Here is a 99,028-nt window from a genome sequence, read left to right as displayed (position 1 = left end):
TAATCCCTATATTCTAACAGTTATTGTAAAGAAATTCTTTAAGATATATAGCCTGAGTTGGCAGAGCTCCTCCTCAGACTATAAGTCTGAGGTTTACGCTCTGCTATTTTTTTTGATGAAGAAACTTCCAGATTAAGGCATCTGGAAGTTGAGATTATTTTCCAATACAGAAGGTACTGAAAATCTTTCCTAGGATATCATCTGAAGTAACGGTACCTGTAATCTCACCAAGATAATCCTGTGCCTGACGGATTTCCTGTGCACATAATACAAGATCACCTGTAGCAACAATCTCTTTAGCCTTAACGATGTACTCATAGGCCTTCTCTAATGCTGCTATATGACGTCTACGTGCGATAAAGACACCTTCAATAGGCATAATACCCAAAGCATCCACCAGGACCTTCTTAAGCTCATCCAGGCCGCTTTCTGTCTTAGTAGATGTTCTTACCTGCTTAAGCTCTTTAAAAGGCTCTGCTTCTAAAAGTGCTTTAACCTCAGGACAGAAGTCTTTATCGGCCTTTGATACAATCACCATGATTCTGTTGGTGTTTGACTCAAATTCTTTCACTTTAGAATAGGTTTCCATGACATCTACAGGTGTCTTTGAACCGTCGATCATGAACAGCACCAGATCAGCCTTCTTGAGCTCGTCGATAGCTTTCTGAATACCGATTGCCTCAATCTCATCCGATGGCTTATCTCTGATACCAGCAGTATCGGTAATGGTTACAGGTACACCTTCGATTTCAACCTGTGCGGTAAGTACGTCTCGGGTGGTTCCTGGAATGTTGGTAACAATTGCCTTATCTGCACCTGCCAGAGCATTAAGAAGACTTGATTTTCCTGCATTAGGAGAGCCTGCAAGAACTATCTTGGCTCCTTCATTGAGCTTTACACCCTGATTGGCGATTCTGATGGTCTTTGCAGCCAGAGCTTCGATATCATCAAGCTCTCTGTCAGTCTTTCCTGATTCGTAGAAATCTTCATGCTCTTCAGGAAAATCCAGACAGGCTTCAATTCTTACACGGAAGTTGGTGATTCTGTCAGTTAACTCATTAACATTCTTGGAGAAATTACCTTCAAGAGATGACAGCGCAGCTTTAGCGGCACTTTCTGAACCAGCTGAAATCAGATCTTCAACTGCCTCTGCAGCTGTAAGGTCCATCTTGTTATTCAGAAACGCTCTTCTGGTGAATTCACCTGGCTGAGCCTGTCTTACTCCTTCAATGCTGAGAATTCCGTTCAGAACACGTTTTGGTGATACATTACCGCCGTGTCCCTGGAACTCTACGATATCTTCGCCTGTGTAGGAATTTGGCGCAGCAAAATAAATAACTACACCCTCATCGAGGACTTCGTTGTTTAGTTTGAACTGTTTGAAATAGACTTGGCGAGGTTTAGGAGTGATTCCGGTGAGTGTTTTTGCTACTTCTAGAGCCTTGGAACCAGAGACCCTAATAATGGCAATGCCACCCCTACCAGGAGGAGTGGCAATTGCTGCAATAGTATCTTCGATTGTTGCCATAAATAATACTATTTAGAATCTGGCTGCTTCTTCATGCTCAAACCACGCTTTTCTAATGATCTGAAGATGACGAACTGCTGCAGAATGGTGAAGCAGTTTGAAACAAGCCAATATAAAGTTAGACCTGCAGGGAATGTACAGAACATGAAGGTGAATACAAATGGCATTGCCATGAATACCTTACGCTGTACAGGATCGGTTACAGGGGTTGGTGACATCTTCTGCAGATAGAACATTGTCACACCGTAAAGGATTGGTAATACAAAGAATGGATCCTTTACGGACAAGTCAGTAATCCACAGCATGAAGCTTGACTGACGTAGCTCTGTTGATTCCATCAGAGTCCAGTATAAGGCGATGAAAATAGGCATCTGGATCAGTAATGGTAAGCAGCCGCCTAAAGGATTAACCTTCTCGCTCTTGTACAGTTTCATGGTCTCAGTACCAATCTTCTGTCTGTCATCCTTGTAACGCTCTCTTAATTCCATCAGTTTTGGCTGAAGTAAACGCATCTTAGCCATAGATGTGTACTGAGCCTTGGTTAATGGGAACATTACGCCACGAACAATCATGGTCAGAACGATAATTGAGAAGCCCCAGTTTCCAATAATTGAATGAATGAATTTCAGGATCTTGAATAAAGGAATGGAGATGAACCATAACCAGCCGTAGTCAACGGTCAGCTCAAGATTCTTAGCAACGCTTTCCATAGCATCCTGATTCTTAGGACCAACCCATAGCTTGCTTGAAAGCTTGGCTTCGCTGCCTGCTGCAACATTTACAGAGTCAGTTCTGATACCGATGATTGCGCTGGTGTTGTTATCTGCATGATTTGAGTAGATAACGTTGTTAACGTTGTTCTCACCGCCGATCCATGCTGATACGAAATAATGCTGAATCATAGCAACCCAACCTTCTTTGGTGGTTACGTTGTATGACTTGTCATCGATGATATCGTCAAGAGTCTTTTTCTCGTAACGGTTTTCATCTGATGAATATGCTGTTCCTCTATATGCACTTGCTACCATGCCGAAACCAGAATTGTTCTGCAAGTATGAGTCATCAGCGGTCTGCTTTAACTGACCGTACATACATAGGCTTAAGTCTTTCTCTGACTTGTTGTTCACAAGATAGCTTACGTTAACAACATAAGAGTCTCTATCAATTGAGAAACTCTTGGTGTAGGTTACGCCATCTTTTTCAAAGGTAATATTTGCGGTAACGTTGTTCTGACCGTCTTCGATTCTGTATTCAGCTTTTTCTGCCTTGAATTCTGGTCTCTCTCTGTTATCGATACCGTCTTTTCCAGCTAAACCGCTCTGAGCCTGATATTTGAACTGAGGAGTGGTCATCAGTAACTGGAAAGGATCTTCCTTATCTTGTTCCTGCTTAATCTTTAATAACTTAGCATCAACAATATCACCACCCTTTAGGTTGATGGTTAACTCTAAATTATCACTAGCAACTTTAATCATGTTGCCAAGAGCGCTTTCTGCACTGATTTCTTGTGACTGCAGGTTAGCTGCCTGATCAGCCATTTTCTGTGCATTGGCTTTATCAGCATTCCAGTCCCAGAACAAGAACATGGCTGCACAAAGTAAAAGTATGAATAACAGATTTCTTTGTTGTTCCATTTTGGAAAAATCCTAAAAGATTTATTTGTTTTTTCTTGGTACAGGGTCAAGTCCACCAGGATTTAGAGGATGACATTTTGAAATCCTTTTAATCCCTAGATAGATTCCTTTTAGAACACCCCATTCTCTTATTGCTTCAAGAGTGTATTGAGAACAGCTAGGATAAAAACGGCAATGCTGCCCTAACAAAGGACTGATGAAGATTTGATAGAAGCGGATCAGGCCTATCGCTATTTTTCCAAACGGTGAGATATTTGTAGCCATAGTCGTCTAAAAATTGCACTCAGTTCAGAATTGCTGATTTCTTCTATTTTTGGTTTGGCTAAAACAACCAAATCAATGTTTGGAAGAGAATGCTGTGTTAATCTAAAGGTTTCTCTGGCAATTCGCTTTACACGATTTCTCCAGACTGCCCTTTTTAACACTTTTTTTGGTATGACTAAACCCAGTCTAGCGCAATTCTCCTCATTTTTTCTTGCAAGAACAAGTACTCCCGGGACACTTGCACGGACTGGATTTTTGAAAACCTTGTCGTATTCCTCGGAAGTTAGAATTCTAACTGACCGAGGAAATGTATTATTAGCCATTAACAGTAGTTAAACGCTTACGACCCTTTGCACGACGACGTGATAAAACTTTACGACCGTCAGCAGTACGCATACGAACACGGAAACCGTGGGTCTTTTTACGCTTAGCAACATTTGGCTGGAAAGTACGCTTCATTTGTAACTCCAACGACGGGACAACCGCCTTAACAACATAAGGTGAATACTAATTACATTAATCACCACTAACACAAAGTACGGTATTTTACATTGTAAATGTGCTTAAGGTCAACACGATTATGTGGTAAAATTATTCGCCATTATTAATTGAATGATATTTTTGATTAATTGAAAGTAATTATTATTATAAAAAGATAGGTTTTTTTATGGATTTGGTTCAAATCTGGCATGACGCTATTCAAAGTTGTAAACAGTCTATCAATGATCCTCAGAAGCAGGCTATTTACGGATTAATTGAATTCCAGTCATCTATTCAAATTATTGGTTCAGATCTATGTTTTATCTGTAACAACGATTTTATGATGAAACTGATGTCTGAATACTCTCCATCTTTATATATGGAGATTTCAAGATTATTAGGTAACAATAGTCTTGGTTTAAAGCTGCTTTTAGCAAGCGAGCTTCAGAACTCACAGAACGCAGCTCCTGCACAGCCCGCAAATTTCGGCTATCAGAGTGAACCAAACAATCAGATTAACAACGGTTTCAATCCTGCCCCTGTACAGGCTATGCCTCAGCAGCAAGGTAATATGCCTCCAGTTCAGCAGCCTGCCCCTGCTCATTCAATGGTTAGAGCAGATAACATTAATCCAGAGAAGACCTTTGAAAACTATGTTACTGATCCTGAGAATTCTCTGGTTTATGCAATTGCTCAGAAGATTGCTCAGAATCCTGGTTCAGAATCCTACAATCCATTCTATGTATATGGCGGTTCAGGATTAGGCAAGACTCATTTACTGTGGGCTATTGCCAATAGAATCAGAGCCACTAAGCCAGAGATTTCCGTTGTATATATCCGCGCAGAAGAATTCATCAGAAAGTTTGTAGAGTCCATGTCTAAAACCGGCCATGTTGACGAACAGGTAAAATTCCAGGATTCTTTCACTCAGCATGATGTGTTCATCATGGACGATATTCAGTCACTTACCAAAGGTGAGAAATCAAGAGATACCTTCTTTGAAATTATTGCCAACTATCTTGATAAGCCAGGCAGCCAGCTGATTCTGGCATCTGACGTTGCTCCTGGAAACCTGAAGAATTTTCACCCACGTCTGGTTTCAAGATTCGGTTCAGGTGTATGTAGAGAGATTTATCCTCCATCAGCTGAAACCCGTGCTGCAATTACCTTACGTAAATGTAAGGAACTTGATATTCAGCTTGAGCATGATGTTGTTGATTATATTGCCAATAACATCAGATCAAGTGTTAGAGAGATTGAAGGTGCAATCAAGACCCTTAAGCAGCATATTGAAATAACCGGCAAGCAGATCACCTGTGATGATGCTGTTAAACTGCTGTCAAACCTTGTAAATATCGATAGACAGGTAACCAGTATTGATGCAATTAAGGATCGAGTTGCCAAGGAATATGGAGTTACTGTTACTTCAATGGAATCTGCAGAGAGAAAGAAAGCTACATCTCTAGCACGTTCTATGGCTATGACACTTGCAAATGACCTTATTCCGAATTTATCATTAAATGACATTGGAAGAGCCTTTAACAAGGATCATTCCTCTGTGCATGAAGCAATCAAACGTACTCGTGAAAGAATCAGTGATGACAGAGAAGAACAGTCAGCAATTTATCAGAGACTGATCCTGTCACTGAAGAAAGAGTAATGGCGGAGTTTATCAGATGAAATTCAGAGTCCTACTATCTAACTTAAAGAAACAGCTTGATGAGGTTGCTGGTATTGCAGGAACAGCTCCTAATAAAGAGGATATCACTCAGAATATTCTTATTAATGTGTCTGAGAATTCTCTTAATCTGAAAGCCACAAACTATAATATCGAGCTTAAGACTATTATTCCTCTGGATGATGTTGAGTCTGATGGTGAAATTACCGTTAATGCCAACAAGTTACGTGATACTTTAAGTAATCTTGATATTAATAGTGTGGTTTCCATTACTCTTGATGAAGACAAGAATGTGCTGGTTATTTCAGACGGTAATACTTCCTTTGAAATCCGTACCCGTTCTTCAATTGATTTCCCATCTTTTGAGCTTGAGGATATCGAGCAGGAAATCACCATCAAACAGTGCTTACTGAAATCTATTATTGATTCTTCAGTATTCTGTGTTTCCAATGAGGATTTCCGTGATTACCTGAAAGGTATACGTTTTGAGCTGAATGGCTCAAAGCTTGAGATCTTTACTTCAGACGGTCACAGAATGGCAATTCTTGAAACTCAGCTTTCAGCTCAGAATTCAACTGCGGGTTCATTTGGCGCTATCATCACTAAGAAGTGTGCAGCTCAGCTGTCTAAGATCCTTAATGATTCCGGAGAATCAGAGGTTGTTCTTAAGTTCACCAAGAATGCTGTAAGAACTTCATGTAATAACTTCTCTCTTGCATCTAAGCTGATTAATTGTGGCTATCCTAATGTAAGAACAGTTATTCCTAAGTCTATTGATACCACTATCTCTATTCCTCGTGTAACCTTCAATAAGCTGATACAGCAGGTTTCCGTACTGTCATCTAAGCGTGTTAACGGTGTATCTTTCAGTTTTGGTAATGGTAAGGTTGATTTAAGATCTGAGAACTCTGAACATGAGGTTGCTACTGCATCTCTGGCTTTACCTGATGCTCAGACTCCTATCGAGATTTCTCTGAATGGTCAGTATGTTCGTGATGTTCTGAACGTAATTAAGACTGACAATGTCTTATTCTGTTTCAGCCAGCCTATGCTGAACGTTCTGATTAAATCCGACGCTTCAGACAATAGCGAGCTAAAGGCAAGCTATATCATCAGTAAGGTAGTTGTCTAAATTTAATGTATTGCGAAGAATATCTTTTCTTCGCAATTAATCTTTATGCATATCACCAGACTTATTGTTCAGAACTGCCGCAACATTTCCTATCTTGATATAAAGCCATCAAGTAATTTTAATCTTATATATGGACCAAACGGTTCAGGTAAGACATCTCTCTTAGAGTCAATTTCATATCTTGGTTTAGGCAGATCCTTTAGAACCAGCAAATACTTATCCCTTATCAGAAAAGGAACTGAGTCTATTACTATCTCAGCAAAGATTAAGGGCGATAAGGGGGAATTTGAGGATACTTTAGGCATTTCCAGGTTTAAATCAAGATCTAAAGGCATGACTGTTTCTGTGAATTCTGAGCATTCCTCAAGACTTCTGGATCTGGTGGATAGAATCAGTGTTCAGGTTATTCATCCTCAGGGTATTGATCTTATTTTAGGTTCACCTGATCTTCGCAGAAGCTACATTGACTGGGGGATCTATTATCTGTATCCGGAATTCAAACAGTTATGGATGAATTACAGAAAATTACTTGTCCAGCGTAATTTCCTTCTCAAGAAGAATGCCTCTGTTGAGGAGATTCAGCTGTGGGATGATGCTCTGTCATCAATCAGCGAAAATATCACTTCCATAAGGGAAGAATATCTTCAGAAACTGTACCCGATTTTAAGAGAAAAACTGCTTCAGTTTTTACCCGATTTTGAGTTTGATTTTAACTTTCAAAAAGGTTGGGAAAATGGCTTGCAGTTGCGCTCTGCGCTAGATTTAAATCTTGAAAAAGACCGCATTTTAGGGTATACTTTTTATGGTTGTCACCGTGCGGATTTAAGGGTCAAATGCAATGGTTTTTTAGCATCTGATACCTTATCTAGAGGACAGTTAAAATTACTTGTCTGTGCTATGAGATTATCGCAGAGCCATTTGCTAAGACAGCAAAGTGGCAGAAACTGTATTTTCCTAATTGATGATCTCAATTCTGAGCTAGATCCACACTCTAGACATCTTTTGTTAGATGATTTAATAGATTGTAGGTGTCAGGTCTTTTTAACCAATATCTCAGAACAAATAGATATTCCTGATCATATTGAATGTAAATACATAAACATTTCTACATCTATTACACCGGATTCATAGAGGACCAAATGTCAGAAGAAAAAAACAATGATTATGATACTTCCAGTATTAAAGTTTTACATGGCCTTGAAGCAGTACGTAAACGTCCTGGAATGTATATAGGTGATACTGATGACGGATCAGGTTTACACCATATGGTTTTCGAGGCAGTTGATAACTCTATCGATGAAGCTTTAGCTGGTTTCTGTGATCATATCGAAGTAACCATCCATGAGGACGGTTCTGTTTCATGTACTGATAATGGTCGTGGTATTCCTGTGGCTATGCATCCTGAAGAAAAGGTTTCTGCAGCTGAAGTTGTTATGACCGTTCTTCATGCCGGTGGTAAATTCGACTCCAATTCCTATAAGGTTTCAGGCGGTCTGCATGGTGTGGGTATTTCTGTTGTTAATGCTCTGTCAGATCGTTTAGAACTTACTATTAGAAGAGAAGATCATATCTGGCAGCAGATCTACCTGAATGGTGGTCATCCTGAGGCTCCTCTTCACCAGATTGGCGATAGTGATGAACATGGTACTATGGTTCGTTTCTGGCCATCTCCTGAAATCTTCAACAACAATATTACTTTTGAATACGCAATTCTTGCTAAGAGACTGCGTGAGTTATCATTCCTGAACTCCGGTATTAAGATTACCTTATCTGATTTAAGAGAGACCCCTGTTAAGCAGGAAGTTTTCTATCATGAGAAGGATGAGGGTATCAGTGCTTTCATTAACTACTTGAACAAGGGTAAGAAGCCTATTCAGGAAGAGATCATTCATTTCACTAACGAGAATGATGAAAACAAGATTGATAACATCAGTGTTGAAATTGCTATGCAGTGGACTGATGCTTATACAGAGAATATCTACTGCTTCACCAATAACGTTCCTCAGAAGGATGGCGGTCAGCATTTAGCTGGCTTCAAGCGTGCTATAACAAATACTTTTACCAAGTATCTGGCCGAACATGCAACCATCGATAACAAGATGAAGAATGTTACCGCTTCTCCAGAGGATATCAGAGAAGGTTTAACTGCTGTTATTTCAGTTAAGATGCCTGATCCTAAATTCTCTTCACAGACCAAGGATAAGTTGGTTTCTTCTGAAGCAGGTACTGCAGTTAACAACTGTATCAACAACCATCTGCTGGATATTCTGATTTTCAACAAGAAGATTTTCTCCGACAACATCTGTCAGAAGATTCTTTCTGCTGCCGTTACCCGTGAAGCTGTTAGAAAGGTACGTGATATGTCACGTACTGACAGATCAGGCGTAAGCAGCAGATCAGTTGATAAACTAGTTCCTTGCCGTGAAAAGAATCCTGCATTATCTGAAATATTCCTGGTAGAGGGTGATTCTGCAGGTGGATCAGCTAAGAACGGTAGAGATTCTAAGTTCCAGGCCGTGCTGCCTTTAAGAGGTAAAATTCTTAACGTTGAAAAGGCCCGTTTAGATAAGGTTTTAGAGTCTGAACAGATTTCTAATCTTGTGATTTCTTTTGGCTGCGGTATCGGTGAGAACTACGATATAACCAAGCTTAAGTATCACAACATCATTATCATGACCGATGCCGACGTGGACGGTGCTCATATTCGTATTCTTCTATTAACTTTCTTCTATCATTTCTTCCCAGGAATCATTGAGAATGGCTATGTATATGTTGCTGAGCCTCCTCTATATAAGTACGAGAAGAAGTCCTCCAAGAAAGATCCTGTATATGTAATTACAGAAGAAGATGCAGCTTTCTTTGAAGTTTCTTTAGCTGTTGAGATGGGCCAGTTATTCCCATCCCGCGGTGCTGCTGCAATTCCTCCTGTATCTCTTGAAGCTCTATTCAAGAAATACATTGCTGTTGTAGCTTCTGCAAAGAAGGCCTGCAAACAGGAGGCTGATTACAACTATGAAGCTATTATCAACATGCTTTACTACGATGTAATCAAGGATAATATGTTCGCTTCAGAAGCTGATGTTAAGACCTGGGTAGAGGGCTTTATCAAGGTTCTTCCTTCCAACCCTTCAGAAGGCATGTATTACAAGTACAGAATCGAGCATGACGAACTGAATAACAAGTACTATCCTGTAGTGATTAAGCACGTATTCGGTACTGATGAAGAATGTACTATCAACGAGAAGTTCCTAACTAAGATTAGATATGACAAGATTAAGGCATTACATGCTCAGGCTTCAAATCTGATTGAAGAGGATGGATATCTGTATATTCCTTCAAATCCTGTTGATAATAAGGAAGTTAAAGTTAAGAACTTAACTGAAGTTTATGACATCCTGAAGAAGAAGGCTAAAGAGAGCGTTAATATCCAGCGTTACAAAGGTCTGGGTGAGATGAGTGCAGCTCAGCTTTCAGAAACAGCTATGAACCCTGATACCAGAAGTATCAAACGAGTTCACTTGAGTGATGCTATGGAAGCAACTAAGTTATTCTCTGATCTGATGGGTGATGATGTACCTGTAAGAAGAGAGTACATTGAAGTTCACAGTGATGAAGCTGTATTAGATGTTTAATTTTTAATCTAAATTCATTTAATTATTTAAACCTGGTTTTATACCAGGTTTTTTATTATCTTAACCTTTTAGGTTATTCCTTAAGGTTATCTAAGGAGATAAACTAATATTATGAAAAATAATCATTTTTTTAGATCCTATCTTTAAATCAACTGTTTGATCATTATGTATTTTTATTCACTATATATTATCAATATGTTCCATGTGGAACATGATTAGTTAATTAGAATTTATATTAACGCAATTTTATAAAGTCACTATCTTTCTGGAGTAATACGCTAATATTGAATAAATAATATTTTATAGCCGACTATAAAAATATTTATGAACTATAACAGTGTTCCACGTGGAACATGATTTATTCATCTGAATATATGAACTTCACGTCGTAAAGTTAATTTTTACCTCGCTTATTACCTTTTACTGATAAATATTTGTTAAATGTTATTTCTATTTTAATCAAGAAAGAACTATAACAATGTTCCACGAGGAACATATTATATTTGATTGAACTTCAAATCGTATTTTTTAGTATCTGGAATTACATTTTGATCAGTATTCATCATTCTTAGTTATTCCGAATATAGAATTAGTCATTATTGTCTATATAATTTACGTTCCATGTGGAACATATATAAAGTATTACAAATACTAATCATATAATTTCAACATTAAACTATTTATCTGGATGATTTTAAGAGATTAGTAATGCAGTTCCATGTAGAACATTCAATAATATAACTACAAATTGATATTAATAATGATATGAAATGATTCTTATAGAAATTTGCAGATTAAAATGAACTAATTTGTAATATATTGTTTAGACTAGGGAAGAGAATTGAAGTAATTATTAGAATTTTCCATAACAATTTTAATAATATTGATAAACTTAAATAATCAATTGTTCCACATGGAACATTAATCAGAAATAATGATACATTCTTATAGATAACTTGTAGCTAAAATAACGAAAAGTTACTGTAAAAATACAAGAATACAATATTCAATATTCAATACTTTTAAGACTTATAATCAGGTAATATAATTAGATCTTGAATATACAAACTAATAATCTCTTTAAATTTCCCCAGTAAATGTTTTTCATATAATTATATGTTCCACGTGGAACATAATTTGATGATTATCTGCTCCTTCTCCTCTGTATTTACTAGGATTATTATTACCAATACCACTAAAACCGTCATTTTCTATTTTTTATATAATGGTTTTTAAATGGTATTAAAATATTCTTATACTATTATATATTCATGTAATTCTCGGTATACTTCATAATCGTTCTATTGTTAAGTATGAAATTGAACAAATTATTTATTTCTATTTCTTTTAAATTGTCATATTAAATATTCTTGGACCTGATGATTATGTTCCACGTGGAACATATTTATTGCAAATTGTATGGATCTATGAATATTCTTTCTCGATGTATTTATTTAATTAACGTTAATTATGTAAATATTAAGATTGACATTAATAGTTAGTTAATTTTTTTAATATTTTTGTTCAGAATTATATTCAGTCTTCGATGTTCCACGTGGAACATCATCAATGATACACTCTCTATTCTTGATTATTAAATATCTAGTAATTATTCGATGATTGTTTATCTTTTCTTTTGAATATAACACTAAATTATAAAATCTTATGGAACATGGATTTATCAAAGTTCATAGTTAATTAATAAAATATTTGAATTGTAATTTTTTTGAATCTTTTACCTTCATACATTTGTTCCACGTGGAACATTTTTGAATGTTCATATAGAAAATAAGTTATATTTTTAGAAATGAAATTTGATGAATGATTAACTTGTAACGATATGTTCCATGTGGAACGTTATAGTTAAATCTTCCTGACATGGATCTTTCATATAATTGAATTTTATGTATGCGGAATTATGAGTAATATGTTCCACGTGGAACATTATTTCAAATACAATATTGTAGATATGGTTTCCATATTTCTGAATACAATTATATAGATAAGTAAACTACTGTACATTCACTAATGTTCCATGTGGAACAATAATACTATGTAATTTAGACCTATGAGAGTTACCGGGGAAGGATGTTTGGTATAAATATGTTCCACCTGGAACATAAAAAAGGGCTCATAAAAATGAGCCCTGATTCAATAATTATTTAATTAAATTAGTACAGAACTGAAATATCAGCAGTTTTAGCAATAATTTCGTGAAGATTATTTAGTAATGCTAATCTGTTGTTCTTGATATTTGCATCTTCTGCATTAACCATAACATTCTCAAAGAAGTTATCTACTGGATCCTTTAGTTCAGATAGAGCAGATAGAGCCTCTGTATAGTTGCTCTCTGAATACAACTTAGATACCTTAACATCAACAGTCTTCAGTACATTGAATAACTTAACTTCAGCTTCTTCTTTCAGAAGTGATTCATTGATGTTGGTATCAAACTTATCTGCCTTGCTTAGAATGTTGTTAATTCTCTTATATGCAGAAGCCAGATTCTCAGCTTCTGGCAGAGACTTGAACTGCTTAACAGCCTTTACTCTATTATCGAAATCCAGAATATCCTGTGGATTTGTTGATAGGACTGCTAAGAAGATTGATGCCTCAATGCCCTGGTCCTGATAATAAGCCTTTAGTCTGTTATAAACGAAGTTGATAACATTCTCTTTGGTTTCTTTTGACTTTAGCTTAGCCTCTAGAATAGAGCAGGCTTTATCAATAAGCTTGTAGAAGTTGATAGAGATATTGTTCTCAATCAGAATTCTGATTAAACCGATAGCAGCTCTTCTTAGACCGAATGGATCCTTATCACCCTTAGGTAGCATATTGATACCAAAGATGCCAACCAAAGTAATAATCTTCTCTGCTAAACTTACAGAAATCTGAACAGGCTTGGTAGGAATGATATCACCGGCAAATCTTGGAAGGTACTGCTCGAAGATAGCGTCTGAAACGTCCTTATCTTCGTTATCAAGCTCTGCGTAGTGCATACCCATAATACCCTGAGTATCAGTGAACTCTGTTACCATGGTTGTTGCAAGGTCACACTTGGCCAGATGAGCAGCACGAGCTGCCTTGGTTGCATCAGCATTGATTTCATTAGCAATATACTTAGCTAACTCCTCAACACAGTCAGATCTGAAAGCAAGAGTACCGATATCTTTTTGGTAAACGATGTTCTCCAGCTTCTTGAAGTATGAATCTAAGCTGTTCTTTCTATCAGTCTGGAAGAAGAATTCTGCATCAGAAAGTCTTGGTCTTACAACTCTCTCGTTACCTGAAATAAGTGAGGTTGCATCATCTGGATTGATGTTAGAAGCAAATGCAAATGAAGGTAGCAGCTTGTTATCCTTATCGTAGATAGGGAAGTACTTCTGGTCACCCTTCATGGTGTATACAAGAGCTTCTGCTGGAACTTTCAGGAATCTCTCTTCAAATGAAGCCTTGAAGATATGTGGTTCTTCAACGATTGAGGTAACTTCCTCAACTAATGAATCATCAAGATCAGCCTTACCGTTAACTGAGTTAGCAATATCTGTAACCTGCTTGATAATTGATGCCTTTCTCTCTTCGTAATCAGCAACAACACGGCCTTCAGTTCTTAACTGGTCAACATAGGTATCAGCTGACTTAATTACAACCTTCTGAGAGCCTAAGAAACGGTGACCGTTGATTTCCTTTGATGAATCAACACCAAGGATTGAACCTGGAATTAAGGTCTCACCGAACAACATACATAGGGTATGAACTGGACGAACGAACTCTTCTTTCTTATCACCCCAGTGCATTAAACGTGGGATTGGAAGAGACTTTAGAGCAGTCTTGAATAGCTCAGGAACAAGATCAGCAGTGTTAGCTCCCTTCTTGGTGGTTTTGACATATAACCACTCACCCTTAGGGGTTGTTAATCTCTGTGCATCTTCAATCTTAATGCCGTTAGCTGAAGCCCAGCCTAAAGCTGCCTTGGTAGGATTACCGTTAGCATCGAAAGCTGCCTTAACTGCAGGTCCCTTGATTTCAATCTCCTGGTCCTGCTGCTTCTCTTCAAGAGCGGTAATGAATAAGGCCAGTCTTCTTGGGGTTGCATACCATTTTGAAGACTCAAAATGAAGGTTCTGATCCTTTAACTGCTTTACAAATGAATCATGTAAAGACTGAGCAAGGGTACGTAAAGATTTTGGAGGTAATTCCTCTGTTCCTAGCTCTAAAAGTAAATTATTGGTTGTCATGATATGTTAAATCCTAGTTATCCTTGTTTTCAGTCTTTTTGCACATTGGGAAACCAAGCTCTTCTCTTGATTTGTAATATGCTTCTGCAACAGCTTTAGATAGAGTTCTGATTCTCAGGATAAATCTCTGACGCTCTGTTACTGAGATTGCATGTCTTGCATCTAACAGGTTGAAACAGTGTGCTGCCTTTAGAATTCTTTCATATGCTGGTAATGGAAGAGGCTTCTCTAGATTCAGAAGATAGCTGCTCTCTTTTTCCATCTGATCAAACATGCTGAATAAGAAATCGGTATCAGCGTATTCGAAGTTGTATGTAGACTGCTCTACTTCGTTCTGGTGGAATACGTCACCGTAGGTAACATCGCCGTTTGCTGTGTGAGCCCAGATTAAGTCATATACAGTCTTTTTCTTCTGGATGTACATAGCAAGACGCTCAAGACCATAGGTTAACTCACCGGTAACAGGGTAGCACTCTAAACCGCCAACCTGCTGGAAGTAGGTAAACTGTGAAACTTCCATACCGTTCAGCCAGATTTCCCAGCCAAGACCCCACGCACCAAGAGTTGGGTTTTCCCAGTTGTCTTCAACGAAACGGATATCGTTTTCGGTTGGATCAAATCCAAGTTCCTTTAATGAGCCAAGATATAGCTCCTGAATGTTATCTGGAGAAGGCTTAAGAATAACCTGAAACTGATAGTAGTGCTGTAATCTGTTTGGATTTTCACCGTAACGACCATCAGTAGGTCTTCTTGATGGCTGAACATATGCACATGAGATTGGCTCAGGACCAAGTGATCTTAAGAAAGTCATTGGGTGAGAAGTACCTGCACCGACTTCAAGATCGAATGGCTCTGCAATCATGCAGCCATGGCGCATCCAGTAATCTTGTAGGGTAAGAATTAAACCTTGGAATGTTTGAAGGTCATATTTGTTAGACATTTTTTGAACCTTGCTACGAATACAAAATAGATAAAGATCTATTCAAATAAAACAAATAAAAAAAAGTTGCTACATTTTACCATTAAAGCGCTTCAGTTTGCGCCTTAATTAAGGAAAATTACCCATAAAAGTAAAGAAAAATGCAAAAAAGTTACAAAAATAATCATGACGAATGAAAATTGCCATTCTGTTAATCATCTCAAACGGTTTAAACAAATGTATGGTTAATAATTTGAGATAACTTTTATTTTTGCTATTTTGTTGAAATATAAATATATAAATCAAATTAGAATAGAACTTGGTATATTCAGAGAGTGAAGACAAGTTATGTATTTTCTGTTGAATCTGTTTAGCGCGATTGCCCTGCTGGCTTTCGGTGTGTACATGACTAAAAAGACGGTCATGAGCTCATGCGGTGCATCAATCGGAAATGTTTTAAAGAGCGTAGTTGACTCCAAGTTTAAAGCTGTTCTGATTGGTTTAGGCACAACTATGCTGGTACAGAGCAGTACTGCCACTTCACTTCTGGTTTCATCCTTTCTGAAAAAGAATCTGTTATCTCTAGGAATTGCTCTTGCCATTATGCTTGGTGCCGATCTGGGTACAGCAATTATGGCCCGTGTGCTGACCTGCGATCTGTCCATAGTCTCTCCAATTCTGCTTACCCTGGGTATTTTTCTGTATCTTGGTTTTGCTGACAGAGTAAAGCTGCATTTAAGTGGCGGTATCATGCTGGGCTTAGGCTTGATTCTTCTGGCACTAAGACTGATTGTCCAAACCACTCAGACAGTAACCAATGCAGAGCTGACAGCAGTTCTGCTTAAGTCTCTTACAGATGAGATTACCTTTGCTCTTATCCTGGGAATGATTCTGGCTGTAATCTGTTTCTCAAGTCTGGCTGCTGTACTTCTAACATCACTTTTATGTACCACTGGTGCCATTGAGATAAGCGGTGCTCTGGCTGTGGTTATCGGAGCTAATATCGGTTCCTGTATTCTTGAGATAATCGGTGCCTTAAAGCAGGGGATCAGCGCCAAAAGAGTTATGTATGGCAATACCCTCTTCAAGATTATTATCGGTATTATAGCCCTGTGTCTCCTGGTACCTATTGAGAATGCAGAAAAGGAGATGTCCTTTCCTTTATCTGAGTTCGTAATCTGGTTCCATGTAGTATTCAATGCGGTTATCTGTTTCTTTATGCTACCTTGTGTAGGTCTGATGTCAAAACTTCTGTATGCTCTGATTCCTGAGCGCAAGGTTGAGTATGATCCTAATACTCCTGAGCACCTTGACCTGGCTGCCTATATCGATCCTAACCTGGCTCTTGGTAATGCCATAAGAGAAGTTCTGAGTATTGGTGATTTCCTGCAGCAGATGTTTACCAACCTTGAAAACAGTATTGCCTATAAACCTCAGGAAGGCGTCAGCAGTAATGACATGAAGAACAGAATCAGAGATATAGCAGGTAAGATCAGCGAATATCTGGCAGGTGTAAATTTTGATTCAAAGAAACAGCGCAGACGCATGAACAGATGTCTTATCGCTTCTGCTGATGTAAGTGAATGTGCTCATATCATCAACGGTATGGTTAAGCGACTTAATAAGGCTAACGGTACCTATCAGACTTCATTTATTCCGGAAATAAGAACTGAGCTTGGCAAGATCTCAAGTGAATGTGCAAGTGCGGTTAATCTTGCTGTAAATGCTTTCTTCAGAAACGGTAAAGAAGAAAAACAGAATTACATGCAAAAGAAGAATCAGTGTCTCAAACTGATAACTAATTTTCATTCAAACTATATCGGAAAGACTCATCTTAATGCTGAACAGGATATGCGTTTCTTTATGATTCTGCTTGAGATTCTGGAACAGTACAGACATATCTGTGTAATCTTCGATCCGCTTTTCCATAAAGGCGAACTGAAGAATCAGGAACAGGAGATGAATCTTACCGAAGATTAAGAGAAAGATTTTTTTACTTCCACAACATAAGGGGATTATTATGAGAAAACTTACTAAACTTCTATGTGCCGCAACCATAATCGGTGCTGCTTTCAATGCTACCGCATGGGAGCCAACCGGTGATGTTAAGGTAATTGTTGCCTACAAGGCTGGTTCTGGTACTGATACCGGTGCTCGTGTTCTTGCTTCTATGGCAGAAAAGTACATTGGTAAGACTCTGATTATCAACAATATGCCTGGTGCAGACGGCAAGATTGGCTGGACTGCCTTGGTACAGGCCAAGGGTGACGGTCAGACCATCGGCTTTATTAACCTTCCAACCTTTACTACTCTGGCTACTCTGCCAAATGCTCCATTCAAGACCTCAGATGTTATCCCTGTATGTAATCATCTGACCGAGACCGGTGTTGTTGCTGTTAAGGCTGACAGCCCATACAAGACCTTAAAGGATCTTGTTGAGGCTGCTAAGAAGAATCCTAACATCAGAGCATCTACCAATGGTGTTAAGGCTTCAAACCACACTGCAGCTCAGCTTCTAGCAACCAGTGCTGACTTCAAGTACAAGGCAATTCCATATGGCGGAACCGCAGATCAGCTTCTGGCTTTACGTCAGAACGAAGTTGACTTCACCTGTGCAAAGGTAGCTGACGTTGCTCAGCTAATCAAGGGTGACAAGCCTGAGTTACGTGTTCTGGGTGTATTCTCTGAGAACAGACTCGAGTCACTTCCAGATGTTCCAACCCTAGGTGAGTGCGGCTACTACAACAAGTGGTACGGCTCTGCAAGAGGTATCGTTGTTCCTAAAGGCACTCCAAAAGAGGTTGTTGATTTCTATGTTGACGCCTTCAAGAAGACCGCTGAAGATCCTGCTGTTATCGAAGCTCACCAGAAAGCTGGTCTTGAGTTAGACTTCATGGATGACAAGGCATTTGGTAATCTGATTGCTGAGCAGGAAGCTTTCTGTAAGGATGTTGTAACCAATCTTTACAAGTAAATAACATATGATGCCGGACTTGTTCCGGCATTTTAAATTAGGAAATATATTGTGAAAAAATCTGATGTAGGCGTTGTTGTATTTATATACGGTATCTGCCTCTTTTTTTATTATTACCTGCAGGAGCTGCCTCCTGAAGCACAGACCTATCCGCTTTGTCTCATAAGTGGTCTCTTTATTCTGAATACTCTGTTTGTAGTCCTGAATCTAATCAAACTTAAAAAGACAGGAATGGAAAATGATCTGCATTCTGTATTTGAGGGCTTTCTGAAAAGTCAGTTCTTTACAGTACTGGCTGCCTGTGTGATTTATATTGCAGGTGTTTACTATATCGGCTTTTACATCACAAGTATCGCTTATCTGATCATAATCATGTCATTCCTGAAAGTTCCTCTGAAGAATTCGGTACTGACAGTTTTTGTACTGGGATTGGTTATTTACTTTGTGTTTACCATGTTCCTGAAGGTTCCTCTTCCAATGGGTGTAGTTTTTGAGTAAAAGAATATGGATACATTAGCTCTCATGGGAGAAGGATTTATCCTAGCTCTTTCTCCTCTAAACATACTACTGATGGTACTGGCTACTGCTATCGGTGTATCTATAGGATGTCTGCCAGGACTTTCTGCAGCAATGGGTGTGGCTCTGCTGCTGCCTGTAACCTTCGGTATGTCACCATCTACAGGTCTGATTGTTCTTGGAAGTATATACTGCGGTGCAATTTTCGGCGGTTCCATATCCGCAATTCTGATTCATACGCCTGGAACACCGGCATCGGCTGCAACAGCTATTGAAGGTTATCAGCTGACAATCAGAGGCAAGGCTGCCAAGGCTTTAACTGTGGCCTGTTTTGCATCCTTCTGCGGCGGACTTCTAAGCTGTATTTCTCTTTATTTCTTCTCACCTCTGCTGGCTACTCTGGCTCTGCAGTTCAAGAGTCCTGAGTATTTCTGGCTGTCACTGTTCGGTCTGACCATTATTGCTGGTGTGGCTTCCAAATCTATGCTTAAAGGTCTGATGTCCGGTGTGATTGGACTTCTGATCTCAACCATCGGTATGGATCCAATGGAAGGTGTTGAAAGATTCATGTTCGGCATGAGCACACTGTATAACGGAATTGATACAACCTGTGCTCTTATTGGCTTATTCTCCATGTCTCAGATTCTGATTCTGGCTGAGAAAAGAATTAAGGAAAGAGCAGAGTCAGCCAAGCTTAATGACAGATTAGGTCTATCTTTTGCGGAGATTAAGCGTCTTAGTCCAACCATTATCCGCTCCTGGCTGATTGGTAATATCATCGGTATTCTTCCAGGTGCCGGTGCTTCAATTGCAAGTTTCATGGGCTATAACGAGGCCAGAAACTTCTCTAAGCACAAAGAGGAGTTCGGCAAGGGCTCTATTGATGGTGTAGCAGGTTCTGAGGCTGCCAACAATGCTGTTACCGGTGGTTCTCTGATTCCAACTCTGACCCTGGGTATTCCTGGTGAGTCTGTAACAGCTGTCTTAATGGGCGGTCTTATCATTCACGGTCTGCAGCCTGGTCCTGAGCTGTTTACAACCTATGCGAACATGACCTATACCTTCTTTGCCGGTTTCGTGATCATTCAGTTCCTGATGCTGGCTATCGGTCTTTTAGGCTGCAAGGGCTTTGCTCAGATTGCCAAACTCTCAGATGCGATTCTGATCCCTTCAATCTTTGTGCTGTGTGTAGTCGGTTCTTATGCTATTCACAACAATCTGGTTGAGGTTTGCATCATGTTCCTGTTCGGTATCCTAGGATATCTGGCAAGAAAGTTCGATCTGAATCCTGCTGCTATTGTGCTGGGACTTATCTTAGGCCCAATCGGTGAACGCGGTCTTCGCAGATCACTGATGCTTAATGATGGTGATCCATCAATTCTGTTCTCAACCCCATTATGCTGGATCCTGATTGTGCTGTGTGTTCTTGGTGTAATGTCTCCTGTTGTTATGTCAAAACTGGAGAAAAAGGTGCAGAAACAGTAAAAAAAGAACTTTAAATACAGATATTTGTTTAATTGGGTAAACACCGTAAAATTAATTTCATTTAAGTGTTGTCAACATATTCAAATATCTGTATAATCTCTCCCCGTAGTGATGCTGGCATAGCTCAGTTGGTAGAGCACCTGTTTTGTAAACAGGGGGTCGTGGGTTCGAGACCTACTGCCAGCACCATACAATAAGAGGCAACCGACTGGTTGCTTTTTTTATTTTCAAAGCCTGTCTTTTTCTTTCCGCTTTCAACAGACTCCAAGCAACATCTACTATTTGTATTTCAATACAAAAAAGGTATACACAAATTTTTGAATGTTTATTCTCCCAAAATTGTCTTTTTTTGGGAGAAAGCGTTTTGGAATTGGGAGAATAACAGCTGCATATTTTATCTGATCAGGTCAGTTTGTATGTAAATAACAGGTATTTTTACCTTTTCCTTCTCGTTTGATTTCTCCTTTTGCCACAAGTTCTCTTAAAGCACCTTCAACAGAGCTAATACTTAATGATGGGCATAATTCACGAATATCCTGTTTGGTAAATCGGCCTATCTTATTCATTGACGCCTGTCTAACCTTGTCTATGGCTGGAAGTTTTGGTTCAACGAGAGAATACCTTTCTTCAAAATCTTTATAAGCAGAAAGGATTGTACCTAATAAGTATTTTATAAAAGGAACAGGATCTTCTTTTCCTTCATGCCATCCATGCTCTGAAGCTGAAAGCGTCTCATAATAGAGATCTTTGTTTTTTGCGATTTTGGCTTCTAAAGAAATGTATTTTCCAACATAAAAACCACTTCTATAAAGAAGCAATGTTGTTAGTAATCGGCTCATGCGACCATTACCATCATTAAAGGGATGGATACAAAGAAAATCATGAATAAACACTGGTATCGCAATTAAAGGTTCAAGTTCAAAATTTCCTATAACAAGGTTATATTCTTCACATAGCCTATCCAAGGCTTCGGGTGTCTCATATGGAGAAAGAGGGGTAAAAAGAATTTGCGTATGACCGTCAGGATAGGTAGTACTTATATAATTCTGAACTGTCTTGGTTCTTCCTGCTGCAGGATTATTTATATGGGAGTACATGATTTTATGCAACTGAAGAATATAGTTACGGGTTATAGGGATTGCATCAAAACTCTCATGAATAATGGATAAAACATCTCTATATCCTGCAATTTCCTGTTCATCCCGATTCTTTGGAGTTGTTTTTTCCTGGACAAGCTGACGAATTCTGGTACTGGTTGTAACAATACCTTCTATCGCATTTGAAGCCTCGGTACTCTGAATCTTAGCAATTTCAACCAGTTTAGAAAGCTCAGATGGACGTTGTTTTAAATACAATTCCTGTTTACCTACTTCTTTATAAATTCCAGCAACAAGTCCCAGTATTTCTGAATCCCATTTCTGCTTTTTTAAATCTGAATAATTGAAGTTTCTCATAAGCTTTCCTATATTATCTTTACCTTAAATCATATAAGAAAATAAGGGAATAGCAAATAATTAAGAGAATATTCCCATAATTTAATACCATATTTAAGGGATAAAAAGAAATTTTATCTTATTCTGATTGAAGAGTGTGAACGGTGTGGCTTTTCCAATAATTCGCTGCTAGATGTTTTTTGTGGGCAAATTCACTTTATGTTGGTGATTTAGAACTCGTAACTTACCTGAAGACTTCCGCTAACTCCCTGGCGTTTTCCAATGTAACCTGTAAGGCCTACTCCCAGAGTTACTCCTGGTGCCGGATTGTTAATTGCAACTCCGAAATCGATAACTGCTGAGTTTCCTCTGGTTGATGGCGCAGGAACATCATAACTCATGGTTGAATTGATAATTTTAGCTTTAGCATCACCATTGAATTCGTGCTCCCAGGCTGCTCCTGCGTAAAGAGCTAACTTGTCGTTCAAGGAATAATCAGCTCTTATTCCCATATGGCTACGCCACGAGTCTGTGTCGGCAAACTTGTACTGATCGTCAGCAACTTTTGTTCTTTTACCATCAAGATGTGACCATAACACCTTTCCGTACAGGTCTAAATCAACAACATCGGTTGTATGTATAACATAGCCTAGTCCAAGGTGTCCTCCGTAGTAATAATTGGAGACATCGAATTCTGCACGTTTACCTGTAAGTACATCCACCATGTCGTTGGTATGCCAGTCATTAAAAATACGTCCAAAGCGTATTGATCCTTCACAGTACATATCTTTGAGTACTGTATCTGTCAGATTAAGGCGTGCCAGAAGTCCGATTCCGTAATAATGGGCATTGCCCTTGCCGTTAACATCGCCAGAATCCGTGCTGTTAAAGGTTTTATTACGTGCATATCCAAACTCGAAGAATCCTCCTCCGGTTATACTCATGGACTCATAGTTTTTACTTGCTGCAATGCCTGCAAGTCCTGATATGCTATTAACATCGACATGTGAGCCTGTCTTAAGTCGCTGTTTACCGGCAGCGACTGCAGAGAATGGGGCGACAGTGCTGGTGCCAGGAGCTGTTCCTCCTACATCTGTACTTGTCAGTGCCTGCCTTATTCCTTCACCTGTAACTAAATCGGCACCAAGATTTACTAAACCTAGACCGCCAAGTCGTCCTTCCATTATCGCTTTTGTTTGGGAATTAGGTTTTATATCGACAACGGTGGCATAAATATTGTTGGCGTCATTGCTGATAACAAAGTGGTAATCAAGAGAAACGCCCTTTCTTGCCTTAAGAGTTTCTCTATAATCTGTACCTCTGGTAAGAAGGTTACCACTTGTATTTTTAATTCCGTTCTCGTTGTTGATAAGCGAGATTCTGGATCCTGGGGTAAGCGTTGCCTGTGCTGCAACTACTGCCGTGAAATTCGTTTGCTGGGATAATGATGTTGCTGTACCACCTACGATTCTTAGAATCGTATCTCCGTTATGAGTGCCTGCTGGTATGACAAAGTAATAGTTATCAAAGTTGTTGATACTTTTTACATTCAGATCCTTTGTCCAGATCTCCAGAGTATTGCCAATGGACTCTTGAAGGACTTGAGATGTTGACTTTGCGTAACCACCATAGAGTGATACATTCGCAAGTGAATTAGTTTTAAGATTTGCCCCAAGAATTACTGTGTTATTATTTGCCTTGGCCTCAGCTTTGCTGTCAGCATAGCCTCCATAGACAGAGCCATTTAAATTTTCACCTGTATTCAAGTATACGGTGTTGCCGGAAGCATTGGCTGTTCCATTTTTACTATGAGCAAAACCTCCATAGGCATCATGTCCAAGTTTGGCTCCGTTATTTACTATCACTTTGTTTCCAGATGCTGTGGCATTACCATAGTCTAAATCGTACTTACCACCCTCGGCCCAGCCTCCGTAGGCATTCAGTCCGGCTATACCACCGTGTTCAATGATAACAATGTTACCACTGGCCGTAGCTGTTCCTTTTCTACTTTCCGCATAGCCTCCGTAAGCATCAGTTGCAGAGCCATATATTGTTAGGATGTTGTCGGAGCTCATAGCTATGCTATCTGAAGTTTCTATGCCGTTATCAGCGTAGCCTCCGTATGCTTTTGTTACAGATCCAGAGAGGTTCAATATGTTGGAAGTAGCATTAGCTGTTCCTGAGCTGGAACCGGCATAGCCTCCGTGGGCATGATCTCCACTACCACCGTTGGCGATGATTACTCTGTTCCCAGAAGATGTGGCTGTTCCATTGTTACTGTAGCTCCAGCCCCCAGAAATATAATTTTGTGTTGTCCCCCCTTTTTTCACTGTTCCGCTGATCGTTACGAGATTGTTTTTTGACCAGGCTGTTCCTGTATTACTGCTGGCATAGCCTCCGTAGACACTCATGTTGACTGTGCTACCGTTTTCTAAGTCTACTCTGTTAGAGGTGGAACTGGCTGTTCCTTCTTGACTTTCAGCCCTGCCGCCGAAGGCGCTAAGCATTACTGTACTGCCATTTTTTAAGTTTAATGTGTTGGAGGTTACACTTGCTAATCCATTGTTGTTTATTGCATAGCCACTATAAACATATTCTTTTATTACTCCGCCGTTTGCTACTTCAAGAACATTATTACGTACCAATCCTCCTGGGTTCAGATTACTATCCGAATAACCACCAACGGCATTGTCATATTGTGTTGTTGAATCTGTATTGATTATGACATGATTGGCAGTTGTGCCCAGTATACCCATGTACCAATTCTTACCAGAAAATGACTTAATCTCACCGCCACTGTCAGCTAGCGTAATTGTAGGCCATACAACAATACTACTAGACAGAACTGCTGCGATATATCTGGCTATTGGAGTATGCCTTAAGATACGATGATTAGAATAATACCTTTTATAAGTCATAAATTATTCCAAGATAAATACGCTATATAGCTGCAGATATCAGCTGATGACTTTTACTTGAAGTGTATAAAAAAAACTGAAAAAGGCAATTTTAAAGCGAATATTTTCTAATAAAAATCTCAGTTTTTTTTTTTAATAAATGAAGTGAGAAAAGAGTTGAAAAGGTTTATAAAGTGACTTTAATGGAGGATGTGAGAGGATTCTAATAATGGAATTATTAGGTTGTTTTTCAAACTATTAGTTTTTTATCTAGGTAAATACATAGGAAAATCTTGCTGAAATATTTATTTGTATATTTTGTGGTAACAGTTCTGTTCTATTCTTAGAAAACTCCTATAATACAGGCTTAAAAGTTGGAATGATCAATCTGCAAGGTTAAATTATTAAAACAGTTTATTAATAGTAATTTAATGGTATTTTGATTGTACTATTTGTAGTCAGAATCTTTTATTTGGTACTGCCCTATGCCTGAACTGCCAGAAGTCGAAGTTACAAAACGTGGAATTGAAAAGCCCCTTTTGAACGCTGTTATTTCCAGTATTTATTTTGATGACAAATCCCTAAGACAGCCTTTCTCTCCAGATTTAAAGAAACTGGTCAACGCTCAGGTCCTAAAAATCGAAAGACGTGCCAAATATATCGTTATAACCACAACAAACGGCTATCTTGTGATGCATCTTGGAATGACCGGTCATCTGAGGGTATTAGATCATGAGACTCCTATGGATACTCACGATCATTTTGAAATCGGTCTTAAGTCAGGAATATTTATCAGATACAACGACATCAGACGTTTTGGTCTGGTACTGTATTTTGATCAATCACAGGACCCTTATCAGTGTGAGCCCTTAAAATATCTAGGTCCTGAGCCTTTCTCTCAGGAATTTACCTCTGAATACCTGTTTTCACGTCTTAACAGACTTAAAAAGAGTATCAAGCAGGCTCTGATGGATAACTCAATTGTAGTTGGTGTGGGCAATATCTATGCCTCAGAGGTTCTTTTTCTAACTAGAATCAGTCCGCTTACTCCATCCAACAAGATCACAAGAAAACAGTGTGATGCTCTGGTGGAGCAGATTCCATTACTTCTGAAGGAGTCTATTAAGAAAGGCGGGACAACTATCCGTGACTTCTCTGGAGCTGATGGTAAGCTTGGCTATTTTGTACAGAATCTGTACGTATACGGACACGAAGGTGAGCCTTGTAAGATCTGCGGTACCAGAATAGAAAGTACCGTTCAGGGGCAGCGTTCAACCTTCTACTGCCCGCATTGCCAGAAATAGAGAGTGCGTCTATTTCTTTTGAGAAATAATCAGGTTAAAGACTGGTTCTGGGACCAGCTTGCTGATATCCCCGCCATGAATAAATATTTCTCTTACCAAAGTTGAGGAGATAAAGGAAAACTCAGGTGCTGTCTGCAGAAAGACTATCTCCAGCTTTGGAACAAAAGCTCGGTACATTCCGGTAAGCTGAGCCTCGTAATCGTAGTCAGTGGCATTTCTAAGGCCTCTAACAAGCACGTTGCACTGCTTTTCCTTCAGATAATCAATAAGTAAGCCTTTAAAGCCCTCGACTTCAACGTTTTTAAATTCAGCTAAGGCATCCTTGGTAGAGCAGATCCTTTCCTCAAGAGTCAGAAAGGTATGTTTTGATGGACTGTTGGCTACCGCAACTATTACCTTGTCAAATAAGGCGGATGCGCGTCTTATGATATCAAGATGACCTTTGGTTAACGGATCAAAGGTACCAGGTAAAACAGCCAAATTACTCATAGCTAAATCCTTTGTTTAGGCAGTAGTCCCTGCCCCATTCATTAATATTATGTTAAATTTATTGTTCTCAGTTTAAAGAATAGTCTTTACAGATCCTGTCAAAAACTTCTTTTACTTTGCTGCAGTCTATGGCTTTCATAGCATCAGTGTTTTTGACACGGTATCTCCAGCCTGCTTCCTTACCGTTAAGTTCAGCAGCAGCCATCTGTGCATAGACGCTGACTTCATATTTTCTGAAGTTCCAGGCTCCGACTCTGTCTGGATTATGAATCGCAAAGAGTCCTATAACTGGTATATTCAGTGAGGATGCCAGATGCATGCTGGCGCTGTCTGGTGATATAACTACAGATGCCAGTGAGATAACAGCAGCCAGCAATCTTAATGAGGTCTTGCCGCACAGATTGGTACAGTTATCTTTAAGCTTATCTGCAATCTTTGAGCAAAGCTCTGTTTCAAGACTGCCCTTGCCTCCTACAATTACTACATGAAAGCCTTTTTCTGCGGCATACTGCCCTATTTCTGTATAGCCTTCAGCAGTCCAGTTCTTCTCAGCCTTCGCTGATGCAGGTGCTATAACCAGGATTTTCTTATCCTGAGGAATAAGCTCTTTAGCGCTTTCTATTTCCTTTGCTGTCAGATGATAGTTCCATTTAGGTTCTATCCCTTCAAAGCCTGCTGATCTTGCAAAGGAGATGAAACCTGACATTACATGAGGAGTTTGAGGTTTATCGATTCTGCGGTTTACAAAGAGACTCTGTCCTTCACGGCTTCTCTCATCATCGTAACCGAATTTCAGCTTCGCTCTGACTGAAGTTGAAAGCAGTGAGGCCTTGATAGAGGTCTGCATATTCATGAGAACATCATACTTTTCGTCCTTTAGCCCTTTTCGAAGTGATAGGACTGATTTTAGAAGTCCCTGTTTTTTTATTTCAACAGGAGCCATAGGAACAATAGGTTCCCCGTCGCTTATGAAAAGAGATGAAAATCTTGAGTCGATTATCCATTTAAGTTTAACTTCCGGATAATCCTCATGAATGGCATTGGCAATGCCAAAAGCATTAATGCAGTCACCTAGAGCGGTGAGTCTTAGAATACAAACTGAACTGTTATCTGAATGTGTCACGCTGATCCTCACTTTTGCCCCATTGTAACATCATTTTCTCTATGGCATATATGGCGAAAACACAACTAAAGTTGTATTCTTGCAAAGAAAACAGTATCTTGAGATTCGTTCTATTGGTATTTCTGGTTTAAAGTCTATGGAAAATATTAGAGTCATACAGTTTGGAAAGACAAAATTCTTTCTGAATGAAAGTCTACCTTCAGATCAGGAGCTTTCTTTCTATGAGGGCTTTTTTGATCGAGATGCAATTGAGCAATCTGAAGGTGTTAGCTCAAGGGGCGGACGCGGACAGACTCTTTTATTCAAAAAAGACGGTCGTGATCTGGTATTAAGACATTACAAACGTGGAGGTCTGTTCGGCAAATTGGTCTCAGATTCTTTCTTCTGCTTTGAACCTCATTCTCACCGTGCCTATGACGAATTTTCTCTTTTAAACAGAATGCTTGAACTGAAGCTTCCTGTTCCAAAGCCTGTTATTGCCAGAGAGATAAGCAACGGTATCGGGATTGTTCAGGATATAGTGATTGAAAGACTGAACGGGTATACAGATTTATCCTATGTGATTGCACAAAGACATCTGAGCTCAGAGGAATTCATCTCAATCGGTAAGACTATTAAACTTTTCTTTGATAACAATATTCTGCATACCGATCTGAACATCCGTAATATCCTGATAGATGCTGACAAGAAGGTCTGTGTCATTGACTTTGACAAGTGTTTCCTTGAACCTCTTACAGAGTCAAATAAGGAGGAAATGATTAGCCGTCTTCTGCGCTCCTTCAGAAAGGAAATGCAAAGAAATTCAGATAAAAAAGTTAATTTTAATGAGAGCGACTTTGAACTTTTAAAACAGGAAGCTCTAAAAAATTAAACTTGTAAAGTAATATAGTGCTGTATATTCTTTTTTTCGAATATGGGGCATTTTATGGACAAGAAAACAGTTGTTATCGTAGATCATCCAAACTTTAGCCAGTCAAATGTTAACCGCAGATTTGTCGATGAGATGCGAAAATATCCTGACGAGATTCTGATCCATAATCTTCAGAGTGTTTATCCAACCGGATTTATTGATGCCTCAAAAGAGCACTGTGTGCTTGAGAATAATGGAACTGTTGTTCTTCAGTTCCCATTCTACTGGTTTAACTGCCCACCAAAGATGAAGGAATGGTTTGATAAGGTTTTAACCTCAAACTGGGCCTTCAAAGAAGCCTACCACCTTGAGAAAAAGAAGATTGGTCTTTGCATTTCCTGCGGAAGTGAAGAGGCTGCCTATACAACCTCCGGCAGACATCACCGTAAGGTTGAAGACTATCTTGCCAACATTCTGCATGCTTTTGAAATGTGTCGTGTAGATTACATCGGCAGCTTCATTACCTACGGAATCAATGATACTGAAATTGTAACCGCCGATGTGATTGGTCAGAGAGCCAGAGATTATATCGAGTGGCTTAAATCAATTGCCTCTTAATTCTTGAACAGCATCAGATCAAGCTGTTCAATAGTTCTGTTTAATGCGCCTTTGCCCTGCTGCTGAACGTCCAGTGCCATTACACCTGTGTTCTGCAGAAGGTTCCTGTCTGAAAGCAGTTTGATGATGTAAAGCGCAAGCTTATGTTCATCTTCGGCAACAAAGCATCCACCTGTATCAAGCAGCTTTTCAAACTGCTCCTCAAAGTTTCTGTAGATAGGTCCTGTAAGTAGTGGCAGACTGAAATAGGCTGGCTCTAAAGGATTATGTCCGCCTATATCTACAAGACTTCCTCCCATAAAGATGAGATCACACAGACCGAAATAGGTTTCAATCTCGCCCATGGTATCACCAACCATAACATCAGCATTGAACAGGGTAATACTCTTCAGTTCACTCTTAAGCGCAAAGGAGATGCCTTTATCATTCAGATAGCTGCAGACACTATCTGTAACAGTCTGATGCCTTGGAACAAACACCATCTTCAGATCTGGAATAGTCTTTCTGGCCTCGATGTAGGCATTAACCACAGCTTCCTCTTCGCCATCATGAATACTGATGGCTCCGAATACATTCTCACTTAGAATCTTACGTCTGATCTTCTTGGAATCCTCAAACATCCTTTCTCTTGGTTTGAGATCATATTTGATGTTTCCTGTTACCACGGTATTCCTGGCAGGGACTCCGATCTTCTCAAAACGGTCCTTGTCAGCATAGGAGATGCACATAACCTTGGAGAGCTTGGAGCCAATCAGATCCTGTACCAGATTCTTGTGCTTGAGGTACTTCTGACAGTTCTTCTCCTGCATTCTGGCATTGATGATCATCACCGGACATTTTCTTTTTGCTGCTATATCCAGCATGTTTGGCCACAGTTCAGTATCAATGATGATCAGGGCCTCAGGGTTAAAATGTTTAAAGAAACGGGAAACGGCAAGGGGACTGTCCAGCGGTGAAAATTTGACCAGCACGTTCTCAAGTGAGGAGGCTGACTTTGCACCTGTAGTAGTCATAGTGGTAATAACAATTCTGTCGTTTGGATGATTTCTTCTGAACTCAACGATGAATGGCTTTAGCGCGTTGATTTCGCCAACTGATGCTCCGTGAAACCAGATACAGCTTATCTCGGTTTCTCTGTAATAGCCTAGCAGTTCAAAAATTCTTCTGCCATAGGGAGGATCACGACGTTTCTTGTATGCAAGAAATGCCGCACCAAGAGGGGCAATAAGCAGAGTGACAAACTTATACAGGTAAAGGGCAAAACGTGATGATAATTTCATAACACTCAAATTAAATAAAGGTTAACTAATTATTATTCTTTGGCTTTATGCTCTCAGATAACTTCCTCGACGATGATGAAATCATCTGACTTTTCTGTTAACTGAATGACTTCAGAGAGCTTTAATTTATCTATGCCACACATTTGAGCAACGATTTCAGGGCAGAAAAAATCATAAATCTTTGTGCCGACGTAGATTTCATCGAAACAGCCCATTTCTCTATAGATTTCTTCGAATTCTTCGTCCGATAATTCTACCTTTAATTCCTTATCCAGAATTTCACGTATTTTCCTATGCATGAGACCAACTCCATATTCAAGAGTGAAACTCTGAAGCGAATCACTGTATGTATCGTGAAAAAAGCCACAGCCACTGCAGTAGGAGGCATGTTTATCTCCGTTGTATTCTTCTTCAAGAAATTCATTTACGGTTATATCCGCAGAGATCTTTCCTGCCTCTACAAGCTCACCTGAACAGTCATAAGGCGGATCGTAGGTATGATCTTCCTCATAATGGACTGGCATATCAGGAGTAAGATAATTATAGATTTCCTTGATAAATCCATTACGAAGCTCCTCTAATCGATCGTCAACTTCTCTGTTGATCTCATAAACGAGTCTGGCATAGTGATTATTGATAAAATCTATGTATTCTTTAACCATAAAGACAGCCTTCCTAGAAAGACAGAAGCTGTTCAAGTTTCTCTATTACCATCTGAGGTGTAAGTTTCTTCAGACAGGCATAGGTTTCAAATTTACAGGTTCTCTTAAAGCATGGATGACATGGTTCATCCGATTCCACACAAACAGCCTTGTCTGACAGAGGAGGCGTGTAGTTGGTGGAAGTTGAACCGAAGATACAGACCTGAGGAACATCTGCTGCTGCAACTGTGTGCATCAGACCTGAATCATTACATACAGCTGCAGTGGAGCTGCCCACAATATCCAGAGCCTCGGTCAGGTTGGTCTTGCCTGCTATGTCTGTGAAGAAAGGCTTGGTGTCTTCAGATAAATGCTCGTAGATTTTGGCAACAGTCGGAATATCCTTTTTAGATCCGATGCCGATTACTCTGCCGCCTTTTTTTATCCACCACATTGATATTTCAGCAAAATATTCAACAGGCCAGAGTTTTGATGGGCCGTAATTAGCTCCGCAGCCTAAAATCAGATTCTTCTTTGAAAAATCCAGTCCAAGCTCGGCGGCTCTTTTTTCATCAAGTGGTCTGGTTTCAAGCTTAGGATAGGAAAACTTAGGTAAATCCTGAGCAGTCTTAACTTCATTTCTGTCAAAGGCAAGGGCAACATAACGCTGAACCATCAGAGGAAAATCCTGCTTGTTGGTACGCATATTGTTGATAAGAATATATCTTGACTCTCCCTTAAAGCCACGTCTGTCAGGAATCTTTGCAAAGAAACCGACAAATGCTGACTTTAAAGAGTTAGGCAGAATGAAAACTGAGTCGTAATGACTGTCACGGAACTTTTTGCCCTCAGCATATCTCTGTTTGAGATTGAAGGCGCCGTGTTCAAACGGATTGATGAATTTTCCTGACAGCTCCGGCATTCTGTCCAGTATAGGCATGGTATAGGCAGGAGCATAGATATCAATGATACATTCAGGATCCTGCTCTTTTAAAACTTTATAAAGGCTCTGAGACATAATCAGATCGCCAAGCCATGAAGGTGAGATTATCAGGTATTTTTTGTGGGTATTTAAAGTCATATCTCTATTTTGCCTATTGCTTAACAATATGTTTCTTAAGCAATATATCCTATAACTGGTGGTGTCTTTCACCTTATCAAACAGCAAGGGTGAAAGCTAAAATTGTTCTTTTATTGAGGAGTATTTGTTCTCTCCTCCTACTATTGTAGCCTATGTTTGTCTTTTAAATCATGATTTTTCAGTGCATATGTCCATTGTTTGTACTGATTAATTGTGCTTTGCAATGTGTTTTCTATCTTTGATGCTTTATAATGTTCGTATCTATTAAGTTTTAAGGAATTATTATGATTATCGTAACTGGTGGATGTGGCTTTATTGGCTCAAATATCGTTAAACATTTAAATGATCGTGGTATTAAGGATATTTTGGTTGTTGATAATTTAACCAACGGCCATAAGTTTATGAACCTTACCGATCTGGATATTGCCGACTACATGGATAAAGAAGACTTCATGAAGCTGGTATTAGATGAGAAGGCATTTGATTCCAAATACGGATGCAAGAATATTCAGGCTATCTTCCATGAGGGTGCCTGCTCTGCTACCACTGAGTGGAACGGCAAGTACATCATGAAGAACAACTATGAGTACACTGTAAATCTTTTCGAGTTTGCTACTGCTCATAGAATTCCTTTCTTCTTTGCTTCATCTGCATCAACCTACGGTGACGGCAATGTATTTGTAGAAGACAGAAGCAATGAAGGTCCGCTGAATGTTTACGGCTATTCTAAGTTCCTGTTTGATGAATACGTAAGAGCAAGACTGCCAAAGATTAATTCTCAGGTTGTTGGTCTGCGTTATTTCAATGTATATGGTCCTCGTGAGAGTCACAAGGGTTCAATGGCATCAGTAGCCTTCCATCTGAACAATCAGATGCTGGCAGGTGAGAATCCAAAGCTGTTTGAAGGTATTGACGGTTATGAGAACGGCGGTCAGCTGCGTGACTTCGTTTATGTTGGTGACGTTGCTGAGGTTAACCTGTGGTTCTATGAGCACAAAGGTCCATCAGGAATCTATAACTGCGGTACCGGTCGTGCTGAACCATTCCTGAATATTGCCAAGGCTGTTATCAAGCACCATGGTCACGGTGAGGTTGAGTTCATTCCATTCCCAGAACATCTGAAGGGACACTATCAGTGCTTTACTCAGGCCGATCTGACCAAGCTGCGTAATGCAGGCTGTGATATCGAGTTCAAGACTGTTGCCCAGGGTGTAGCTGAGTACCTGAAATGGCTGAATTCGAAATAGTTGACGATTTTACCTATGAAGTCTGCCTTCTTCCAAGGGAGAAGGCCTTAGGTTTCGTAGACCATTTAAATTCCATTGGTATCAAGGCTAAAATCAAGGAAAGCTACTCTGGGCATTATGGTGTGTTCGTAACCAACGAACTTGATATGGCCAGGGCTAAAAGAGAAGTTCTGAGATTTGCAGGCTCTCCTTTTGACAGTTCATTTACCAAAGCTTCATGGGAGCAGGGTAAGACTGTACGAAACGTTAAGGAGATTAAATCCTCTCTGTATCTGCCAATGTCCTTTGACATTACTTCCCTGACTACCATTGTGGAGCTTATCTGTATTGCCCTGTATGCTATATCTCTGTTTAACGAGGACTGGGTAATTCAGACCTTTGCTTTATCCAGACAGGATGTTTTCAGTTCAGTTACTGATTACTACCGTCTTCTGACACCTGCCTTTGTACATTTCGGATTTATGCATATTGCCTTTAATCTGGTGATGTTTGAGGCATTAGGCAGACCAATCGAGAAAACCTTCGGCAAGAGCAAACTGTTCTCTCTGATAATCAGTATTGCCCTCCTGTCAAATGTCCTTCAGTACTGTTTTATGACTGACAGCTATGGATATTTTGGCGGTCTGTCCGGCGTGGTATACGGAATTATCGGTTACTGCGGTGTTCTTTCCAAACGTGAAGATCTCCCAGAGTCCTTCATTATCCCAAGAGGTCTTCTGACTGTAAGTATTATCTTCATTCTTCTGGGATTCCTGTTCAGCGGAATTGCCAATCTGTGTCATTTAGGCGGTGTTGTGATTGGTATTCTCTGGGGCTTCTACGATCTAAAAAAGAAGAAGCTTTTCTAACGTATCTGTCTTAATGGTTTTCCTATGCTGTAAGGAAAGCCATTTTGTGCTGTTTCTTCCTTTACAGAACCTAATCTGCCTACTATATTTGGTTTAACCGTTAGGTTTGTCCTTTTTACGTCGGTAAAGCAGATTATGAGCCCAAAGACAGCTTTAAAATACTCAATCTTATTTATGGCTTTAGGTTCTGCCGGCTTATCTGCAGAGGCTGCCACTGTCTATAACAAAAATGGAACCTCTCTGGGTATTAACGGTCGTATACAGTCGGTTTTCTATAGTAATAATTACAATCTGGCCGGTGATCATGACTCCTCCATACATAATTCAGCCCGTTTCGGTTTAAGGGGAAAAGTCAGAATAAACAAATGGGCCTCTGCACTTGCCTATGCCCAGTGGGATATGAACAGTACCGGTGAAGGTAATGGTGCTAAAGCCCGTGAACAGTATGTTGGTGTGGACTTTAACAGCTACGGTGTACTGACTGCCGGTAAATTCCGCGATGCCTCATATTATGCGGAAAGTGTAACTGATAATTATGAACAGGCTGCCGGTACATTACAGGGGCATTTTGATCATTCCCGTCGTCCTGGACAGTTTATGTATACCTACGAGAATTACGGTTTTCATGGTCAGTTAGGCTTACAGACAGCACAGGATCGCGTAGCTCTCCTCAAGAACAAGTTTAATAATCTTGGCAGTAAGTATAAAGACAGCTGGGATATAGACTCTGGCTTCAGTTCTGCCCTTGGTTATACTTTTGATGATGTCTGGTTTGGTCCGCTATCTGTGCGAACCGGTTACAGCTATATCAAAGGACAGACCGGGCGGGATATCAAAAACAGAGCTTTTATAAACTTTAAACACGCTGCTGCCGGTATTTCCTGGGGAAATATAAGTTCAGGCTTTTATGCTGCAGCTTTATATGATTACTGCAAGGTTAACTTTAAGGCTAATGACTGGCTGGAGATTAAAGGCTTTGAGATATCTGGAGGTTATGCCTTTGACAGTGGTATTTCTATCTTAACAGGATACGAAGCTGCATGGTTTGAAGAAGATCGTTCAGAAACTCATAGGATTAAGAGAATACCTCTGCTATTAAAGTACAAGCTGAATCCTAACTTTAGTATCTGGTCTGAGGCTGGCTTCAATGCAGGTTCTGATCATAAGAAAGACTTTGGAGCAAAGAAATACACAAAGAGGGTAGACAGGAGTGTTTTTTCCATTGGAGCTCGCTATACCTTCTAACGGATAGTTTTAGCTAATCTGTTATTAAAAAAAATGGGGCAAAATGCCCCATTCTCATCCGAATAATCTGAGATTATTCTTCTTCTAATTTTACGATTGACTTACCGGTCATCTCTGCAGGAATCTCCATTCCCTTCAGGTACAGCATGGTAGGAGCGATGTCTGACAGTCTGCCGTCCTTACGCATGGTAGCCTTTCTGCCGTAGTAAATGAATGGAACTGGCAGATTGGTGTGAGCAGTGTAAGGAATGTTCTTCTCAAGATCCTTCATTCTCTCACAGTTACCGTGGTCAGCAGTGATTAAGCACTCACCGTCAACCTTCTTTAATGACTCGATAACACGACCGATGCAGCTGTCAACAGCCTCAACAGCCTTAACTGCGGCTTCAAATACACCAGTGTGACCAACCATATCACCGTTAGGGTAGTTACAGATGATCATGTCGTACTTGCCTGACTCAATAGCCTCACACAGCTTGTCGGTAAGTTCCTTTGAGCTCATCTCGGGCTGCAGATCATAGGTTGCAACCTTAGGACTCTGGATCAGAATTCTGTCTTCACCTGGGAATACAGTCTCAACACCACCGTTGAAGAAGAAGGTTACATGAGCATACTTCTCAGTCTCAGAAATACGTAGCTGAGTCATACCCTTCTTAGATAGCCACTCACCTAGGGTGTTGGTTAAATCTGCTGGTGGGAATGCACATGAAGTCTTGATGTCTGCAGCGTACTGGGTCAGCATTACGAAGCTTGCCAGTTTTGGAGTAACTTCACGCTTGAAGCCGTCGAAGTCAGCGTTAACAAATGAACGGGTAATCTGACGAGCGCGGTCTGCACGGAAGTTCATGAAAATCAGTGAGTCGCCGTCGGTTAGAGGAGCCTTGTCACCGATTACAGATGCCTTGATGAACTCATCGTTCTCATCACGGTCGTAAGCAGCCTGGATTGCAGCTTCTGCTGAATCAAAGGCACCGAACTCGCTCTTGCCCTGGGTCAGCAGATCATAAGCCTGCTGTACACGATCCCAGCGGTTATCTCTATCCATTGCATAGTAACGGCCAACAATAGTTGCAACCTTACCTACACCAACTTCCTTGAATGTGTTTTCGATAACCTTTACGTACTCTAAAGCTGAACGTGGAGCAACGTCACGTCCGTCAGTGAATGCGTGGAAGTAGATCTTCTTAGCGCCACGCTTTGCTGCAAGCTTGATCATTGCAACAATGTGGTCCTGGTGAGAGTGAACACCACCTGGTGACATCAGACCCATGATGTGAACAGCTTTGTCCGCCTTTGCTGCTGCATCAACAGCTTCACATAAAGTCTTGTTCTCAAAAAAATCACCATCAGCAATAGCCTTACCGATTCTGGTTAATTCCTGATAAACGATACGGCCTGCACCGATGTTGGTATGACCAACTTCTGAGTTACCCATCTGACCGTCAGGCAGACCTACATCGATACCTGAAGCCTGAATGTCAGTATTTGCATAGTTAGCAACCAGGCTGTCTAGAACTGGAGTCTTACCTGCTTCAACTGCGTTAAACTCTTTAACTGGATTATCTCCCCAACCATCCATGATAATCAGGGCAAGTGGTTTCTTGTTTGCCATACTTTACTTCTCTTTATTAAAAATAATCATGTTCTGCAGATAACAGCCGAACACGACAGGTTATAAAACTTATGCTATTTTAGCTTGTTTTCGTGAATTTTTAACGTCTTTTGTGGAAATATTCTCATTAATTGAAAATTAAGCGCAAAAAGCTAAGAAAATACTTAAAAATTAAGATGTTATGTATAGTTATTAATATGATGCAAAATAGCCTGAAGCGTTATTCACAAAACATAATGTGTTTAAAAGACTGAACGACCGCATTAACAGCGGTTCTAAATGTGATTAAGATGTTTTTTGCGTCGCTTTAAATATGATAAAATCATGAATTAAATTTTTTAATTAAACAAAAAAGAGGTGTTGTTGTGGGAGATTTTTTCTCATCTGTTGATTTTCAGGAACTTTTAGCTTTCGCCGAGCGTCACACCTTGATGGTTTTTGTATTTATCGCTGTTCTGGCAGGATTAATCTATACCCAGGTTCGCATCATGCTTGCACGTATTCAGAAGTTAGGCTCAAATGTTGCAACCGCAATGATTAATCATGAGAACGGTGTTTATGTTGATGTAAGACCTGCAAGTCTGTTTGCTAAAGGTCATATCGCAGGTGCTGTTAATATTGTACTTGTTGACATCAAACAGGGTAAATTAAACCGTATTGAAAGCTACAAAGATAGACCTGTTGTTCTTGTTGGAAAGGACAAGATGGACTCAGACTGCTTCAATGCAGCTGTTTCATTAAAGAAGCAGGGATATACCAAGGTTTATTCTTTAGAAGGTGGTATTGCTCAGTGGGCAATGGACAACCTTCCATTATCAACTAAAAACTAATAACTAATTCATAAGGAAATAAAAATGTCAGATAACGCTACTTCACAGCAGAATCAGCCAGCTTTTGATATTCTGCGTCTATATTCAAAGGACTGCTCTTTAGAGACTCCAAATATTCCACAGATCTTCTCTAAGGAGTGGAAGCCAGAGATCAAGATTGATTTTGAGGCTAAGCCATTGAAGCTGAACGATGAGACCTATGAGGTTGATTTAAGAGTAACTGCCACCTGTAAGCTAGGTGAGGAAGTTGCCTTTATCTGTGAGGTTCACCAGGCCGGTTTATTCCTAATCAAGAATGTTGATGAGGCTACTCTGGATTATCTGTTAAGCGGTGTTGCTCCTAACATCCTGTTCCCATATGCCCGTGAGCATATTTCAACTCTTGTTAACAAGGCAACCTTCCCACCACTAACTTTACGTCCAATTAACTTTGAGGCTATGTACCGTGCACGTCAGCAGGAAGCTGCTGCCAAATCAGACGTAGCAAACGGTGCTGAATCAGAACAGGCTCCACAAGCTTAATTAACTATGGGCATTTTTAATAGTGTCTTAGGTGTTATAGGTGCAGGTTCCTACGGAACCGCACTGGCCCAGTCTACAGCATCAAAGGGGCTTCCTGTGATGCTGTGGTGCAGAAAGCCTGAGACTGCAAAACTTCTTCAGACCTCAAGAGAAAACGCCAAATATCTTCCTGGCATCCGATTTGAAGAAACTCTTACTGTTACCTCTTCTCTAGAGGAGGTAATGTCCAGCTGCAGAGATATTCTGGTGGTTGTTCCATCTCATACCTTTGCTGATGTGCTGACTCAGATAAAACAGTATCTGACTTCGGATCATAGAATTGCCTGGGCTACAAAGGGTATGGATCTGAATACAGGCAAGCTCTTAAGCGAGGTTGCAACCGATGTGCTTGGATCTGATGTCCCAATGGCTGCTCTTTCAGGCCCAACCTTTGCGGTTGAGCTTGCAAAAGGTCTTCCTACCGCAATTGCAGTTGCCGGAACCAACAGTGATTTTATAAAAGATTTTATTGAGCTGATGCATACCAAGACCTTCAGAATTTATGAGAATTCTGATCTTCTGGGAATGCAGCTTGGCGGTGCCATCAAGAATGTTATTGCTATTGGAGCAGGTCTGTCCGATGGACTAGGCTTTGGCGCTAATGCCAGAACCGCTCTGATTTCAAGAGGTCTTGCTGAAATGACAAGACTAGGTCTTGCCTTTGGTGCAACCGAGAAATCTTTTATGGGATTGTCTGGTTTGGGCGATCTGATTTTAACCTGTACAGATAATCAGTCCAGAAACAGAAGATTCGGTTTCTTCTTGGGGCAGGGACTAAGCTGTCAGGATGCCCTAGATAAGATCGGTCAGGTTGTCGAAGGCTATACCATGAGTAAGGTTGTTCGCAATCTATGTGAAAAGACTGGTGTTCAGATGCCTATCTGCCATGAGGTATATGAAATCATATACAACGGTAAGTCTGGTCTGGATGCTGCTATGTCACTATTGGGCCGTTCTCTTAAATCAGAATAACAAATGCCTCGACCCAGAGGCATTATTCACATTGCCTTTCTTTTCTTTTTTTTCTCTTAATTAGTCTTTTAGAAATTACCAATCGATCTTCGGTACACATGTGTTCAGAAAGGAATTCTGTTATCTCTTTGAATATCAGGAATAGATTTGTTTGAATGAAGTGGGGGGGTACTATCGTGAGCTATTGTGTAATAGCTTCACGACGAGAAGGATTAAGAGGCTCTAACTCTGATGTAGTTATAGTGTTCACCGCCTAAATCGCAGAAATGACGGTTGTAGTTTAGAGCGATTTTCTGTGCTGTTTCTTCACAGAATTCTTTTGCATCTGCAGGTGAGGTCATCCAGTTTTCACCATTGCCCAGATACATGATTTCTCCTCTCTGAATTTTAACAACGTTATATTTTGTCATTAAGTTTCCTAGTTTTTTATAGCCCAGATATAAAAGGCTATTCCTATCACTGCAAAAATAAGTTTAAACATGTTGTTGCGTGAGTTCTCGTTGGTAAGACCAAACAGGAACAGAGCGTTGGATGCAGATCCTAATACAAAATAGATTAAAGGTAAAGATATGATTGAGCTCACAAAAAAATCTCCTATCTTTATTATCCAATAAAACTCTTATTTATCGTGTTTAAAAGACCACAAAAGAATACGTGATATAGATTAGATTTTACTTAGAGTGAAAAAAAAGACCTCGATATGGAAATCGAGGTCAGGAATTCTCTTCAGAGATTGGACAAAGTTTATATATTAACCGGCTGCAATAGCATTCTTTTCTGCTTTACCGATTAAATCAACAAGATCTAAGGTATTGGTTACTTCCTTGATTGCACGGACATTTGCTGCCTCGTTCAGGATTAAGCCAAGCTTACCGATTACAGATAGGTGAGCATCAGCATCCTCTGGAGATGCTATCATGAACAGGGTATCAACAGCCTTACCATCCTGTGACTCGAAGTCAATTGGAGTATCTAAGGTAGCAACCGCAATTACAGACTTCTTAACTACGCTTGATTTTGCGTGTGGTAGAGCGATACCGTCAGCAATACCGGTTGAGGATTCTGCTTCGCTGGCAAATACTGCCTTTCTGAAAGCCTCAAGATATTCGATGTTTGGATTATCCTTTAAGCTGTCTACCAGCATGTTGATAGCCTCGGTCTTGTTGGTTGCATGAATCTTAATTGAAACAGCATCCTCGTCGATAGCATAGCGAACCTTCAGGTTGTGAGCCTTCTTCTCTAAAGCCTCTGAACGAGATACTTCCAGAGCTGACAGCATGTTCTTGTAGAAAGCACCGTTCAGCACGTTATGTTTTAGGCTTGTACGATATTGTCCAGAGAATCACCTAAAGATTTGAAAATATCCTTTTTGAAAGCTGTTTTGGCGGTGGCCGCAGATTTGATATGGGTATGCTCTGCTACATGCCTCAGGTATGGACTTCCGATAATACCGATGCGGTTGCAAGACAGAGAATTCAGTATGGTACCTCCTACATGTATCCTCCTGTAACCATGGGAGCACATGTATCTGCTGTTCCAAATCATCAGCTGAACAGAATAACCTCAATGCTGACCCGCTTTACCTGTGCCATGTCAGGTAATTTTGGCTACGAGATGGATTTAGGTAAGTTAAGTCCACAGGAGCAGGAAGAGGTTAAGTATCAGATCGGAATCTATAAAAAGTACCGTGAAACTCTGCAGACTGGTGACTTTATCCGTCTGATTTCTCCTTTTGAAGGCGACAGAAATGAAACATCATGGTCCTTTGTAAGTAAAGATCAGAGTGAGGTGATTCTGATGTATTTCAGAAATCTGGTGCAGAACGGAATGCCTCTAACCAGGATCCGTTTCAAGGGCTTAAAGAAGGGGGCAAAATATCAGTGCGTAGTCCACGAGTGCCCTTCTGTACTGTCTGTAAAGCATGAGATGAGCGGACAGGTTTTCAGTGCAGAGTATCTTGAGAACAGAGGTCTGATTATGGACAAGTGCGACAGTGACTTTGCTGCTCACCTGTATGTTCTTAAGGAAGTGTAAACTAGATAGCGATTCAAAAAACAAATAAAGCAGCTATGTTAGCTGCTTTACTTGATGATTGGATTGAGGTCCCGGTCGTTTGGGGATGGCTGGAACCTTCTTTTTCTGTTAACCGTAGGTCTGGTCGGTAACCTCATGCTCGGTTACATCAACAACATCCTTGATCTGACCTGGGAATGCCTGATTCAGCTGTGTCTGAATGCCTTCCTTTAAGGTAATTCCAACCATTGAACAGCCTAGACAGCCACCGGTGAATTTAACCTTAACCACACCGTCTTCAGTAACATCAACTAATGAAACTGCACCGCCGTGAGATGCCAGTGATGGGCTTACGGTAACATCGATGAATCTCTTTAATCTGTCAAACAGGGTTGCATCAGGAGGCAGATCCTGCTTGTTTAAGTTAGGAGCATGGAAGGTCAATAGATCTTCGCCATCTTCCTCGTTCTTGGTTAAATCAATAACAGAACCATCAAGGTATTCTGAAACTGAACTGTCGATAACAATTTCAAAACCCTTCATCTGGAAGTGTTCATCATTTGATGTGATGTACTCTTTTGGACAGTACAGAATTCCGCACTGAACACCAGGGGTTCCTACATTAGTTGCAGTAAGACGAATAGCAAGGCCTTCCATTTTCTGTTTGCTGATAATATTCAGGAAGTATTCCTGTGCTTTCTCACTAACGCTGATTTTGCTCATAAAAACCTATAAATAAAAATCTAAGCTAAAGAAATTGCCAAAAGTGATCAATTGGCGCAATGCTGTATTTGTATTAATACAAAGTCTTTTTTCTTCTTTATTAACCTTTATAAAGAAGCGCAACCACCTTGTGGCGTGGAAGGTTCAGCTAATGACAGAAGGGCATTTATGCCACATGGAATCAGCGAACCCGTGCATTATACAATTTAACATAGAAATAGGTTATGACAATGTTTTTCAGTATTGAATTTTAAAATTTTTTTCAAAAATGATAATTAATGATCGAATAATTAATAAAAAATATGCACAAGTTTTCTTTTTACTGCTAAAATCGTATTTGTAACCTATCAAAAACCTGAGTTATTCTCAGATAACACTTGGAGAAAAAAATGAGCTTATTCGACGAGCTTAATTTAGCTAAATACGGTATCAGTTCTGCTACCGAAATCGTACACAACCCTTCATACGAAACCCTATATGCTGAAGAAACCAAAGCTGGTTTAACTGGTTTTGATAAGGGTCAGGATACAGAGTTAAACGCTGTTAACGTTATGACTGGCGTTTACACTGGTCGTTCACCAAAGGACAAGTTCATCGTTAAGGATGCATCATCAGAGGCTAACTTCTGGTGGACCACTGATGAGTTCAAGAACGACAACAAGCCACTATCAACTGAGTCATGGAAAGTTTTAAAGGACTTAGCTGGTAAAGAGTTATCAAACAAGAAACTATACGTTGTTGACGGTTTCTGCGGTGCTAACGCTAACACCCGTATGGCAATCCGTTTCGTTGTTGAGGTTGCATGGCAGGCTCACTTCGTAACCAATATGTTCATCCGTCCAACTGCTGAAGAGTTAAAGAACTTCAAGCCAGACTTCGTTGTTCTAAACGCTTCAAAGGCTAAGGTTGAGAACTACAAGGAGCTAGGTCTAAATTCAGAGACTGCTGTTGTATTCAACCTAACAGAGCGTATGCAGTTAATTCTTAACACCTGGTACGGTGGTGAGATGAAGAAGGGTATGTTCTCAATGATGAACTACTACCTACCTCTAAAGGGTATTGCTGCAATGCACTGCTCAGCAAACACTGACATGAACCACGAAAATACCGCTATTTTCTTCGGTCTATCAGGCACTGGTAAGACCACCCTTTCAACCGATCCAAAGCGTCTTCTAATCGGTGACGACGAGCACGGTTGGGATGATGATGGCGTATTCAACTTCGAAGGTGGTTGCTATGCTAAGGTTATCAACCTATCTAAGGAAAATGAGCCAGACATCTGGAACGCAATCAAGCGTAACGCTCTATTAGAGAACGTAACTGTTGATGCTAACGGTAAGATTGACTTCGCTGACAAGTCAGTAACCGAGAACACTCGTGTTTCTTACCCAATCAACCACATCACCAACATCGTTAAGCCAATTTCAAAGGGCCCTGCTGCTAAGCGCGTAATCTTCTTATCAGCTGACGCATTCGGTGTATTACCTCCAGTATCAATCCTTGACGAAGGCCAGACCCAGTACTACTTCCTATCAGGCTTCACTGCTAAGTTAGCAGGTACCGAGCGTGGTATTACTGAGCCAACCCCAACCTTCTCATCATGCTTCGGTGCTGCATTCCTATCATTACCTCCAACCAAGTACGCAGAAGTTCTTGTTGAGCGTATGAAGAAGTCAGGCGCTAAGGCTTACTTAGTAAATACTGGCTGGAATGGTACCGGCAAGCGTATCTCAATTAAGGATACCCGTGGTATTATCGATGCAATCCTAGACGGTTCAATCGATAAGGCTGAGACCAAGACCATCCCAATGTTCTCATTCAAGGTTCCAACAGCTTTACCTGGTGTTGATCCTAAGATCTTAGATCCACGTGACACCTATGCAAATGCTGCTGACTGGGATGTTAAGGCTAAGGACTTAGCTGAGCGTTTCATCAAGAACTTCGGCAAGTTTGCTAAGTTAAACCCAGAGTTAGTAAAGGCTGGTCCACAGCTATAATCTGACTTTTGGTATTAAACTGAAAGACGACCCGGTAAATGCGCCGGGTCTTTTTTTTGAGGTTCAATATGGGCAAGCCATTTATAACTAGAGAAGGTTTTGAACAGCTTCACAAGGAATTAGATTATCTTTGGGAAGTTAAACGTCCTGAAATCACTCAGAAGGTAAGCTGGGCTGCAAGTCTTGGTGACCGCTCTGAGAATGCTGACTATCATTACAACAAGAGACTTCTAGGTCAGATAGACAGAAGAATCCGCTATCTGCGTCACTGTCTGAATGATCTACAGGTTATTGAGTACAACAAGCAGCAGGAAGGTCGTGTTTTCTTTGGTGCTTACGTTGAAATCGAATCTGAGGAAGGTGATAACCTGATGCAGATCCATATTGTAGGCTCAGATGAAATCTTCGGACGCTCCAACTGTATTTCAGTTGACGCTCCAATGGCAAGAGCTCTCCTTGGAAAGAGTGTGGATGACGAGGCTGTTGTTCAGACTCCTCTGGGTAAAAAGACCTGGTTTGTAAATAAGATTTCCTATACCAAGCCTGACTGGTTTGAAGAGATGCCGATTGTTGAGAATTCTCTTTCTTCAGATGACAATGAAGATGTTCAGATTGAAGAGATTTCAGAGGAAGATCAGAAGAAAATCGAGCAGGAATATCTTAAGACTCTGGTCCATTAATCTCAAAAAAAGTGGTTCGCTTAAATCGAACCACCATTTCCTTTAATCCTTCAAAAAGCTAACCTTCGACATCCAGCTGCTGACCTTTAGAGAAGTCCGGTGCGATATTGTTGTAGGTTTCAGCAATTACCTTTGAGGAGAAGCCTTCTCCTTTCTCGCGCTTACTATCGGCTTCCTGAGAATAGGTAGCTCCGGTTGCACCGAATATTCCTCCTAAAGCTGCCTTTATAGCAGCAGGATCAGAAATCTTCTCTCCTAAGCTGTTACCAGACAGGGTTGAGACAGAGGCTGCTGTCTTTTCAGATACAGCTGAAGTATTAGTCTGCTCTTCCTTCTGAACTTTTCCCTTGCTCTGTTTACGGCTGATGCCCTTCTTTTCCTGACCGCTTTTGATAATAGTATCGGCCTGGATATATAGATTGGAATTGGCAGGAGCAAGCTGGGCATTACCCTGGGCATTGGCCTGAGTATTAAGGCCTTTGGAGATGTGATTGATTTGAGGAATGGTATCGCGGGCAATACTATCTCTGCGGGCTTCCTGAGCCGCATGAGGAATATTTGCTATTCCTAGATTTGAGATGGTACTAGTTGCTACGTCCATTTTTCTTCCAAAAAATAATTAGATCTCCCGCTTACATATGTTATCGGTATTTTTTAACAAAAAGTTTAGAAGAAAAAATTTAACTTATTCAGATAATTAGTTTTTTTTCGATAAAAGAAGTAACAACTTTCTTAAGTAAATCCGGCTCACTTAGGAATGGGGTATGAGCAGAATTCTCAAGAACACAGCACTGATGGAAAGGAGGAATATTCAGCTTTTTGGAAAGTTCTGGCTTAACCAGACGGTCTTTTCCGCCAAAGATATGGAGACAAGGTATCTTAATTGAGAGCATTGCCTCTCTATAGTCTGTATGAGCCATGTTCATAAGACCTTCTTTGAGCACAGAAGTTTGAATATCTCCCATTTTCTCAAAGCTGTCTAAAAGAAAAGCACTCTGTTCTTTGCTCAGCAGATGACTCTGAGTCTGCAGCTTAAAGAACAGTTTGATATTACGAAGATTTTTACCCTCATCAAAAAGGTTAAGACACTTTAAAACGTATTTATAGTCAAATCCTGGCCAGTAGGGATCTGCAGGGAATCTTGGAGTGCCGCAGAGGGTTATGAATTTCTTTATTTTTCCATGCTGGTCTGTAGCACAGGCTCTGGAGGCGGCAAGGGTACTCAATGACCAGGATAGAAGAATGCAGTTATCTGGAACTGTATTTAAAAGAAGGTTGGCACCATGTCTCAGGTCTGTGGCGAATTTTGAGAGTTCTTTTGATTTGCCGTAGCCAGGCATGTCCACCAGGATTAGATAGTAATCCTTGAATAATTCGGCGAAAGGTATCAGAAAATTATGATCTGTGGCCCAGCCTGGAGTGATAACAAGAGGTTGCGCATCTGGATTTCCGAAGCAGGTACACCCTAGTTTGAGATTGTCAGTAGCTCTCATAATGATAACCACTCCACATACAAAAAGGGCGTCAGACTTTAAAGTTGACGCCGCCTTTGATTAAACGTTCTTAGCTTTGCGATATGCAATCAGATCTTCAATTGAAAGACAGGTTAAATCATGCTCAAGTGCAAACTGGGTAACGCGTGGAAGCTTAGCCATCAGTCCGTCTGGAGCACATAGCTCGCAGAGAATACCTGCAGGAGCTAAACCTGCCAGTCTTGCCAGATCAACAGAAGCCTCAGTGTGACCGTCACGCTCTAGAACACCGCCTTTCTTGGCAACAAGAGGGAACATATGACCAGGGCTTGCAAGATCCTCAGGCTTTCCTTCTGGATTGATAACTGCCTTGATAGCCTTTACGCGATCAGGAGCACTAACGCCGGTGGTAACACCCTTTGCAGCATCTACTGAAATAGTAAATGCGGTACCGTATACAGAGGTATTGTTCTTAACCATCATTGGCAGATTCATTCTTTTTGCCTGCTCTTCCTCGATACAAACGCAGACAATACCTGAACATTCACGGATCATGAATGCCATCTGAGCATCGGTTACAGTTTCTGCTGCGTAGATAAGATCACCTTCGTTCTCTCTATCTTCGTTATCTACAACCAGAATACCACGGCCACGCTTTAAGGCTGTGATAGCAGCCTCTACACGATCGATTGGGGTTTCACCGAAATTTTCCAAAAGGTTCTTAAAGCTCATTTTTACCTCATTTTATGAGTCATAACGACAGTATCGAATAATACCTACTGTCCTAATTAAAACCGGGTAATGTAAAAAATTTAAACAGTATCTAATGCAATTAGAAAACAATCACTAGTGGTACTGTGTTTTATCTGACATTTAATTAGTTATTTTGACTGCGTATTATACTTGATAATCGCAGGAAATTCTGATTAATGAGAAGGATAATCGGAATTTTGAACAAATTTCTCTTTTTTTGTTTGTGTTAGAACTCACAACAGATGATTGCAACTATTTCTTTTATAAGCGGATAATATTATTATTGACGTGGTAGATATGAGCATCGGCCATTAGAATAATAGACAACGCATAAACCTCAAAATAATAGAAACAGTCATGGGGAAAGAAATGGCAAAAATTTTAAATTACGGCTCATTAAACATAGATTATGTCTATGATGTGCCTCATTTTGTTAAAGCAGGCGAAACCTTATCTTCAACCAACAGAAGCATCTTTGCCGGTGGAAAAGGTTTAAATCAGTCTGTAGCTCTGGCCAGAGCCGGAGGCAATGTATATCACGCAGGCGCAGTTGGCAGAGATGATTCAAAGATCCTGACAGATGTTCTTGCTGGAGATAAAATCGATTTCTCAAATATCGCAATGCGAGACTGTCCTTCAGGACACACCATTATTCAGGTGGATTCAAGCGGTCAGAACTGCATTCTTCTTTTCGGCGGCGCCAATCAGACCATCACTGAATCTGATATCGACGGTACTCTAGCCAAGTTTGACAAGGGTGACTTCCTGGTTCTGCAGAATGAGACCAGCAATATCAGATATATGATTGAAAAAGCCTATGAAAAGGGCATGAAGGTCTGCTTCAATGTTTCTCCTTTCACTACAGAACTCTTAAAGCTGCCTTTAGAAAAATGTGCTTACCTGATTGTAAATGAGATTGAAGGCGCAGCTATGGCTGATATGCCTGAAGACACTGATCCATATGTGCTGCTTGAAAAGCTCTGTGAGAAATTCCCTAATACTTCATTTGTACTGACCTTAGGCTCAAGAGGTTCTATCTTAAGAGAAGTCGGTGCTGAACCTATATCCTGCAAAGCCTTCAAGGTTAATGCCGTGGATACTACCGCAGCAGGCGATACCTTCTTAGGCTATCTCATTACCAATATCGCAACTGATATGAACCGTGCACTGGCAATTAAATGTGCAACTGCCGCTTCAGCTCTTGCGGTACAGGTAAAGGGCGCAACCCCATCTATTCCAAAGGCAAAGGATGTGCTGGAGTTTATTAAGAAGTCCGGTCAGGAAGTATTAACAGACAAACTTTAAGGATATAAAAAGTGAAAAAAATCGGATGCTTGAATTCTGAACTGTCATATGTGATTTCCAAGCTTGGTCATTATGACACTCTAACCATTGGCGACTGCGGACTTCCTGTTCCTCCAGGAGTTCAGCGAATCGATCTTGCTGTAACCTACAGTGTTCCAGGCTTCTTTGATGTGTTCAACGTGGTTGATGCTGAAGCCAAGTTCCAGAAGGTAACTATCGCCTCAGAGTCTAAGACTCAGAATCCTGAGTTTTATGAGAAGATTGCAACCTGGGCAAAAAAGAATGGCGTTGAGGTTGCAGAGGTTCCTCACGAGGTTTTCAAGGCAGGAACACAGAAGAGTGTTGCTGTAGTCAGAACCGGTGAGTGCAAGCCTTACAGCAACGTAATTCTTGAGTCCAACGTTTCATTCTAAGTCTTCCTTAGCAATGGATATTCAAAAAAACGGGAAAGGGGCAAATATACTGCCTCTTTCTTATGGTCTGAGCCTTCTAAAACAGCTGCTTCCTGTTCCTACCCATATCTTTAAAAGCGACTGTCATTATTACGAGAAATTCGATAATAATGAGCATGATGACTGGAATGTCTTTAAGACCGATTTTGATTTTCGAACCAGAGTCGTCCAGAGAATAAGACAGAGCCGACTGACGATTATTTCTGATGAAAAGCCCGTGATTTACGGTGGTGTAGCCTGTACAGATGATCTCATTCTGGTTATAGGACCGATTTCCATTGCGGAGATTGATCAGAATTTCTGTAAGCTTTATGCCTTAAAACACAACGCCATCAATGTGGTTCCTTTTTACTGCACCGTTCAGAAGCTTGCCTCAATCCTGCTTTTAATTCACAGCTCCATTACCGGAGAGTTTATCTATCTTAGCGATTTCATTAAGGATACCGCTTTAAGTGAAGATATTATCGAGAATACCAACAAGCAGTTTGCTAGGATTTTCTCAGAACAGAGTCTGAACTCCAGAACCCATAATCCGGGGCAGTTTGAAGAATCAATCAAGACTGCAATTACCACCGGAAATGTTGAGGGCTTAAAACAGGCTCTTAATTCTATATATTCCAGTATGCGAGGAACCTTATCCAGAAATACCCTGCGCTCAGCAAAGAACCTTGCTATAGTTGATATCACCATTGCTACCAGAGCGGCTATTGATGCCGGACTTTCTGTAGAGGAGATGTATACCATCTCTGATGGTTTCATCATGGAGGTGGAGGACTGCAAGTATGAGTCGGATGCCAATGCTCTGGCCCAAGCCTGCGCCTTAAGATGTACCCAGAAGGTAGCAAAGTATCTGTCGGAGAGAAAAGCCAAAACCACATCTCTGTCGGTGGACAGAGCCTGTCAGTATATCGATCACCATATAAATGAGAAGTTTGATCTGCAGACGATGTGTAATAAGCTCAAGATCAGTTCTAGCTATCTCTCAAAGCTATTCCGTCAGGAAAAGAACATGAGCATCGGAGATTATATCCGCCGCAGAAAGATTGAAATAGCACAGATGCTGCTGCGTACCACAGACAGATCACTAGGTGAAATCGCAATGCTTCTGTCATTTAATTCGCAAAGTCACTTCGGAAGAGTTTTCCTGAAGGAAACTGGAATGACGCCTGCAGCCTACAAGAATTCAAAAGCCATAAGAGATTCTCTGATATAGAGATAAAGGAGAATAGTCTTATGCAGCAGTCCTTTAAATACACTCACAGTTTTCTGTCACAGCACTATGCTTCGATTCTGGAGAAGAATCGGACCTGTATTCTTGAAGGTGGAAACGGTCGAATTGACTATACTGACTACGTTGAAGACAAGATTATGTCGCTGGTTGTTCTTATAAGAATCTCTAGAGACGTAAGTGAAAGAATAGCCGCCTTTGAGGATAGACTTAAGGAAATAGAGCCTCAGATGTATTTCTATCCACAGGAGGATTTCCATATTACAGCGCTGGATGTTCTGAAAGGGCAGAGAGGCAGAGTAATTCCCCAGAACATTGACGAGTATGTTGCTGCAGTCAGAACCTGTGCTGAAAAAATCAGACCCTTTGAAATCAGCTTTGAAGGTGTCTCTGCCAGTGATAATGCGGTGATGATCTGTGGCTATTATGATGAGGCGCTAGAGCAGCTGCGCAGGAGTCTTCGAGTAGAATTTAAACACAGTTCTCTTGTCCTTGATGAAAGATATGAAACCTTCTCCTCTCATGTAACAATTGCTCGCCTGTGCTCAAAATATTCAGATCCCGGGAAATTTCTCTCTTTAATCTCTGAGCCTGTCTCCTTTGGCTCAATGACTGTCAGATCTCTTGAAATCTGCTTTCACAGCTGGTGTGATGCTAAGAAAACAGTGATTGCAGAACTCCCTTTGAAATAAAAATGAGTGAATACAATCACACTATTCATAATTTGCCATTTTTGTCACAATTTTAGATTGAAAACGAGCATTTTTTGATCCTATGCTCAATTTTGGATCGAATCAAAATAGGATTATGACAAAAAAGATATTTTCGTGATAAGTCTTGTAGAGTCATTTACATATAATTTAGGGGTAATAAGAAACTTCTGTTGCTATATCTAACAAATGCAACAGCTAATCAAAGAACATACATAGTAGGAGTCATTAAATGAAATTAACAAAAATCTGTGCATCAGTTGCAATGATGTTAGCTGCTTCATCAATGGCAGCATCAGTTCAGGCTGCAGAAGCAAAGCGCTTAACCGGTGGCGGTTCAAACATCATGTACATTATCACCCCATCTCACTCAAACCCATTCTTCAAGACTGAGGCAGAAGTAGCTGCTAAGACTGCAAAAGAATTAGGTTACACCGTAAAGATGGTTTCACACGATGACAGCCCTGTAAAACAGTCAGAGCTATTTGAGACTGCAATTTCTGATAAGGCTGCAGCTATCATCTGTGATAACGCTGGTGCTGATGCAACTGTAGCTGCTGTAAAGCGTGCCTACGACAACAATATTCCAACCTTCCTGTTTGACCGTGAAATCAACGAGCAGGGTATTGCTATCACCCAGATCGTTGCAAACAACTATCAGGGTGCTAAGGGTGCTGCTGAAGTATTCGTAGAGGCAATGGAAGAAGAAGGCGAGTATGCTGAGCTATTCGGTATTGACTCAGATACCAATGCAAAGACCCGTTCAACTGCATTCCACGAGGTTATTGACCAGTATCCAGACATGAAGATGGTTGCTGTTCAGACTGCAAACTGGGATCAGAACCTGGCTTACTCAAAGATGGAGACCATTCTTCAGACCAATCCAAATCTAAAGGGTGTTATTTCTGGTAACGACAACATGGCTGTTGGTGCAGCTGCTGCTATCAAGGCTGCAGGCAAGACCCTGAAGATCATCGGTGTTGACGGCTCTAACGATGCTCGTGACGAAATCCTAGCTGGCAACATGACTGCTACCGCAATGCAGCCTGCTGCTCTAATTGCTGAGATGGCTGTTAAGCAGGCAGACCAGTATCTAAAGACCGGTACTACCGGCCAGCCAGAGAAGCAGTTAATCGACTGCATCATTATCACCAAAGACAATGCTAAGAAGTTAAACGACTTTACCTTAGCTAAGTAAACCTCAAGACTGCGCCACATTTCTGTGGCGCATTTAATAAGAATAACAAGTTTAGAGCAGGGTGCTTTTTGCACTCATAGGGGTTTTTTCGCCTCAAACAGGAGAACATCATGTCAAAAGCTCGCGTAATTATTGCAGGTCTCGCAGTTGCATTTCTGGCTTATGCTGGCCTTTCTGCCACTGTTGTCAAAGAGGGACAGGAAGCAACTTTAACCGGTGAGGCAGCATTTGATCCAACAACAGTAGCAAAGAATTTCTGGGCTGAAAAAGCAAAGGATTACTTTGAAAAGAATGCTGTTGATTTAACAACCTTAATCAAGGAAGCAGATGGTGACTTTAACTCAGTTGCCTCCAAATACGGATATTACTCAATGGGTGATAAGGGAGAGCTTTCCTTTATCGTAAAAGGTTCTGGCAAGGTAACCGAAGTTAAGAACAAGCTTCGTTCAGGTTATTTCTCATTTGATTTAACCGGCAATCCATCTGAGGATGTTAAGACAAGAATTCAGGTAGGTCCAGTATTCAAAGGTTCAGCTGTAAGAGATTCAATCAGTCTTATCAGCTACGATGATTATACCAATCAGATCGAGTGGGCACAGGTTTCAGTAGCATTCCACGAACTTATCACCAGAGATGTTCTTTCAAAAATCAATATGGATGAGCTTAACGGCAAAGAATTTGATTTCCTAGGATGCTTTACAGTAAAACCAGGTCCTCTGCAGATTACCCCTGTTGAGCTGACTGTAAAGTAGGAGCGCGGTAAATGAGCAACGAAAACGAAGAGATCTATTTACACGCTGAAAAGATAGACAAAATCTATCCAGGTACCAAAGCACTGGATCAGGTTTCCTTTGATATCAAGCGTGGTAAGGTAAACGTTCTGATTGGAGAGAACGGTGCCGGTAAATCAACTCTGATGCGTATTATCGCAGGTATTGAGAAACAGTCATCAGGTAAGCTTTATCTGCAGGGCAAGGAAGTTGAATTCAATTCAACTGTTGATGCCCGTGAACATGGTATTGCCATTATTCACCAGGAGCTGTGTCTGTTCCCTAACATGACCGTGTTCCAGAACCTTTTCATGTCATCAGAGCGTACCAAGAACGGTATTCTGGATGATGCTGAACACAGAAAGCTTGCAAAGCAGGTTCTGGCAAGACTGAACTACCCTATCGATCCTGACACCATGGTAGGAGATTTGAGAGTAGGTCAGCAGCAGATGATTGAAATTGCAAGAAATCTTCTGATTCCAAATCTTAAGATTCTGATTATGGATGAGCCTACCTCATCTCTGTCAGAGCAGGAAGTTGACGTTCTGTTCAACATCATGAGAGAACTGACCGCAACCGGTATCTCAATTGTTTATATTTCTCACCGTCTGGAAGAGCTGATGAGAATCGGTGACTATGTAACCATCTTCCGTGATGGCAAGCTGGTTGCTGATGCTGCAGTTAAGGACATTGATGTTCCTTGGATTGTTAAGCAGATGGTCGGTGAAGGCAAGAGCTATCCAAAGCGTGATGTTGCTGTTGACTGGTCAAAGACCAGCAAGGTTTTACAGGTCAAGGATCTGACCCTGCCAAAGAACGGCGGCGGTTATCTGTTAAACAAGGTTTCCTTCGATCTGCATGAGGGTGAGGTATTAGGAATTTACGGCCTGTTAGGTGCAGGTAGAACTGAAATCTTCGAATGCATTATGGGTATGCGTCCAACACATACCGGTGAAGTTTATCTGAACGGAGAAAAGATCGAGATTGGTTCTGTTCCAGAGCAGATTAAGAAAGGATTTGCCTGGCTTCCAGAAGATCGTCAGCGTGACGGACTGGTTCAGACCATGAGCATTGATAAGAATATTGCTCTGTCCAATGTCGCAGAATACACCAATTCACTGGGTCTGATTGATAAGCGCAGAGAAAGTGCCGCAACTGAGGACATGATTAAAGATGTCCACATCAAGGTTGCAGACAAGGAACTTCCAATTCTTTCCTTATCAGGTGGTAACCAGCAGAAGGTGGTATTCGCCAAGGGTGCTCTGACCAAACCAAAGATCATGCTGCTCGATGAACCTTCTCGCGGTATTGATATCGGTGCGAAGACCGAAATCTTCAACCTGATTTATCAGTATGCAAAGAAAGGTGTTTCACTGCTGGTTGTATCTTCAGAACTTGAGGAAATTATCGCTATCGCCGACCGCATTATTGTTCTGTCAAACGGCATTAAGACTGCAGAACTTACCGGCAGCGACATTACTCAGGACAATCTTGTAAAAGCTTCATATATGGGCCACAAAGCTCAGTAAAGGAATTCGGAGAATAAAAAATGAATAAAAATGATGTAATTATGACCATACTTAAGGGCCGTACCCTGATTGTGCTGACCCTGTTAGTCATATTCTTTTCCTGTGCAAGTGAATCCTTCTTTACTTCACAGTCACTTCTTCTGATTGCAAAGCACGTTGCTCTGTACGGTATTTTAGGTATTGGTATGACCTACGTGCTGGTTACAGGCGGTATCGACCTTTCCGTCGGTTCTGTAGTTGGTTTATCCGGTATGATTGCAGGTCTTTTGATTAATCACGGTTTCACCATGTTTGGTTATACCTTCTACTTCTCAATTCCAGTAATCGTGCTTATTGCTGTATTTATCGGTGTGATTGTAGGTTTAATCAACGGTATTATCATCACCAAGTTCGCAGTAGCTCCTTTCATTGCTACCCTGGGTATGATGTACATTGCACGTGGTGCAGCAAACCTGACCTCTAACGGTGCTACCTTCCCTAACCTTGTTGGTAAGGAAGCTTTAGGCAATACCGGTTTTGAAATCTTCGGCCGTGATATTGCTGGTTTCCCAGTAGCTGTAATGATTCTGATTCTGATTGCAATCATCGCTGCAGTTATTCTGCGCAAGACTCCTTTCGGCTGGCACATTCTGGCAATCGGCGGTAACGAGCGTGCTGCTAAGCTTTCAGGTGTTCACGTAGATAACGATAAGATTCTAGTTTACATGTTCTCAGGCGCATGTGCCGCTATTGTAGGTATCATCGCTACCTCTCAGCTGGTTGCTTCTCACCCAATGACCGGTAACACCTGGGAAATGAACGCCATCGCCGCAGCAGTTTTAGGCGGTACTTCTCTGATGGGTGGTGTTGGAACCATCGTTGGTACTGTAATCGGTGCCTTCATCATCGGTGTTATCTCAGACGGTATGGTTATGTGCGGTGTTTCTGAGTTCTGGCAGATGATCATCAAGGGTCTGGTAATTGTACTTGCAGTTATTATTGACCAGTACCAGCGTTCTCTACAGGCTCGCATGGCACTTCAGGCTAGAAACGAGAACAAGTAGTTAAAGGTGGCAGGATATGTTTTTTAAAGAAAAGGGCGAGGATATCCTCGCCGCCTTAAGCGGAAACGTTATTTCAATCGCTGATGTTGAAAGTCCGATTTTCGCAGGCAAGGTAGTAGGAGACGGTGTTGCTATCGTTCCATATGATGGACTTGCAGTAGCACCAATTTCAGGAATCGTCTCCTTTGTGGGTGAGCAGAAGCATACCTACGGTATCACCGGTTTTGATGGCACCGAGGTTCTGATTCACCTGGGCATTGGAACCGTTGAACTGAAGGGTGAAGGTTTTACTCCTTATGTACAGAAGGGAGACAAGGTTTCTGCCGGTGATCCTATCTGTAATGTGAACTGGAAGCTTGTAAAGGAGAAAAACCTGGATATTACCTCTCCAGTGATTATTACCTCAGGTTCAATGGAAAACATCAAGCGACTGACTGTTCTGCAGGGCTTGGCTCAGGCCGGAAAGTCTGTCTGCATGAGATATTACCCAGTAAAAAAATGAAAAATTAAGACAAACGATAAACAAAAGGATCAATCATGACAGCCAAGATTAAATTAGGTTTCGTACCAACCAGAAGAAGTGTATTCAGTGCTCTAGATGCTCTTAAATACAGAGATCTTACCGCAGCGCGTATGAAGGAGCTGGGTATCGATTTTGTGGATATCAAGGATATCAACCCTGAAGGTCTGTTATTCGCTGATGAAGACGTTGCAAAGATTGCAGCTAAATTCAGAAAGGAAGGTGTTGACGGAATTATTCTTGCCCACTGCAATTTCGGTACAGAGTACGTATGCGCAAGACTGGCAAAAGAACTTAATCTTCCTGTACTGTTATGGGGTCCTCTGGATGAGCGTCCTTTACCTGACGGCCGCAGACTGCGTGATACCCAGTGCGGTCTGTTTGCCACCGGTAAGGTACTGCGCAGATTCCAGGTCAAGTTTACCTATCTGACCAACTGTCGTCTGTCTGATCCTGTATTTGAGCGCGGTCTGCGTGACTTTATGGCTGTATGTAATGTTGTAAAGACCTTCAGACATATCCGTATTCTGCAGATGGGGCCACGTCCATTCGATTTCTGGACCACCATGTGCAATGAGGGCGAACTCCTAGAAAAATTCAATATTCAGTTATCTCCAATTCCTCTTCCTGAACTATTGGCAGAAGTACGCAGAATCCGTGACGGTAACGGAGCTAAGGAAGAGCTTGAGATACTTCACGATAAAACCATTATCAAGATTTCAGAACCTAAGGTTGAGACTGTGGCAGCTCTTGCCAGAGCAATGCGCAACCTGATTGAAAAGTACGGCTGTCAGGCAGGTGCTATCCAGTGCTGGACTGCACTTCAGGGAGAACTTGGCATCATGCCATGTGCAGCTAACTCAATTCTTAACGATTTAGGCATTCCAGTTGTCTGTGAGACTGATATTCATGGCGCAATCACTGCCCTGATGGCAGAGGCTGCTGTTATGAATGAATCACGAAGCTTCTTTGCTGACTGGACAGTACGTCACCCTGATAATCCAAACGGTGAACTGCTGCAGCACTGTGGTCCTTGGCCAATTTCAATTGCCAAGGAAAAGCCTGAATTAACCTGTCCAATCGCCTTTGATGATGAAGGTTCTCTATCTGCTGAGGCAAAAGCCGGTAAAGAGCTGACACTTACAAGATTCGATGGTGACAACGGAGAGTATTCTCTGCTTCTCGGCAATGCCAAGAGTGTAGAGGGGCCTAAGATTCTTGGAACCTATATGTGGGTTGAGGTGGACAATATCAAACGTCTTGAAGAGAAGGTTGTTACCGGTCCATATATTCACCACTGCGTAGGTGTTTACAAGAATGTTGTTCCTATTCTCTACGAGGCATGTAAGTACATCGGCATCAAGGCTGATCTCTATGATCCTATTGAAGAGCAGGTAAAGGCATATTTACGCGGAGAATAGATTAGATGAAAGAGCTTAAAAAACTGGCCTACAGACTGCGCCAGGATGTGGTTGACATGATTGTCAACGGTAAGGGCGGACATATCGGTGGCGATATGTCAGTCATGGATGTTCTGGTTACTCTTTACTTTAAAGAGATGAACATTACCAAAGAAAATTTCAGCACCAAAAACCATGACCATTTCATTATGAGTAAAGGTCATTCAGTTGAGTCTTTATATGCTGTTTTAGCTGAGAAGGGATTTTTCTCACGTGAGACTGTTTTAAAGGAATTCAGTCAGTTTGGTTCAAAGTTTATCGGTCACCCAAACAACAAGCTTCCTGGCATTGAGATGAACTCTGGTGCCTTAGGACACGGCCTGCCTGTTGCTGTAGGCATGGCTATCGCCGAGAGAATGAATAAGAGCGATAACCGTGTTTATGTAGTAATGGGTGATGGTGAGCTTGCAGAAGGCTCAGTATGGGAAGGCGCAATGGCCGGTGCCAACTACAGACTTGATAATCTGTGTGCTGTGCTGGACAGAAACCGTCTGCAGATTTCTGGTTCAACCGAAGATGTTATGGCTTTAGATGATCTTCATCGTAAATGGGAAAGCTTCGGCTGGCATGTAATTGATGTATCTGACGGTAATGATATTGAGAAGCTTGCAGCTGCCTTTGATGAAGCCCGTATGGTAAAGGGCAAGCCAACTGTTCTGATTGCCAATACCATCAAGGGTAAAGGTTCTCCTGTAATGGAAAACAAGGCTTCCTGGCATCACCATGTTCCTAATGAAGAAGAATACAAGCAGATCATGAGTGATTTAAAGGCTAGAGCACAGGAGGACTAAAAGATGGCTAATATTGCAAATAAGCAGATGATCTGCGAAGTTTTAATGGAAGCTGCAAAGAAAGACAAGGATATTGTAGTTCTGTGTTCTGATTCAAGAGGAAGTGCTTCAGCAACCCCATTTGCCAATGCCTTCCCAGAGCAGTTTGTCGAGGTAGGTATTGCCGAGCAGGACCTTGTAGGTATTGCTGCAGGTATGGCCAAGGTCGGTAAAAGAACATTCCCTATGTCACCAGCCTGCTTTATCACCGCCCGTTCCTATGAACAGTGCAAGGTGGATGTTGCCTACTCACATACCAATGTAAAGCTTGTTGGTATTTCCGGAGGAGTCAGCTACGGTGCTCTGGGAATGTCCCATCATTCAGCACAGGATATTGCCTGTATGTCTTCAATTCCTGGCATGAGAGTATATCTGCCATCTGACTGCAATCAGACCAGAAAGCTTATGGAAGTTCTGGTTAAGGATAATGAGCCTGCCTATATCCGTGTGGGCAGAAACGCAGTTGATCCTGTATACAGCGAGGATAATGTTCCTTTTGAAATGGACAAGGCTACCTGGGTATGCAAGGGTGAGGATGTTGCCATTGTTGCCTGCGGTGAAATGGTTCTATATGCCAAGCAGGCAGCAGAGATTCTAAAGAAGAAAGGCATCAGTGCAACTGTACTTGATATGTACTGTGTAAAGCCTTTTGACAAGGCTGCAGTTATTGAGGCTGCCAAAAATGCCAAGGTCGTGATTTCTGTTGAAGAGCATTCTCCTTTTGGCGGTCTAGGTTCCATGGTTGCTCAGACTGTATCCGAAAACTGTCCTAAGAAGTGTGTAACCATGTCTCTGCCAGATGAGCCAGTGATTACCGGTAATTCAAAGGAAGTCTTCGCCTACTACAATCTGACAGGCGAGGGTATTGCCAAGAAGGCCGAGGAACTTCTGAATGGCTAGTGACGATGTCTATGTACTGGGCATTGATCAGAGTACGCAGGGTACCAAGGCCCTGCTCTTTGATGCTCAGGGAAAGCTGATTGAAAAGGCTACTCTGCCCCACCGACAGATTATCGATGAGCGTGGTTATGTGGAGCATGATCTCAATGAGATTGGTGCTAATGTAATCGGCGTTGTAAAGGCTCTTATTGATAAGGATCCTGTGCGAGCAGATAAGATTGCAACCGTTGGTCTGTCTGTACAGCGTGAGACTGTCGCAGCCTGGAGAAGATCTACTCTTGAACCTTTATATAATGCGGTGGTCTGGCAGTGTGCCCGCGGTGCAGAGTTTGTCTCCAAACCTGAGGTTAAGTCTAAGGCTCAGAGGATCCGTGAGATTACCGGCCTGGAGCTTTCAGAGTATTTTTCTGCCGCCAAGATAACCTGGCTAGTGGATAATGTTCCTGAGGTTAGAGAGTGTGCACAGAAGAATGATTTATGTATCGGCAACATGGATGCATTTCTGATTTCCTATCTTACTCATGGACAGAGCTTTGCAACAGAACCTTCAAATGCTTCAAGAACCCAGCTTATGGATCTTAAGAATCTCTGCTGGTCAGAAGAGTTATGTTCCTTATTCAAGGTTCCTCTGACTGCTCTGCCAGAGATTAAGGATTCAGATTCAGAATTCGGATTTACTGACTTTAACGGTCTTTTAAAACATCAGATCCCTATTCATGCGGCAGTCGGTGATTCCCAGGGCGCTCTATTCGGACATGGCTGCAGTCAGCCTGGTCAGGTAAAGACTACCTACGGTACCGGCTCCTCAATCATGATGAACAGTGGCGACAAAGTTTCAAGCTGTGAACATGGAATCGTAAATTCTGTAGGCTGGAGACGACATGGCAGAACCACCTATGTGCTTGAAGGCAATATAAATTATTCTGCAGGTATCATAAGCTACCTTAAGGATGATATGCAGCTGATAGCTGATCCGGCTGAGACTGAGGCTCTCGCCAGGGCGGCCAATCCAAATGATCGCTGCTATTTTGTTCCAGCACTATCTGGTCTGGGAGCTCCTTATTTTAACGGTAATGTCCGTGGCTCAATTCTTGGAATAAGCAGACTTACCGGTAAAAAGGAAATAGTAAGAGCCGCACTTGATTCTATTGCCTATCAGGTAAACGATATTCTTGCGCTGATAAGAAAGTCCTCTGATGTAGAGGTAACTCAGCTGTGTGTTGACGGCGGTGCTACAAAGAATTCCTATCTGATGCAGTTCCAGTCTGATCTGGTAGGACTGCCTTTAAAGGTTCCTTCAGATGCGGAGCTTTCCGGTAAGGGAGCTGCCTTTATGGCTGCAATTGCTCAGGGTATTTATTCTGAGAGCATTCTTGAACAGCATCAGGAAGAATCTTTCTTCAGGCCTTTGGCTGATGAGAAGGAGATTAAGACAAAGGTTGAAGGCTGGCATAAGGCTATAGCTTCAACTATTGATTACGGAATTTAAAGATTATGCGTTGTTTATTATGCTAAAAGCATGATGTTCAGGGGATCTTAGCGATCCCCATTTTTTTATTAATCGCACAGTTAGGCTTTATTGGGAGAGCTTGCGATACATTGAAGTCAGCTCTTCCTGGGAGAAAGTATAGGTCTTGCCGCAGTGCTGACAGGTCATAGAGGTACCTTTAGGATCTTCTGCCATGTTCTTAAGCTCAGCAGGATCAAGCTGCATCAAGGCATTCTCACAGCGGCTCTTTGAGCAGATACACTTGAACAGAACCTCTTTCTCTCCGAATATCTTGGTTTCCTCATGGGCAAACAGACGTCCTAGAGATTCTTCTAAAGGCAGGCTGAACAGTTCCTGTGCACTTAAGGTTGCTGCAAGTACACTTAAATGCTCAAGAGAATCAAGGTTACCCGCAATTTCAGGAATAATCTGTAGCATGATACCGCCAGACTGTCTTTCATTCAGATCAGTGCTGATAAAGAATTTGGTTGGAAGCTGCTGCGAGTTTTTAAAGTAGTCCTCTAAGGTTGCACCGATTGACTCGTTGTTTAAGGCAACAATACCCTGCCACTTAACACCGTTCTTTGGAAATACGGATAGGGCAAGAATACCGTCGGCACCGCAAAGCTCGTGAATAGAGGCGTTGTTTTCGACAGCGCTGTTGTCCTTGAGTGCGCATGAACCGTAGAAGCTTAAATCCTGTCTGATATTGATTAGGGCATATTTTAGAGGTGCATTTTTACCGCCTCTGATCTGCACCATGATTTCTGAACCGTCTTTAAGGGTTGACGCAACCAGAACTGAGGAAACCGCCAGTTCCATCATGATCTTTTTCAGACAGTCAGGATAGTCATCATGAATAAGATCTTCAAATGGAGTCTTTAAACGGGTGATTTCACCTCTAACTCCATGATTATCAAAAAGAAATCTTTCAATACTGTTGTGATTAAATGTCTGCATGTATCTAGTTTCCATATTTCATACTGATGAGAGCTCTTCTGTCTTTTTTGTTTGGCTTCTCATCCGGATGAGGTGCCAGCAGAGAATTGAGTTTAATCTGCTCAATCTGCTTTTCTCTCTGTTCGATGCTTTTTTCCGTTTCCTTATATAGTGTCTGAGCTACTACTGCAGGGCCTCTCTGATCGGAAATCTTCACGACTTCAACCTCTCTGCGGATATTTCCCTGAAGTACTTTGACCAAGGCTCCGATTTCAACGGTTCTTGAAGGTTTAGCCTTGACTCCGTTGTAGTCAACCTTGCCGCCTTCAATCATGCTTCTGGCAAGTGAGCGCGTTTTATAGAATCTTGCTGCCCACAGCCATTTATCCAGTCTGACTTCTGTATCTTCTTTATTCTGTGTCATAAATTGAGCCAATATGTACTTTGTCCAATCTTAAGGCAAAGGACAATTTCTAGCATATTAATTTGGGAAAAAAGCTTTTTTCAGTGCTAAAGTATACCAATGATTTTATAAAAAATGGTGTTAATTATGGATCTTTCTGCATTAGATAAACCGGTACCTAAAATTCTTGAAAGGCGTAGAAACAAGGTATCAAGATTCTTCACTGTAGATGAGCTTGATCTGGAGTTTTCAAACAATACCAGAAGAACCTATGAAAGATTGAGCGGTGGAAACGGAGCTATACTTGCAGTTCCTTTTGACGGAAAGGATTTCTATCTGACCTCAGAATACGCCTGCGGTTTTGAGCGTTATGAGCTTGGTTTTGTAAAAGGCAAGATTGATGCCGGTGAGGATGCTGCAACTGCCTGCAACCGTGAGCTTGAAGAGGAAATAGGCTTTGGTTCAAGGAATATCACTCTTCTGCGTCGGGAGATGACCGTAGCCCCAGGTATGCTGCAGCTTAGAATGTTCACCTATCTGTGTACCGATCTCTATCCAAAACATCTTGAGGGTGATGAGCCGGAACCTATTTCAATTGTTAAAGTGTCTCCTGCCGAGGCAAAAGATCTGATTTTTGATGTGGAATCTCCTCTGACTGAATCAAGAGCTATTGCCTGCCTTACTCTTGCCATGAGAAAACTCAATTATCTATAACTACTCATTAGTGTAGCGAATCGCCATTTATATGCCGTTTCGTTACAGATCGTCATTGCATCATAGAAAAACCGAGTTAATAAGGTATGCACAAATATGATGCAAATTTAATAATACATTTATCTCCCTTCTAATTTTGCTTATTCTAGTACCTAGACAATCAATTTCTGATTGTATTTTTTATCACTGCAGGGGGTATCCCTGCTTCATTTTGGGAGTTTGGTGATGCGTCATCTTTTAACTGGCTTTGAATTCAGCCAAGAAGATTATTGGGACATTATTAATACCGCTATAGATATGAAAAAGGATCCAAAGAAGTACGACCGGGTATTAGCAGGTCGGAGCGGCGCAATAATGTTCGAGAAGCCATCACTAAGAACAAGAACAACATTTGAGCTTGCTTTTTACAGACTTGGCGGTCACGGTGTATATCTTGACCTTCAGAACGGCGAGCTGGGTAAGAGAGAAACCATTGCAGATTATTCACGTAATCTGTGCCGCTGGGTAGACTGCCTTGTAGGCAGAGTGTTCTCCCAGAATACTCTTACAGAACTTGCCAAGTATGGTTCTGTACCTGTAATTAATGCTCTTTCAGATTTATATCATCCTGCTCAGGCTATGGCTGACTATATGACAGTTTATGAGCATCTGGGTAAGGTAGAGGGTGTTAATGTTGCTTATGTGGGTGATGGTAACAATGTAACCAATTCACTTTTGGTTGCAGGTTCAATTTTAGGAGCAAACGTTACCTGCTTCTGCCCTGAGAACTGCAGCCCTGATGCAGCTGTATTTATTAAGGCTCAGGAAATTGCAGCAAAGAATGGATGCAAACTTGCTGTGGAGAATGATATCAGCAAGCTGCGTAACTTCGACGTTGTCTACACAGATACCTGGGTATCCATGGGTGATAACACTCCTCTGGATACTGTAAAGAAGAAATATATGCCATATCAGGTTAATTCTTCTCTGGTTGAGCAGTCTGGTGCTCAGATTGTAATGCACTGTCTGCCAGCTCATCGTGGATATGAGATTACCGACGAAGTTATGGACGGAGAGAAATCAGTGGTATTTGATGAGGCTGAAAACCGTCTGCACATTCATATGTCTGTACTTTCTAAACTAGTTAACGCTTAAATTGAGGATTTGAAAATGTTAAAACATGAAAACAAACAGTATAAAAAAGTTATTCTTGCATATTCTGGCGGTCTTGATACTTCAACCATCGTACCTTGGTTAAAGGAGAACTACGGCTGTGAGGTTGTATGTTTCGTTGCTGATATCGGTCAGGAACGTGAAGACCTTGAAGGTATCGAGCAGAAGGCTAAGCAGTCTGGCGCTACCAAGTGCATTATCAAGGATTTAAGAGAAGAATTCGTTAAAGACTATGTCTTCGAGATGATGAAGACCGGTGCTCTATATGAGGGTGAGTATCTTTTAGGTACCGCTATTGCCCGTCCTATCATTGCCAAGGCTATGGTTGAATGTGCTCTTGAGGAAGGAGCTGACGCTGTTGCTCATGGTGCTACCGGTAAGGGTAACGATCAGGTTCGTTTCGAGGCTGCAGTTGCTGCCTTAGCTCCACAGCTTGATGTTATCGCTCCATGGAGAATCTGGGATCTTCAGTCACGTGAAGAGCTGCTTGCTTACCTGAATGAGCGCAACATTCCTTGCAAGACCACTCTAAAGAAGATTTACAGCCGTGATGCTAACTGTCTGCACATCTCAACAGAAGGCGGCGAGCTGGAGAATACCTGGAATGCTCCAACCGAGAATGTATGGGTATGGACTACCTCTCCAGAGAAGGCTCCTGATACTCCAGAAACCTTCGAGCTGACCATTGAGAACGGTATTGTTACTCAGATTAATGGTAAGACCATGACTCCATTTGAGGTTATCTCTGAGCTGAACGAGAGAGGTGCTAGAAACGGTGTTGGTCGTATCGATTTAACCGAGAACAGACTTGTTGGTATGAAGTCACGTGGCTGCTATGAAACCCCAGGCGGCACCATCATCTACAAGGCTTTAAGAGCTATCGAGCAGCTGGTTTTAGACAAGTCAACCAGAGTTTTCCGCGAGCATTTAGCTGTTGAGTTTGCTCAGCTTGTTTATGACGGCAGATGGTTCACCCGTCTAAGAGACATTCTTCAGGCTGCTGCTGATGAGTGTGCTAAAGAAGTTAACGGTAAGGTTGTTCTGAAGCTTTACAAGGGTAACATTGATATTATCCAGAAGGATTCTCCAAACAGCCTGTTCAACTTTGACTTCGTAACCTTCGGTGCTGATCAGGTTTACAGCCAGGCTGACGGTGACGGCTTCATCCGTCTATATACTTTACCAAGCAGAATTCGCGCTATTAACGCAGCTGCTAGAAAGAAATAATCTTTCTGATTAGATAGAATGCGGTTCAGGGAGTGATCTCTGAGCCGTATTTTGTATAGTTTTAACGTAATTAATAAGGTCGAGGTATATATGGCTTTATGGGGCGGAAGATTTACCCAGGGTCCTGATCAGAGATTCAAGGATTACAACGATTCTCTGAAATTTGACTACAGACTGGCTCTTGAGGATATTGAGGGCTCAATTGCCTGGGCTGATGCAATTTACAGCGCAGGTGTTCTAACCGAGCAGGAAAACAAAGATCTTAAAAAGGCTTTGGAGGAACTGTATGCTGAGGTTAGCGAGAATCTTGATGAGATTGCCAAGTGTGATGACGAGGATATTCATTCCTATGTTGAGCGTCGTCTGATTGAAAAGGTTGGTAACCTAGGCAAGAAACTTCATACAGGCAGAAGCCGTAATGATCAGGTTGCAGTAGATTTAAAGCTATGGTGCATGAAAGCCTGCGATCATGTCTTATCATCAATTGATAAGCTGCAGAAACAGCTGTTAAAGGTTGCAGATGAGAATCAGGGCAGTATCTTCCCTGGCTATACACATCTGCAGAGAGCTCAGCCTGTTACCTTCACTCACTGGATTTTAGCTTACATCCAGATGTTTGAAAGAGATTACTTAAGACTTTTAAATGCCAAAGAGCTTTTATCAACCTGTCCTTTAGGTTCAGCTGCCCTTGCAGGTACTGCCTATAACATTGACAGAGATGCCTTAGCTCAGGCTTTAGGCTTTAAGTGTGCTACCAGAAACAGTCTTGATGGTGTTTCAGACAGAGACCATGTAATGGAGCTTCTATCCTGTGCAAGTATTTCTATGGTTCATTTATCAAGACTTGCAGAGGATCTGATTATCTACAATTCAGGTGAGGCCAAGTTTGTTGAGTTATCTGACAAGGTAACCTCCGGCTCTTCTCTAATGCCTCAGAAGAAGAATCCTGATGCTCTTGAGCTTATCCGCGGTAAGTGCGGACGAGTAGTTGGTGCTCTGACCGGTATGCTGGTAACCACCAAGGCACTACCTTTAGCTTATGACAAGGATCTTCAGGAGGACAAGGAGCGTCTGTTTGATGCTATTGATACCTGGATTGACAGTCTGGATATGGCAGCGCTGGTATTTGAAGGCATCAAGCTTAACCAGCAGAATGCTGTTGATGCAGCCAAGGGCGGCTACTCAAATGCAACCGAGCTTGCTGACTACCTGGTATCAAAGAATGTTCCTTTCCGTGAGGCTCACTCAATTGTCGGCAGAATCGTGCTGTATGCTATTTCCAAGGACAAGGCCCTGGAGGATTTAAGTGTTGCCGAGTTCAAGGAATACTCAGAGGTAATCTCTGATGATGTATACCCATGCCTGCAGCTTGAGAATATCCTGGCCAAGAGAGATATCATCGGCGGTGTAGCTCCTTCCCAGAGCGCACTGGAGATTAAGAGAATGAAGGAATATCTGGAGAACAGATAGTATCTTTATTTAAGATCAAGAAAAAAGCCTGAGAGTTTATTCAACTTTCAGGCTTTCGTTTTTTTGAGATTCTATTTTTTTCCGGTTGAACCGAAGCCGTCTTCTCCACGCTCTGAAGTCTCATCAAATTCATCTGTAACTTCAAAATTTGCATGCAGGACCGGAACAAACAGCATCTGTGCTACGCGGTCGCCAACACAGATTTTAAAAGGCTTGTCTGAATGATTCCACAGTGGCATCATCAGCGGTCCCTGGTAGTCGGCATCAATCACTCCGGTTAGGTTTGACAGCACAATACCGTGCTTGTAGCCAAGGCCTGAACGAGGAACAATTAAAGCAGTTACCGTCTTGTCTGCTATATGCATGGCAATTCCACTGCTTATAAGTCTTACCTCTCCAGGATTCAGAATGAAGTCCTCCTTTTCCATAGCTCTTAAATCCATGCCTGCTGACATTGGAGTTTCATAACCAGGAAGAGGGAACTCCTTTCCTAACCTTTTATCTAGAATCTTAACTTTTACGTTTAGCATTAACTGTTTTTCTTTTTAGATGATGTAAAGATTAATTCCATCAGATACTGAGCGATAACAGGTTTAGGCTGTTTCTCAAAGTGGGCGATCTGTCCGTCCTTATCAAATACAGTAACCTCATTATCATCACTGTTAAAGCCAATAGCCTTGTTGGAAACATCATTGAGCACAATCAGATCAAGATGCTTCTTTTCAAGTTTTGCACGGGCAAAATCATGCAGATTATTGGTTTCAGCAGCAAATCCTACAGTAAATGGTCTGTTGGATTCAAGTTTTCCTACGGTGGCAACAATATCAGGATTCTTAACCAGTTTGATGGTTAGGGTATCTGAATCGTCAGATTTCTTGATCTTAACTGGAGAGATAGTCTCAGCTCTGAAATCTGCAACCGCTGCACAGCCAATGAAGATATCTGCAGATTTTACATAATCCTCAACAGCACTTAACATCTGTACTGCACTCTTAACATCAATCTTGCGGACACCCTTAGGTGCTTCAAGGTTAACAGGACCTGAGATCAGAGTTACCTCTGCACCTAGGGCAGCAGCGGCATAAGCCAGAGCATAGCCCATCTTTCCTGAGGAGTTGTTGGAGATAAAGCGTACAGGATCAAGATCCTCAACGGTAGGACCTGCTGTAATTACAACCTTGTAGCCGGCACCAGAGGCCTTTGGAAGAAGTCTGGTCTGAGTAAGCTCCAATGGTTTGACTGGGGAAGGCAGTCTGCCCTGATGGTTCTCAAGCTGGCCCTGAACAGTCTTGTTTTCAAGTCTCTGTGAAAGAATTGCGCAGATATCCTCAAACAGTTCCTCCGGCTCCTTCATTCTACCTGTTCCGCTGATACCGCAGGCAAGTTCACCTTCAGCAGGAGAGATTACATAGATACCGCGTCTTAGTAGAGTCTGCAGATTTTCCTGAGTGGCAGGATTGTTGTACATATTTGTGTTCATGGCAGGAGCCACTGCTACAGGACAGGTTGCGGCCAGAGTAACAGCTGTCAGCATGTTGTCTGCCATACCGGCTGCAATCTTGGCGATAGTATTTGCGGTAGCAGGTGCGATAATTACCATATCTGCATTGTTTGCCAGGGCAATGTGAGAGATATCTTCTGTTTTGTCAAAGATTTCAATTGAAACAGGATGGCCTGACAGTGCCTCAAAGGTTTCCTTGCCGACAAGTTTTGCGGCAGCAGGTGTCATCACCACGAATACCTGAGCGCCGCTTTTAACTAAAAGACGGCAAAGGATACATGCTTTATATGCAGCGATTCCACCTGTAACTCCCAAAATAATCTTGCGATCTTTTAACTGAGTTCCCATTTTAAGCATCTCCTTATATTAATATTTTCTACTAACTCTCAGATTATAAAACATATTAATCCAATATAATTGCTATTAATTTTCATGATTGATCTGTATCGTATTAATATTATATAATACGCAATTACCACGAAACCTTAGAGGATTAATCTCCTCGATTAAAGTGCGTATTCATAAATAAAGTTGTCTTAAAAATTAAAATATTTTTGAGATATAGTCTTCTTTTGTGTTAGAATACGTGAACTTTTGTTTTGACCTATTAATCTAATTCGGCTTTTAGCTGATTGTTTGATTGATTTTTTTATTTTTTGGAGTGTGAACTAACATGTCCAGAGTTTGCCAAGTTACGGGCAAGCGCCCAGCAGTGGGTAACCACCGTTCCCACGCAAAGAATGCGGCTAAGCGTCGTTTTCTACCTAACTTAAAGTATCACCGTTTCTGGGTTGAGAGTGAAGGCCGCTTCGTAAGACTGCGTGTCACCACTAAGGCTATGCGTATTATTGACAAGTGCGGTATCGATTCTGTTCTTGCTGATATGCGTGCAAACGGCGTTAGAGTTTAAAGGAGTCCAAAATGGCTAAGAAAGGCGGTCGTGAAAAGATCCGTTTAAATTCAACTGCAGGTACTGGTCACTTCTATACTACTGACAAGAACCGTCGTACCACCCCTGGTAAGATGGAAATGATGAAGTATGATCCAGTTGTTCGTCAGCATGTTTTATACAAGGAAGGCAAGATTAAATAATCTTGTTTCTGATGGACTTTTGCAAAAGTTTATTTTAAAAACTCAGCTTCGGCTGAGTTTTTTTTCATCGTTATCACAATTCACCGTCGATCCCTCAAAAATTCCCTTTTTTCCTAACCGCTTAATTTCTCACATACTATTTTCCAACATGTGTATGTTTCTGAAAAAAAATAACATTTTCTGCTTCTATTAATCATTAAAAGTGTTAAAATTTTTTTCAAATTTTATGTGAGGTGGATCATCTAATCTTCTTCTAAGTTTAGTATGTAAAATTACCTCCCAAAGAATTATTTTTAAACTAAGGAAATATATTATGAAGACTAAGTTATTAGCTTTAGCTGTTGCTTGTGCAACTGCTTCTTTTGCTGCTAACGCTGCTGTTAGCGATACCTGGAGTGCAGGTGCTGCTGCAGGTTATGTTTACGGTTTTGATCATCACTTCGATGGTGCAAAATTTGAACAGGAAGGCTACGGCTTAAAGCTAAACGGTGAATACAACTTCACCGACTGGTTCGGTCTAGGTTTAGGTTATGACTACACTGCAAAGCAGCACATCACCGCTTTTGATAACAAATCAAGCCTACACAGCAACATCGCTGAAGTATACGGCAGATTTGCTTATCCACTAGATAACACCGGTTCTGACATTTTCTTCAAGGTAGGTCCTACCGGTAACTGGGCTTCTGCTTTCGGTGAGACCCACTACAAGTTAGGTGCTGTTGCTGGTATCGGCGCTCAGTATGCTTTCAACGATAACCTGGCAATCCGCGGCGGCTATGATTTCTTCTACAAGAACATGAAGCAAGACGGCGCTCGTGTAGACAACGGTATGCTATATGTTGGTCTTCAGTACACCTTCGGTGCTAAGAAGGCTGCTCCTGCTCCTGTAGCAGCTCCAGCTCAGAAGACTGTTCGTGTTACCGAGAACCACACCTTAGACGCTGGTATTCTGTTCCCATTCGATGGTTCAAACCTATCAGCTGAAGGCAAGCAGGCTGTTGCTGAGGTTGTAAATTCTTCAAACAACCTACAGAACACTGAGTTCGAAGTTTACGGTTACACCGACCGTATCGGTTCAGACGCTTACAACAACAAGCTATCTCAGAAGCGTGCTGACGCAGTTGCTGCTGAATTACAGAACAACGGCGTAACCACTCTGAAGGCTTCAGAGGGTCGTGGTAAGTCAAATCCTGTAACTGGTGACAAGTGCAACTCAGTACAGGGCCGCAAGGCACTTATCGACTGCTTAGCAGCTGACCGTCGTGTAGAGGTTGTTGTTACTGGCGATACCACCAAGGTTCAGAAGCAGTAATATTTACTCTTCATGAAAAGACAGAATCTCCCTTTTTAGGGAGATTCTTGTTTATAGGGACTCTATTTTCTGATTATCTTAGTGTACGGTATGTAAACTGTGCCGTTAGACCATACCTTCATATTCAGTTTCTTACTTAATTTACGGTTATCAGTTTCCTTTGACTGAGCCAGTATAAGGATTGCCTGAGCCTGCTCTTTTTCATCATTCACAATGGTCGCTTCAAGCTTATTCTCTTCAATTGCCTTTATGGCAGGTTCAATTCCATCAACTCCAAATACCGGTATATATTTCTTCTTTTTACTGCCGGTATTGTAGCCTTCCTTATTAAGTGCGGAAATCGCTCCTAATGCCATAGCATCGTTATTGCAGATGATAAGTTCAACATGATCTATGCCGTTGTTGAGGATATAGTTCTCTAGTTCTCCTCTTGCCTTAAGACTGTCAAACTGACCATCAAGTTTTGCATTAATATCTATGTAGTTATATTTGAGGCAGAGCTCCACGGCAAGTGAAGCTGTTCTAAGATAGGTAGCCTGATGCTCCTGTGGACCGGTTAAGATAATTGTAGCAATTCGGCCATCCTTATTTCTGTCTATATCAGGATGTCTCTCTATATAGTCGATAACAACTTCTGCCTGCAGTTGGCCTGCCTGCATAGAATCACCTTCTACATACCAGACCTTAGAATAATCATCCATATGCTTCAGGTCTGGCTGGCGATTGAAAAATATTACTCTGCTTCCTGATTTTTTGCAGTTTTCAATAATCTTTTCTGTAAGCTCCGGCTTAACCAGATTAATTATCTTAGGTTTATTGTCGGGCAGTTTCTCTGCAATCTGAAGTTCCTGTGCCCCTGCATCATTGTTGGCATCAAAAGATTCAAGAGAGAGATTCTGCTCTTTGGCTAAGGTCTCCATTTCATTTTGAAAGGCGGAGATATACTGATCTGAAAGACTGTAGTAAAACACATCAAAACTGCTGTTCTGCTCCTCAGCCTGTGATACCAGGGGACTGCCTGCCAGCAGTAAAGGTAGGGCAAGCATACCTAATTTAGAGAATTTTACCTTCATATACTTTCCTGTGTTGGTAATTGCAGAGAATCGATAAAAAGATCGTGTACTTTTAAGTATAGTTTGTAGAAGATAATTAGGTTGTATAAATGGTAGAAGAGTTGGAAAAATAATTGAAAAGGCCTGAAAGATATCAGGCCTTGAATAAAGAATATGATTAGAAAACTTCTGAATTAATAGTCGTCAGCTCTCTCAATTCCATCGATCATCTGCTGATAGTATGAAATTGCAGCAGAATCAGGATTCTCCATAATCTGCTTGAACATATGCTTAATCTGCTCCATAACGCTCGCACGGCAGATAAATACCAGCTGAGAGTGTCTTTCTCCATTAGGCCAGCTGTGGAGCTCAGATAAAGGGTACAGATTGCCCTGTACGCCATGGATTACAATTGGCTTCTCCTGATCTTTAAGATCAATGATGCCCTTTATTCTCAGGATTGAGTCACCGTACTGTTCCTGGACTGTGCTGATGCCTGAAAGCAGGGCCAGTGCCTCGATTGGCTCATCAAACTCCATACAGAAGGAATCGATATCTGAATGAGCGATAATCTTTGGCTTGGATACTCCGATGGTGGAGTTTACAGTTGCAGGTCTGATTGAAGATGCCAGATTTGGTGACTTGAAGTTAAGCCAGGAGGTAACCTTCTTGTCAAAGGCCTGATCTGCATTTTTGTAAGGTCCGATATCAAATAGGATCTTAGGCGAGATATTGCCCTTAACTGCAGGGAATACTTTGGCGGCAGGATTAATCTTGGCGGTGATTTCGTAAATGGCATCAAGCTCATCAGATTCGATAAGATCGGTTTTGCTTACGATAACGATATCTGCAAGGGCAATCTGTTTTACTGCCTCATACTGTTTTTTGAGCTGATCGCGTACGAACATACCGTCAAGTACGGTTACGGTACCGTCGTGATAGTAATGATCTAAAAGGAAGTCATCACCGTTCAGGGTGCCGATAACACCAGAAGGATCAGCAAGACCGGTAGTTTCGATAATTACACGCTTGAACTTAGGGATTTCTCCACGCTGGGACTTGATGTAGTTGGTGGCAAGAGAGTCAACTAATGCTCCCTGAAGTGAACAGCAGATACATCCTGACTGCAGCAGTACAACTGATGAGTCAACAGACTCAACCAGCTCATGATCCAAGCCGACATCTCCGAATTCATTAATCAGAACCAGTGTGTCTTTGAAGTCTTCTGAGTTTACCCAGTGATTTAATAAAGTTGTTTTTCCGCTTCCTAAAAAACCTGTAATGATATTAACGGGAATCTTATTCTCGTCATTGATTGCAGGATTCTCTGCATTTTCTGACATTATTTAGTTCCTAATTCTTGAATAAAAAATCTAAAGCTTTGGTTAGAGATTTTATCCTAAATTCGTCACTTTCGTTAATAATATCGTGATAAGCATTCTCAATTACTTCAAATTTAGGTGGTACAGGATCATTGGCGTGTTTCTCAAAGAATCTCTGAGCCTCTTTGGTGGAAACTACCTTGTCATCACCTGCACTCTGGCAGAAAACAGGAATAGTGAATTCAAACTTGTCTTTAAACAGCTCCAGCTGTTTCTTCATGGCTTCCTTCACAAAATGGAAGGTTGGTCCGCCGATAGTGTAAACCGGATGCTTTACGAAGTAATCGTGGTAGTAATTGAAGCGCTCTGGATCATGGGAATGATGATTGCCTTCAAACTCCAGTCTCTTGTATTCTGATCCATGTGGAGTGTACATATTTCTGGTAAATGGCAGAGAATCCATCATGGAGATAAAGAAATACAGATTTGCCTTGGACATATTGAAATAAGGCCACATGTATGGAGCGATCAGTGACATTCTCTTAGGCTTGTTTTCCTGATTTTTAAGAATATCAAGAGATATCAGACCTCCAAGAGAGAAGGCCAGAAGGTTGTAATCTCTGATGTTAAGCTTGTCCAGTACGAAAGTTACATCCTTGGCGTAATCTTCAAAATGCTCAATATGGTATTTCTGTCGGTCAGGAAGTAATCGTGTTGAGCTGCCCTGACCTCTGGCAAAGATAACTACAGCTGCAACCTTCAGCTTGGATAGGGAATAAAACAGCTCGCAGAACTTGTGGGCAATCTCTCCTCGGCCAGGAATAATCACCAGACTTTCAACAGGATTCTCAACACTCAGTCTGGCTGCTGTTACTTCAAAACCTTCAGGATTGGTAAAAGAAAGATTTTCCACATTGGACAGGTAGAATTTCTCAAGTACTTCACGGTCTTTTTTGAGGGTGTCTGTGTTAATGAAGGCATCTTTGATTCTTTTCATATCGAGCCTCGAGCTGCTAAATATTCATATCTATTAATAAAATATAGCTAAATTCGAGGTGATATAAAATGATCCTATCGTCTGCGATAGATAGTGATCACATTTGGCACTGCTTTAACTCTTCTCAGAACAGCTGCAAGATGCTGTCTGTCACGAACTGTGATGATGAGATTGATGATGAAGGTCTTCTCATCCTTAAGGTCTGAATTAATACTCTCGATTCTGGCGCCGGCAATGTCAATGGCGTTGGAAATCTCTGAAAGAATACCCTGTCTGTTTTCAAGTTCGATAAAGAGGCTGGTCTTGAATTCCATATTGGCAGTTACAGGCAGATTCCAGCTTACATTAAGAGTCTTGCCCGGGCCCCTTTCATTCTCACGGATATTCTTGCAGTTAATATTGTGGATAACGATACCTCTACCCTGAGCAATATGCGCAATAATCTTGTCGCCTGGAATAGGCATACAGCACTGCGCATAGGTAAATGGCAGACCGCCGGTGCCCTTTACAGGCAGCTCATGGTGCTTGTGGGAATCCGGATCGAGGAATTTGACCACAGCCACGGTAAGAATATTACCCATGGCAATATCGGTAAACAGTGTCTCCAGATCCGGTTCGTTGAAATTCTCGATAATGCTCTTGATCTGCTCTTCGCTTAGTGACTCGATTCTGGTAGGTCTAAGAGCGTTCTGCAGCAGTCTGCGTCCAATCAGCTGACATTCCTGTGAGCGAAGTCCCTTCAGGTACTGACGGATTGAGGAGCGGGCTCTGGAGGTTACCACAGTAGACAGCCAGATAGCATTAGGGCAGGCAGATGAGGAGGTAATAATCTCCACCGACTGTCCTGAATGCAGACTTCTTGAGAGCGGGAATACATGATGATTTACACGGGCACCGATACAGTGGTGACCGATATCAGTATGCAGCGCATAGGCAAAATCTACAGGAGTTGCACCCTTTGGTAGATTGTAGATAGTGCCGTCAGGAGTGAACACAAAGATTGAATCTGGGAAGAGGTCGGTTTTTACATCCTCAACAAATTCCAGTGAGGAGCCGGCACTCTGCTGCAGATCAATCAGATTCTTAATCCAGTCCTGAGCATTCTTCTGAGAGGCGGTAGATACAGCTTTTGATCCGTTCTCCTTGTAAGCCCAGTGGGCTGCAACACCACGGGCAGCCATCTGATCCATAAATTCGGTTCTGATCTGAACCTCAATAGGTACACCGTGAGGTCCGATAAGGGATGTATGCAGAGACTGATAGCCGTTGAGCTTAGGAATAGCAATGTAATCCTTAAAACCGTTAGGACGAGGCTTAAACAGATTATGCATCTGTCCTAAAACACGGTAGCAGGTATCAACATCCTTCAGAATGATTCTAAAACCGTACACATCCATGATTTCACTGAACTGCAGTTCTTTCTGGACCATTTTACGGTAGATGGAGTAAAGGCGCTTTTCTCTGCCTAGGACTCTGGCTTCGATATTGGATTCCTTAAGACGGTTACTGATGGCTGTGAGCATGCTGGAAACAACTTCCTTGCGGTTGTTTCTGGCTCTGGTAACAGCAGCCTTGAGGACTCTGTATCTGGTTGGATAGATAGAAGCCATGCAGAGTTCTTCTAATTCCTGACGAATTTCAGAAATACCCAGACGGTTGGCAATCGGAACAAACACATCCAGTGTTTCCTTCGCAATTCTGATGCGCTTGTCTGGTCTTAAAGCGCCCAGAGTTCTCATGTTATGGGTTCTATCTGCAAGCTTTAGAAGAATAACTCTGATGTCCTTGGTCATGGCCAGAATCATTTTTCTAAAGTTTTCCATCTGTGCTTCCTTGTAGTCCTGGAAGCGAAGTTTATCAAGTTTGGTTACACCCTGTACCAGTCCCCGAACAGTGGCTCCGAACTCATCTTCAATCATCTGCTCGGTAACCATGGTGTCTTCAACCACGTCATGCAGCAGGGCAGCTTCAATTGATTCTGCATCAAGATGCAGCTGGGCAATTACGGTGGCAACAGCGATAGGATGAATGATGTAAGGTTCACCAGACGCACGTTTCTGATCCTTGTGGGCAAAATCAGCCACAAAGAAACAACGGTCAATCTGATCTATGAGGTTCTGAGGAAGGTATGAACAGAGCAGGGCTCTTAGATGCTCATAATAAGGAAAGTTAGGAGAAGATAAGGCTTGATCTAATGGAGTGATACCTTCACATTTAGGAATAAAGCTTTTATCTTCCCCCATAGAGTGCTCCGATTAGCTAAACATTTCTACGCCATCGATTGGAGCAAATTCGTTATCAGCAGGGTGAATAGAAGAATCACGTAAGTGGTCTTTTCTATCCTGCTTGTCTAAAAATTCTTTAGTAATTAAGCCTTCTTCGATCTCACGAAGAGCGATTACTGTTGGCTTATCCTTATCTTCTTCTACAAGTGGATTGCTTCCTGAAGCAATCTGACGTGCACGGCGGGCTGCAAGAAGAATTAAATCAAAACGGTTTCCAACTTTCTTTACAGCGTCTTCAACGGTAACTCTTGCCATAATCTGTACCTTTAAAAAGATTAAAATCTGTCTTTACTTGTTTTCCATATGAAGACAGATTGCAGGACCTACTAGCATAAGTCCTTTAAACATCTCATATCGAAATTCTATACCGATAAACCGTCTAATACAATATATTAGACAAGCTTATGCTGCTAAGTGATCGTTAATTATCATTCCTGCACTATGCAGGTGAAGATTAATGATCTCTGGTAAAGACAAAAATAAAAACTGAAGAAACAGCATAACTATGTCTTTTAAAGTGAAAAAAACTCGGTCTCAATATGTTATTGAGATCTTTTTCTTAGTTTTTTTGGAGCTTAGAAGACAAGACCTGCTTTTACCAGTGACAAAGCAGGTGCCATTATACACTAAAAAATCCCAATTCAATCAAATTAGTTTTTGTTGAGACCAAAAAGTTCTGATATTTCTTCTTTCTTTTTATCCAGCTTTGCTCTGTTGGCCAGAATAATTGATCTCATGTTGAGAACACTCTCCTCAAAATCATCATTAATGATTACATAGTCGTATTCATCATAATGGGAAATCTCACCAATAGCCTTGTTCATTCTCTTTTCAATCACTTCAGGGGCATCAGTGGCACGAGAAACCAGTCTGCGGTTTAGCTCCTCTAGTGAAGGTGGAATAATGAAGATACCCTTGGCATCAGGAGTCTGCTCACGGATCTGTCTTGCACCCTGCCAGTCGATATCCAAAAGCACATCCTTGCCTTCATTAAGCCACTGCTCAACAATTTCCTTTGAGGTGCCGTAGTAGTGATCGAATACATGAGCGTATTCGTAGAAGGCACCGCGGGCAATCAGGGCTTCAAATTCTTCATTGGTAACAAAGTGATAGCTTACATGATCCACCTCGCCAGGTCTTGGCTGACGGGTAGTGTGGGATACAGAAAGTCTTAGAGAGTCATCAAGGTTGAATCTCTTTAAAATAGATGCAATCAGTGATGATTTACCTGCTCCTGATGGGGCAGATACGATATATAGAGTTCCTTTTTTCATAGTATTTGCTGTAATTAATCGTTATCTGTGTGTGTAAGCTCAAACCAGTTTCTTAAAACTTCTCTGGTTTCATCTATACCAATCTTCTTTAGGGCGGAGAAGGCGATAATTTTAAAGTTTCCGCCAAACTCTGAGAGGGCGGTTCTGACTTCTCCCACCATCTCTTTACGCTTGTTGACTCCGAACTTGTCGCACTTGGTCAGAAGGATCAGTGCAGGAAGATTTGAGGCAATGGACCAGTCGATAATCATACGGTCATGATCACGCAGCGGTGTTCTGATATCCATGGTAACCACCAGACCGCACAGACATTTTCTCTGCTGCAGATAATCGGTCATTGATTTCTGCCACTGTCTTTTCATGTTTTCTGGAACCTGGGCATAGCCGTATCCTGGAAGATCAACAAGATAACGCTTATCAGCAACTGAGAACAGGTTGATAAGTCTGGTTCGTCCTGGGGTTCTACTGGTCTTGGCTAGATTTTTCTGATCGCAAATTGCGTTGATTGAAGATGATTTGCCTGAATTAGATCTACCAATAATAGCAATTTCAGCGCCCAGATCTTCCGGTAGCTTCGAAATATCTGGTGCGCTGGTTACAAATTTGGTTTTTCTAAAATCTAAGACAGCCTTTTTGATAGTATCTGTCATGTATAAATATCTAAGTCTCGTTAAACTTTATACTGCTCCAAAATATCATCTGGGGATTCTGTGTTCTTTGACTCAAAATCACGAATAGCAGTAAATGTAGTATCGTCCATGGCAAGCTCAACATAGAATACATTTCCTGATTCTGTATTGAATGTTACCTTACCGAAAATCGGATTATCCAGATCAACGGAAATATTAATCTGAACTTCACGTGGTAATACTAACATTTTTGGCTGTGATTGGTCGATCCTAATATGCAATGCATCACTAACTGAACGAGTAAAATCACCTAAAATCTGGTTCATTAACTCACCTAAGGAATTACTTACCTCGTCCTGAGTATAGTTCTTAGCCATTTCAGATTCAGGCAGACCCATGTTGCTCAGATAGGCTTTGTATAGCTCCATTGCGGTTTCTTTAGGGAAATTAATAACCACCATACCTGAGAAGGAACCGGTAAACATCACAAAGGTACCGATATCTGGAGTCAGAACAGTCTTTGAAATTTTCTGAATCAGTGGCACGAAGTCTGTTTTTTTACCAGTTGCTGAAGTTAAAACAGAAGAAACACTCTGGCATAGAGATAACATAATATCGTTGCTGCCAATAATCTTTGGTTTTTTAGCCATACACCCTCCATAACAAGTGTCTGCTTTTAAGTTTAGGTTACGATTCAAATAAATGTAGTATTAGGATCACTAATTTTGGATTAATCAGGATTAATCTAATCTTTAAATAAGTAATTATTCGTAAAATCAAGAGGATATTTTAAGAAAAAAATTAATTTATTATGAGAAACAGTTCAAACTTTCTGTTCTTTAACTTCTTCTGATCCCCTTGCGATGACGGCTAAGCGGATAACTCTGCGTTCGTCATTAATGTAAAAACAAGGCGATGTTTAAATTTTTTTCCAAGCAAAAATCTTTACACTGTGATCTTTTACATCCTCAAAATTCTGAACGTGAGAAAGGCTTCATCTTCCTTACGGATTAATTTTGATAAGTCTGATTTGTCCACCTAGCCTTATAAATAGGTTAGAAATTTTTTTAATAACAAGAAGTTTTCAAAAAGAACTCATTAAGTCCGATTATAAAGTGCATTAACATCACTCTATAAAGTCAAAAAATTTCTCAATAAAATATCCTCGGATTTTCATCCTCTAAAGATAGCCGCAAGGTTTTCTTAAGGTTGTTGTCTCTTCGTCACAGCGTAAAATCGGACTGCAATAAGTTCTTTTTGAGAGCTCAAGAGAGCTTTCTATGCGAATACATTTATCTGATAACTTTGATTGTCATAAACTTATTGTCTTTACGTTCCCCGCTGTAGCCATGATGGTGTTTACCTCCATTTACACCATGGTGGACGGTTTCTTTGTTTCCAACTTTGTGGGAAAGGTTCCTTTTGCTGCGGTTAACCTTATATATCCTCTGTTTCCTATAGCCGCAGCAATCGGCCTTATGATCGGAGCCGGCGGTAATGCTCTGGTTGGTATCTGTCTTGGCAGAGGAGATAAGGAGAAGGCCAATGCCTATTTCTCCATGTTTATCTACGCGATGCTGGGTATAGGTTCCTTATTTGGCATTGTCTGCTTCTGCTTCTCCGAGGATTTATCCAGGATGCTCGGGGCACAGGGAGAGCTTTTATATTATGCAACTCTGTATGCAGACTATCTGTTCTTATCTACCCCTTTCTTTATCCTGTCATTTACCCTGCAGGGCTTCTTCGTTACTGCCGAAAAACCAAAGCTGGGCTTCTGCATCACACTTTTTGGCGGTGTGCTCAATATGTTGCTGGATCCGCTGTTTATTATCGTCTTTGAGATGGGACTAAAGGGAGCTGCCATCGCTACCGTGTTATCTCAGGTTATAAGTGTTACGGTCGCTCTGATTTATTTTTCATCAAAGAATGATTCGCTGCTGTCACTTTCAAAGAATCCTGAGTTTGATTTCAGGGTTCTGAGTCGCTCCTGCTTTAACGGCATGTCTGAGATGGTTACCAATATTGCGGTAAGTGTGGTTACTATCGTTTATAACTTCCAGCTTATAAAAGCCTATGGAGATAACGGAGTGGCAGCCTTTGGCGTCATCATGTATCTAAGCTTCCTTTTCACTGCAGCTTTCTATGGTTTTGCTACAGGCAGTGCTCCAATCTTCAGCTATAACTTTGGAGCAAGAAGAAAGATGATGCTCAAGAAGATTCTGCTGAGAGCCTTGAAACTGGTTTTAATCGGCGGTGCGGTCATTGTACTGGTATCAGAGGTTTTCTCTGATATGCTCGCTCAGATCTTTGTGGGCTATGATAAGGAGCTGTGCTATCTGACCTCTCATGCCTTAAAGCTGTATGCTGTATCCTTCCTGTTCAGCGGTATCGCAATCTTCGGTTCAGCTTTCTTTACTGCTTTGAACAACGGTATGGTTTCTGCGGTGATATCTATCTTCAGAACCTTTATCTTTGAAATCGGAGCTATTCTGGTTCTGCCGGTGCTGATCGGCTCTAACGGTATCTGGCTGGCTATCGTGGTAGCTGAAATCAGCTCCCTGCTTTTAACCTGGTTCTGCATGAAAAAGTGCAGTGTGAAATACGGTTTTAACTCTTAGGCAGACAGTTTGGCGTGAAAAGAGTGGACTGGTGTATAGCTGAAAAAAAAGCTGGAAGCATCGGAGTTCGCAGGAGAATATCCTGACATATCCGTTGTCCCAGCCAACATTGAACAAGAAAATTAATTCTTAACTGTATAATTTCTTGGAGAAATATCTGTCGCCGCGGTCTGGTAAGATGGTGACGATGTTACCCTTAACTCCCTTTGCTATCAGCTTTAAAGAGGCACTTAGTGCTGCACCTGAGGAAGAGCCGGCAAAGATGCCTTCCTTTCTTGCCAGAAGACGGGAAGCTTCAAAGGCATCGTCATCTGAGACCTTGATAACCTCATCCACCAGTTTGATATCCATGGTGTCAGCAATAAAATCGTTACCGATGCCTTCGATGTTGTAGTCATGGTGTTCACCGCCACCCATGGTGGAGCCGTATGGATCAGCAAGAATGCCTTTGATATCAGGATTCTGCTCCTTTAAATACTTAAGTACTCCGCTGTATGTACCTCCTGAGCCTGCACCTGCCACCACATAATCAATCTGACCGTCCAGAGCCTTATAGATCTCAGGTCCGGTAGTCTCGTAGTGAGCCAGTGGATTTGCCATGTTGCCAAACTGATTTAAGGTTACAGAGTCAGGGATCTTTGCTCTTAATTCTTCAGCACGTCTGCTGGCTCCAAGCATACCTTCCTCACGAGGAGAGCTGATAATCTCAGCGCCCAGAGCCTTCATCAGAATCTGTTTTTCCTCAGAGAATTTCTCTGGTACAACAAAGATAATCTTATATCCCTTGTTTAGGGCGGCCATGGCTATACCTAGGCCGGTATTTCCTGCGGTGGCCTCAATAATGGTACCGCCCTTTTTTAAAAGCTGTTTTCTTTCCAGATCCTCAATCATGTAGGTACCGGTACGGTCTTTTACTGAGCCGCCGGGGTTGTACAGCTCAAGCTTGGCAAAGAGATTTACAGAGGAACTCTCCACAACCTGATTAAGTTTTACCAGTGGGGTATTGCCGATAAGATCTTTGATTGAATTGTAATAAAACATTTTTCCCTCCTTATATTCTGCTGTTATCAATGGCCTGTTTTAAATCAGAGATCAGATCTGAGGCATTCTCAATGCCTACAGAAAGTCTGATGAGATTGTCGGTAATACCAAGCTTAATTCGAAGATCTCTTGGAATTGAAGCATGAGTCATGGAGGCTGGATGGCATACTAAAGACTCAACACCGCCAAGACTTTCGGCCAGGGTAATCAGCTTAAGGCTTGGGAAGAATTTCTTAATGTCATAATCCTCTGTAAGCTCAAAGGAAATCATGGCACCGCCGTTTTTTGCCTGTCTGTGGTGGATCTCGTGACCTTTGAAACCTGCAAGACCAGGATAGTAAACGGTTTTAACTCCGTTATGCAGCTGCAGATACTCAGCTATCTGTTGTGCATTCTGAGCATGTCTGTCCATACGTACAGCCAGAGTCTTGATGCCTCTGATCATGAGGAAGGAATCAAAAGGTCCGGCAACACCACCGGTTGCATTTTGAATAAAAGCGATTCTCTTTGAGTCTTCTGGATTTCTGGTTACAACCAGACCGGCTACCACATCAGAATGACCGCCGATATACTTGGTGGCACTGTGAACCACAATATCAAATCCATGTTCAATCGGTCTCTGCAGATATGGAGTCATAAAGGTATTGTCGGCAATTGCCACAAGGTTGTGTCTATGGGAAATCTCTGCAATTGCCTTCAGATCAGTGATGGTTAAAAGAGGATTGGCAGGAGTCTCAATAATCACTGCCTTAACCTCAGGAGTGATAGCCTCTTCAAAGGCTTTTAAATCAGTGGTATCGGTAATCTGATAGGTAATGCCGAAGTTTGAGAAGATCTTGTCTAAAACACGGTAGGTTCCACCGTAGACATTGGATGAAATCAGGATTTTATCTCCGGTTTTAAACAGGGAGATTACGGCAGTTAAGGCTGCCATTCCTGAACCGAAGGCAAAGCCTGCATCGCCGCCCTCAAGCTCGGCAATAAGACTCTCTAAGGCTGCTCGGGTAGGATTGCCGGTTCTTGAGTATTCCCATTTTACATCACCGCCAATGTTTTTCTGGGCATAGGTTGAGGTCTGATAGATTGGGACATTTACTGCTCCAGTATATTCGTCAGTACTGATGCCGCCGTGAATGAATGAGGTTTCGATATGTGAATAGTTTTTCATGATTAATTTCCTTGTTTTCTCTTTTTTAGTTCTTTTCTGCTTTTATAAAGTGAACGTTGCTGTAGCCCTTAAGGTTATGAATATGTCCGGTTATAAACTGTTCCTTAATCTGTTCAGGATTAAGATGTAGAACGTTAAAACCCAGCTCCTCAAGCCCTTTGACAACACTCTTAGCCTTATAGCCTTCACTCATTGGCTCCCCAAGTTTTGAGGTGAGATTTCGTAACTCCTCAAAACGTCCATCTGTATCGGTCAGTGATTTTTCTTCATAAAAATCAAAGAGAACTGTCAGATTTGAAGAAAGCTTGCGGATATCTCTCAGGGTAGAGAGGAAGGTTTCAAAGTTCAGGTAATAGGACACGCCCATGATGGTTACAAAGGTTGGTCTGCTGCTGTCAAAGCCGGCTTCTTCAAGCTTTTCTAAAAGAGAGTCGGTTCTGAAATCTACAGGTACGAAGATCGCCCTGTTTTCAAGCTTAAGATTTGTGATCCTCTGCTTTTTGATGTTCTGGAAGAAAGGATGGTCAACCTCAAAGAAGCTGATATTCTCTGACTCGTTTCTCCAGGCAAAGGTATCAAGACCAGCTCCTAGAATAAGATACTGAGCATTAGGATTTTTCTTTTTGAATTCAGTAAATTCGCGCTCAGCAAAGATGCTTCTGGAGACCGGAATTGGCAGGAGCAGATCAAGAACCTTTTTCTTGAAAACCCCCTGCTGCTGTCTGCGGTTTTTAAGTATCAGCCTTAGAAGTAATCTTCTGTCTTCCTCAATGATTTTCTCTGCAAGATAATCATTAAAACTTGGCTGATTTTCGCTTTTTGAATAGTATGCTCTTGCCCATGCGCAAATTCTGGCTGTAACGCTGCCCTGATATGTTGTCATTTTTCAATCCCACTTTCTGTGTTGATTTTTATTGCAGTAATCAAAGCTTTCTGCTTTGATGTAACTTTACTTTATTAAAGTAAATGCCTGTATTAGCTGTTTATCTTAACAACAACAGCAACAACAGTATAAAGAGAGGTTCTTTGGAGAGAAAACAAAGGAACTGGCACGCAGACTGATGTCTGTGTTCTCTGTTCTGCTATGTAAATGTAAATTTGTCATAGTAAAATATTCCCTTTGTTTAATTTATTTATACAACAACAGAAAAATGAAATAAAGAACTTTTTTTAAAAAATATCTATTTCGTGGAAATTCAGGCTGAATTCTGTAGTTTTTCCCTATTTTGGTGATTTAAAAGTGCTTAAAAAGGCATCAGTTTAACGGAGTTTTACTGATGCCTTATATTTTCAAGCTGTCTTATGAGGCGAGCTTGTGTTCACGTTCGTCGATTACACGCTTTGACTTATGCTCAGAGCGGGTATTCAGACCTCCATCCTTATGCACCACCACGTTGGCTGGTTTTACACCGATTCTGGCCTTGAGAGTGTTGGATACGGTGCTGATTACCTCTGCATCGTCCTGATCGTTCTCTGCCTTTTTCTCAACTTCTACCGCATACTTGCAGGTGTAATCCTGATCGAAGATTCTGATGCGGTACTCACCGGTAAGACCTGGAATACTTCTGATACCTGCCTCAACATCTGATGGGAAGACGTTAACTGCACTTACGATGAACATATCATCCTTACGTCCTAGAACATGGATTCGGCCATGAGTTCTTCCGCACTTGCAGACTGAGGTGTCGATCCAGCCGATATCACCTGTTCTGAAACGGATCAGAGGACGGGCATGCTTACGCAGAGTTGTGAATACGAACTCACCCTTTGAACCTGGAGGCAGCACTTCACCAGTCTGAGGATCAACAGTTTCAACCAGAATGTGATTCTCAGCGATGTGAAGACCATCCTTGTATTCACACATTGCAGCACAGGCTCCGAAGATATCAGACAGACCGTAGAAGTCATAAACCTCAGCGCCCCACAGCTCCTCGATTGCCTTACGGGTTTCGTTGATGGAACCTCCAAGCTCACCTGCAACAATGATCTTCTTGATGTTTAAATCCTTCTTAGGATCGATTCCGTTCTTTAAGGCCTTCTCACCTAACTGCCATGCATATGATGGAGAGGTCCAGATTACGGTTGGCTTATAGTTCTGCAGAACCCACAGCAGTCTTTCTGATGGCAGGGTACCGCCCCAGATGCAAAGTGCTCCGGTCTTCTGGGCACCGATAACATCAGGTCCTCCCACGTACAGAGAAAAGTTCAGTGCATGTACATAACGGTCATTTGGTCTTACACCAACCTGCCAGAACCAGCGGGCCTCGGTTTCCTGGAACTCATCAAAATCCTTCTGAGTGAAAGGAGAGATGGTTGGAACGCCGGTTGAACCTGATGAAGTTGAAATAAAGACCACATCATTCTCAGGTACAGCACACAGTTCACCCAGGAAAGAACCCTTGCCCTGAGTATCGCGCTGGGTCTTTTTATCCATGAATGGGAACTTCTCGATATCCTTTAGGGTTACGATGTCCTCTGGCTTTACACCTGCATTGTCAAAAGCTCTCTTGTAGTAAGGAGAGTTATCGTAGGCGTATTTGACGATCTTCTTAAGATCAATAAGCTGCTGTTTTTCAAGATCCTCTCGAGAAATAGTCTCCAGATCCTTATTCCAGTATTTGCTATCGTTAATAGGCATTTTAAATATCCTCTTTTAAATCGTTAATTTTTTGAAAAGTATTGTTTATCCAGAAGCTGCCATTTGGCATCTCTCTGCAAGATAATCTCTTTAATCTCCAGGTCGCTTAAGTGTCTGAAGCGATCCTGACGCTTTATGTAGTGGGCCACATCTGTAAACTCTCGTGGTCTTCGGTTAAGTCTGTAGGTACCGTTTTCATACTCGGCCAGATACCACAGACCGCAGTCCACTACTTCCTTGGCTACCTCAATACACTCGTCGGTTCTGATTCCCCAGCCGGTAGGACATGGAGCCAGTACATGAATGTAGGAGGTTCCCTTGATCGAGGCGGCTTTCTCCACCTTGTTCATGAAATCCTGAAGATAACCTATGCTGGCTGTGGCGCAGTAGCTGATGCCGTGTGCTGCCACAATCTCAAACATGTTTTTCTTAACCTTCTGATTTCCTTTAATATTTCTTCCTGCCGGAGTGGTTGTTGTTTTAGCTCCGAAAGGGGTTAACGAACTTTTCTGAATACCGGTGTTCATATAGGCTTCGTTGTCATAGCATATGTAGAGTACATCGTCGTTTCTGTCGATTGCTCCTGACAGTGCCTGGATACCGATATCCGCAGTACCGCCGTCTCCAGCAAAGCCCACCACTTTGTAATCCTTCTTGCCTAAAGCCTTAAGTCCGGCTTCAATTCCTGTCATCATTGAGGCGGTACCGGCAAAGGTTGAAATTATGGCGTTGTTCTTAAAGCACAGCTGTGGAAAGTTAAAACCGACAGCAGACATACAGCCTGCAGGAATTGTCGCAATCGCGTTTGGTCCTATAACCTTGAGCGCGATTCTCACTGCCAGGGCTCCGCCGCAGCCAGCACAGGCCTTGTGGCCGAAGAAGAATTCCTCTTCTCTTAGAGTATTTACATTAACGCTCATAGTTATTCCTCAAGTCCTACAAAACGGACGCCTGACTGTTCATGCTCCAGATCTGAGAATATTTCCTCTATATCTGTAAGCGGTACATCTCTTCCTCCAAGTCCTGCTATATAGTTTGAGCAGGGGTTTGCTATTCCCTGATGCTGCAGAGCTGAGCAGACATTGGTATAGACAGTTCCCTCATTACCAAAAGAGATATCCTTCTCCAAAACTCCGATAGCTCTGGTTCCCTTTAAAGCTGAGATCAGCTCTTCATGAGGAAATGGTCTTAAATATCTGAGTCTGAGGCAGCCGACTTTCCTACCCTCATCTCGAAGCTTATCCACACACTCGCAGACGCTCTTGTACAGTGTGCCCAGAGTTATGATTACGTATTCAGCGTCCTCTGTACGGTACTGTTCAACAAGTCCTGAGTACTGTCGTTTGAAGAACTGCTTAAAACGTCTTTCACACTCAGTAATGACATCTCTTGCTGCAAGTACGCCCAGATGTTCCTTATACTTAAATTCGGTATTGGTGTCTGGTCCTGCAGTGAAGGCCATATTCTTTGGTTCTTCAAGTGAGAGTTTGTTATCTGTTTCATAATCTGGAAGAAATCCCTCCGCTTCCTTATCTGACGGTACCTCAACCGCCTCATAGGTATGAGTCAGTGTAAAGCCGTCCAGGTTTACCATTACAGGGGTAGCAACTCTTTTATCCTCTGCAATATAGAAACTCATTAAAGCCAGATCTAAAGCCTCCTGGGCATCCTTGGCATATGACTGAATCCAGCCGGAATCCAGAAGTGTCAGTGAATCTCGCTGATCACCGTAGATATTCCATGGCAGAGCAGTAGAACGATTGGCATTCATCATTACAATCGGAAATCTTCCGCCTGCTGCATAAGGAAGGCATTCAGCCATATACAGAAGCCCCTGAGACGAGGTTGCTGTAAAGGTTCTGGCACCTACGGCACTTGCGCCTATAGCAGCTGATAGGGCTGAATGCTCTGACTCAACATGGATGAAATCTGCTTTTAATTCTCCGCTCTCTACAAGAGTTGCCAGCTTTTCTACCACAGTGGTCTGTGGGGTAATCGGATAGGCAGAGATAACATGAGGCTTTGAGAGCTTTACTCCATAAGCAAATGCTTCATTACCTGAGAGAAACTCCTTGGTCATTATCTTTCCTTCTCCATCACAATTGCGTTCTTACGGCAGATCTTCTGACAGATTCCGCAGCCCTTGCAGTAGTCATAATCTATGACAACTTTTTCACCATCCTTGCTGATAACTCCGTCAGGGCAGTACAGGTAGCAAAGAAAGCAGCCGTTGCATTTTTCCCTGTCGCATACCGGTTTTTCAGTTCTGAAACCGCTGTTGACCGAAACCAGAGTATGTTCGTAGGCCGGTGCAAACGGGATGTTGCCCAGGGATGTAAAGTCCTTTGCATCACGAATCATTTAGGCAACCTCCTCATAGGCCCTTTTAATAGCCTCAAGATTCAGAGGTGCTATTTTTGCTGACATAATCTTTCTTACTGCTGACTCTAAATTCTCAACACTTATGGCTTTGAACTCACTTAGCAGTGCACCTAGGACCACAGTATTGGTGATAGGTCTTTTCAGAATCTCCAGGGCAATTCTCTGACCGTCAATGCAGATGACTCTGTTATCCTCAACTTTCTTAGCTGTGCACAGGATGATTTTTCCGCCGTCCTTTAATTCCTCATAGGCATGATCATCAAAAAGTGTGTCATCCAGGAACACAACGTAATCAGCTTTTCTTATCTGAGAGCGATCTCCCAGGGAGCCAGTTCCCAGTCTTGAAAAGGCACGAACCGGAGCACCGCGTCTTTCAGGACCGAAGGAAGGGAAGGCTAAAGCCTTATTCTCATCTGTCTTGAAGGTCCAGGCTGCAGATAATAGCTTTGCTGCTGTAAATGCACCCTGTCCGCCTCGTCCATGCCATAAAATCTCGTACATGTATCTAACCTTATAGTTAATAGCTATAACTTTATATAGCTTTTTTTATTATTCTTTTCTGTGGTTATAACTTCTGAATAATTCTCTTTATTTGTTTAATAATTCAGATTGTTATCTAATGGGTATGATTTTATAGAAAGGAAAAAATCTGTCTAATACTATATTTTTATTGTCAGTTATAAGTATTGGCTATAATGAAGAATTTAGACAAAGAAAAAACTCCTTATTTAATTGAAAAATAAGGAGTTATGAACGAGGTATGTGTAAATCTGTATAAAATAAAATGCAGCAGAGTTATAGTCTGATGCTATTTTTTTAACGTAAATATATTTTCAAGATTCTTTAATGCACTGTTTAGAACCTCATCTGATTTGGCAAAGTGCAGTCTTATATAGCGGTTTTCCTTCTTCTTGAAGAAGGAGGATCCAGGTACTGCTCCGACCTTAATCTTATTGGCCAGATCAAGACAGAACTCATAATCGTCCTTATAGCCAAAGGAGCTGATATCCACCATCACAAAATAGGTTCCCTGAGGCTCATAAAAATCAAGATTAAGCTTTCTAAGTCCACCGCAGAAAAGATTCTTTCTGTGGGTAAAGAGGGCTCTTACCTCCTGATAGTAGGAATCAGGAAGAGTCAGTCCCTGAATAATAGCTTTCTGCAGAGGGGCGGCTGCACCCACGGTCAGAAAGTCGTGTACCTTTCTGATTCTGTCCATAACCTCAGGAGGAGCAGCAACATAGCCTAATCTCCAGCCGGTAATAGAGTAGGTCTTAGAGAGAGAGTTACACATAATGGTTCTCTCTCTCATTCCCTCTAAAGAGGCAAAATAGGTATGCTGGTAAGGCTCAAAGATAATATGCTCATAAACCTCATCAGTAATCACAAAGGCATTGTATTTCTCCACAAGCTTTGCAATGGTTAGAAGCTCATCACGGGTAAAGACCTTACCGCTAGGATTGGATGGGTTGCACAGGATCAGAGCTTTTGCTCCCTGTGCAAAGGCTTTCTCCAGTTCCTTCTCATCAAAGGAGAAATCAGGAGTATGCAGTGGAACATAAATTGGCTCAGCTCCGCAGAGAATGGCATCAGCGCCGTAGTTCTCATAGAAAGGAGAGAAGATTGCAATCTTATCGCCAGGATTTAAGGTTGCCATGACGGCACTCATCATGGCCTCGGTTCCGCCGCAGGTTATACACAGTTCGGTATCAGGGTTGTAGTGAATACCAGAGAAGTGTTCAATTTTTGCTGAGAGAGCTTCTCTGGTGTCCTGTGCACCGAAGGTGATTGAATACTGATGAGGTCCTGAAAGAGCAATCTCTGAAAGACTTCTGGTCATTTCAATTGGCGGCGGATTATCAGGAAAGCCCTGAGAGAGGTTGATGGCGCCGCAGCCGTTGCAGATTCTGGTCATACGGCGTATGACCGAATCAGTAAAGTATTTTGTTCTTTCACTTAGAGTAATCATGAGTATCCTTATTCTGTCAGTTTAGTGGGTCAGCAGTTTTGCAATTCTGTCGCCGGTAAGCTGAGCCAGCTGTACGATGACAACCAGTACCACAATGGTAAAGATCATAACACCGGTTTCATAACGATAGTAGCCATACTGGATTGCAAGATTACCGATACCTCCGCCACCGACCATTCCGGCCATTGCTGAGCAGCCGATAAGGTTGATAAAGGTTATGGTAATACCTCTGACAATTGCTGGTGCGGCTTCAACTAAAAGCACATTCTTGATAATCAGAAAATGTGAGGCACCTGTTGCTATGGCAGCCTCAATGACACCTGCATCAACCTCTTTTAGGGCACTTTCAACCAGTCTTGCAAAGAAGACAATGGCTGCAATTGAAAGTGGAACTGAAGCTGCAATCGGTCCGATCTTGGTGCCCACCAGAATAAAGGTTAAAGGCAGTGAGAATACCACCAGAATGATAAATGGTATGGAGCGGATAATATTGATAAACGCTGATACCGTCTTGTTCAGACTTATGGTTCTCTCAAAAAAGGTCTTACCGGAAGTCAGATACAGTACAAATCCCAGGGCAAGTCCGAAAACCAGACTTAAGGAAAAGGATATACCGATCATCAGAGCGGTTTCATATATGGATTTTGCAAATTCATTCTGCAGAATATTAAGTGTTGATTGTATTAGTTCACTGTTCATTTAAGACTCCGCATTTAATCTTGTTATAAAGGTCTTCTGTTCAAGGTAACGAATTACGGATTCCTTGTCTTTGTTATCTTTTGAACGCAGGGATATCAGCAGTCTGCCGATTGGTTTGTCCTGCACATACTCAATGTTGCCTTCAATAATGGACACATCAGTCTTCAGGAATTTTCTTGATACGTCTGAAATGACCGGATCAAAGGCTCCTTCCTCCTTATAGGTGATCATGTAGAGGTCTTTCTCCTGCTCTAATACCTTCTTTGGCACAGTCTTTCTGTAATCACTGCTGATAAGAGCTTTAGCTGCCTCAGACTTTGGTGTTGCAAAGAGGGTATAGGAAGGAGCTACCTCCGCAAGACGACCTTTTTCCATTACTGCAATTCGGTCAAACAGAGATTTTGCAACCTCCATCTGATGGGTGATGAACAGAATGGTGATAGGATAGTGATTCTTAATGTTACGCAGTGTCTGAATCACTTCCTTGGTGTTGTCAGGATCGAGCGCGGAGGTAGCCTCATCACATAGAAGGATCTGTGGATTGTTGGCAAGAGCGCGGGCTATTGCCACGCGCTGCTTCTGACCGCCGGATAATGATGGCGGAAATAAATCCGCCTTATCTTCAAGTCCCACCAGCTTTAAAAGTTCTGGTACCTTTTTCTGAATCTCCTTTACAGGAGTTTTTGATGCCTTAAGGGCAAAAGCAATATTGTCATAGACAGTGGCATTGGATATCAAGTTGAAATGCTGAAAGATCATGCCGATGCTCTGTCTTAGGTTTCTGAGCTTTACCCCAGTGTAGTTTGTGATGTTTTCCCCATTGATATACACATTACCTGAGGTTGGTTTCTGCAGAAGATTTACGGTGCGTACCAGGGTTGACTTACCAGCGCCTGAGGCTCCTACTATTCCGAAGAACTCACCTTTATTAATGGTTAGGTTCACTCTGTCTACAGCTGTATATTCGGCATCTGTATTTCTGAACTTAACACTTAGGTTTTCGAATCTGATCATTTTTCTTTCCGTTAAAGGTTGTTTTTATTCTTATCAGTTGGCTGGCCACCACTGTGGTTTGGCAAAATCTCTGTAGGCAGGATCTGCATTAACTGAGGAGGTGAACTCTCGGCTTGCCACTGCATCCTTTAAGAAGGCGCCGACGGTATTTACACGGTCACTCTGTACGGCAACTACCAGCTTGATTGGCTCTGAAACCTTCTCTTTGGCAAGTGCTTTGTCAAATGGCAGTTTTGCTTCATAGGCATAGTTGCCAGGAACCAGAGCCAGGTCGGTTGAATCCAGTGAACGAGGCAGCTGAGCGGCTTCCATTGGTACAAAGTTCAGATGCTTTGGATTCTGATCAATATCCGCAATAGAGGCTTTCAGATCATCCTTGTCAGCCTTAAGGGTGATGATTCCTGCATCTCGGGCAAATCTTAGAGCGCGTGAGAGGTTAACTGCATCATTAGGCAAGGCAACCTGTGCTCCATCCTTAAGATCATCTAAGGATTTAACCTTATCTGAGAAGGCAAACAGACCTAAGGTTGGAACATTGATAACTTCATCCAGCTTAAGTCCCTGATTCTCCACAATGGCCTTGAGGTAGATTGAGTGCTGGAATACGTTGGCATCGATTTCTCCGGCATCAAGAGCAGAATCCGGCTGAACCCAGTCTGAGAACTCCACGAAATCAAGCTTATGGCCTTTACTCTCAATAACCTTGGTCAGGTGGTTCTTCAGAAGATCCTTGTAAGGTCCTGGTACTACACCGATTTTGATGTGCTCAGGAACAGTGTCGGCCTTGGCTGACTTGCTGTTATCATCACCGCATCCGGTTACGCTTAATGCTAAAAATACTGAAAAAACAGTAAGTAAAATATTCTTCTTTGATAATTTTGACATGATAAAACTCCTGACAGTCATAAAAAAACTGCATATAAAAACTTAATTAAACTATTTGAAATATACTGAGAAAGGTTTGTGCTACATGCACATGCACATACACATACAGTTGGAGGTACTGTCAGAATATTTGTTGAAGGTAATTCTTAAATCAGAAAGGATAACAACTTCTCTCTGGAAGACTGTTTCCTTCTGTAATGGCTGATTCTTTTTCATAATATTCCTTAAATTTTCTATTTAGAGGATTTCTGTTTTTATTGTTGGTTATCTTTCGATGTGGTTATTTTGATCTGTAACGAATTATTTGGCTAATACTAATTTTTAATGGTTAGTTATAGTTTTTAACTAATTGTGTATTAACTATTTGAATATAAAGATAAATATAAAGGAATTTAATAAGGTAATGGTAGTGTTTTAAGGAAATTTTTTACTTTTAATAAGAAAAATGCAGGTCCGAAGAAACCGGCCTGCACTTAAAAATTGCATTACTATGAAACTTACAAAAGCTTATTTAAGGTTCAGTTCCTTAATCTTTCTGGTCAGAGTATTTCTACCCCAGCCTAAAAGCTTTGCAGATTCCTGCTTGTGGTTGCCGGTAAAGGTCAGAGTAGCCTCCAGCATAACCTTTTCAAACTCTGGAACAGCCTCATTAAGGATATCACGTTCACCAGCCTTGAGCTTTGCATCCACCCAGCTTCTGAGCATATCCTGCCAGGACTGGTTTTCCTTGGCAACAGTACTGTTTGAGGTATTCTTGGTCTGATTGTTGTTGGCATGCAGGAACTCTGATGGCAGATCAACAAGCTGAATATCACGGCCGGTAACCATGATGGTCAGATACTTACACAGGTTCTTAAGCTGACGGACATTGCCTGGCCATGGAAGACGGCACAGGAATACCAGAACCTCCGAGGTCAGCTTCTTAGGCTCGGTGTGTCCTTCGGTTGCTGCCTGAGCCAGGAAGTGCTTGGTTAAAAGCGGAATATCATTATTTCTGTCTCTTAGAGGAGGAATATTGATATTGATGATGTTCAGTCTGTAGAACAGATCTGAGTTGAAAGTGCCCTTGGCAATCTTAGCCTCTAAATCCTGAGAGGTTGATGCTATAACTCTTATGTTTGTCTTGATTGCTGTAGTGCTGTCGATATTAGTGTATTCGCCGGTCTGCAGCAGCTTTAACAGTCTTGACTGGCAGTCCATTGGCAGATCATTGATTTCACTGATGAACAGTGTGCCGCCTTCAGCCTTGGCGATTGCGCAGTTTGAAGGATCTTTGGTGACATCTCCAAATAGTTCATACTTAACCATTTCCTGTGGAATAGAGGAAATGTTGATAGATACGAAGCTCTTGCCGGTTCTCTCACCATGATTGTGGAGTGCCTTCGCAACCTGTCCACGGCCGGTACCGATTTCACCGTGGATTAGAACTGGAAGGTCGGTCTTGGAAACACGTCCGATAAACTTGAAGACTTCCTGCATTGCTGGGGATTTGCCGATAATCTCGGTTTCCTCTTTCTGCTCCACAGGAGCATTCATCAGGGTATTACGGTTTCTCTGGCTTACAAGCTGCAGCATGTTTACTCTGTGAACAGCTGCTCTTCTGATAACTGCAACTGCCTGATCGATATCGAATGGTTTAGGCAGGTACTCAAAGGAACCTTCATTGAAGGCATCAATTGCAGCTGAGAGATCTGAATGAGCAGTCATGATAATGAATGGAATGTTCTCATCAACCTCGTGAACTGCTTTGATAAGCTCAAGGCCGTCGATGCCAGGCATTTTGATGTCTGATACGATTACATCAGGGGTTTCTTTTTTAATTGCTTCAAGAGCAGCTTCTGCATTCTCAAATAAACGGTGATTAATGCTGTTAACATCTAATGCTTTATCGAAAACAAAACGAATGCTTGCATCATCGTCTATTACCCAAATCATTGGATTCATTATCGGTATTCTCCGTGATTTTCTGTTTTGACTGGTAAAATTATTCTAAAAGCGGTTTCGTGAGCATCTGACAGACACTCAATGGTTCCATTATGACGTTCGATTATGTTAAGAGCCAAGGATAAGCCCAGGCCGTTTCCGTTAGGCTTGGTGGTAACCATTGGATAGAACAGGGTCTTTTTTAATTGTTCTGAAATCTGTGGTCCGTTGTTGATGATAGAAATAACCATACACAGCGGATATTTTGTTTCTCTGATTATGGTTCTGAAGCTGGCGCGGGTTCTGATTCTTATGAAAGGATCGGTAAAGGCCTCGTTATCCAGAGCATCAATAGCATTGTTGACAATGTTCAGGATCACCTGCTCAATTGAATCAGAGTCTAAGGCCAGCTCTGGCAGAGAAGGATCGTAGTCTCTCTCTATTCTGATACGTTTGCAGTTATCCTGCATCTGTACCAGCTTTAAAACCTTCTCAATTAAATAATGAATATTGACCTCGGTTAGAGGATTTGGTCGCTGAGGTCCTAAAAGGTTGTTAACCAGAACCTTTAGACGGTCAGTCTGCTCAATAATGACCTTGGTGTATTCCTTAAGATTTTCAACCTTGTTCGCGTAGGTCATTTCGATAAGCTGAGCTGCACCGCGGATGCCTCCTAGAGGATTCTTGATCTCGTGGGCTAGGTTTCTGATAAGGTCACGGGCAGCATTGTACTGGAAGTTCTGCTGTGCCTGATTGATAAGTTTTTCCTGATGAGCGATAGGATGAATCTCAACTAGGAATCCGTCAAAATTATTGTCTGTGTACTGGAAGATGGTAAGGTCGGCTTTAGAAGATTTGCCTGGGAAAGGAGAAAAACGCACGTCAGCGGCAGAGAAACCTTGGAAATTGATATTGAAATCAGGATTATTCAACGTATCAATCAGCGTGATTTCTTCTCTATCCACCAGATCGGACAGCTTCTGTGTCTGCAGACGATTTCTCGATATTCCACACAGCTGTTCAGCAGCGGTATTCGCGTAAAGGATATTCATATCCTTATTGGTGATCATTACCGCCGTTGTCAGGTTTTCTAATACATTTGCCTTATCAATTTCGGACATCAGATTGCCTATAACGTTCTATAATAGTGCACGTGATATTTTCTTACACTTTATCACAAAATTTGAAAAAGGCACAAAAATAGTGCACAATTTTACGTTATACGACTTCTAAACTTGATATTAACTTGATCTATATAGAATTTTTGGGAATAAAAAAGCCTGCACCAAAATGGGACAGGCTTTATAGGTCTAAACTTTAGACTTATTCGTCAGCTTTCTTTCCGCCAGCGGCTCTGAAGGCACGAACACGATCAAGTTCGGACAGATTCTTCTTACGGATTCTGATGCTCTGAGGGGTGACCTCAACCAGCTCGTCCTCGTTGATGAACTCAAGAGCCTGCTCTAAGGTCATCTTAACAGCTGGGGTCAGGATAATGTTATCGTCTGAACCTGCTGCACGAACGTTAGTCAGCTTCTTGGTCTTTAATGGGTTTACAGTCAGATCGTTTGAACGAACGTGTAGTCCGATAACCTCACCCTCATAGATCTCTTCACCTGGAGATACGAACAGTCTGCCACGTTCCTGCAGGAACCATAGAGCATATGGAACAGCCTTACCGGTGTCATTTGAAATCAGAACACCGTTCTGTCTCTCACCGATGCTGCCACCTGCATACTCATCGTAGCTGTCGAAGGTGTGGAACATTAAGCCGGTACCTGAGGTTAAGGTCATATATAGAGACTGGTAACCGATAAGTCCACGGGCAGGAATACGGTAGTCAAGACGAACACGACCCTTTCCATCTGGAACCATGTTCTTCAGCTCGCCCTTACGCAGACCAAGCTCTTCCATAACAGGACCCTGATGCTCTTCCTGAAGATCCAGTGTCAGGATCTCGTATGGCTCAAGAGTTCTGCCGCCTTCCTTGTGAAGAATAACCTCTGGACGTGATACAGCCAGCTCATAGCCTTCACGACGCATCTCTTCAATCAGAACTGACAGGTGCAGCTCACCACGGCCTGATACCTTGAATCTGTCGGTATCTTCAGTGGCTTCTACACGCAGAGCAACGTTGTGAACCAGCTCTTCACGTAATCTTTCCTCAATGTTTCTTGAGGTGATGAACTTGCCTTCACGACCTGCGAATGGAGAGGTGTTCACACAGAAGTTCATGGAAACTGTAGGCTCATCAACTGAAAGGGCAGGAAGTGCCTCAACAGCTGAGTTGTCACAGATGGTATCAGAAATCTTCAGCTCACCTAAACCGGTAACTGCAATAATGTCACCAGCCTCTGCGCTCTCAACCTGAGTTCTGTGAAGTCCTAAATAACCTAGAACCTGACCAATCTTACCGGTACGGGTATTGCCGTCACGGTCAATGATGGTTACAGGCTGATTTGCCTTGGCAACACCGCGCTTTACACGGCCAACACCGATAACACCAACATATGAGGTGAAATCAAGTGATGAAATCTGCATCTGGAATGGGCCTTCAAGATCAGCATCTGGAGGGCTTACCTTGTCAACGATAGCCTGGAACAATGGCTCCATGTTGTCGCCGTGATTATCAAGCTCTAAAGATGCCCAGCCCTGGAATGCTGAAGCATAAACTACTGGGAAATCCAGCTGCTCATCTGTTGCGCCAAGATTGTCGAACAGATCGAAAATCTGATCAATAACCCAGTCTGGTCTTGCGCCTTCACGGTCACACTTGTTGATAACAACAATTGGCTTTAAACCTGCAGCGAAAGCTTTCTGAGTTACGAAACGTGTCTGAGGCATTGGGCCGTCTACAGCATCTACAAGCAGCAGTACTGAGTCCACCATGGACATAACACGTTCTACTTCACCACCGAAATCAGCGTGGCCTGGGGTATCAACGATATTAATGCGGTAATCTTTCCAGTTGATAGCAGTATTTTTTGAAAGGATAGTAATACCACGCTCTTTTTCGATATCATTTGAGTCCATGATACGTTCCTGACCGATTTCGTTACGGTCAAGAGTTCCTGACTGGCGCAGTAATTTATCAACTAGTGTTGTTTTTCCGTGATCAACATGAGCAATAATAGCAATGTTACGGATCTTCTGAACATCCATGTGGTAAACCCCAAGATAAATAACTCTGACTTTGAGTCTTAAGAAAAAAAATATGCGCTATTGTATACCATTTTTGACCTATGTAACATTTTCTTAAAAAAAAGATTAAAAAAAATTATCAGTAGAATGGCATTTATATCGTATTCAATGAGTTATTAAGCGCATTTTGTTGGGCTGAAAAATGTATTATACAAACAACCTCCTCAAATTCCCCTGCAGACAGGATTAAATCTGTCTGCACGGACAGTGAGCATTTTGCATTAAGAAAGTATAGTGCATTAATTTGCATGTATACTCTATGTATAGTGGAGGAGTGTTTATGTCTTGTTTTTCCCTGAAAAAAAATTGCTGCTGCTTACTGCTGTCATGTGCATTAAGCTCCATGGTTTTTGCTGAGGAGCCTAAGGTAGTCGACATCAACAGTATTAATGGTGGTGATGTGATTGAGACAGAACTTCTAAATTCCTATGGGGAGAACAGCTTTTTTACTCTAAGTGAAATCCCGGATGCTGTTTGGGAGAAAATGCAGGGCAAGACCTATCAGGAAAACCCTTTTATAAAAAGGGAGGATCTGCGCTATCTCCGTCTTCTGCACGTGGATTATGACAGGAAGGTAAGACTGGGAGAGATGGTCTGCAATCGAGCCATTGCCGAAGATCTCCGTGAAATCTTCTTTATTCTTTACAAGAACAAATACCCTATTGCCCATATTCGTCTTGCAGATGAATACAATGCGGATGATGAGATCCAGATGAGGGAAAACAACACCTCCTGCTTTGTATTCCGTTTCATTACCGGATCTGACTATCTGTCCTATCACGCCAGAGGGCTTGCAGTCGATTTAAATCCACGTACTAATCCTTACTGCAAGCTTCAAAAGGATGGTACCTTATTTGTACAGCCCATGAACTCCGGAGTATTCTGCGAACGCGATGATAACTTCGTGTACAAGATTGATAAGCAGGATCTTGCCTATAAGCTCTTTATCTCTCATGGCTTTACCTGGGGAGGAGAGTGGAGAACTCTAAAGGATTACTGTCATTTTGAAAAAGAGACCATGCAGCTCTCATCCTATTAAATTTTCCTTCAAATATCCAAATTAAGTACATGTCAAGCCTTTTGAATATGTGCTTTTCTGTTTTTTTATCCCTTATAAATCAAAGTAATATCTGTTATATCCCCTTAATTCTGGAAAAAAATGACCCCCTTACGCGGAAGTCCAAAATTTCCCACCGCATAATTTCCACATTCATTTTTTTTATCCGGGTGCGGAATTCCTAAATCAAAAAATTCTGACTCGTGGCAATGAGTCCTCGGATGTTTGCCGCCCCCGTTTTTTTACCTTTATGTGAATTAAGCAGGTATGTTTATGACAGGAATCAGAAAAATTCTTTTAAATCTTGCCTTTGCTGTGCTGGTGGTATTTACCGGCTCTGTATGTGCTCAGACTTTAAACAATGTTGAAGTCAAATCTCAGGTCAGGCTCAGCAGAAGTGAACTTCAGTCGGTGTTAAAACCATACGTGGGCAGGGAAATTACCATTAAGACTCTGCAGAATCTGCTCAATGATCTGACTG

The 99,028-nt window shown here is 41.6% G+C and carries 92 protein-coding genes, 1 tRNA gene and 1 pseudogene; 44 read left to right on the top strand and 50 right to left on the bottom strand.

Annotated features, from left to right (window positions below; genetic code table 11):
- Positions 1-154: 154 nt before the first annotated feature.
- Genes mnmE through rpmH form a run of 5 tightly spaced genes read right to left on the bottom strand, consistent with a single transcriptional unit; the run spans position 155 to position 3,885 of the window.
- On the bottom strand, positions 155-1,528 hold the full coding sequence (mnmE, locus tag BM308_RS03855) for a tRNA uridine-5-carboxymethylaminomethyl(34) synthesis GTPase MnmE (RefSeq protein WP_074943006.1): 1,374 nt from the start codon (positions 1,526-1,528) through the stop codon (positions 155-157).
- 8 nt (positions 1,529-1,536) lie between these two features.
- A complete protein-coding gene (gene yidC, locus BM308_RS03850; protein WP_074943004.1) occupies positions 1,537-3,162 on the bottom strand; it encodes a membrane protein insertase YidC in 1,626 nt (541 codons plus the stop codon).
- 21 nt (positions 3,163-3,183) lie between these two features.
- On the bottom strand, positions 3,184-3,426 hold the full coding sequence (yidD, locus tag BM308_RS03845; RefSeq protein WP_074943003.1) for a membrane protein insertion efficiency factor YidD: 243 nt from the start codon (positions 3,424-3,426) through the stop codon (positions 3,184-3,186).
- Complete coding sequence (rnpA, locus tag BM308_RS03840; RefSeq protein WP_074943001.1) at positions 3,393-3,749, bottom strand: ribonuclease P protein component; 357 nt, start codon at positions 3,747-3,749, stop codon at positions 3,393-3,395. The genes yidD and rnpA overlap by 34 nt, the downstream gene beginning before the upstream one ends.
- Positions 3,742-3,885 (bottom strand): 50S ribosomal protein L34, encoded by a 144-nt coding sequence (gene rpmH, locus BM308_RS03835; protein WP_031490834.1) that lies wholly within the window; start codon positions 3,883-3,885, stop codon positions 3,742-3,744. Before rpmH ends, rnpA begins: the two co-directional genes overlap by 8 nt.
- A 208-nt stretch (positions 3,886-4,093) precedes the next feature.
- Between rpmH and BM308_RS03830 the strand changes: the two genes are divergently transcribed.
- The 4 genes from BM308_RS03830 to BM308_RS03815 are packed head-to-tail and all read left to right on the top strand — an operon-like array spanning position 4,094 to position 10,348.
- Positions 4,094-5,566 (top strand): chromosomal replication initiator protein DnaA, encoded by a 1,473-nt coding sequence (locus tag BM308_RS03830; RefSeq protein WP_074943000.1) that lies wholly within the window; start codon positions 4,094-4,096, stop codon positions 5,564-5,566.
- Positions 5,567-5,582: 16 nt separating this feature from the next.
- Positions 5,583-6,716 carry a DNA polymerase III subunit beta gene (gene dnaN / locus BM308_RS03825; protein WP_074942998.1) on the top strand — a complete coding sequence of 378 codons (1,134 nt, stop codon included), beginning with the start codon at positions 5,583-5,585 and terminating at the stop codon, positions 6,714-6,716.
- A gap of 45 nt (positions 6,717-6,761) precedes the next feature.
- Positions 6,762-7,847 carry a DNA replication/repair protein RecF gene (gene recF / locus BM308_RS03820; protein WP_074942996.1) on the top strand — a complete coding sequence of 362 codons (1,086 nt, stop codon included), beginning with the start codon at positions 6,762-6,764 and terminating at the stop codon, positions 7,845-7,847.
- A gap of 8 nt (positions 7,848-7,855) precedes the next feature.
- Positions 7,856-10,348, top strand: coding sequence for a DNA gyrase subunit B (locus tag BM308_RS03815; RefSeq protein WP_074942995.1), 2,493 nt, complete (start codon positions 7,856-7,858; stop codon positions 10,346-10,348).
- Between the two features lie 2,171 nt (positions 10,349-12,519).
- Here the strand turns inward: BM308_RS03815 and glyS are convergent.
- Together glyS and glyQ are read right to left on the bottom strand one after the other, a co-directional pair.
- Entirely contained in the window at positions 12,520-14,586 is a 2,067-nt protein-coding gene (gene glyS / locus BM308_RS03810) for a glycine--tRNA ligase subunit beta (protein ID WP_074942993.1), read from the bottom strand.
- Positions 14,587-14,599: 13 nt separating this feature from the next.
- Positions 14,600-15,526, bottom strand: a complete 927-nt coding sequence (glyQ, locus tag BM308_RS03805; protein ID WP_074838342.1) for a glycine--tRNA ligase subunit alpha — start codon at positions 15,524-15,526, stop codon at positions 14,600-14,602.
- A 327-nt stretch (positions 15,527-15,853) separates the two neighbouring features.
- Here glyQ and BM308_RS03800 point away from each other — a divergent pair, with 327 nt between their 5' ends.
- From BM308_RS03800 to BM308_RS03780, 5 genes are all read left to right on the top strand, one after another.
- Positions 15,854-17,485, top strand: a complete 1,632-nt coding sequence (locus BM308_RS03800; protein ID WP_074942992.1) for a Na/Pi cotransporter family protein — start codon at positions 15,854-15,856, stop codon at positions 17,483-17,485.
- Between the two features lie 40 nt (positions 17,486-17,525).
- Complete coding sequence (locus BM308_RS03795) at positions 17,526-18,479, top strand: tripartite tricarboxylate transporter substrate binding protein (RefSeq protein WP_143098556.1); 954 nt, start codon at positions 17,526-17,528, stop codon at positions 18,477-18,479.
- A gap of 51 nt (positions 18,480-18,530) precedes the next feature.
- Positions 18,531-18,977 carry a tripartite tricarboxylate transporter TctB family protein gene (locus tag BM308_RS03790; RefSeq protein WP_074942989.1) on the top strand — a complete coding sequence of 149 codons (447 nt, stop codon included), beginning with the start codon at positions 18,531-18,533 and terminating at the stop codon, positions 18,975-18,977.
- A gap of 6 nt (positions 18,978-18,983) precedes the next feature.
- Positions 18,984-20,480, top strand: a complete 1,497-nt coding sequence (locus BM308_RS03785) for a tripartite tricarboxylate transporter permease (protein WP_074942987.1) — start codon at positions 18,984-18,986, stop codon at positions 20,478-20,480.
- Positions 20,481-20,593: 113 nt separating this feature from the next.
- Positions 20,594-20,669 (top strand) — tRNA-Thr (locus tag BM308_RS03780).
- Between the two features lie 218 nt (positions 20,670-20,887).
- On the opposite strand, the gene BM308_RS03775 is transcribed toward BM308_RS03780, so the two are convergent.
- Positions 20,888-21,934, bottom strand: coding sequence for a Fic family protein (locus tag BM308_RS03775; protein WP_074942986.1), 1,047 nt, complete (start codon positions 21,932-21,934; stop codon positions 20,888-20,890).
- Positions 21,935-22,143: 209 nt separating this feature from the next.
- Complete coding sequence (locus tag BM308_RS03770) at positions 22,144-24,831, bottom strand: autotransporter outer membrane beta-barrel domain-containing protein (protein ID WP_143098555.1); 2,688 nt, start codon at positions 24,829-24,831, stop codon at positions 22,144-22,146.
- Between the two features lie 464 nt (positions 24,832-25,295).
- Between BM308_RS03770 and mutM the strand changes: the two genes are divergently transcribed.
- On the top strand, positions 25,296-26,114 hold the full coding sequence (mutM, locus tag BM308_RS03765; protein ID WP_074942983.1) for a bifunctional DNA-formamidopyrimidine glycosylase/DNA-(apurinic or apyrimidinic site) lyase: 819 nt from the start codon (positions 25,296-25,298) through the stop codon (positions 26,112-26,114).
- 9 nt (positions 26,115-26,123) lie between these two features.
- On the opposite strand, the gene coaD is transcribed toward mutM, so the two are convergent.
- On the bottom strand, positions 26,124-26,603 hold the full coding sequence (gene coaD, locus BM308_RS03760; RefSeq protein ID WP_074942981.1) for a pantetheine-phosphate adenylyltransferase: 480 nt from the start codon (positions 26,601-26,603) through the stop codon (positions 26,124-26,126).
- Positions 26,604-26,670: 67 nt separating this feature from the next.
- Positions 26,671-27,726, bottom strand: a complete 1,056-nt coding sequence (locus tag BM308_RS03755) for a glycosyltransferase family 9 protein (protein ID WP_083425431.1) — start codon at positions 27,724-27,726, stop codon at positions 26,671-26,673.
- Positions 27,727-27,862: 136 nt separating this feature from the next.
- On the opposite strand from BM308_RS03755, the gene BM308_RS03750 reads away from it, so the two are divergent.
- Both BM308_RS03750 and BM308_RS03745 read left to right on the top strand, forming a co-directional pair.
- Positions 27,863-28,597: a 3-deoxy-D-manno-octulosonic acid kinase gene (locus BM308_RS03750; protein ID WP_143098554.1), complete on the top strand. Its 735-nt coding sequence runs from the start codon at positions 27,863-27,865 to the stop codon at positions 28,595-28,597.
- A 54-nt stretch (positions 28,598-28,651) separates the two neighbouring features.
- Positions 28,652-29,194, top strand: a complete 543-nt coding sequence (locus BM308_RS03745) for an NAD(P)H-dependent oxidoreductase (RefSeq protein WP_074942978.1) — start codon at positions 28,652-28,654, stop codon at positions 29,192-29,194.
- Here the strand turns inward: BM308_RS03745 and BM308_RS03740 are convergent.
- Genes BM308_RS03740 through waaF form a run of 3 tightly spaced genes read right to left on the bottom strand, consistent with a single transcriptional unit; the run spans position 29,191 to position 32,196 of the window.
- Positions 29,191-30,474: a 3-deoxy-D-manno-octulosonic acid transferase gene (locus BM308_RS03740; protein WP_074942977.1), complete on the bottom strand. Its 1,284-nt coding sequence runs from the start codon at positions 30,472-30,474 to the stop codon at positions 29,191-29,193. The genes BM308_RS03745 and BM308_RS03740 overlap by 4 nt on opposite strands.
- Before the next feature lie 53 nt (positions 30,475-30,527).
- On the bottom strand, positions 30,528-31,136 hold the full coding sequence (locus BM308_RS03735) for a hypothetical protein (RefSeq protein WP_074942975.1): 609 nt from the start codon (positions 31,134-31,136) through the stop codon (positions 30,528-30,530).
- A 13-nt stretch (positions 31,137-31,149) separates the two neighbouring features.
- The gene (gene waaF / locus BM308_RS03730; protein ID WP_074942974.1) at positions 31,150-32,196 is read right to left on the bottom strand and encodes a lipopolysaccharide heptosyltransferase II; all 1,047 of its coding nucleotides are present in this window, start codon (positions 32,194-32,196) and stop codon (positions 31,150-31,152) included.
- Between the two features lie 284 nt (positions 32,197-32,480).
- Between waaF and rfaD the strand changes: the two genes are divergently transcribed.
- The 3 genes from rfaD (at position 32,481) to BM308_RS03715 (ending at position 35,536) form a co-directional block, all read left to right on the top strand.
- Positions 32,481-33,443 (top strand): ADP-glyceromanno-heptose 6-epimerase, encoded by a 963-nt coding sequence (gene rfaD / locus BM308_RS03725; protein ID WP_074942972.1) that lies wholly within the window; start codon positions 32,481-32,483, stop codon positions 33,441-33,443.
- The gene (locus BM308_RS03720; RefSeq protein WP_074942971.1) at positions 33,425-34,291 is read left to right on the top strand and encodes a rhomboid family intramembrane serine protease; all 867 of its coding nucleotides are present in this window, start codon (positions 33,425-33,427) and stop codon (positions 34,289-34,291) included. Before rfaD ends, BM308_RS03720 begins: the two co-directional genes overlap by 19 nt.
- A 135-nt stretch (positions 34,292-34,426) precedes the next feature.
- Complete coding sequence (locus tag BM308_RS03715; protein WP_074942969.1) at positions 34,427-35,536, top strand: porin; 1,110 nt, start codon at positions 34,427-34,429, stop codon at positions 35,534-35,536.
- 73 nt (positions 35,537-35,609) lie between these two features.
- Here BM308_RS03715 and gpmM read toward each other — a convergent pair whose 3' ends face one another.
- Complete coding sequence (gene gpmM, locus BM308_RS03710; RefSeq protein ID WP_074942968.1) at positions 35,610-37,148, bottom strand: 2,3-bisphosphoglycerate-independent phosphoglycerate mutase; 1,539 nt, start codon at positions 37,146-37,148, stop codon at positions 35,610-35,612.
- Positions 37,149-37,513: 365 nt separating this feature from the next.
- Here gpmM and BM308_RS03705 point away from each other — a divergent pair, with 365 nt between their 5' ends.
- Genes BM308_RS03705 through gpsA form a run of 3 tightly spaced genes read left to right on the top strand, consistent with a single transcriptional unit; the run spans position 37,514 to position 39,511 of the window.
- On the top strand, positions 37,514-37,978 hold the full coding sequence (locus tag BM308_RS03705) for a rhodanese-like domain-containing protein (RefSeq protein ID WP_083425429.1): 465 nt from the start codon (positions 37,514-37,516) through the stop codon (positions 37,976-37,978).
- 24 nt (positions 37,979-38,002) lie between these two features.
- Positions 38,003-38,500: a protein-export chaperone SecB gene (gene secB, locus BM308_RS03700; protein ID WP_083425428.1), complete on the top strand. Its 498-nt coding sequence runs from the start codon at positions 38,003-38,005 to the stop codon at positions 38,498-38,500.
- A gap of 6 nt (positions 38,501-38,506) precedes the next feature.
- Positions 38,507-39,511, top strand: coding sequence for an NAD(P)H-dependent glycerol-3-phosphate dehydrogenase (gene gpsA / locus BM308_RS03695; RefSeq protein ID WP_074942965.1), 1,005 nt, complete (start codon positions 38,507-38,509; stop codon positions 39,509-39,511).
- A gap of 212 nt (positions 39,512-39,723) precedes the next feature.
- On the opposite strand, the gene BM308_RS03690 is transcribed toward gpsA, so the two are convergent.
- From BM308_RS03690 to BM308_RS03685, 3 genes are all read right to left on the bottom strand, one after another.
- On the bottom strand, positions 39,724-39,921 hold the full coding sequence (locus BM308_RS03690) for a hypothetical protein (protein ID WP_074942963.1): 198 nt from the start codon (positions 39,919-39,921) through the stop codon (positions 39,724-39,726).
- 8 nt (positions 39,922-39,929) lie between these two features.
- On the bottom strand, positions 39,930-40,094 hold the full coding sequence (locus tag BM308_RS13315) for a hypothetical protein (RefSeq protein ID WP_177214410.1): 165 nt from the start codon (positions 40,092-40,094) through the stop codon (positions 39,930-39,932).
- A 168-nt stretch (positions 40,095-40,262) separates the two neighbouring features.
- On the bottom strand, positions 40,263-40,817 hold the full coding sequence (locus BM308_RS03685) for a PTS sugar transporter subunit IIA (protein ID WP_074942961.1): 555 nt from the start codon (positions 40,815-40,817) through the stop codon (positions 40,263-40,265).
- Between the two features lie 56 nt (positions 40,818-40,873).
- Here BM308_RS03685 and BM308_RS03680 point away from each other — a divergent pair, with 56 nt between their 5' ends.
- Positions 40,874-41,545, top strand: coding sequence for an alpha-galactosidase (locus BM308_RS03680; RefSeq protein WP_306705147.1), 672 nt, complete (start codon positions 40,874-40,876; stop codon positions 41,543-41,545).
- Between the two features lie 108 nt (positions 41,546-41,653).
- On the opposite strand, the gene BM308_RS03675 is transcribed toward BM308_RS03680, so the two are convergent.
- A complete protein-coding gene (locus BM308_RS03675) occupies positions 41,654-42,247 on the bottom strand; it encodes a NifU family protein (RefSeq protein WP_074942958.1) in 594 nt (197 codons plus the stop codon).
- Between the two features lie 389 nt (positions 42,248-42,636).
- Between BM308_RS03675 and pckA the strand changes: the two genes are divergently transcribed.
- Both pckA and greB read left to right on the top strand, forming a co-directional pair.
- A complete protein-coding gene (pckA, locus tag BM308_RS03670) occupies positions 42,637-44,244 on the top strand; it encodes a phosphoenolpyruvate carboxykinase (ATP) (RefSeq protein ID WP_074942957.1) in 1,608 nt (535 codons plus the stop codon).
- 68 nt (positions 44,245-44,312) lie between these two features.
- Positions 44,313-44,786: pseudogene (gene greB, locus BM308_RS03665) on the top strand (transcription elongation factor GreB); the annotation flags it as partial.
- A gap of 196 nt (positions 44,787-44,982) precedes the next feature.
- Here the strand turns inward: greB and BM308_RS03660 are convergent.
- From BM308_RS03660 to ribB, 3 genes are all read right to left on the bottom strand, one after another.
- Positions 44,983-45,525, bottom strand: a complete 543-nt coding sequence (locus BM308_RS03660; RefSeq protein ID WP_074942954.1) for a hypothetical protein — start codon at positions 45,523-45,525, stop codon at positions 44,983-44,985.
- 88 nt (positions 45,526-45,613) lie between these two features.
- Positions 45,614-46,417, bottom strand: coding sequence for an alpha/beta fold hydrolase (locus tag BM308_RS03655; protein ID WP_074942953.1), 804 nt, complete (start codon positions 46,415-46,417; stop codon positions 45,614-45,616).
- A 60-nt stretch (positions 46,418-46,477) separates the two neighbouring features.
- A complete protein-coding gene (ribB, locus tag BM308_RS03650) occupies positions 46,478-47,128 on the bottom strand; it encodes a 3,4-dihydroxy-2-butanone-4-phosphate synthase (RefSeq protein ID WP_074942951.1) in 651 nt (216 codons plus the stop codon).
- Positions 47,129-47,518: 390 nt separating this feature from the next.
- Between ribB and BM308_RS03645 the strand changes: the two genes are divergently transcribed.
- The 13 genes from BM308_RS03645 to BM308_RS03585 all read left to right on the top strand — a co-directional run bounded on the left by BM308_RS03645 (position 47,519) and on the right by BM308_RS03585 (position 60,583).
- Positions 47,519-48,454, top strand: coding sequence for a ribokinase (locus tag BM308_RS03645; RefSeq protein WP_074942950.1), 936 nt, complete (start codon positions 47,519-47,521; stop codon positions 48,452-48,454).
- Between the two features lie 11 nt (positions 48,455-48,465).
- Positions 48,466-48,867, top strand: a complete 402-nt coding sequence (rbsD, locus tag BM308_RS03640) for a D-ribose pyranase (RefSeq protein WP_074942948.1) — start codon at positions 48,466-48,468, stop codon at positions 48,865-48,867.
- Positions 48,868-48,880: 13 nt separating this feature from the next.
- Positions 48,881-50,119: a helix-turn-helix domain-containing protein gene (locus BM308_RS03635; RefSeq protein WP_074942947.1), complete on the top strand. Its 1,239-nt coding sequence runs from the start codon at positions 48,881-48,883 to the stop codon at positions 50,117-50,119.
- A 20-nt stretch (positions 50,120-50,139) separates the two neighbouring features.
- Positions 50,140-50,826: a 2'-5' RNA ligase family protein gene (locus tag BM308_RS03630; protein WP_074942945.1), complete on the top strand. Its 687-nt coding sequence runs from the start codon at positions 50,140-50,142 to the stop codon at positions 50,824-50,826.
- A 250-nt stretch (positions 50,827-51,076) separates the two neighbouring features.
- The gene (locus BM308_RS03625) at positions 51,077-52,042 is read left to right on the top strand and encodes a D-ribose ABC transporter substrate-binding protein (protein WP_074942943.1); all 966 of its coding nucleotides are present in this window, start codon (positions 51,077-51,079) and stop codon (positions 52,040-52,042) included.
- 110 nt (positions 52,043-52,152) lie between these two features.
- A complete protein-coding gene (locus BM308_RS03620; RefSeq protein ID WP_074942942.1) occupies positions 52,153-52,794 on the top strand; it encodes a DUF2291 family protein in 642 nt (213 codons plus the stop codon).
- An 11-nt stretch (positions 52,795-52,805) separates the two neighbouring features.
- On the top strand, positions 52,806-54,341 hold the full coding sequence (locus BM308_RS03615; protein ID WP_074942940.1) for a sugar ABC transporter ATP-binding protein: 1,536 nt from the start codon (positions 52,806-52,808) through the stop codon (positions 54,339-54,341).
- Between the two features lie 20 nt (positions 54,342-54,361).
- Positions 54,362-55,384 carry an ABC transporter permease gene (locus BM308_RS03610; RefSeq protein ID WP_074942939.1) on the top strand — a complete coding sequence of 341 codons (1,023 nt, stop codon included), beginning with the start codon at positions 54,362-54,364 and terminating at the stop codon, positions 55,382-55,384.
- Between the two features lie 16 nt (positions 55,385-55,400).
- Positions 55,401-55,886 carry a PTS sugar transporter subunit IIA gene (locus BM308_RS03605; protein WP_074942937.1) on the top strand — a complete coding sequence of 162 codons (486 nt, stop codon included), beginning with the start codon at positions 55,401-55,403 and terminating at the stop codon, positions 55,884-55,886.
- A gap of 35 nt (positions 55,887-55,921) precedes the next feature.
- On the top strand, positions 55,922-57,325 hold the full coding sequence (locus BM308_RS03600; protein WP_074942936.1) for an L-fucose/L-arabinose isomerase family protein: 1,404 nt from the start codon (positions 55,922-55,924) through the stop codon (positions 57,323-57,325).
- Positions 57,326-57,330: 5 nt separating this feature from the next.
- The gene (locus tag BM308_RS03595) at positions 57,331-58,155 is read left to right on the top strand and encodes a transketolase (protein WP_074942935.1); all 825 of its coding nucleotides are present in this window, start codon (positions 57,331-57,333) and stop codon (positions 58,153-58,155) included.
- Between the two features lie 3 nt (positions 58,156-58,158).
- Positions 58,159-59,094, top strand: coding sequence for a transketolase family protein (locus tag BM308_RS03590; protein ID WP_074942933.1), 936 nt, complete (start codon positions 58,159-58,161; stop codon positions 59,092-59,094).
- Positions 59,087-60,583, top strand: coding sequence for an FGGY-family carbohydrate kinase (locus tag BM308_RS03585; protein WP_074942932.1), 1,497 nt, complete (start codon positions 59,087-59,089; stop codon positions 60,581-60,583). Before BM308_RS03590 ends, BM308_RS03585 begins: the two co-directional genes overlap by 8 nt.
- Before the next feature lie 87 nt (positions 60,584-60,670).
- Here the strand turns inward: BM308_RS03585 and hslO are convergent, their stop codons facing one another.
- Positions 60,671-61,543: an Hsp33 family molecular chaperone HslO gene (gene hslO, locus BM308_RS03580; RefSeq protein WP_074942930.1), complete on the bottom strand. Its 873-nt coding sequence runs from the start codon at positions 61,541-61,543 to the stop codon at positions 60,671-60,673.
- Positions 61,544-61,547: 4 nt separating this feature from the next.
- Complete coding sequence (gene hslR / locus BM308_RS03575) at positions 61,548-61,946, bottom strand: ribosome-associated heat shock protein Hsp15 (RefSeq protein WP_074942928.1); 399 nt, start codon at positions 61,944-61,946, stop codon at positions 61,548-61,550.
- A 126-nt stretch (positions 61,947-62,072) separates the two neighbouring features.
- Between hslR and nudE the strand changes: the two genes are divergently transcribed.
- The 4 genes from nudE to argH all read left to right on the top strand — a co-directional run bounded on the left by nudE (position 62,073) and on the right by argH (position 66,488).
- Positions 62,073-62,639, top strand: a complete 567-nt coding sequence (gene nudE / locus BM308_RS03570) for an ADP compounds hydrolase NudE (protein WP_083425426.1) — start codon at positions 62,073-62,075, stop codon at positions 62,637-62,639.
- Between the two features lie 225 nt (positions 62,640-62,864).
- Positions 62,865-63,773: an ornithine carbamoyltransferase gene (locus BM308_RS03565; protein ID WP_074942927.1), complete on the top strand. Its 909-nt coding sequence runs from the start codon at positions 62,865-62,867 to the stop codon at positions 63,771-63,773.
- A gap of 15 nt (positions 63,774-63,788) precedes the next feature.
- Positions 63,789-65,018, top strand: coding sequence for an argininosuccinate synthase (locus tag BM308_RS03560; RefSeq protein WP_074942925.1), 1,230 nt, complete (start codon positions 63,789-63,791; stop codon positions 65,016-65,018).
- A gap of 90 nt (positions 65,019-65,108) precedes the next feature.
- Positions 65,109-66,488 carry an argininosuccinate lyase gene (gene argH, locus BM308_RS03555; RefSeq protein ID WP_074942924.1) on the top strand — a complete coding sequence of 460 codons (1,380 nt, stop codon included), beginning with the start codon at positions 65,109-65,111 and terminating at the stop codon, positions 66,486-66,488.
- A 71-nt stretch (positions 66,489-66,559) separates the two neighbouring features.
- On the opposite strand, the gene dut is transcribed toward argH, so the two are convergent.
- Both dut and coaBC read right to left on the bottom strand, forming a co-directional pair.
- Positions 66,560-67,018, bottom strand: coding sequence for a dUTP diphosphatase (gene dut, locus BM308_RS03550; protein ID WP_074942922.1), 459 nt, complete (start codon positions 67,016-67,018; stop codon positions 66,560-66,562).
- Positions 67,018-68,337, bottom strand: coding sequence for a bifunctional phosphopantothenoylcysteine decarboxylase/phosphopantothenate--cysteine ligase CoaBC (gene coaBC / locus BM308_RS03545; RefSeq protein ID WP_074942921.1), 1,320 nt, complete (start codon positions 68,335-68,337; stop codon positions 67,018-67,020). The genes dut and coaBC overlap by 1 nt, the downstream gene beginning before the upstream one ends.
- A 325-nt stretch (positions 68,338-68,662) precedes the next feature.
- On the opposite strand from coaBC, the gene rpmB reads away from it, so the two are divergent.
- From rpmB to BM308_RS03530, 3 genes are all read left to right on the top strand, one after another.
- Positions 68,663-68,899, top strand: a complete 237-nt coding sequence (rpmB, locus tag BM308_RS03540) for a 50S ribosomal protein L28 (protein WP_074838501.1) — start codon at positions 68,663-68,665, stop codon at positions 68,897-68,899.
- Positions 68,900-68,910: 11 nt separating this feature from the next.
- On the top strand, positions 68,911-69,081 hold the full coding sequence (rpmG, locus tag BM308_RS03535) for a 50S ribosomal protein L33 (RefSeq protein ID WP_021889297.1): 171 nt from the start codon (positions 68,911-68,913) through the stop codon (positions 69,079-69,081).
- Between the two features lie 313 nt (positions 69,082-69,394).
- Positions 69,395-70,393 (top strand): OmpA family protein, encoded by a 999-nt coding sequence (locus BM308_RS03530; RefSeq protein ID WP_074942919.1) that lies wholly within the window; start codon positions 69,395-69,397, stop codon positions 70,391-70,393.
- A gap of 62 nt (positions 70,394-70,455) precedes the next feature.
- Here BM308_RS03530 and BM308_RS03525 read toward each other — a convergent pair whose 3' ends face one another.
- The 8 genes from BM308_RS03525 to BM308_RS03490 all read right to left on the bottom strand — a co-directional run bounded on the left by BM308_RS03525 (position 70,456) and on the right by BM308_RS03490 (position 78,602).
- Positions 70,456-71,466: a galactose ABC transporter substrate-binding protein gene (locus tag BM308_RS03525; RefSeq protein WP_074942918.1), complete on the bottom strand. Its 1,011-nt coding sequence runs from the start codon at positions 71,464-71,466 to the stop codon at positions 70,456-70,458.
- Positions 71,467-71,639: 173 nt separating this feature from the next.
- Positions 71,640-72,788, bottom strand: a complete 1,149-nt coding sequence (locus tag BM308_RS03520) for a CobW family GTP-binding protein (RefSeq protein ID WP_083425425.1) — start codon at positions 72,786-72,788, stop codon at positions 71,640-71,642.
- Positions 72,789-72,798: 10 nt separating this feature from the next.
- Positions 72,799-73,764: an alpha/beta fold hydrolase gene (locus tag BM308_RS03515; RefSeq protein WP_074942916.1), complete on the bottom strand. Its 966-nt coding sequence runs from the start codon at positions 73,762-73,764 to the stop codon at positions 72,799-72,801.
- A 74-nt stretch (positions 73,765-73,838) separates the two neighbouring features.
- Positions 73,839-76,007 (bottom strand): bifunctional GTP diphosphokinase/guanosine-3',5'-bis pyrophosphate 3'-pyrophosphohydrolase, encoded by a 2,169-nt coding sequence (spoT, locus tag BM308_RS03510; RefSeq protein WP_083425424.1) that lies wholly within the window; start codon positions 76,005-76,007, stop codon positions 73,839-73,841.
- A 12-nt stretch (positions 76,008-76,019) separates the two neighbouring features.
- Entirely contained in the window at positions 76,020-76,304 is a 285-nt protein-coding gene (gene rpoZ, locus BM308_RS03505) for a DNA-directed RNA polymerase subunit omega (protein WP_074838511.1), read from the bottom strand.
- A gap of 395 nt (positions 76,305-76,699) precedes the next feature.
- On the bottom strand, positions 76,700-77,323 hold the full coding sequence (gene gmk / locus BM308_RS03500; protein ID WP_074942915.1) for a guanylate kinase: 624 nt from the start codon (positions 77,321-77,323) through the stop codon (positions 76,700-76,702).
- Between the two features lie 14 nt (positions 77,324-77,337).
- Positions 77,338-77,961 (bottom strand): ribosome biogenesis GTP-binding protein YihA/YsxC, encoded by a 624-nt coding sequence (gene yihA, locus BM308_RS03495; protein WP_373604439.1) that lies wholly within the window; start codon positions 77,959-77,961, stop codon positions 77,338-77,340.
- Positions 77,962-77,993: 32 nt separating this feature from the next.
- Positions 77,994-78,602 carry a DUF3334 family protein gene (locus BM308_RS03490; protein ID WP_074942912.1) on the bottom strand — a complete coding sequence of 203 codons (609 nt, stop codon included), beginning with the start codon at positions 78,600-78,602 and terminating at the stop codon, positions 77,994-77,996.
- Positions 78,603-79,232: 630 nt separating this feature from the next.
- Here BM308_RS03490 and BM308_RS03485 point away from each other — a divergent pair.
- Complete coding sequence (locus BM308_RS03485) at positions 79,233-80,570, top strand: MATE family efflux transporter (protein WP_074942910.1); 1,338 nt, start codon at positions 79,233-79,235, stop codon at positions 80,568-80,570.
- A 129-nt stretch (positions 80,571-80,699) separates the two neighbouring features.
- On the opposite strand, the gene BM308_RS03480 is transcribed toward BM308_RS03485, so the two are convergent.
- The 16 genes from BM308_RS03480 to typA all read right to left on the bottom strand — a co-directional run bounded on the left by BM308_RS03480 (position 80,700) and on the right by typA (position 97,451).
- Positions 80,700-81,611: a PLP-dependent cysteine synthase family protein gene (locus BM308_RS03480; RefSeq protein ID WP_074942909.1), complete on the bottom strand. Its 912-nt coding sequence runs from the start codon at positions 81,609-81,611 to the stop codon at positions 80,700-80,702.
- Positions 81,612-81,621: 10 nt separating this feature from the next.
- The gene (locus tag BM308_RS03475) at positions 81,622-82,779 is read right to left on the bottom strand and encodes a trans-sulfuration enzyme family protein (protein WP_074942907.1); all 1,158 of its coding nucleotides are present in this window, start codon (positions 82,777-82,779) and stop codon (positions 81,622-81,624) included.
- A gap of 25 nt (positions 82,780-82,804) precedes the next feature.
- Positions 82,805-83,662: a class I SAM-dependent methyltransferase gene (locus tag BM308_RS03470; RefSeq protein WP_074942906.1), complete on the bottom strand. Its 858-nt coding sequence runs from the start codon at positions 83,660-83,662 to the stop codon at positions 82,805-82,807.
- A 417-nt stretch (positions 83,663-84,079) separates the two neighbouring features.
- Positions 84,080-85,417 carry a phenylacetate--CoA ligase family protein gene (locus BM308_RS03465; protein ID WP_074942904.1) on the bottom strand — a complete coding sequence of 446 codons (1,338 nt, stop codon included), beginning with the start codon at positions 85,415-85,417 and terminating at the stop codon, positions 84,080-84,082.
- Between the two features lie 23 nt (positions 85,418-85,440).
- On the bottom strand, positions 85,441-86,337 hold the full coding sequence (locus tag BM308_RS03460) for a thiamine pyrophosphate-dependent enzyme (protein ID WP_074942903.1): 897 nt from the start codon (positions 86,335-86,337) through the stop codon (positions 85,441-85,443).
- A gap of 2 nt (positions 86,338-86,339) precedes the next feature.
- Entirely contained in the window at positions 86,340-87,497 is a 1,158-nt protein-coding gene (gene porA / locus BM308_RS03455; RefSeq protein ID WP_074942901.1) for a pyruvate ferredoxin oxidoreductase, read from the bottom strand.
- Positions 87,497-87,778: a 4Fe-4S dicluster domain-containing protein gene (locus BM308_RS03450; protein WP_074942900.1), complete on the bottom strand. Its 282-nt coding sequence runs from the start codon at positions 87,776-87,778 to the stop codon at positions 87,497-87,499. Before BM308_RS03450 ends, porA begins: the two co-directional genes overlap by 1 nt.
- A complete protein-coding gene (locus tag BM308_RS03445) occupies positions 87,779-88,300 on the bottom strand; it encodes a 2-oxoacid:acceptor oxidoreductase family protein (protein ID WP_074942898.1) in 522 nt (173 codons plus the stop codon).
- A gap of 307 nt (positions 88,301-88,607) precedes the next feature.
- A complete protein-coding gene (locus BM308_RS03440; protein WP_074942897.1) occupies positions 88,608-89,768 on the bottom strand; it encodes a pyridoxal phosphate-dependent aminotransferase in 1,161 nt (386 codons plus the stop codon).
- Positions 89,769-89,789: 21 nt separating this feature from the next.
- Positions 89,790-90,467, bottom strand: coding sequence for a methionine ABC transporter permease (locus BM308_RS03435; protein WP_218152530.1), 678 nt, complete (start codon positions 90,465-90,467; stop codon positions 89,790-89,792).
- Positions 90,468-91,481, bottom strand: coding sequence for a methionine ABC transporter ATP-binding protein (locus BM308_RS03430; RefSeq protein WP_074942895.1), 1,014 nt, complete (start codon positions 91,479-91,481; stop codon positions 90,468-90,470).
- 33 nt (positions 91,482-91,514) lie between these two features.
- Entirely contained in the window at positions 91,515-92,366 is an 852-nt protein-coding gene (locus BM308_RS03425) for a MetQ/NlpA family ABC transporter substrate-binding protein (RefSeq protein WP_074942894.1), read from the bottom strand.
- Between the two features lie 81 nt (positions 92,367-92,447).
- On the bottom strand, positions 92,448-92,582 hold the full coding sequence (locus tag BM308_RS13585) for a hypothetical protein (protein ID WP_306705067.1): 135 nt from the start codon (positions 92,580-92,582) through the stop codon (positions 92,448-92,450).
- 291 nt (positions 92,583-92,873) lie between these two features.
- Positions 92,874-94,310, bottom strand: a complete 1,437-nt coding sequence (locus tag BM308_RS03420) for a sigma 54-interacting transcriptional regulator (protein ID WP_074942892.1) — start codon at positions 94,308-94,310, stop codon at positions 92,874-92,876.
- Positions 94,310-95,410, bottom strand: coding sequence for a nitrogen regulation protein NR(II) (gene glnL / locus BM308_RS03415; protein WP_083425423.1), 1,101 nt, complete (start codon positions 95,408-95,410; stop codon positions 94,310-94,312). The genes BM308_RS03420 and glnL overlap by 1 nt, the downstream gene beginning before the upstream one ends.
- A gap of 202 nt (positions 95,411-95,612) precedes the next feature.
- Positions 95,613-97,451 carry a translational GTPase TypA gene (typA, locus tag BM308_RS03410; protein ID WP_074942891.1) on the bottom strand — a complete coding sequence of 613 codons (1,839 nt, stop codon included), beginning with the start codon at positions 97,449-97,451 and terminating at the stop codon, positions 95,613-95,615.
- A 319-nt stretch (positions 97,452-97,770) separates the two neighbouring features.
- Here typA and BM308_RS03405 point away from each other — a divergent pair, with 319 nt between their 5' ends.
- Entirely contained in the window at positions 97,771-98,529 is a 759-nt protein-coding gene (locus tag BM308_RS03405; RefSeq protein WP_218152529.1) for a M15 family metallopeptidase, read from the top strand.
- A gap of 291 nt (positions 98,530-98,820) precedes the next feature.
- Positions 98,821-99,028: POTRA domain-containing protein (locus tag BM308_RS03400; protein ID WP_177214409.1), on the top strand; the 208-nt coding region annotated here is incomplete at its 3' end.

Origin of the sequence: Succinivibrio dextrinosolvens (assembly GCF_900116345.1) — a bacterium.
Lineage (GTDB): Bacteria > Pseudomonadota > Gammaproteobacteria > Enterobacterales > Succinivibrionaceae > Succinivibrio > Succinivibrio dextrinosolvens_B.
This window is presented reverse-complemented; position numbering and strand designations above follow the sequence as displayed.

Coding starts and splice junctions, on each gene's coding strand:
- mnmE (WP_074943006.1), bottom strand. CDS start 1,528: ATGGCAACAATCGAAGATACTATTGCAGCAATTGCCACTCCTCCTGGT.
- yidC (WP_074943004.1), bottom strand. CDS start 3,162: ATGGAACAACAAAGAAATCTGTTATTCATACTTTTACTTTGTGCAGCC.
- yidD (WP_074943003.1), bottom strand. CDS start 3,426: ATGGCTACAAATATCTCACCGTTTGGAAAAATAGCGATAGGCCTGATC.
- rnpA (WP_074943001.1), bottom strand. CDS start 3,749: ATGGCTAATAATACATTTCCTCGGTCAGTTAGAATTCTAACTTCCGAG.
- rpmH (WP_031490834.1), bottom strand. CDS start 3,885: ATGAAGCGTACTTTCCAGCCAAATGTTGCTAAGCGTAAAAAGACCCAC.
- BM308_RS03830 (WP_074943000.1), top strand. CDS start 4,094: ATGGATTTGGTTCAAATCTGGCATGACGCTATTCAAAGTTGTAAACAG.
- dnaN (WP_074942998.1), top strand. CDS start 5,583: ATGAAATTCAGAGTCCTACTATCTAACTTAAAGAAACAGCTTGATGAG.
- recF (WP_074942996.1), top strand. CDS start 6,762: ATGCATATCACCAGACTTATTGTTCAGAACTGCCGCAACATTTCCTAT.
- BM308_RS03815 (WP_074942995.1), top strand. CDS start 7,856: ATGTCAGAAGAAAAAAACAATGATTATGATACTTCCAGTATTAAAGTT.
- glyS (WP_074942993.1), bottom strand. CDS start 14,586: ATGACAACCAATAATTTACTTTTAGAGCTAGGAACAGAGGAATTACCT.
- glyQ (WP_074838342.1), bottom strand. CDS start 15,526: ATGTCTAACAAATATGACCTTCAAACATTCCAAGGTTTAATTCTTACC.
- BM308_RS03800 (WP_074942992.1), top strand. CDS start 15,854: ATGTATTTTCTGTTGAATCTGTTTAGCGCGATTGCCCTGCTGGCTTTC.
- BM308_RS03795 (WP_143098556.1), top strand. CDS start 17,526: ATGAGAAAACTTACTAAACTTCTATGTGCCGCAACCATAATCGGTGCT.
- BM308_RS03785 (WP_074942987.1), top strand. CDS start 18,984: ATGGATACATTAGCTCTCATGGGAGAAGGATTTATCCTAGCTCTTTCT.
- BM308_RS03775 (WP_074942986.1), bottom strand. CDS start 21,934: ATGAGAAACTTCAATTATTCAGATTTAAAAAAGCAGAAATGGGATTCA.
- BM308_RS03770 (WP_143098555.1), bottom strand. CDS start 24,831: ATGACTTATAAAAGGTATTATTCTAATCATCGTATCTTAAGGCATACT.
- mutM (WP_074942983.1), top strand. CDS start 25,296: ATGCCTGAACTGCCAGAAGTCGAAGTTACAAAACGTGGAATTGAAAAG.
- coaD (WP_074942981.1), bottom strand. CDS start 26,603: ATGAGTAATTTGGCTGTTTTACCTGGTACCTTTGATCCGTTAACCAAA.
- BM308_RS03750 (WP_143098554.1), top strand. CDS start 27,863: ATGGAAAATATTAGAGTCATACAGTTTGGAAAGACAAAATTCTTTCTG.
- BM308_RS03745 (WP_074942978.1), top strand. CDS start 28,652: ATGGACAAGAAAACAGTTGTTATCGTAGATCATCCAAACTTTAGCCAG.
- BM308_RS03740 (WP_074942977.1), bottom strand. CDS start 30,474: ATGAAATTATCATCACGTTTTGCCCTTTACCTGTATAAGTTTGTCACT.
- BM308_RS03735 (WP_074942975.1), bottom strand. CDS start 31,136: ATGGTTAAAGAATACATAGATTTTATCAATAATCACTATGCCAGACTC.
- waaF (WP_074942974.1), bottom strand. CDS start 32,196: ATGACTTTAAATACCCACAAAAAATACCTGATAATCTCACCTTCATGG.
- rfaD (WP_074942972.1), top strand. CDS start 32,481: ATGATTATCGTAACTGGTGGATGTGGCTTTATTGGCTCAAATATCGTT.
- BM308_RS03720 (WP_074942971.1), top strand. CDS start 33,425: ATGGCTGAATTCGAAATAGTTGACGATTTTACCTATGAAGTCTGCCTT.
- BM308_RS03715 (WP_074942969.1), top strand. CDS start 34,427: ATGAGCCCAAAGACAGCTTTAAAATACTCAATCTTATTTATGGCTTTA.
- gpmM (WP_074942968.1), bottom strand. CDS start 37,148: ATGGCAAACAAGAAACCACTTGCCCTGATTATCATGGATGGTTGGGGA.
- secB (WP_083425428.1), top strand. CDS start 38,003: ATGTCAGATAACGCTACTTCACAGCAGAATCAGCCAGCTTTTGATATT.
- gpsA (WP_074942965.1), top strand. CDS start 38,507: ATGGGCATTTTTAATAGTGTCTTAGGTGTTATAGGTGCAGGTTCCTAC.
- BM308_RS03690 (WP_074942963.1), bottom strand. CDS start 39,921: ATGACAAAATATAACGTTGTTAAAATTCAGAGAGGAGAAATCATGTAT.
- BM308_RS03675 (WP_074942958.1), bottom strand. CDS start 42,247: ATGAGCAAAATCAGCGTTAGTGAGAAAGCACAGGAATACTTCCTGAAT.
- pckA (WP_074942957.1), top strand. CDS start 42,637: ATGAGCTTATTCGACGAGCTTAATTTAGCTAAATACGGTATCAGTTCT.
- BM308_RS03660 (WP_074942954.1), bottom strand. CDS start 45,525: ATGGACGTAGCAACTAGTACCATCTCAAATCTAGGAATAGCAAATATT.
- BM308_RS03655 (WP_074942953.1), bottom strand. CDS start 46,417: ATGAGAGCTACTGACAATCTCAAACTAGGGTGTACCTGCTTCGGAAAT.
- ribB (WP_074942951.1), bottom strand. CDS start 47,128: ATGAGCTTTAAGAACCTTTTGGAAAATTTCGGTGAAACCCCAATCGAT.
- BM308_RS03645 (WP_074942950.1), top strand. CDS start 47,519: ATGGCAAAAATTTTAAATTACGGCTCATTAAACATAGATTATGTCTAT.
- BM308_RS03635 (WP_074942947.1), top strand. CDS start 48,881: ATGGATATTCAAAAAAACGGGAAAGGGGCAAATATACTGCCTCTTTCT.
- BM308_RS03630 (WP_074942945.1), top strand. CDS start 50,140: ATGCAGCAGTCCTTTAAATACACTCACAGTTTTCTGTCACAGCACTAT.
- BM308_RS03625 (WP_074942943.1), top strand. CDS start 51,077: ATGAAATTAACAAAAATCTGTGCATCAGTTGCAATGATGTTAGCTGCT.
- BM308_RS03620 (WP_074942942.1), top strand. CDS start 52,153: ATGTCAAAAGCTCGCGTAATTATTGCAGGTCTCGCAGTTGCATTTCTG.
- BM308_RS03615 (WP_074942940.1), top strand. CDS start 52,806: ATGAGCAACGAAAACGAAGAGATCTATTTACACGCTGAAAAGATAGAC.
- BM308_RS03610 (WP_074942939.1), top strand. CDS start 54,362: ATGAATAAAAATGATGTAATTATGACCATACTTAAGGGCCGTACCCTG.
- BM308_RS03605 (WP_074942937.1), top strand. CDS start 55,401: ATGTTTTTTAAAGAAAAGGGCGAGGATATCCTCGCCGCCTTAAGCGGA.
- BM308_RS03600 (WP_074942936.1), top strand. CDS start 55,922: ATGACAGCCAAGATTAAATTAGGTTTCGTACCAACCAGAAGAAGTGTA.
- BM308_RS03595 (WP_074942935.1), top strand. CDS start 57,331: ATGAAAGAGCTTAAAAAACTGGCCTACAGACTGCGCCAGGATGTGGTT.
- BM308_RS03590 (WP_074942933.1), top strand. CDS start 58,159: ATGGCTAATATTGCAAATAAGCAGATGATCTGCGAAGTTTTAATGGAA.
- BM308_RS03585 (WP_074942932.1), top strand. CDS start 59,087: ATGGCTAGTGACGATGTCTATGTACTGGGCATTGATCAGAGTACGCAG.
- hslO (WP_074942930.1), bottom strand. CDS start 61,543: ATGCAGACATTTAATCACAACAGTATTGAAAGATTTCTTTTTGATAAT.
- hslR (WP_074942928.1), bottom strand. CDS start 61,946: ATGACACAGAATAAAGAAGATACAGAAGTCAGACTGGATAAATGGCTG.
- nudE (WP_083425426.1), top strand. CDS start 62,073: ATGGATCTTTCTGCATTAGATAAACCGGTACCTAAAATTCTTGAAAGG.
- BM308_RS03565 (WP_074942927.1), top strand. CDS start 62,865: ATGCGTCATCTTTTAACTGGCTTTGAATTCAGCCAAGAAGATTATTGG.
- BM308_RS03560 (WP_074942925.1), top strand. CDS start 63,789: ATGTTAAAACATGAAAACAAACAGTATAAAAAAGTTATTCTTGCATAT.
- argH (WP_074942924.1), top strand. CDS start 65,109: ATGGCTTTATGGGGCGGAAGATTTACCCAGGGTCCTGATCAGAGATTC.
- dut (WP_074942922.1), bottom strand. CDS start 67,018: ATGCTAAACGTAAAAGTTAAGATTCTAGATAAAAGGTTAGGAAAGGAG.
- coaBC (WP_074942921.1), bottom strand. CDS start 68,337: ATGGGAACTCAGTTAAAAGATCGCAAGATTATTTTGGGAGTTACAGGT.
- rpmB (WP_074838501.1), top strand. CDS start 68,663: ATGTCCAGAGTTTGCCAAGTTACGGGCAAGCGCCCAGCAGTGGGTAAC.
- rpmG (WP_021889297.1), top strand. CDS start 68,911: ATGGCTAAGAAAGGCGGTCGTGAAAAGATCCGTTTAAATTCAACTGCA.
- BM308_RS03530 (WP_074942919.1), top strand. CDS start 69,395: ATGAAGACTAAGTTATTAGCTTTAGCTGTTGCTTGTGCAACTGCTTCT.
- BM308_RS03525 (WP_074942918.1), bottom strand. CDS start 71,466: ATGAAGGTAAAATTCTCTAAATTAGGTATGCTTGCCCTACCTTTACTG.
- BM308_RS03520 (WP_083425425.1), bottom strand. CDS start 72,788: ATGTCAGAAAATGCAGAGAATCCTGCAATCAATGACGAGAATAAGATT.
- BM308_RS03515 (WP_074942916.1), bottom strand. CDS start 73,764: ATGAAAAGAATCAAAGATGCCTTCATTAACACAGACACCCTCAAAAAA.
- spoT (WP_083425424.1), bottom strand. CDS start 76,007: ATGGGGGAAGATAAAAGCTTTATTCCTAAATGTGAAGGTATCACTCCA.
- rpoZ (WP_074838511.1), bottom strand. CDS start 76,304: ATGGCAAGAGTTACCGTTGAAGACGCTGTAAAGAAAGTTGGAAACCGT.
- gmk (WP_074942915.1), bottom strand. CDS start 77,323: ATGAAAAAAGGAACTCTATATATCGTATCTGCCCCATCAGGAGCAGGT.
- BM308_RS03490 (WP_074942912.1), bottom strand. CDS start 78,602: ATGGCTAAAAAACCAAAGATTATTGGCAGCAACGATATTATGTTATCT.
- BM308_RS03485 (WP_074942910.1), top strand. CDS start 79,233: ATGCGAATACATTTATCTGATAACTTTGATTGTCATAAACTTATTGTC.
- BM308_RS03480 (WP_074942909.1), bottom strand. CDS start 81,611: ATGTTTTATTACAATTCAATCAAAGATCTTATCGGCAATACCCCACTG.
- BM308_RS03475 (WP_074942907.1), bottom strand. CDS start 82,779: ATGAAAAACTATTCACATATCGAAACCTCATTCATTCACGGCGGCATC.
- BM308_RS03470 (WP_074942906.1), bottom strand. CDS start 83,662: ATGACAACATATCAGGGCAGCGTTACAGCCAGAATTTGCGCATGGGCA.
- BM308_RS03465 (WP_074942904.1), bottom strand. CDS start 85,417: ATGCCTATTAACGATAGCAAATACTGGAATAAGGATCTGGAGACTATT.
- BM308_RS03460 (WP_074942903.1), bottom strand. CDS start 86,337: ATGAGCGTTAATGTAAATACTCTAAGAGAAGAGGAATTCTTCTTCGGC.
- porA (WP_074942901.1), bottom strand. CDS start 87,497: ATGACCAAGGAGTTTCTCTCAGGTAATGAAGCATTTGCTTATGGAGTA.
- BM308_RS03450 (WP_074942900.1), bottom strand. CDS start 87,778: ATGATTCGTGATGCAAAGGACTTTACATCCCTGGGCAACATCCCGTTT.
- BM308_RS03445 (WP_074942898.1), bottom strand. CDS start 88,300: ATGTACGAGATTTTATGGCATGGACGAGGCGGACAGGGTGCATTTACA.
- BM308_RS03440 (WP_074942897.1), bottom strand. CDS start 89,768: ATGATTACTCTAAGTGAAAGAACAAAATACTTTACTGATTCGGTCATA.
- BM308_RS03435 (WP_218152530.1), bottom strand. CDS start 90,467: ATGAACAGTGAACTAATACAATCAACACTTAATATTCTGCAGAATGAA.
- BM308_RS03430 (WP_074942895.1), bottom strand. CDS start 91,481: ATGATCAGATTCGAAAACCTAAGTGTTAAGTTCAGAAATACAGATGCC.
- BM308_RS03425 (WP_074942894.1), bottom strand. CDS start 92,366: ATGTCAAAATTATCAAAGAAGAATATTTTACTTACTGTTTTTTCAGTA.
- BM308_RS13585 (WP_306705067.1), bottom strand. CDS start 92,582: ATGAAAAAGAATCAGCCATTACAGAAGGAAACAGTCTTCCAGAGAGAA.
- BM308_RS03420 (WP_074942892.1), bottom strand. CDS start 94,310: ATGAATCCAATGATTTGGGTAATAGACGATGATGCAAGCATTCGTTTT.
- glnL (WP_083425423.1), bottom strand. CDS start 95,410: ATGTCCGAAATTGATAAGGCAAATGTATTAGAAAACCTGACAACGGCG.
- typA (WP_074942891.1), bottom strand. CDS start 97,451: ATGGATGTTCAGAAGATCCGTAACATTGCTATTATTGCTCATGTTGAT.
- BM308_RS03405 (WP_218152529.1), top strand. CDS start 97,771: ATGTCTTGTTTTTCCCTGAAAAAAAATTGCTGCTGCTTACTGCTGTCA.